The sequence below is a fragment of the Vibrio sp. S9_S30 genome, assembly GCF_014694455.1.
Taxonomy (GTDB): Bacteria; Pseudomonadota; Gammaproteobacteria; order Enterobacterales; family Vibrionaceae; genus Vibrio.
In genome coordinates, this window is record NZ_JAAUWT010000007.1 from 1 (window position 1) to 113,634 (window position 113,634).

Annotated in this window: 129 protein-coding genes and 1 riboswitch; of the genes, 52 read left to right on the forward strand and 77 right to left on the reverse strand. The window is 45.4% G+C overall.

The window, feature by feature from the left end:
• Positions 1-581: 581 nt before the first annotated feature.
• The 5 genes from HC752_RS09790 to HC752_RS09810 all read right to left on the reverse strand — a co-directional run bounded on the left by HC752_RS09790 (position 582) and on the right by HC752_RS09810 (position 6,349).
• Entirely contained in the window at positions 582-1,382 is an 801-nt protein-coding gene (locus HC752_RS09790; protein WP_190334971.1) for a helix-turn-helix domain-containing protein, read from the reverse strand.
• Positions 1,383-1,575: 193 nt separating this feature from the next.
• Positions 1,576-2,826 (reverse strand): DUF3391 domain-containing protein, encoded by a 1,251-nt coding sequence (locus HC752_RS09795; RefSeq protein ID WP_190334972.1) that lies wholly within the window; start codon positions 2,824-2,826, stop codon positions 1,576-1,578.
• 263 nt (positions 2,827-3,089) lie between these two features.
• On the reverse strand, positions 3,090-3,914 hold the full coding sequence (locus tag HC752_RS09800; RefSeq protein WP_190334973.1) for an HDOD domain-containing protein: 825 nt from the start codon (positions 3,912-3,914) through the stop codon (positions 3,090-3,092).
• Positions 3,915-4,276: 362 nt separating this feature from the next.
• Positions 4,277-4,999 (reverse strand): chitin disaccharide deacetylase, encoded by a 723-nt coding sequence (chbG, locus tag HC752_RS09805; RefSeq protein WP_190334974.1) that lies wholly within the window; start codon positions 4,997-4,999, stop codon positions 4,277-4,279.
• Positions 5,000-5,029: 30 nt separating this feature from the next.
• Positions 5,030-6,349 (reverse strand): 6-phospho-beta-glucosidase, encoded by a 1,320-nt coding sequence (locus tag HC752_RS09810; RefSeq protein WP_190334975.1) that lies wholly within the window; start codon positions 6,347-6,349, stop codon positions 5,030-5,032.
• A gap of 871 nt (positions 6,350-7,220) precedes the next feature.
• Here HC752_RS09810 and HC752_RS09815 point away from each other — a divergent pair.
• Positions 7,221-7,619, forward strand: a complete 399-nt coding sequence (locus HC752_RS09815; RefSeq protein WP_190334976.1) for a DUF2170 family protein — start codon at positions 7,221-7,223, stop codon at positions 7,617-7,619.
• Position 7,620: 1 nt separating this feature from the next.
• Here HC752_RS09815 and thiQ read toward each other — a convergent pair whose 3' ends face one another.
• From thiQ to mpl, 5 genes are all read right to left on the reverse strand, one after another.
• A complete protein-coding gene (gene thiQ, locus HC752_RS09820; protein ID WP_190335171.1) occupies positions 7,621-8,325 on the reverse strand; it encodes a thiamine ABC transporter ATP-binding protein in 705 nt (234 codons plus the stop codon).
• The gene (gene thiP, locus HC752_RS09825; RefSeq protein WP_190334977.1) at positions 8,318-9,913 is read right to left on the reverse strand and encodes a thiamine/thiamine pyrophosphate ABC transporter permease ThiP; all 1,596 of its coding nucleotides are present in this window, start codon (positions 9,911-9,913) and stop codon (positions 8,318-8,320) included. The genes thiQ and thiP overlap by 8 nt, the downstream gene beginning before the upstream one ends.
• Positions 9,914-9,981: 68 nt before the next feature.
• Positions 9,982-10,962 (reverse strand): thiamine ABC transporter substrate binding subunit, encoded by a 981-nt coding sequence (thiB, locus tag HC752_RS09830; RefSeq protein ID WP_194717340.1) that lies wholly within the window; start codon positions 10,960-10,962, stop codon positions 9,982-9,984.
• Between the two features lie 72 nt (positions 10,963-11,034).
• Positions 11,035-11,166, reverse strand: a riboswitch (TPP riboswitch).
• Positions 11,167-11,231: 65 nt separating this feature from the next.
• Complete coding sequence (locus HC752_RS09835) at positions 11,232-11,855, reverse strand: flavin prenyltransferase UbiX (RefSeq protein WP_190334979.1); 624 nt, start codon at positions 11,853-11,855, stop codon at positions 11,232-11,234.
• A 33-nt stretch (positions 11,856-11,888) separates the two neighbouring features.
• A complete protein-coding gene (gene mpl / locus HC752_RS09840) occupies positions 11,889-13,238 on the reverse strand; it encodes a UDP-N-acetylmuramate:L-alanyl-gamma-D-glutamyl-meso-diaminopimelate ligase (protein WP_190334980.1) in 1,350 nt (449 codons plus the stop codon).
• 350 nt (positions 13,239-13,588) lie between these two features.
• Between mpl and fbp the strand changes: the two genes are divergently transcribed.
• Both fbp and ppa read left to right on the forward strand, forming a co-directional pair.
• A complete protein-coding gene (gene fbp, locus HC752_RS09845) occupies positions 13,589-14,599 on the forward strand; it encodes a class 1 fructose-bisphosphatase (RefSeq protein WP_190334981.1) in 1,011 nt (336 codons plus the stop codon).
• A 273-nt stretch (positions 14,600-14,872) separates the two neighbouring features.
• Positions 14,873-15,403, forward strand: a complete 531-nt coding sequence (gene ppa / locus HC752_RS09850) for an inorganic diphosphatase (RefSeq protein ID WP_190334982.1) — start codon at positions 14,873-14,875, stop codon at positions 15,401-15,403.
• Between the two features lie 128 nt (positions 15,404-15,531).
• On the opposite strand, the gene HC752_RS09855 is transcribed toward ppa, so the two are convergent.
• The 4 genes from HC752_RS09855 to HC752_RS09870 all read right to left on the reverse strand — a co-directional run bounded on the left by HC752_RS09855 (position 15,532) and on the right by HC752_RS09870 (position 25,178).
• Complete coding sequence (locus HC752_RS09855; protein WP_190334983.1) at positions 15,532-15,879, reverse strand: gamma-glutamylcyclotransferase family protein; 348 nt, start codon at positions 15,877-15,879, stop codon at positions 15,532-15,534.
• A 23-nt stretch (positions 15,880-15,902) separates the two neighbouring features.
• Positions 15,903-19,670: an autotransporter assembly complex protein TamB gene (tamB, locus tag HC752_RS09860; protein ID WP_190334984.1), complete on the reverse strand. Its 3,768-nt coding sequence runs from the start codon at positions 19,668-19,670 to the stop codon at positions 15,903-15,905.
• Positions 19,667-21,382, reverse strand: coding sequence for an autotransporter assembly complex protein TamA (gene tamA, locus HC752_RS09865; protein ID WP_190334985.1), 1,716 nt, complete (start codon positions 21,380-21,382; stop codon positions 19,667-19,669). Before tamA ends, tamB begins: the two co-directional genes overlap by 4 nt.
• A 199-nt stretch (positions 21,383-21,581) precedes the next feature.
• Positions 21,582-25,178, reverse strand: a complete 3,597-nt coding sequence (locus HC752_RS09870; protein WP_190334986.1) for an FG-GAP repeat domain-containing protein — start codon at positions 25,176-25,178, stop codon at positions 21,582-21,584.
• A 367-nt stretch (positions 25,179-25,545) separates the two neighbouring features.
• On the opposite strand from HC752_RS09870, the gene HC752_RS09875 reads away from it, so the two are divergent.
• The 16 genes from HC752_RS09875 (at position 25,546) to HC752_RS09950 (ending at position 38,276) form a co-directional block, all read left to right on the forward strand.
• Entirely contained in the window at positions 25,546-26,436 is an 891-nt protein-coding gene (locus HC752_RS09875) for an N-acetylmuramidase family protein (protein WP_190334987.1), read from the forward strand.
• Between the two features lie 62 nt (positions 26,437-26,498).
• A complete protein-coding gene (locus HC752_RS09880) occupies positions 26,499-27,272 on the forward strand; it encodes a lamin tail domain-containing protein (protein WP_190334988.1) in 774 nt (257 codons plus the stop codon).
• Positions 27,273-27,329: 57 nt separating this feature from the next.
• Entirely contained in the window at positions 27,330-27,494 is a 165-nt protein-coding gene (locus HC752_RS09885; protein WP_190334989.1) for a hypothetical protein, read from the forward strand.
• 233 nt (positions 27,495-27,727) lie between these two features.
• Positions 27,728-28,096 (forward strand): hypothetical protein, encoded by a 369-nt coding sequence (locus HC752_RS09890; protein ID WP_190334990.1) that lies wholly within the window; start codon positions 27,728-27,730, stop codon positions 28,094-28,096.
• 15 nt (positions 28,097-28,111) lie between these two features.
• Positions 28,112-28,411, forward strand: a complete 300-nt coding sequence (locus HC752_RS09895; protein ID WP_190334991.1) for a hypothetical protein — start codon at positions 28,112-28,114, stop codon at positions 28,409-28,411.
• 40 nt (positions 28,412-28,451) lie between these two features.
• Positions 28,452-28,670 carry a hypothetical protein gene (locus HC752_RS09900; protein WP_190334992.1) on the forward strand — a complete coding sequence of 73 codons (219 nt, stop codon included), beginning with the start codon at positions 28,452-28,454 and terminating at the stop codon, positions 28,668-28,670.
• Positions 28,671-28,673: 3 nt separating this feature from the next.
• Complete coding sequence (locus tag HC752_RS09905) at positions 28,674-28,946, forward strand: hypothetical protein (RefSeq protein WP_190334993.1); 273 nt, start codon at positions 28,674-28,676, stop codon at positions 28,944-28,946.
• 125 nt (positions 28,947-29,071) lie between these two features.
• Positions 29,072-29,794: a hypothetical protein gene (locus tag HC752_RS09910; RefSeq protein ID WP_190334994.1), complete on the forward strand. Its 723-nt coding sequence runs from the start codon at positions 29,072-29,074 to the stop codon at positions 29,792-29,794.
• A 4-nt stretch (positions 29,795-29,798) separates the two neighbouring features.
• On the forward strand, positions 29,799-30,842 hold the full coding sequence (locus HC752_RS09915) for a hypothetical protein (RefSeq protein WP_190334995.1): 1,044 nt from the start codon (positions 29,799-29,801) through the stop codon (positions 30,840-30,842).
• A 181-nt stretch (positions 30,843-31,023) separates the two neighbouring features.
• Entirely contained in the window at positions 31,024-32,532 is a 1,509-nt protein-coding gene (locus HC752_RS09920) for a pyridoxal-dependent decarboxylase (protein WP_190334996.1), read from the forward strand.
• On the forward strand, positions 32,529-33,524 hold the full coding sequence (locus HC752_RS09925) for a gamma-aminobutyric-acid receptor subunit beta (RefSeq protein ID WP_190334997.1): 996 nt from the start codon (positions 32,529-32,531) through the stop codon (positions 33,522-33,524). The genes HC752_RS09920 and HC752_RS09925 overlap by 4 nt, the downstream gene beginning before the upstream one ends.
• Entirely contained in the window at positions 33,521-34,858 is a 1,338-nt protein-coding gene (locus HC752_RS09930) for a cache domain-containing protein (protein WP_190334998.1), read from the forward strand. Before HC752_RS09925 ends, HC752_RS09930 begins: the two co-directional genes overlap by 4 nt.
• Complete coding sequence (locus HC752_RS09935; RefSeq protein WP_190334999.1) at positions 34,855-36,000, forward strand: MFS transporter; 1,146 nt, start codon at positions 34,855-34,857, stop codon at positions 35,998-36,000. The genes HC752_RS09930 and HC752_RS09935 overlap by 4 nt, the downstream gene beginning before the upstream one ends.
• Positions 36,001-36,710: 710 nt before the next feature.
• Positions 36,711-37,205, forward strand: coding sequence for a DUF2589 domain-containing protein (locus HC752_RS09940; RefSeq protein WP_190335000.1), 495 nt, complete (start codon positions 36,711-36,713; stop codon positions 37,203-37,205).
• 56 nt (positions 37,206-37,261) lie between these two features.
• Positions 37,262-37,852: a DUF2589 domain-containing protein gene (locus tag HC752_RS09945; RefSeq protein WP_190335001.1), complete on the forward strand. Its 591-nt coding sequence runs from the start codon at positions 37,262-37,264 to the stop codon at positions 37,850-37,852.
• A gap of 64 nt (positions 37,853-37,916) precedes the next feature.
• Entirely contained in the window at positions 37,917-38,276 is a 360-nt protein-coding gene (locus HC752_RS09950) for a hypothetical protein (RefSeq protein ID WP_190335002.1), read from the forward strand.
• 92 nt (positions 38,277-38,368) lie between these two features.
• Here the strand turns inward: HC752_RS09950 and HC752_RS09955 are convergent, their stop codons facing one another.
• On the reverse strand, positions 38,369-39,184 hold the full coding sequence (locus HC752_RS09955) for a cobalamin-binding protein (protein ID WP_190335003.1): 816 nt from the start codon (positions 39,182-39,184) through the stop codon (positions 38,369-38,371).
• 448 nt (positions 39,185-39,632) lie between these two features.
• Between HC752_RS09955 and HC752_RS09960 the strand changes: the two genes are divergently transcribed.
• Together HC752_RS09960 and HC752_RS09965 are read left to right on the forward strand one after the other, a co-directional pair.
• Complete coding sequence (locus HC752_RS09960) at positions 39,633-40,202, forward strand: cysteine dioxygenase (RefSeq protein WP_190335004.1); 570 nt, start codon at positions 39,633-39,635, stop codon at positions 40,200-40,202.
• Between the two features lie 260 nt (positions 40,203-40,462).
• Positions 40,463-41,356 (forward strand): hypothetical protein, encoded by an 894-nt coding sequence (locus HC752_RS09965; RefSeq protein WP_190335005.1) that lies wholly within the window; start codon positions 40,463-40,465, stop codon positions 41,354-41,356.
• A gap of 238 nt (positions 41,357-41,594) precedes the next feature.
• Here the strand turns inward: HC752_RS09965 and HC752_RS24785 are convergent, their stop codons facing one another.
• The 3 genes from HC752_RS24785 to HC752_RS09980 form a co-directional block, all read right to left on the reverse strand.
• Entirely contained in the window at positions 41,595-41,759 is a 165-nt protein-coding gene (locus tag HC752_RS24785; protein ID WP_238930488.1) for a hypothetical protein, read from the reverse strand.
• Positions 41,760-42,048: 289 nt separating this feature from the next.
• A complete protein-coding gene (locus HC752_RS09975; RefSeq protein ID WP_190335006.1) occupies positions 42,049-42,246 on the reverse strand; it encodes a RebB family R body protein in 198 nt (65 codons plus the stop codon).
• 92 nt (positions 42,247-42,338) lie between these two features.
• Complete coding sequence (locus HC752_RS09980; protein WP_190335007.1) at positions 42,339-43,532, reverse strand: AraC family transcriptional regulator; 1,194 nt, start codon at positions 43,530-43,532, stop codon at positions 42,339-42,341.
• A gap of 550 nt (positions 43,533-44,082) precedes the next feature.
• Here HC752_RS09980 and msrA point away from each other — a divergent pair.
• On the forward strand, positions 44,083-44,715 hold the full coding sequence (msrA, locus tag HC752_RS09985; protein WP_190335008.1) for a peptide-methionine (S)-S-oxide reductase MsrA: 633 nt from the start codon (positions 44,083-44,085) through the stop codon (positions 44,713-44,715).
• Positions 44,716-44,739: 24 nt separating this feature from the next.
• On the opposite strand, the gene HC752_RS09990 is transcribed toward msrA, so the two are convergent.
• On the reverse strand, positions 44,740-44,949 hold the full coding sequence (locus HC752_RS09990; RefSeq protein WP_190335009.1) for a DUF1107 family protein: 210 nt from the start codon (positions 44,947-44,949) through the stop codon (positions 44,740-44,742).
• Between the two features lie 200 nt (positions 44,950-45,149).
• Here HC752_RS09990 and HC752_RS09995 point away from each other — a divergent pair, with 200 nt between their 5' ends.
• On the forward strand, positions 45,150-45,701 hold the full coding sequence (locus HC752_RS09995; protein ID WP_190335010.1) for a YtfJ family protein: 552 nt from the start codon (positions 45,150-45,152) through the stop codon (positions 45,699-45,701).
• A gap of 100 nt (positions 45,702-45,801) precedes the next feature.
• On the opposite strand, the gene HC752_RS10000 is transcribed toward HC752_RS09995, so the two are convergent.
• Together HC752_RS10000 and HC752_RS10005 are read right to left on the reverse strand one after the other, a co-directional pair.
• The gene (locus HC752_RS10000; protein WP_126609614.1) at positions 45,802-46,194 is read right to left on the reverse strand and encodes a RidA family protein; all 393 of its coding nucleotides are present in this window, start codon (positions 46,192-46,194) and stop codon (positions 45,802-45,804) included.
• 56 nt (positions 46,195-46,250) lie between these two features.
• Positions 46,251-47,699, reverse strand: a complete 1,449-nt coding sequence (locus HC752_RS10005; RefSeq protein WP_190335173.1) for an N-acyl-D-amino-acid deacylase family protein — start codon at positions 47,697-47,699, stop codon at positions 46,251-46,253.
• Between the two features lie 395 nt (positions 47,700-48,094).
• On the opposite strand from HC752_RS10005, the gene HC752_RS10010 reads away from it, so the two are divergent.
• Positions 48,095-49,348 (forward strand): amino acid deaminase, encoded by a 1,254-nt coding sequence (locus tag HC752_RS10010; RefSeq protein ID WP_190335011.1) that lies wholly within the window; start codon positions 48,095-48,097, stop codon positions 49,346-49,348.
• 75 nt (positions 49,349-49,423) lie between these two features.
• Positions 49,424-49,813, forward strand: coding sequence for a Rid family detoxifying hydrolase (locus HC752_RS10015; protein WP_190335012.1), 390 nt, complete (start codon positions 49,424-49,426; stop codon positions 49,811-49,813).
• Between the two features lie 94 nt (positions 49,814-49,907).
• Here HC752_RS10015 and HC752_RS10020 read toward each other — a convergent pair whose 3' ends face one another.
• Together HC752_RS10020 and HC752_RS10025 are read right to left on the reverse strand one after the other, a co-directional pair.
• Positions 49,908-50,900, reverse strand: coding sequence for a M48 family metallopeptidase (locus HC752_RS10020; RefSeq protein ID WP_190335013.1), 993 nt, complete (start codon positions 50,898-50,900; stop codon positions 49,908-49,910).
• On the reverse strand, positions 50,900-52,171 hold the full coding sequence (locus tag HC752_RS10025; protein WP_238930489.1) for a YjgN family protein: 1,272 nt from the start codon (positions 52,169-52,171) through the stop codon (positions 50,900-50,902). The genes HC752_RS10020 and HC752_RS10025 overlap by 1 nt, the downstream gene beginning before the upstream one ends.
• A gap of 325 nt (positions 52,172-52,496) precedes the next feature.
• On the opposite strand from HC752_RS10025, the gene HC752_RS10030 reads away from it, so the two are divergent.
• The gene (locus HC752_RS10030; RefSeq protein ID WP_190335175.1) at positions 52,497-52,889 is read left to right on the forward strand and encodes a DUF2061 domain-containing protein; all 393 of its coding nucleotides are present in this window, start codon (positions 52,497-52,499) and stop codon (positions 52,887-52,889) included.
• Between the two features lie 75 nt (positions 52,890-52,964).
• Positions 52,965-53,870, forward strand: a complete 906-nt coding sequence (locus tag HC752_RS10035) for a bifunctional helix-turn-helix transcriptional regulator/GNAT family N-acetyltransferase (protein WP_190335014.1) — start codon at positions 52,965-52,967, stop codon at positions 53,868-53,870.
• A gap of 34 nt (positions 53,871-53,904) precedes the next feature.
• Here the strand turns inward: HC752_RS10035 and HC752_RS10040 are convergent, their stop codons facing one another.
• Together HC752_RS10040 and rraB are read right to left on the reverse strand one after the other, a co-directional pair.
• Entirely contained in the window at positions 53,905-54,702 is a 798-nt protein-coding gene (locus HC752_RS10040) for a glycosyl hydrolase 2 galactose-binding domain-containing protein (RefSeq protein ID WP_190335015.1), read from the reverse strand.
• A 208-nt stretch (positions 54,703-54,910) separates the two neighbouring features.
• Positions 54,911-55,324 (reverse strand): ribonuclease E inhibitor RraB, encoded by a 414-nt coding sequence (gene rraB / locus HC752_RS10045; protein ID WP_190335016.1) that lies wholly within the window; start codon positions 55,322-55,324, stop codon positions 54,911-54,913.
• A gap of 639 nt (positions 55,325-55,963) precedes the next feature.
• On the opposite strand from rraB, the gene arcA reads away from it, so the two are divergent.
• The 10 genes from arcA to HC752_RS10095 all read left to right on the forward strand — a co-directional run bounded on the left by arcA (position 55,964) and on the right by HC752_RS10095 (position 65,069).
• Positions 55,964-57,184, forward strand: a complete 1,221-nt coding sequence (arcA, locus tag HC752_RS10050) for an arginine deiminase (RefSeq protein ID WP_190335017.1) — start codon at positions 55,964-55,966, stop codon at positions 57,182-57,184.
• Positions 57,185-57,358: 174 nt separating this feature from the next.
• Complete coding sequence (argF, locus tag HC752_RS10055) at positions 57,359-58,360, forward strand: ornithine carbamoyltransferase (protein WP_190335018.1); 1,002 nt, start codon at positions 57,359-57,361, stop codon at positions 58,358-58,360.
• A gap of 217 nt (positions 58,361-58,577) precedes the next feature.
• Positions 58,578-59,507 carry an aspartate carbamoyltransferase gene (gene pyrB / locus HC752_RS10060; protein ID WP_190335019.1) on the forward strand — a complete coding sequence of 310 codons (930 nt, stop codon included), beginning with the start codon at positions 58,578-58,580 and terminating at the stop codon, positions 59,505-59,507.
• A 15-nt stretch (positions 59,508-59,522) separates the two neighbouring features.
• Positions 59,523-59,984 (forward strand): aspartate carbamoyltransferase regulatory subunit, encoded by a 462-nt coding sequence (gene pyrI / locus HC752_RS10065; RefSeq protein ID WP_190335020.1) that lies wholly within the window; start codon positions 59,523-59,525, stop codon positions 59,982-59,984.
• A 157-nt stretch (positions 59,985-60,141) separates the two neighbouring features.
• Entirely contained in the window at positions 60,142-60,426 is a 285-nt protein-coding gene (locus HC752_RS25425) for a DUF2607 family protein (RefSeq protein WP_190335021.1), read from the forward strand.
• A gap of 39 nt (positions 60,427-60,465) precedes the next feature.
• Positions 60,466-61,251 carry a zinc uptake protein ZrgA gene (gene zrgA / locus HC752_RS10075; protein ID WP_190335022.1) on the forward strand — a complete coding sequence of 262 codons (786 nt, stop codon included), beginning with the start codon at positions 60,466-60,468 and terminating at the stop codon, positions 61,249-61,251.
• A 155-nt stretch (positions 61,252-61,406) separates the two neighbouring features.
• On the forward strand, positions 61,407-62,120 hold the full coding sequence (locus HC752_RS10080; protein ID WP_190335023.1) for an ABC transporter ATP-binding protein: 714 nt from the start codon (positions 61,407-61,409) through the stop codon (positions 62,118-62,120).
• Positions 62,120-63,376, forward strand: coding sequence for an ABC transporter permease (locus HC752_RS10085; protein ID WP_190335024.1), 1,257 nt, complete (start codon positions 62,120-62,122; stop codon positions 63,374-63,376). The genes HC752_RS10080 and HC752_RS10085 overlap by 1 nt, the downstream gene beginning before the upstream one ends.
• An 11-nt stretch (positions 63,377-63,387) precedes the next feature.
• The gene (locus tag HC752_RS10090; protein WP_190335025.1) at positions 63,388-63,888 is read left to right on the forward strand and encodes a DUF3299 domain-containing protein; all 501 of its coding nucleotides are present in this window, start codon (positions 63,388-63,390) and stop codon (positions 63,886-63,888) included.
• A gap of 287 nt (positions 63,889-64,175) precedes the next feature.
• Complete coding sequence (locus HC752_RS10095) at positions 64,176-65,069, forward strand: TIGR03899 family protein (RefSeq protein WP_190335026.1); 894 nt, start codon at positions 64,176-64,178, stop codon at positions 65,067-65,069.
• 101 nt (positions 65,070-65,170) lie between these two features.
• Here the strand turns inward: HC752_RS10095 and cysC are convergent, their stop codons facing one another.
• The 5 genes from cysC to cobA form a co-directional block, all read right to left on the reverse strand.
• Entirely contained in the window at positions 65,171-65,788 is a 618-nt protein-coding gene (gene cysC / locus HC752_RS10100) for an adenylyl-sulfate kinase (protein ID WP_190335027.1), read from the reverse strand.
• Positions 65,789-65,837: 49 nt separating this feature from the next.
• Positions 65,838-67,562, reverse strand: coding sequence for an SLC13 family permease (locus HC752_RS10105; RefSeq protein WP_190335028.1), 1,725 nt, complete (start codon positions 67,560-67,562; stop codon positions 65,838-65,840).
• A 69-nt stretch (positions 67,563-67,631) separates the two neighbouring features.
• Entirely contained in the window at positions 67,632-69,059 is a 1,428-nt protein-coding gene (gene cysN, locus HC752_RS10110; protein ID WP_190335029.1) for a sulfate adenylyltransferase subunit CysN, read from the reverse strand.
• 17 nt (positions 69,060-69,076) lie between these two features.
• Positions 69,077-69,985: a sulfate adenylyltransferase subunit CysD gene (cysD, locus tag HC752_RS10115; RefSeq protein ID WP_190335030.1), complete on the reverse strand. Its 909-nt coding sequence runs from the start codon at positions 69,983-69,985 to the stop codon at positions 69,077-69,079.
• A gap of 63 nt (positions 69,986-70,048) precedes the next feature.
• Positions 70,049-70,909 carry a uroporphyrinogen-III C-methyltransferase gene (gene cobA, locus HC752_RS10120; RefSeq protein ID WP_190335176.1) on the reverse strand — a complete coding sequence of 287 codons (861 nt, stop codon included), beginning with the start codon at positions 70,907-70,909 and terminating at the stop codon, positions 70,049-70,051.
• A gap of 385 nt (positions 70,910-71,294) precedes the next feature.
• Between cobA and cpdB the strand changes: the two genes are divergently transcribed.
• On the forward strand, positions 71,295-73,256 hold the full coding sequence (gene cpdB, locus HC752_RS10125; protein ID WP_190335031.1) for a 2',3'-cyclic-nucleotide 2'-phosphodiesterase: 1,962 nt from the start codon (positions 71,295-71,297) through the stop codon (positions 73,254-73,256).
• A 58-nt stretch (positions 73,257-73,314) separates the two neighbouring features.
• Here cpdB and HC752_RS10130 read toward each other — a convergent pair whose 3' ends face one another.
• Both HC752_RS10130 and HC752_RS10135 read right to left on the reverse strand, forming a co-directional pair.
• Positions 73,315-73,797, reverse strand: a complete 483-nt coding sequence (locus HC752_RS10130) for a hypothetical protein (protein WP_190335032.1) — start codon at positions 73,795-73,797, stop codon at positions 73,315-73,317.
• On the reverse strand, positions 73,794-74,330 hold the full coding sequence (locus tag HC752_RS10135) for a hypothetical protein (protein WP_190335033.1): 537 nt from the start codon (positions 74,328-74,330) through the stop codon (positions 73,794-73,796). The genes HC752_RS10130 and HC752_RS10135 overlap by 4 nt, the downstream gene beginning before the upstream one ends.
• A 174-nt stretch (positions 74,331-74,504) precedes the next feature.
• On the opposite strand from HC752_RS10135, the gene HC752_RS10140 reads away from it, so the two are divergent.
• The 9 genes from HC752_RS10140 to HC752_RS10180 all read left to right on the forward strand — a co-directional run bounded on the left by HC752_RS10140 (position 74,505) and on the right by HC752_RS10180 (position 81,877).
• Positions 74,505-75,065 carry a Crp/Fnr family transcriptional regulator gene (locus tag HC752_RS10140; RefSeq protein ID WP_190335034.1) on the forward strand — a complete coding sequence of 187 codons (561 nt, stop codon included), beginning with the start codon at positions 74,505-74,507 and terminating at the stop codon, positions 75,063-75,065.
• A 75-nt stretch (positions 75,066-75,140) separates the two neighbouring features.
• The gene (locus HC752_RS10145) at positions 75,141-75,599 is read left to right on the forward strand and encodes a GNAT family N-acetyltransferase (protein WP_190335035.1); all 459 of its coding nucleotides are present in this window, start codon (positions 75,141-75,143) and stop codon (positions 75,597-75,599) included.
• An 8-nt stretch (positions 75,600-75,607) separates the two neighbouring features.
• Positions 75,608-76,456: a DMT family transporter gene (locus HC752_RS10150; RefSeq protein ID WP_190335036.1), complete on the forward strand. Its 849-nt coding sequence runs from the start codon at positions 75,608-75,610 to the stop codon at positions 76,454-76,456.
• Positions 76,457-76,665: 209 nt separating this feature from the next.
• Positions 76,666-77,187 carry a DedA family protein gene (locus HC752_RS10155; protein ID WP_238930493.1) on the forward strand — a complete coding sequence of 174 codons (522 nt, stop codon included), beginning with the start codon at positions 76,666-76,668 and terminating at the stop codon, positions 77,185-77,187.
• Positions 77,187-78,338, forward strand: coding sequence for a D-alanine--D-alanine ligase (locus HC752_RS10160; protein ID WP_190335038.1), 1,152 nt, complete (start codon positions 77,187-77,189; stop codon positions 78,336-78,338). The genes HC752_RS10155 and HC752_RS10160 overlap by 1 nt, the downstream gene beginning before the upstream one ends.
• 14 nt (positions 78,339-78,352) lie before the next feature.
• The gene (locus tag HC752_RS10165) at positions 78,353-78,901 is read left to right on the forward strand and encodes a DinB family protein (RefSeq protein WP_194717334.1); all 549 of its coding nucleotides are present in this window, start codon (positions 78,353-78,355) and stop codon (positions 78,899-78,901) included.
• Entirely contained in the window at positions 78,901-79,653 is a 753-nt protein-coding gene (locus HC752_RS10170; RefSeq protein WP_190335039.1) for an NRDE family protein, read from the forward strand. Before HC752_RS10165 ends, HC752_RS10170 begins: the two co-directional genes overlap by 1 nt.
• Positions 79,654-79,678: 25 nt before the next feature.
• Positions 79,679-80,119: a YHS domain-containing (seleno)protein gene (locus tag HC752_RS10175; RefSeq protein WP_446751434.1), complete on the forward strand. Its 441-nt coding sequence runs from the start codon at positions 79,679-79,681 to the stop codon at positions 80,117-80,119.
• A gap of 9 nt (positions 80,120-80,128) precedes the next feature.
• Positions 80,129-81,877 (forward strand): lysophospholipid acyltransferase family protein, encoded by a 1,749-nt coding sequence (locus tag HC752_RS10180; RefSeq protein WP_190335041.1) that lies wholly within the window; start codon positions 80,129-80,131, stop codon positions 81,875-81,877.
• 63 nt (positions 81,878-81,940) lie between these two features.
• On the opposite strand, the gene HC752_RS10185 is transcribed toward HC752_RS10180, so the two are convergent.
• Positions 81,941-82,507, reverse strand: coding sequence for a LysM-like peptidoglycan-binding domain-containing protein (locus tag HC752_RS10185; protein ID WP_190335042.1), 567 nt, complete (start codon positions 82,505-82,507; stop codon positions 81,941-81,943).
• 173 nt (positions 82,508-82,680) lie between these two features.
• On the opposite strand from HC752_RS10185, the gene HC752_RS10190 reads away from it, so the two are divergent.
• From HC752_RS10190 to HC752_RS10200, 3 genes are all read left to right on the forward strand, one after another.
• A complete protein-coding gene (locus HC752_RS10190; RefSeq protein WP_190335043.1) occupies positions 82,681-83,301 on the forward strand; it encodes an FKBP-type peptidyl-prolyl cis-trans isomerase in 621 nt (206 codons plus the stop codon).
• Between the two features lie 158 nt (positions 83,302-83,459).
• Positions 83,460-83,954 (forward strand): DUF2780 domain-containing protein, encoded by a 495-nt coding sequence (locus HC752_RS10195; RefSeq protein WP_190335044.1) that lies wholly within the window; start codon positions 83,460-83,462, stop codon positions 83,952-83,954.
• A 120-nt stretch (positions 83,955-84,074) separates the two neighbouring features.
• Positions 84,075-85,343: an O-acetylhomoserine aminocarboxypropyltransferase/cysteine synthase family protein gene (locus HC752_RS10200; RefSeq protein ID WP_190335045.1), complete on the forward strand. Its 1,269-nt coding sequence runs from the start codon at positions 84,075-84,077 to the stop codon at positions 85,341-85,343.
• Positions 85,344-85,408: 65 nt separating this feature from the next.
• Here HC752_RS10200 and rplQ read toward each other — a convergent pair whose 3' ends face one another.
• The 39 genes from rplQ to fkpA all read right to left on the reverse strand — a co-directional run bounded on the left by rplQ (position 85,409) and on the right by fkpA (position 107,780).
• Positions 85,409-85,795 carry a 50S ribosomal protein L17 gene (rplQ, locus tag HC752_RS10205; RefSeq protein WP_004398447.1) on the reverse strand — a complete coding sequence of 129 codons (387 nt, stop codon included), beginning with the start codon at positions 85,793-85,795 and terminating at the stop codon, positions 85,409-85,411.
• A 26-nt stretch (positions 85,796-85,821) separates the two neighbouring features.
• A complete protein-coding gene (locus HC752_RS10210; protein ID WP_101111169.1) occupies positions 85,822-86,814 on the reverse strand; it encodes a DNA-directed RNA polymerase subunit alpha in 993 nt (330 codons plus the stop codon).
• A 24-nt stretch (positions 86,815-86,838) separates the two neighbouring features.
• On the reverse strand, positions 86,839-87,459 hold the full coding sequence (gene rpsD, locus HC752_RS10215; protein ID WP_101111170.1) for a 30S ribosomal protein S4: 621 nt from the start codon (positions 87,457-87,459) through the stop codon (positions 86,839-86,841).
• 27 nt (positions 87,460-87,486) lie between these two features.
• Entirely contained in the window at positions 87,487-87,876 is a 390-nt protein-coding gene (gene rpsK / locus HC752_RS10220) for a 30S ribosomal protein S11 (protein ID WP_101111171.1), read from the reverse strand.
• A 17-nt stretch (positions 87,877-87,893) separates the two neighbouring features.
• Entirely contained in the window at positions 87,894-88,250 is a 357-nt protein-coding gene (gene rpsM, locus HC752_RS10225; RefSeq protein ID WP_101111172.1) for a 30S ribosomal protein S13, read from the reverse strand.
• Between the two features lie 149 nt (positions 88,251-88,399).
• A complete protein-coding gene (gene rpmJ, locus HC752_RS10230) occupies positions 88,400-88,513 on the reverse strand; it encodes a 50S ribosomal protein L36 (RefSeq protein ID WP_000868186.1) in 114 nt (37 codons plus the stop codon).
• A 38-nt stretch (positions 88,514-88,551) separates the two neighbouring features.
• Positions 88,552-89,892: a preprotein translocase subunit SecY gene (gene secY, locus HC752_RS10235; protein ID WP_004398453.1), complete on the reverse strand. Its 1,341-nt coding sequence runs from the start codon at positions 89,890-89,892 to the stop codon at positions 88,552-88,554.
• 21 nt (positions 89,893-89,913) lie between these two features.
• Entirely contained in the window at positions 89,914-90,348 is a 435-nt protein-coding gene (gene rplO / locus HC752_RS10240) for a 50S ribosomal protein L15 (RefSeq protein WP_101111174.1), read from the reverse strand.
• Positions 90,349-90,353: 5 nt separating this feature from the next.
• The gene (rpmD, locus tag HC752_RS10245) at positions 90,354-90,530 is read right to left on the reverse strand and encodes a 50S ribosomal protein L30 (RefSeq protein ID WP_101111175.1); all 177 of its coding nucleotides are present in this window, start codon (positions 90,528-90,530) and stop codon (positions 90,354-90,356) included.
• Between the two features lie 7 nt (positions 90,531-90,537).
• Positions 90,538-91,038, reverse strand: coding sequence for a 30S ribosomal protein S5 (rpsE, locus tag HC752_RS10250; protein WP_101111176.1), 501 nt, complete (start codon positions 91,036-91,038; stop codon positions 90,538-90,540).
• A gap of 14 nt (positions 91,039-91,052) precedes the next feature.
• The gene (rplR, locus tag HC752_RS10255) at positions 91,053-91,406 is read right to left on the reverse strand and encodes a 50S ribosomal protein L18 (protein ID WP_101111177.1); all 354 of its coding nucleotides are present in this window, start codon (positions 91,404-91,406) and stop codon (positions 91,053-91,055) included.
• Positions 91,407-91,415: 9 nt separating this feature from the next.
• Positions 91,416-91,949, reverse strand: a complete 534-nt coding sequence (gene rplF, locus HC752_RS10260; protein ID WP_190335046.1) for a 50S ribosomal protein L6 — start codon at positions 91,947-91,949, stop codon at positions 91,416-91,418.
• Between the two features lie 11 nt (positions 91,950-91,960).
• The gene (rpsH, locus tag HC752_RS10265; RefSeq protein ID WP_190335047.1) at positions 91,961-92,353 is read right to left on the reverse strand and encodes a 30S ribosomal protein S8; all 393 of its coding nucleotides are present in this window, start codon (positions 92,351-92,353) and stop codon (positions 91,961-91,963) included.
• A gap of 29 nt (positions 92,354-92,382) precedes the next feature.
• Positions 92,383-92,688 carry a 30S ribosomal protein S14 gene (gene rpsN / locus HC752_RS10270; RefSeq protein ID WP_101111180.1) on the reverse strand — a complete coding sequence of 102 codons (306 nt, stop codon included), beginning with the start codon at positions 92,686-92,688 and terminating at the stop codon, positions 92,383-92,385.
• Positions 92,689-92,705: 17 nt separating this feature from the next.
• Positions 92,706-93,245: a 50S ribosomal protein L5 gene (gene rplE, locus HC752_RS10275; RefSeq protein WP_004398461.1), complete on the reverse strand. Its 540-nt coding sequence runs from the start codon at positions 93,243-93,245 to the stop codon at positions 92,706-92,708.
• Between the two features lie 24 nt (positions 93,246-93,269).
• Entirely contained in the window at positions 93,270-93,587 is a 318-nt protein-coding gene (gene rplX, locus HC752_RS10280) for a 50S ribosomal protein L24 (RefSeq protein WP_190335048.1), read from the reverse strand.
• Between the two features lie 13 nt (positions 93,588-93,600).
• A complete protein-coding gene (gene rplN / locus HC752_RS10285; RefSeq protein WP_004398463.1) occupies positions 93,601-93,972 on the reverse strand; it encodes a 50S ribosomal protein L14 in 372 nt (123 codons plus the stop codon).
• Positions 93,973-94,130: 158 nt separating this feature from the next.
• The gene (gene rpsQ / locus HC752_RS10290; protein WP_190335049.1) at positions 94,131-94,385 is read right to left on the reverse strand and encodes a 30S ribosomal protein S17; all 255 of its coding nucleotides are present in this window, start codon (positions 94,383-94,385) and stop codon (positions 94,131-94,133) included.
• Positions 94,385-94,576 (reverse strand): 50S ribosomal protein L29, encoded by a 192-nt coding sequence (gene rpmC / locus HC752_RS10295; RefSeq protein ID WP_004410456.1) that lies wholly within the window; start codon positions 94,574-94,576, stop codon positions 94,385-94,387. The genes rpsQ and rpmC overlap by 1 nt, the downstream gene beginning before the upstream one ends.
• Positions 94,576-94,986, reverse strand: a complete 411-nt coding sequence (rplP, locus tag HC752_RS10300; RefSeq protein WP_190335050.1) for a 50S ribosomal protein L16 — start codon at positions 94,984-94,986, stop codon at positions 94,576-94,578. The genes rpmC and rplP overlap by 1 nt, the downstream gene beginning before the upstream one ends.
• Before the next feature lie 11 nt (positions 94,987-94,997).
• Positions 94,998-95,696 carry a 30S ribosomal protein S3 gene (gene rpsC / locus HC752_RS10305; protein WP_190335051.1) on the reverse strand — a complete coding sequence of 233 codons (699 nt, stop codon included), beginning with the start codon at positions 95,694-95,696 and terminating at the stop codon, positions 94,998-95,000.
• A 19-nt stretch (positions 95,697-95,715) separates the two neighbouring features.
• On the reverse strand, positions 95,716-96,048 hold the full coding sequence (rplV, locus tag HC752_RS10310; protein WP_004398468.1) for a 50S ribosomal protein L22: 333 nt from the start codon (positions 96,046-96,048) through the stop codon (positions 95,716-95,718).
• Between the two features lie 10 nt (positions 96,049-96,058).
• A complete protein-coding gene (rpsS, locus tag HC752_RS10315) occupies positions 96,059-96,337 on the reverse strand; it encodes a 30S ribosomal protein S19 (protein ID WP_004736729.1) in 279 nt (92 codons plus the stop codon).
• Between the two features lie 20 nt (positions 96,338-96,357).
• Positions 96,358-97,182 carry a 50S ribosomal protein L2 gene (rplB, locus tag HC752_RS10320; protein ID WP_190335052.1) on the reverse strand — a complete coding sequence of 275 codons (825 nt, stop codon included), beginning with the start codon at positions 97,180-97,182 and terminating at the stop codon, positions 96,358-96,360.
• Between the two features lie 16 nt (positions 97,183-97,198).
• Positions 97,199-97,501, reverse strand: coding sequence for a 50S ribosomal protein L23 (gene rplW / locus HC752_RS10325; protein WP_038175168.1), 303 nt, complete (start codon positions 97,499-97,501; stop codon positions 97,199-97,201).
• Positions 97,498-98,100 (reverse strand): 50S ribosomal protein L4, encoded by a 603-nt coding sequence (gene rplD / locus HC752_RS10330; RefSeq protein WP_190335053.1) that lies wholly within the window; start codon positions 98,098-98,100, stop codon positions 97,498-97,500. The genes rplW and rplD overlap by 4 nt, the downstream gene beginning before the upstream one ends.
• A gap of 16 nt (positions 98,101-98,116) precedes the next feature.
• Positions 98,117-98,746 carry a 50S ribosomal protein L3 gene (gene rplC / locus HC752_RS10335; RefSeq protein ID WP_190335054.1) on the reverse strand — a complete coding sequence of 210 codons (630 nt, stop codon included), beginning with the start codon at positions 98,744-98,746 and terminating at the stop codon, positions 98,117-98,119.
• A gap of 14 nt (positions 98,747-98,760) precedes the next feature.
• Positions 98,761-99,072: a 30S ribosomal protein S10 gene (gene rpsJ, locus HC752_RS10340; protein WP_001181007.1), complete on the reverse strand. Its 312-nt coding sequence runs from the start codon at positions 99,070-99,072 to the stop codon at positions 98,761-98,763.
• Between the two features lie 372 nt (positions 99,073-99,444).
• Positions 99,445-99,921: a bacterioferritin gene (gene bfr / locus HC752_RS10345; protein ID WP_190335055.1), complete on the reverse strand. Its 477-nt coding sequence runs from the start codon at positions 99,919-99,921 to the stop codon at positions 99,445-99,447.
• 95 nt (positions 99,922-100,016) lie between these two features.
• Positions 100,017-100,205 (reverse strand): (2Fe-2S)-binding protein, encoded by a 189-nt coding sequence (locus tag HC752_RS10350; protein WP_190335056.1) that lies wholly within the window; start codon positions 100,203-100,205, stop codon positions 100,017-100,019.
• Between the two features lie 180 nt (positions 100,206-100,385).
• Complete coding sequence (tuf, locus tag HC752_RS10355) at positions 100,386-101,570, reverse strand: elongation factor Tu (protein ID WP_190335057.1); 1,185 nt, start codon at positions 101,568-101,570, stop codon at positions 100,386-100,388.
• 119 nt (positions 101,571-101,689) lie between these two features.
• Positions 101,690-103,786, reverse strand: a complete 2,097-nt coding sequence (fusA, locus tag HC752_RS10360) for an elongation factor G (protein WP_190335058.1) — start codon at positions 103,784-103,786, stop codon at positions 101,690-101,692.
• A 75-nt stretch (positions 103,787-103,861) separates the two neighbouring features.
• Entirely contained in the window at positions 103,862-104,332 is a 471-nt protein-coding gene (gene rpsG, locus HC752_RS10365) for a 30S ribosomal protein S7 (protein WP_102523309.1), read from the reverse strand.
• Positions 104,333-104,450: 118 nt separating this feature from the next.
• Positions 104,451-104,825 (reverse strand): 30S ribosomal protein S12, encoded by a 375-nt coding sequence (rpsL, locus tag HC752_RS10370; protein WP_004399892.1) that lies wholly within the window; start codon positions 104,823-104,825, stop codon positions 104,451-104,453.
• Between the two features lie 223 nt (positions 104,826-105,048).
• The gene (gene tusB / locus HC752_RS10375; protein ID WP_190335059.1) at positions 105,049-105,330 is read right to left on the reverse strand and encodes a sulfurtransferase complex subunit TusB; all 282 of its coding nucleotides are present in this window, start codon (positions 105,328-105,330) and stop codon (positions 105,049-105,051) included.
• Between the two features lie 9 nt (positions 105,331-105,339).
• Entirely contained in the window at positions 105,340-105,696 is a 357-nt protein-coding gene (tusC, locus tag HC752_RS10380) for a sulfurtransferase complex subunit TusC (protein ID WP_190335060.1), read from the reverse strand.
• Positions 105,693-106,091 (reverse strand): sulfurtransferase complex subunit TusD, encoded by a 399-nt coding sequence (gene tusD / locus HC752_RS10385; RefSeq protein ID WP_190335061.1) that lies wholly within the window; start codon positions 106,089-106,091, stop codon positions 105,693-105,695. Before tusD ends, tusC begins: the two co-directional genes overlap by 4 nt.
• On the reverse strand, positions 106,088-106,768 hold the full coding sequence (locus tag HC752_RS10390; RefSeq protein WP_194717343.1) for a helix-turn-helix transcriptional regulator: 681 nt from the start codon (positions 106,766-106,768) through the stop codon (positions 106,088-106,090). Before HC752_RS10390 ends, tusD begins: the two co-directional genes overlap by 4 nt.
• Positions 106,769-106,988: 220 nt before the next feature.
• Positions 106,989-107,780 carry an FKBP-type peptidyl-prolyl cis-trans isomerase gene (fkpA, locus tag HC752_RS10395; RefSeq protein ID WP_190335063.1) on the reverse strand — a complete coding sequence of 264 codons (792 nt, stop codon included), beginning with the start codon at positions 107,778-107,780 and terminating at the stop codon, positions 106,989-106,991.
• A 139-nt stretch (positions 107,781-107,919) separates the two neighbouring features.
• Between fkpA and HC752_RS10400 the strand changes: the two genes are divergently transcribed.
• Positions 107,920-108,903, forward strand: coding sequence for a WD40 repeat domain-containing protein (locus tag HC752_RS10400; protein WP_190335178.1), 984 nt, complete (start codon positions 107,920-107,922; stop codon positions 108,901-108,903).
• Positions 108,904-108,908: 5 nt separating this feature from the next.
• Positions 108,909-109,130, forward strand: a complete 222-nt coding sequence (locus HC752_RS10405) for a SlyX family protein (protein ID WP_190335064.1) — start codon at positions 108,909-108,911, stop codon at positions 109,128-109,130.
• 54 nt (positions 109,131-109,184) lie between these two features.
• Here HC752_RS10405 and HC752_RS10410 read toward each other — a convergent pair whose 3' ends face one another.
• The 5 genes from HC752_RS10410 to kefG form a co-directional block, all read right to left on the reverse strand.
• The gene (locus HC752_RS10410) at positions 109,185-110,126 is read right to left on the reverse strand and encodes an isoaspartyl peptidase/L-asparaginase family protein (protein WP_190335179.1); all 942 of its coding nucleotides are present in this window, start codon (positions 110,124-110,126) and stop codon (positions 109,185-109,187) included.
• 129 nt (positions 110,127-110,255) lie between these two features.
• Positions 110,256-110,819 carry a peptidylprolyl isomerase gene (gene slyD, locus HC752_RS10415; protein ID WP_190335065.1) on the reverse strand — a complete coding sequence of 188 codons (564 nt, stop codon included), beginning with the start codon at positions 110,817-110,819 and terminating at the stop codon, positions 110,256-110,258.
• A 129-nt stretch (positions 110,820-110,948) separates the two neighbouring features.
• Positions 110,949-111,149: a YheV family putative zinc ribbon protein gene (locus tag HC752_RS10420; protein WP_190335066.1), complete on the reverse strand. Its 201-nt coding sequence runs from the start codon at positions 111,147-111,149 to the stop codon at positions 110,949-110,951.
• A gap of 8 nt (positions 111,150-111,157) precedes the next feature.
• Complete coding sequence (gene kefB, locus HC752_RS10425; RefSeq protein ID WP_190335067.1) at positions 111,158-112,942, reverse strand: glutathione-regulated potassium-efflux system protein KefB; 1,785 nt, start codon at positions 112,940-112,942, stop codon at positions 111,158-111,160.
• A complete protein-coding gene (kefG, locus tag HC752_RS10430) occupies positions 112,926-113,510 on the reverse strand; it encodes a glutathione-regulated potassium-efflux system ancillary protein KefG (protein WP_190335068.1) in 585 nt (194 codons plus the stop codon). Before kefG ends, kefB begins: the two co-directional genes overlap by 17 nt.
• Positions 113,511-113,634: the final 124 nt, after the last annotated feature.

A 113,634-nucleotide genomic window follows, 5' to 3' on the forward strand; every position in this document is an offset into this window, starting at 1 on the left:
GTTAGGCCTGCCGCCAGCGTTCAATCTGAGCCATGATCAAACTCTTCAATTTAAGATTTTGTTCGGCTCAATGAATACTGATTACATTTACAAGTAAATGTTGAATTGACTGTGCTAAGTCTTCTTAGGTTTCCAAAAGAAGTCTTGGTTGGTCACTCAGTTCATTGAAACCTAAAGTGTTTCCTAAGAAACATTTTGGATTATCATCAACGAGTGCCCACACAGATTGATAGGTCTATATTGTTAAAGAGCTTTCTTCGTAAGTTGCTAGGCTTCCCTATGAAGAGGCGGTCATTCTAGCGAGATAATTATCAGTGTCAAACACTTTTTCTTTTTAATTTCCCTTTTTTCAAAGGAGAAACAAATCATCTATTTTTTAGCCAGATACCTTACTGACATTTATTGCTGAAGCCTTGTGGCGTCTGCCGTGTCAGTGAGGCGGCATTATAGGGAGTAATTCGAAGTTGGCAATACTAAAAAGGCATTTTTTTGGAAAAAAAGAACCATGCGAGCAACTTTTGTACGAATCCAATTTTACCCCCTTTCTTCACACAATTTACTCACATTGAACTGTGGATAAGTTAAAGATTTCCATCTTCACTGATCATGTTTTTGACCCGATTGAGCACATCATTAGGCAAAGGACCAATGCCATCAGAGAAAAGTATCTTCTTATATTTCGTTTCGAAGAACATCATATTGCGTAAATGTTGGGGTTCGGTTCTTCCATGCTCCATATTTTCATTATGTGTTCGTAGAATTTCTTCATTTAACTTAGTCTCGATGGCTTCAAGCTGTTCATCCGATAAATACATTCGCCCACAGATGACTTTCGCTGCGTCTTTGGCTTCTAACGCCTGCTGTTTTAAGTTTTTTAGATATTGCCTACTCAACTTTGAGGTGCTGGACATTTGATAATGATATGGACCAATAAAGGAGAAGCGATTGCTTTCCCCTAGTTGAATCAGCCCTAGGATTTCTAACGCCCTTAAATAGAGATAGATGCACGCGTCATCGAGTCCGTATTCTTCCTGCATGATATGCAGCTCATTTTCTCTATGGCGAAGTTCGCGATAGAAGTCGTATAGCTGAGGGAATTCAAAAAACACATCATCTTGAATCTCATTGAAGAAGTTCTCGTTTTTAAATTGCAGTTTGAGTGCGACTTGGTGAAGTTCCGAAAGGTTGATTCCAGCTCCCACACAATAGGTCAGTAACTTCTCTAGAGGGATAGAAGGATTGTGAAGGTGTCTTTTTAAAGAAGAGAGGGGCACACCAAGTTGTTGTGCCAAAGTATTGTAGGTAATGCCTTCATCTTTTATTGTTTGTCGCAAGGCCATGAGCAAATACTCTGACTTTGCTGTTTGTGTCGTTGACTGCATAATTACACTCCAATGTACAAAGGATTCTACAACGTCTCATCACTATGAATCCAACCATCTATATAGATGGTTATAAAATCAGAGCATCTTAAGTTTGCCAAGTGTCTGTATTTAAAATTAAGGTTGAAATCAAACACGTGACAAACTAGTGACTAAAATATCTCTATTTTTTTGTAGCCATTTTGAGAAGACATCACGCTTCACTCTCAAAATAATAAGATATCCGAGCCCTTGGATTTAAGTATTCCCTAACCTTGTCTGGAAGCTTGTGCGGCAAGATAGGCGATACGATCTTCAGATCGCTATCGGCAAGTTCAAGGATAGGCGCCTGATTACGGGGCACATTTGAATCATAAAGTAATACGTTAGGATAAAGAATATTTTGGGCGTTAACAGAAATAACCAACCCAACCATGTCATTAGACAACTGGACGACGGTTCCTGGTGGATACACTCCCATAAACTTGATGAGAATGTTCAGGTTTTCATTATTGTATAGATGTTTACATTTCTTATAGAGATGAGATAGCGCACTAAATGGAATCTTCTGCTCTGCCTCTATTCTTGGATGACATAAATTATCATAGGCATTAGCGAGAGCCACTATCTGCGCATAAGCATCGATCTGATCGCCTTTTAATCCCTCTGGATACCCACTGCCGTCCACCCATTCATGGTGTTGAGTGATGATGCGTTTAGCGCTAGAAGGAAAATCTTCAATTTTGTCTGCTATTTCTAAGCCATACTTAGTGTGTAGCTTTAAATAATTCACTTCTGGTGCCGACAATTCGGTTTTTTTATTAATTATTGCGGACGGAACCCGTACTTTCCCCATATCATGGAACAAAGCGCCAAATGCAATCTCTTTGATTTGTTCGGCTTTGAACCCTTTGCTTTTGCTGATCATCATCGCAATCACTGCAACGTTCAATGAATGAAAGTAGATGTCCTGGAACTTACTTTTCCCATTCATAAGATGTAGTGTCACGTTGTTATCCGTCAGTAGTTTGTCGACAATTTCATCAACCATAATAGTGGCTTCATTAACGGCATCTCCTGGTCGATTACGGATTTTACTCATCACCGAGCGAAGCTGTGATAGAGAACGTTCAAATTCTTTCTCGCATTGACTGACACGTCTGCGGTAAGCATTGAGCTTTTCAATCCGGGCTTGCTTCTCTTCCCACATTTTTTTCTTAGTTAGCTCGAGTTCACTTTCTTGTTCTAATTTATCTGAACTTTCATTTACGGGTAACGGTTCAGAGTCACTTTGAAGAGGGTTGATATAGACGTGCTTGATCCCCAAGTGACGAATTATGTTCACTTGGTCTTGAGATTTAATCTTAAAGCTATTTAGAAGAAATGGATGGTCTTTCCAACTCACAGGCAATCTGACATGAAGACCTGGTTGAATTCGATCGACCGTAATTTTTATACTAGCCACACTGAATTAATCTATTCCTAAATTACGTATTTTCACGGCAAATTGAGCAGAATGATAAATCCAACATTATTAGGAACCAACGCTCTAATGGCGTTTACATTAAGTTCACTTCGTTTGGTTTTGGTAACCTTATGATTAAGATTCAGTACGTTACCATTCATTCAACACTCTTAAATTGGCGAGGGAGTTGACGAACCTTCCCCAATTGAGCGTTGGCATTATAAATAAAAAAAGGGGTATCCAAACCCCTTTATAACATTTCGTTACACCATTTGAGCGGCTAGGTCCCTTCCTTGACCTCTCACATTTTCTAATGTGGGTAAAAAAGCGGTTGATAGACCCAGTACTTTTGCATCTTGGTTTGATTCAATATATTTAAGCTTATCATCTTCCTCTTCAATATCATCCCAGTCAGAATTGATTTGCCTTGCCAAGTGTAAAGACCATGCAATTTTAGGCTCTTCTTCGGCGTTTTCTGGATTGAGACAATGCGCGATGGAATCAACCAATTGAGGGGCAAACTTCCATGCCGTAGCGAGTTTTGCCCCCAGATCACTGGCTGATGTTCCCAGTACATCACGTTGTGCGGTTTCCATATCTTCGCCTCTATTCACTCGCTCTTGGATGATTTTCGCTTCTTCTGGTACTAATGCATGAATCATGAGTTCACCAATATTGTGAAGGATACCGGCTGTGAATACTTGATTAGGCTCTAGACCGATTTCTTTCGCGATATTGCTCGCAATCGTGGCAACCTCAAATGTGTTGTTCCAATACTCGGTGACATCCATCGTTTCAAATTTAGGGAATGCACTCGTCAATACTGACACGACGACCAACGTTCTAATCGGTTCTGTCCCCAAACGGATGACAGCTTCATCGATTGATGCGACCGTTCTGCTTCGTCCAAAGTGAACCGAGTTGGCTAACCTTAAAATCCGCGCGGAGACAACCTGCTCCATGGCAATTTTTTTTGACAGCTCCATCAGATCCACTTCGTCTCGATTCACCATCTCGACAAGCTCCTGCAAGACTTTTCGAATTTTAGGCAATTCATTTATTCTTGATAATAAGTTCGCTTGATCCATTGAATTCTCCCTAAACTAATGAATGTGCAGTTTAACTATAGTCTAAGAATTGGATGTTATTGTCTTACCTATCTTTAAGGGGTCTTTTGAGCTCAAGAGGTCTATTGACTCCCTTCACAATGAGAAGGCAAGAACACTCTTTCTTCGGTTCAATTTAGGCTCAAACTCTTGTGCAATGCTGATTTCTTAACTCTTTATTTTAGCGATTAGAATTTCCACAGCGGAACACACCATTTTACTGATAAGGAATGGCACTGACGAAGCGTTTGGGTAAAAGCACTCACTGCCCAGTAACCATTGTCACGCCCGTAATCCACTTCTGCTATCGAGCTATTGCTCCAAAGGATAGCTCGCTATTCCATCTACACTGCAATAGCAGAGTAATCAGCAATCGCCACACCCATATCGTTAAGTGCAGTTGTGAGTTGAGGATCGGTCAGAATCACTCGTTCTTTTTCTCGTGGAATCACATAGCTGGATATCTGTTCTAGGTGCTCATCTATTCTCGCTGGGTGACACATCACCTCAAGTACATCACAACGCTCTTTAAAGGTGCTAATCAATGAAAGTAATGAACCCATTGAGACGGTTTCATCAAAAAATTTAGCGGTAAATTGATATCGGCACCCGTCGACAGACTGCTCTCTCAAAGGAACACCCCGCTCGGCTGCGATCCGCTTAACAATAGGGAGTATCTGTGGATGCCGGTGTGCATGATGATGACTGTCAATATGGCTGAGCGCTAGACCCATGCTATCAAAGTATTGAAGCTGAGCCTGTACTTCTGCTTCGACAGCAATAGCACAAAAATCCCTACGCTGCCAAAAGTCGGGTTGGGTAGGAAAGTACCCATCTCCACCTTGCAAATTTGGCAAATTCGTTAGCGGTTTACCCGCAGTAAAACGCAGATGAATACCTACCTTTAAATTCGGTAACGCTTTGGCCATTTCTGCCGCGTCTTCATCGGCACTCATTCCGACCATAAGTGTTGTCGAGTTCACGACACCGTTTACATGAGCATCTTTAATCCCTTGATTCACTCCATGGGTTAAACCGAAATCATCAGCATTGAATATGACTTGCACGCTGTCCTCCTACTTTTGCCATCATACAGACTAAATCGCCCCCTTAAATTGAGGCAGATACGGTTTGTTGGTTTGTAATATTTCATCCAATATCACTTTTGCTTTCGTAATATCCCGAACCAGCGGGTTATTTGCCAGTGCCATTAGACTTTTTGCATAGCTGCCTGAAACCGCGGCTTCAACGGTGAGTTCTTCGTACGCTTTAACTTGGTGTATCAAGCCGCGAATTTCAGCGGGAAACGGGCCGACAGTAAGGGGCTTAGCGCCCAAACTCCCCACCACCGCACTGCATTCGATCACCGCATCATCTGGTAATGTGTGAATCGTCCCATTGTTGCGAACATTCACGACATGCACTGTATTCAAGTTGTTGTAAATCGCGTCAACAAGATTCAGGGAAGCATCCGAATAGTACGCTCCCCCTCTTTGTTCCAATTGTTCTGGTTTGTGAGCGAGATGGACATCACGATAGAGATCGAACAGTTCTTTTTCTGTTTGCATGACTTGTTCAGCACGAGTGCCGATCTCTTGCGCCGATTGCTTTTCTTCTTCCAGCATGGCTTCTGTTTGGTAAAAGTAACGATGATATGGGCAAGGGATAACCCCTAGGGCATATAAGAAATCGGGATCCCACGGTTCTTCAAAAATGTTTTTCACACTGAAGTTGGCGCCCTCCCCCACTTTCTCCAATACCACTTGGGTCATGTCTTCCCCATGCAGCCAGACTTTATGAACCCAAACAAGGTGATTTAATCCTGCAAATTCCAGTTGAAGGTCTTCTGGCTGACAATCCATAATTTCTACGACCCTCATTTTCATAGTGATTGGCACATTACACAGCCCAATACTTTTTACTTTGGTATGTCGTTGTACGGCTTCCGTAACCAACCCTGCAGGGTTCGTAAAGTTCAACATCCAGGCATGTGGTGCCAACTCTTCAATGTCTCGACATATCTCTAAGATCACAGGAATGGTTCTTAACGCTTTAGCAAACCCTCCCGGTCCCGTAGTTTCTTGCCCAATCACATCGTATTTCAGGGGAATTCTTTCGTCATTAGCCCGAGCTTGAAGGCCGCCAACTCGAAATTGGGTCATAACAAAATCGGCGCCTTTAATGGCACTTCTTCGATCGAACGACGCTTTTATTTCAATGTCAGCACCGGCTTTCTTAACCATACGCTTTGAAAGTGCCGCAATGATTTCCAGTTTCTCTTGCCCTTCTTCAACATCAACCAAATGAATTTCCCTTACAGGCAAACGATCAATGCGAATGAGTACGCCTTCAATCAATTCTGGGGTATAACTGCTTCCCCCACCAATAATCGCAAGTTTTAGAGCCTTTCTAGCCATGATCCTTTCTTACCTTTTTGCCAACTTTTTCAGCTAAGGACGCAATATATTGTTCTACAAATTTCATTATTACGTCATGTATTTTCGTAATTAAACTCATATTTCGAATATAAAAACCCCTTCCCGATGAATATAATCAGGTCATATAAGACTAAAATTAATTGAGTGTTACTTACTAAGTGAGAGTGCTTATTTTAAAACCTCATCACCTGTCATCATTCTGTAGATATGAGAGGGCATGGCAGCAAGGTTAATACCATACTGATCCGTAAATTTTTATTTTCTCTGGCTGGACTCGGGCTGGAGGATTGAGGAGACAAACACCCTCTTTTTGAATGTCATCACTCATTCCATCTGAATGATTAATGGACGAAAGAAACTCTATCAAAAACTGGGTTAATAAAAAAGAATAACCAGTTGCACTTTGCGTGAAGAATATCTCAATTTAATAATATGGGGTAAGGAAAAATTCTCACACGCTTGATTCTTACATTTAAACAATCAGCTTAAATAAGAAATAAAAACCAATAAATAACCAAATAATAACAATGAAACAACTATTATTTATTCATCTAACCAATCCAATAAGAGAGTTTTAAATAACGCCTCCTATCTATTACATTCAGATGGAATTATAAAAAGTGACACTCATCCCAATAATTATAACCACTAAGAAGTTTCGAATTTAAATAAGCAGACAATATTTGTTACATAGCCTAAAAATACACTTACTATAACAAGAAGATACATTGACACTATTCGCAACAAAAGCGGTGTCAATCGCGACGAGGTACCATGACTGTGTGTTGCCATGCCCAACTTATTTACTATACTCCTTAGCCTTAATGACTGATTTAAAAGGATTATCATTGTGTTATGGACATTAGATGGTCTACAGAAGCTGATAGACACGAGAAGAGGATGGGAAGTGGATTCCATTGATTCAAGAACGCTCATCATCAACAACAAAGAGGATAGCTTAATTGCTTACTTAAGCATGTCTGAGCACCAGATCGTCATAGAAAGCATTTTGTTTCCTGAGCGGAACGTAAAAGATGTTCACGCCCTCAATAAGGAAATCCTACAAACTCACAAGCTGGTTCCTTTGACTAATATAGGCATAAACCACGTAGACGAAGTGAGCTATTACACGACATTTGGTTCGGTGTCTTCTCAGGCTAAGGAAGAAAGTGTGCTCATTGAAGTGGCCACACTATTCACAAATGCCGAAGCCTTTATCGACATGTACAATCACCATCTGGTGTATTGAGCTACTCACCCGCTTTAACAAACGCCGCTATTTCTTGATTGGAGTGTGTGGCAACGAGCTCTTCAATAGGCAAAACGGCCCGAACTTCACCTTGAGACAGGTAAGCGCATTGAGTCGCAATGGATTTCGCATCGCTGATGTGGTGCGTCACCATCACCACGGCAATGTTTCGTTCTTGGGCTAACGCTTGCACTAAAGAGAGCATGTCTTCTCGAATGACTGGGTCAAGCGCCGAAAAAGGTTCATCCAAAAGCCAAATGGAGTGAGGCTGAACAAAGCATCGCGCTAATGCCACTCGTTGTTTCTGTCCGCCTGAAAGCTGCTCTGGGAGTCTATCCAAAAACTCACTGATTCCCACCATCGCCGCTGCCTCCTCTATTTGCTTTTTCTGCATCGAAGAAAGCCTTAGGCTAGGATCTATACCCAACCCTATGTTTTCACGAACCGATAAATGAGCAAATAGGTTGTTTTCTTGGAATAACATCGACACAGGGATCTGATGCGGAGGTAGCCCTAAAACAGATTGCCCAGCCACAAGAATCTGACCCGACTCAGGCTGTATAAAACCGGCCACCAGCGATAGCAAAGTCGATTTCCCTGCACCACTTGGCCCCATCAATGAAACGATATCGCCTTCATTCACATCCAAGTTAAAACGAAACAGTTCATCGTTATAGCGGTAATTCACATCTCGTAAACTAAGAATGGTCATGATGTTCTCTCTGTTTAAATAAGGCTTCAACAAGTGAAAAGCTCAATACACTCAGCAGTAAAAGGCATAAAGAAACCACCGCTGCCGCTTCCATTTGATAGCTTCCAAGCAATTGGAATAAATACAGGGGTAACGTTCTGAATTCTTGACTACCAAACAGAGCAATGGCACTGAGATCGCCCATCGACAACATAAAACTGATCGCGAACGCATGGGCGAACGGTTTTCTTAATGCCCGCCACTCCATTAAACGAAAATGATGCCATCCTCGAATGCCTAAACTCGCCGTTAAATATTGATACTGTTGAACCAATTGAAACATAGGCAACGACAATGTTTTGATAACGTAGGGCAGTGCCATTAAACAGTTTACGGCGACCACAATCCAAAACGCCACACTGAATACATCGGCTACCTCTCTGATCAATAAGAACAACCCGGTACTGATCACCAAGCCTGGTGTCACGAGAATAATGGTGCCTGCCAGTTCAATTTTATCCGCACGAAAGTGTTGTTTTTGGAGTCGCCAAACACGGCTGGTCGATAAAATCGCCGTCCCCAGTAGCAGCGCAGAAACACTGGCGAGCAAAGCGACCTGGATCGAGGAACTCACTGCGTTCCAAAAACGCCCATCGGACAACACGATGAGTACTTTGCTATTTAGGCCACTTAAAACAACCATTAACAGCGGCGGCAGAACCAGTGCCATAACAAAACCGATCCAAAAGGTGTCCCATATTTTTGCCCTGCGGCGATCGGAATACATGGGTGGCGACTTCAAGCTGCCAGAAGAGACAGCCACAGGCTTGGACAGCTTTTGAACACTGATGGCGAGTACACCACACAATAACATTTGCCACATGGCCAGTAATGCACCCGTTTGAATATCAAAATCAAATTTAATCGCTTGGTAAATGGCTAATTCTATCGTCGTTGACTTCGGTCCCCCGCCCAATGCCATCACGGTGGCAAAGCTGGTAAAACACAACATGAAGACCAAACCACTCACTTGCGGAAGCTGCGCCACCAAGCGAGGCCACTCTACCCAGCGAAATTTATTCCAGCGAGACATCCCTAAATGGGCGCACAATTTGTGTTGCTCTGGCGGAATACTTTCTAACGCTTGAAGCAGCAACCGCGTCGCATATGGCAAGTTAAAAAACATATGGGCAAGCAAAATGCCACTGAGACCGTAAATCGAAAAAGGCAGAGATACCCCATAGTTTTTCAGCCAATCGGCTATAAGACCACTGTTGCCATAAATGGCTAATATCCCAAATACCCCCACTAAGACGGGCAACACCAATGTGCTCGCAAACAGCTTCAGCAACAAACCTCTGCCGGGAAAATATCGGTAAGACAATGCGTGCGCAACAGGTACGGCAAATCCGACACTAAGTAAGGTGGACAGAAAAGCTTGATAAAAACTGAACTGGGTAACATGGCGATAATAGGGATCAGACCATATTTGAAGAGGGTTCAATGAAGGCGCATTGGTCAATAATGCCCACAAAGCAGAAACAACAAAAAGTAAGATAACCGACGCAACGGCTATCCCGACTTTAGGGACATTTCGAATCACAACAGAATGAGCCTATGCATAGACAAGCAAGCCATGCATTATGCATGGCTTGTCGAGTAATATAAAACTTAGAAAGTCAGGGCGTTTTGCCATTCTTTAATCCAAGCTTTTCTGCTCTTCGCGACTTCATCGGAAGTGAAGGACAACGCTTTCGCTGGAACCGTTAACGTGTTGTACCCTTCAGGAAGTTCAACACGAGTGACTGGGTACATCCAGTTGCCTGTTGGCATCGCAGATTGGAACGCATCACTGAGAATGAATGCCATAAATTCATCGGCTAGTTTTGAGTTCTCACTCCCCTTCACCTTAGCCGCAACTTCAATCTGAGTGTAATGACCTTCAGCGAAATTGGCAGCGGCGTATTTCGCGTCTTGTTCAGCGATTAAGTGATACGCCGGAGACGTTGTGTATGAAAGCACAAGGTCAGACTCGCCTTCCAAGAACATTGAATACGCTTCAGACCAGCCTTTCGTCACGGTGACGGTTTTTTTAGCCAGTTGTTTCCATGCGTCCGTCGTATTGTCGCCATACACCGACTTCATCCACAGCATTAAACCTTGACCCGGAGTTGAGGTTCGTGGGTCTTGGTAAATCACTTTAAGATCATCACGCTTCTCAACCAATTCTTTTAGGCTCTTTGGTGGGTTGGTGAGTTTTTCTTTGTTGTAAACAAACGCAAAGTAGCCGTAATCGTAAGGAACAAACGTGCTGTCTTTCCAACCACCAGGGAGCGTCACGTTAGTCGTGTCGACGTTGTGTTCGGTGAGCAAGCCACTGTTCTTTGCTTCAGCCATCAAATTGTTATCAAGGCCAAGCACGATATCCGCTTTGCTGTTTTTTCCTTCCAAGCGCAAGCGATTTAAAATGGTCACGCCATCGTCAAGTGCAACCCATTCTAGGTTACAGCCACATTGCGCTTCAAAGGCTTTCTCGACCGTTGGTCCTGGGCCCCAATCTGCCGCAAAAGAATCGTATGTATAAACCGTTAGTGTGTTTTGTTCGGCGAAAGCCGGTGTGGCAGCAAGTGTAGCAAGTGCTACCGTAGTCAATACATGAGTAGTCAGTGCGTATTTCACTGGTCGCTCCTATCCATTGTTGAGCGGCACAGGTGTTGAGAGAGGCATATTTCCGCGCTCAATTCCTACGCCAGTATTATCTGGTTCAGGTGTACGGGTTCAAACCAAAGGTTTATCTCAGCCATAAAATAAGCAATGCAAACACCGCCCATTCATTTAGCACCCCGATGAGAGTGATTCTATTTTATCGACTTCTATCAACTTAGCCATATGCAATTACTTCAACCGCTTCTCGATGGCAATTAATTGCGCTGATCATACCCCCAGCGTGGGGTCAAACTTTGCTCAATACCTAAATGATCCAGAATGCGTGCCACCATAAAATCGACCAAATCATCGATATTGGTTGGCTGATGATAGAATCCCGGTGCAGCAGGCATAATCGTGACGCCCATTTGCGAAAGTTTAAGCATATTTTCTAGGTGCAAAGTAGAAAACGGGGTTTCGCGGATAACCAAGACCAACTGCCCCCGCTCTTTCATAACCACATCTGCAGCACGCTCGATAAGGTTATCTGACATGCCGTGTGCAATCGCCGCCAAACTGCCCGCACTGCAAGGGCAAACCACCATTTGTTTAGGTGACGCCGATCCTGATGCCACAGGTGAAAACCAATCTTCTTTGCCACAAACGATTAACTTATCCGCATCGCATTGAAAATGTTCAACCAATTTTTCTTTTGCCCTTTCAGGAGAGCCCGATAATTTCAACCCATGTTCAGTCGCCATCACCACTCGCGCAGCGGGAGAGATCAACAAATAGACGGTGTAATCTGCGGCGAGCAAACATTCTAATAACCGAAGCCCATAGGGCGCTCCGGATGCCCCAGTAAATGCCAACGTAATGGCTTTATTGTTCAGAGTCATTCTTACTTCTTGAGTTGAAAAATCAATTTGTTCTTAGGATAGTGCAGTGAGTAATTTATCATGAATCCCACCAAATCCCCCGTTACTCATCACCAATATCTGATCGCCAGATTTGGCTTCTTCAGCGATACGTGCAACCAGCACACCAATATCATCGCTTGTCTGTGCAGGTTGATGGCATTGGCTCGCCACATCCTCCACCGACCATTGAATGTTATCTGGCTGATACAAATAGACGGAATCAGCCACACTCAATGCATTCGCGAGCGTTTCTTTGTGCACGCCCATTTTCATCGTGCTGGATCGAGGTTCTAGCACAGCGATGATTTTATCCTGACCGACCTTATTACGTAATCCTTGTAAGGTTAGTTCAATGGCGGTTGGATGGTGGGCAAAATCATCATAAACCGTAATACCATTCACTTCGCCCTTCAGCTCTAAACGTCTTTTGGTGTTCACAAACAATGCCAGAGCTTCACAGGCCAGATATGGTGCCACACCAACATGCCTAGCCGCCGCTATCGCCATCAACGCATTATCCACATTGTGGTCGCCAATAAGATTCCAAGAAACGGTGCCCACATGCTCGCCTTGAAAGATAACGTTAAATTCGCTGCCATCTTGTTGGATTTTGTTGGCGCTCCAATCGCCATGGAGGCCCGTTTTCTCTTGCTCGCTCCAACAGCCCCGATCAAGCACATTTTCAAGTGCAACATCATTACTTGGAGAAATGATGCGACCATTTTCTGGCACGGTACGAATCAAATGATGAAATTGACGTTTGATGGCTTCTAAGTCATCGAAGATATCTGCATGATCAAACTCAAGATTATTCATCACCAGAGTCCGTGGGTGATAGTGAACAAACTTAGAACGTTTATCAAAAAAAGCACTGTCGTATTCATCCGCTTCGACGACGAAAAACATACTTTCTCCGAGGCGAGACGAGACGCCAAAATTACCTAGAACGCCCCCCACGAGAAATCCGGGCTGATACCCACAGTGCTCAAGGATCCAAGTCAGCATGCTTGATGTGGTCGTTTTGCCATGTGTACCGGATACGGCTAACACCCATCGTTCATGCAGTAGGAATTCTTGTAACCACTGAGGTCCTGATGTGTATTTCAAGTTGCGATTCAGGACATATTCTACACATGGGTTTCCGCGACTCATTGCGTTGCCAATGACCACCAAGTCTGGCTTCGGCTCCAATTGTGAGGGATCAAAGCCTTCAATTATTTCGATACCCTGAGATTCCAATAGTGTGCTCATTGGGGGGTAAACATTGGCATCCGAACCCGTGACTTTATGCCCCATTTGGCGAGCCAAGACCGCGGCTCCGCCCATAAACGTTCCGCAAATCCCCAAAATATGAATATGCATAAATTACGATTCCTCGTCTGTTTTGACGTCTTTAGTTGCTTTTTATCCTGCCCGATTGATATCAGCAAAACTTAGGTATAGAAGTATGATGTCCAACCATATTTATTCAAGGATCAGCCAGTTACTTCATTACCATTAAAAAGATTCCACTTATACAATGATAAGCGAAACCCAGATACCCCTACAATGATCGGGTAGGCAACCCAACTTAGATTGGGATTTTATTGTATCTGAGCTCGACCATGCGACCTAGTTTCTTATCCATACACCCTTGAGAAACTTTGACCTTCCCCTGTCAACGTCGCTGGCAGCTTGGATCTCAGCCCAGAAAACTGAACAAAGGAACACACATGTCTGAGATACGCACTCTAGGCGAGTTTATTGTTGAAAAGCAACATGACTTCGCTCACGCCAGTGGCGATCTATCCTCTCTTCTTGGTTCAATTAAGCTTGCAGCCAAAATTGTGAACCGAGAAATCAACAAAGCGGGTCTTGTCGATATAACGGGTGCCGTTGGCACGGAAAACGTACAGGGCGAAGCTCAGCAAAAACTTGATGTTTATGCGAACGAAAAATTCAAAGCTGCACTTGAAGCCCGCGATCAAGTGTGTGGCGTTGCCAGTGAAGAAGAAGACGAAGCAGTCGCATTCAATAAAGAGCTTAATCAAAATGCGAAGTACGTGGTTTTGATGGATCCATTGGATGGTTCTTCAAACATTGACGTAAACGTTTCCGTCGGCACCATCTTCTCTATTTATAAACGCGTTTCACCCATTGGATCACCCGCAACAGAAGAAGATTTTTTCCAACCGGGAGACAAGCAAGTTGCGGCAGGGTACATTATTTACGGCTCTTCCACTATGCTGGTTTACACCACAGGTAACGGTGTTCATGGCTTTACTTACGACCCTTCCCTAGGCGTTTTTTGCCTTTCTCATGAAAACATGATGATTCCTGAAGATGGTTTCATTTATTCCATTAACGAAGGGAACTACATCCGCTTCCCAACGGGTGTGAAAAAATACATCAAGTACTGCCAGGAAAACTCGCCGGAAGAAGGTCGCCCTTATACGTCCCGTTACATTGGTTCATTGGTCGCCGATTTCCACCGCAACTTACTTAAAGGGGGCATCTACCTTTACCCAAGCACCCAAAGTCACCCGAGTGGTAAATTACGTTTGTTGTACGAATGCAACCCAATGGCGTTTTTGATAGAACAAGCGGGCGGTTTAGCTTCCGATGGCGTTAACCGCATCATGGACATCAAACCCACAGAATTGCACCAACGCGTGCCTTTCTTTGTCGGTTCTAAGAATATGGTTCGCAAAGTAGAAGCGTTTCTTGAGCAGAACCAAGACTGAGTCTAGCGAACATAAATACGAACAATCCCCGCCAGCTTCTTATTTAGCTTCAGCGGGGGTTTTCTTTTTCGTCACCCAGATAACGCCCAAAAGCCAATTAAATTACGATCTGAAGTGGATGTGCTTATGCTCTAAAGTGGATGAACTTATAACCTAAAGTGGATGAACTTATAACCCAAAGTGGATGAACTTATGGCCTAAAGTGGAATAGCAGGATACGACAAATTCGCTTAAGCTATGTACAGTGAAATTCATGAGAAAAGGAAAACACCAATGAGTTTAAACAAGGTACCCGCAGGTAAGTCATTGCCTGATGACATTTATGTCGTGATCGAAATTCCAGCCAACGCAGACCCAATTAAATATGAAGTCGATAAAGATTCTGGCGCGGTTTTTGTAGACCGTTTTATGTCTGCACCTATGTTCTACCCATGTAACTATGGGTACATAAACCACACTTTATCCTTAGATGGCGATCCCGTGGACGTTCTTGTGCCGACGCCGCACCCTCTTATGCCAGGCTCTGTCATCCGCTGCCGTCCAGTGGGGGTTTTAAAAATGACCGACGAGTCGGGTGAAGACGCCAAGATTGTCGCGGTACCACACAGCAAACTCTCAAAAGAATACGACCATATCCATGATGTGAATGACATTCCTGAACTGCTGAAAGCGCAGATTACCCACTTTTTCGAGCGCTACAAAGAGCTTGAGCCGGGTAAATGGGTGAAAGTCGATGGGTGGGCAGACGCCGCGGCAGCTCGAGAAGAAATCCAAACCTCTTATGACCGAGCGCAAAATCAATAACCTCTGCGTGGATAGCAGAGCACCCCACGGATCAAAACAGCCCAGTATCGACTGGGCTGTTTTACTTGAAATGCACGAGATCGCCGCCCTAGCTAAGCAAAAAGCTAAACAAAAAGCTAAACAAAAAGCTAAAAACGCTGACACCAATCGCCAGAATCTATTCGCTCCGATAACTGGCTGCTATCTTGATAGAGATAGACCCATGCCTCACCAAACGGGGTCGACATTTTCTCGCGGCGGTACTCGTAAGGTACATCTTCGAGGTGATCTAACTTTGCCAAAATTTGCGCATTGATCCGGTAGATTTCACCACAGATTTCTTGCTGACCTTGAACCATCCCCGGGTAGTGCCCTAAATCGTACAAGGCAAAAGCCGGTCCGGTCCGATATTGTGCGACCAACTCACACCCTTCTAAAAAGTGATGGCTTTCTTCGCCTTGCCGCAACGTTCCATACACAAACACCAGCTGTTCCATCGCTCTCTCCACAGGCGAATGCCTTAATCAAATTCGAACTGGTAAATCAAATCCACCGCACTACCAAGCCCAGAGACTGCTTCAACATACAAATCTTGCATCAAGCGATAACGCACGGTGAATTCGCCAAGTGAGTTAAAAATACCCACTCCGTAAGTGACTTTCAAGCCGGGGAGTATGTACCCGCTCACAGTGACTTGAGAATCATCACCGGAACCTGCCGTATCCAATTGCAAATCTTGTACGCCAAATGCCTGTCCAATTTCTCCGACCACTTTTCCACTTTTCGCTAAACTCAATCCAATCAATGTGGTAGCCATTAAGTTTCCACCCGCTTCTGCATCGATATTTCTGCCTCGTAGTAAGTAAGACAGCGCATTGGCTTGGGGCATGGCTGGATCTGAAAATATCGACACTTGAGGGGTATCGGCAGGACCATCCACACGAATACCAGCCGTCACATCATCTTGGATATTGTCTGGATTTCGGATGGCAGTGATCGCCACATACGGCTGATCAACGGGACCATTCATTAAAATTTTCCCTTTTTGGATAAGCAGATCTTGTCCAAATGAACGATACGAACCGTTTAAAATGTTAACCTCTCCGACAACGAACGGACCTTTATCACGTTGAGAGACTTTCAAGTCGCCCTTCAGGTTCCCCAACAACCCAAAGGCACTTAAGCGGAAGTCGTCACCAATTTTCACATTCACGTTGGTTTGAATGTTCATTGGCAATGGCTGCTTTTCTTCCACTGGGTTGAAGTTTTCGTCCAGCAAAACTTCATCACTGGACACGGCCACCGCACTTGGCGGAAGCTCTTCCACTTCAATGCGTCCCCATGGCAAATGGATATCACCCTCAATTTTAGCCAGATCGGGCGTTACTGAAATATTAAGATCCGGCTTCACTTTAATGTGCACCATGGGTGGCAGCTTCACATTCAACTCTTCTGCAAAAACCGCCAAGTTGCCACGCCACGCTTTTAAGTCCGCCCAATGACCATCGCCATTCACATTCAATGTGCCATCAGGTGTATTGATTTTCGCACTCACTACCGCATCGTACCCATTGAAGGCAACAGAGATCCGCCCTTCATCGACATCAACAGGGGTAATCTCCCCTTTGGCTATGAGCTTCTCAACGACAAAGTCCCCCTTCAATTTAGGGTGAAGCAGTGGGCCGCTAAAGGTTAAATCCGAGTAGATATTGGCATCCGCTTCGCTGAATTCCCCCAGCAACGGTTTCAACATACCAAGGTGGATATCGCGAATGCCCAGCTTGCCATTGATGGTCTGGTTATTGGATTGCACGTTGTTTATGTTTGCCTGCCCATCTATCACACCGTTATCAGTGAGATCCAACGACCATCGGCTTCTTAGCGTATCGTTCTCCAACTCGGCATCCAACGTGATGCCATTCCATCCGACCGTGATGGGCGCGTCCAATGATTGCGTAACCTGCCCTTCCGGCAAAGAAATGGACACCGTTAACTCTGGCTTGGCGTTTGGTGCCCAACGTGCCCATGCTGACGCATTCACTTCACCTTTAAGATCCGTTTCCGGAGGTACGAAGCGCTTGATCTGGTCGAAATTAAACTGCTTGATGGCGATGTTCGCTTCACCACTTTCTCCCGCAGATAGATCCTTGGTTAAGCACAGTGACGCGCCCTTCTGATTCCAACAATGCGCTTGAACACTGGCCAAATTGGTTGCCATGTTAAAGCCAAGTGCTGCCGCCTCTTCCAATGTCCACGTGCCTTGCTCGGAGGTAATGTCTGCACGCTGCAACTCGCCTTTCCAAACCATTTCTGGTTTCTCGGTCAGCCCCCCGACCACCTTCAAGCTGGTAGAAACCCAATCGGACAGCACGTCTAACGTAAGCTGATGCGCTTCTTGAGTGCCAGAGAATTGCAAATCCACGTTCTCGATGTACCGATCTTGCGCTTTCACGTTCTTAACGATCAATGACACATCGCCTTTCGGGGCAGGTAGAGGGGAGATATCACCCGATAAAGTGACGGATTCCACCGTGACCTCTTGCTTCCAATCCACCTCGTTAACGCTCACATCCACTTTGATTTGCGGTTCTTTAAATTCGCCACGCAAGTTGACCTTGCCGTACATGTGACCACGAAGTTCAGGAATGGACTTAACAAATTCAGGGAAGTTAAGCTCAACATCCATCCCCCATTGTTTATCCAACGAACCCGAGACAAACAAATTGTTCGGGCCATGAGATAACTCTACCCCTTTCGTATATATGCTGGGTTCACCACTTTTATTGATGTCTTCCGCATCCAATTGACCATTGATGGACAGCGGGTAATCACGAATTAAGCCTTGGATAGCGAGGAGTGGGACACTCACTTTCCAGCCCCCCTTCTCGGTTAAGGAGCCATTGGTTGTAATGCTGCCACTGATGTTACCCTCAGTGTCTGGCCATTGCAGCCCAGGCTGTAGGCTGTCGAGCCCTAGTGTGGCATTCCATGTGACCAATTTGGACCAATCGGCTGTAACCTGCCCCGAGACTTGACCCCCTAAGGTCTTTAGCACCAAGCTGTTTACATTCACGCGCTCTAATGTGCCTTTGGCAGAAGTGACTAACTCCATGTCCGGAAGGTCTTTACCTTGCGCTTTCAACGCGACGAACAACTGATAAGCATCAAGGTTACCTTTTATATCGATGCTATCAATGTCTGAACGATAATCCGCTTCTCCTGTCAGAGGCCATTGCACTTCCCCCTGAGATAAAGACAAATCGAAAGGAAGCACGGCCTGCAATGGCTTCAGGCTACCCTCAAGATGCGCCTTTATAACACCGCCTAAATCGGCATTGAGGTTTAGATCAGCCACACTGCCATTCGCCTTAAGCGACAGAGTTTGCCCTTTTAGCTCTGTCTGGTTGAGTTTGGCATCAAGCGCTAACTTGGGAAGGCGATAATCGCCTTTGAGCTCGATTTCGGTGCTGGCGTCCACGGTCACTTCTGGCATATCCAATACCAGCTTTTCAATGCTGACCCAATGATCGCTCGCTTTTGCTTTTAGCCCGAAATGGCGCACTTTAACTGGCGATTCGCCTTGCAAGGTAAAATTACGAACTTCCACCCCTTCCACAACTACGTCTAGCGGAATCCATACCTCCGGCAGTTCGATGTCTGCGGTGTTGCCCTCCGCCGCTTCAGCTATTGCCGTTTCGGTTTTCTTGTTGGCATCGGTAGGTGCCAGCGTCATATCCATGTCATTCAACATTGTTGAGTGCAACGTCAGTACTCGACCTTCCATTGTTACGGCGGTCGAAAACGATTTCCATTGGATCTCTGTGCCTAACACATCAAGCGCAATGTCGTTCAACTGAACGCGGTTGATGGAGACAGGAATAGGCAATGTGATCTCGGTGAGTGGCTCTGAAGGGGTTGGCTCTTCTTGAGCCGGCGACGCCTCCCCTGAAAGAGCAAAAGATAACGATTCGAGAGTAAGGTTATCGACGCACACTCGTGGTTCAAATAAGCATTCTGCATTCAGTTCGAGTTGCACTGCCTTCGCCTGAAGATCGATAAACAATTCAGGATCTTTGAAATTAACTTGGCGAAGCGTTATGCCCGTAAGAATCGCCCCTTCAGCCTCTTCCACCGTCAGCTGAGGCAATGCTTTCTGTGCGCCCCACATGGCAAGGTTCAAACCCGTTTGTGTAAACAGCAAACCGCCTAATAAAAGCAATAAAACCAGCACAAAGCACGGAATAAAAAGGGCAAAGCGCACTAGCCACTTAGCAACAGTACGGGTCATAGCTCGGGCCCCAACGTAAAGTGAATGGCAAATCTTTCGTCAGGTTTTTTATCCAATCCCCAAGCAAAATCTAGCCGGATGGGACCAACAGGCGAAGCCCATCGAATACCCACACCCACGCCTTTCTTCCATTCAGGCGTCTCCGTCCATGCATCACCGTAATCAACGAATGTTGCCGCCCACCAATTGCCATAAACTCGGTATTGATACTCTAAGCTACTCACGGCTAGATATTTACCACCACTGAACTTATCTTCTGGCTGAGTGGTAGGGATATCTTCATACCCATAGCCACGAATACTGTTGTCTCCACCCGCAAAAAAACGCAGAGAGCGAGGCACTTTGTCAAATTCGCCTGCGAACACGCCACCGGCATTAAAACGCGCTAATCCGCGGTGATTTTCACCTACGCTACGCACAATGGCGGTACGACCTCGCACCCTTAAAATATCGGTATCAGAAAGTAAGCTTTCATTTCCAGCTTCCACCGTGAGCAGGTTTTTGTCTCCCCACATGGGCATTACACCACCACGCGCACGCACACGGCTAAAACTGAATCCCGGTAAGATGAATTTGGAAAAACGGGATTGATCACGCTCTTCCGAGTCGTCATATAAAAGTCGTATAGATACCGTTCTTTGCCACCCTGAATCCAATTTCCAATGCCGCTTTACAGCTAAGTTATGCTCTAGGCTTTTGGTCTCATCTTTATCGGTACGTTTCATTCCATACTGAATTTCGTAATATTCGCGCAATACGTCTTCTAAAGGAATTTTATAGCTTGCTGTGATCGCTTGTTCTGGCAAAGAAAGAGACATACTGCTGTCTAAACTGTGCCCTCGATCATTCAGCCACGGCTTTTTCCAACTGAGCTTGCCTCGAACACCAATGTCCGTCGAGTACCCTAACCCCGTTTCTATCTGGTTTTCAGACTGTGGAGTAAGGTTGATGTTCATGGGCAATTCACGCTGTTTCCCGATGTAGCTCAAGTCTGGTTCGACATGCACAGAAGAAAACCATTCCGTATTAGATAAGCTCTGATTCAGCTCACCGATATTGGAGGCCAGATAAGGATCTCCTGCTTCAAAAGGCACCAGAGATCGCACTCGGCTTTCACGGATTTGACTGCCAACAATCCGAGTGTCACCAAAGTAATAACGCTGACCACTGGTAAAGTCTATCGTAATAAAAGCTTGTTTGTGTTCGGGAGACACTTCTAAGCGTGTTTGACCAAACTCGCCATCAAAATAGCCTTTTCTTAAAGCTAAATTTCGTAAGTTTGATTTGTAAGATTCATAGGCGTTGTGGTTTAACGGCTCACCGACCCCTAGCTTGGCATCGCTGCGAAGCTGAATGAAATCCGGATCCGTTGCCGCTTCTCCTGAAATGATCAAATCGCTGGTGCGGATCACTACGACTGGACCGGGATCAACCAAAACCGTCAGAGATTGTGCCTCTTCGCCCACTTGAAATGCGATCTCTGGCTGGTAATAACCCAATGCCTTCAATGCCTTCTGAATGTTATCTTCCACTCGGGATTGAAAGCGGAGCGACGTGGAATACTCGCTTGGATCGATAGCAGACAGGTAAGCAGACACGTTGGCGTCCAACTCTCCTTCTAATCCTTCTACTTCAAAATCGAAAGCGAATACGGGGAATCCAATAGCAAGTAAACCCCACCCGAGCAGGCGAGAAATTTGTTTCTTATTCATATCTGACAGCGCAATGTACAACCTTTTTCTCAAGATCGCTCAACGCTATCAGAAATTGCGTGCGCCACATAGTCTTAAACAGTGGAAACTGATATTGGCTCTAATTACAGAGAAAAGTATGGTGAGTATGATGTAAGTAATAAGTAAACGATGGGCAGTAAAAAGGCGAACCATTGGGTTCGCCTTTGAAAAGTAAGTGCTACGGGTTGATTTGGTACATAGCTTGATCGGTAGAGACGAGCGCTTGCAGACCTTTTTCAGGGTGGTTTCGAAGCTTAATGCCGTATTGACTTGGCTCACCAATTAATGGTGGGCTTTTCCACAATGAATCACCTTTGTAATCGAGTCCTCTTACGTGGAGCTGATAAGATGAGCTGGAACCAAAGTGCGTGTTTTCCCTAGTAGTTACAATGAAGCCTTGCTCATTAAGTTGTGAAGTATTCACCGCGATCCCGATAGTTTCAAAATTCAAATCGTAGCTTGCTTTTAGTGCGAGGCTATTCTCTGCAACTTCAAAAACTAAGAGTTGATTACTGTATTCAGTAAAGCACGCAACTTCCTTACTGCTGTCTGAATCGTGGTTAAACACTAGAACTTTCTCGCAACCAAAATCTGAATTTTCGTAGGTGGATTTGACGGTCACTGAATTATCTGCCACTTGAAGAAGCGATAAATTGTCCCCTTCAGAAACCACAATCAACCCTGCCGTTTCATCATACATTTCAAAATCAATAACTTGGGTATAATCAGGAGAGAACTGGTAGGTTGCAATGGATGCATTGTTAACCACATCGTGCATCGTTATTTGAGAGCCACTAGAAAGCACAATGTCTTGCTTTCCATCTTGATTAAAATCGGCAGACTTAACTATTTTTGAGTCGTTATCTACCAACAGTTCATGTGAACTCGTTACTGAATCATTAGAAAGTTCAACCAGCTCAATTTGAGAGTTGTAATAATCTATCTTAGGTAGCACAATTTCAGAATAGCCATCTTCATTGGAATCAATAGATACGGTATTGAATAATGGATAACTTGTATAATCTGTACCACTACTGATCTTGACACCCCCCTCAGAGCCTACCATCGCAAATTTATTGCCGACTGAAGTATTATTATAACGCCCCACTAAATACAAGGCATCTCCTTTTGTAGGAGTAACCTTTGCCCACCCTACCGCCCTAAATGCTGACGATGACTCTTCAATATTAGTGTGTTTCAGGGTTGCATTATTTGCAGAGATATCGGCACTGACAAAGCCACTGCGCGAATAGCTTCCGCTGTTCCCCCATAACATCTCAATATGCGTGTCATTATCCATATCTCCAACAGTCAGTGAGTTAATTGCACCATTGCCTGAGGAGGATAAACTCCATAACTGATTAAGAGTATTGTCTTCAACTTTGAACGCTTTGATTCCACTGTATGAACAATCCATAAGCAACACATTTGTCGCCCCAGTAGTAAGTTGAGCTTTTATCAAATCACACCTAGGCAAATATTGAGTAGACGACAATTCGGTCGTCGTGTTCGTTATAGCAGAGTACATGTAGTAATGATTGCCGTTGCCGTAGAGCCTTCCAACGATCTCATTTACACCGTCTTGATTGTAATCTCCAACGGCTACCCCACCCTCAGAAAATTGCCCCTGGTAATTCCACTGTATATCCCAAGTTGCGGTGTCAATAACCCAACCACCATCTAGCACAAGCTCAAGGGCTTCGTCATTATCGACATTCGAATAGATAAGTTGAGAAGAACCTGTAACATCAAACTCGTTTACAACAGGAAAAGAAAAATCGTTCCAACCATAAACAGAAAGTTTAGAGTCGTAGCCAAACAATTCACGGTGCAAGATTGCCACTTCTAGAACGCCGTCATTATCTGTGTCTGCGAATGCCGCCCCCAATATGTACTGAGCAGCGTCAAACACCACTTGAGGCTTGCTAGATAAATCCTCTAAGGTGAGGATATTCTTTGAGGTAACAATAACGATTTCTTTTTTCAGGTCATTATCGATATCTAAATAATGTACCTGCTGTATCGAGCCATTACTTGGTAACTGGTAGGGATACATCCATTTTTGCTTGTATTGCCCATTTTCAAAACTATATAGGGAGAGACCACTTTCATTGTCTGTCGTCAGGAATTCATTTAAGCCATCGCCATCGAAGTCATCGATAATAATAGAGTCATCTTTAGATGGGCTGTATTCACCAGAACGAACGAGAGGTTCCGCTTTACTACTATTGACTTCGACCCCCAATACATACTCAGAGGTTTCGTCATGATTTGACTTAAACGTAAATTCAAAAGTTTGAACGGGAAATAAAAAATCGGAACCGGAAGGTGCCGTCCAAGAAATAACACCATCACTGCTGATTGTGGCACCATCGGGAGCAGATTCCATACGGACGCTTTCAAAACCATTGGTATCTAAATCAAACAGCGAAACGCCAAATTGCAGCTCATCCCCTGTAAAAACGTCTGTGGGTAAATTGTCTGTTGTGATTACTGGTTGGGTGTCATTAAGGACAATGTATGCCCAATTGCTGGTTATCGAACTCGTTCCATCAAAAACAACCGCTTGAACTTGAACATCGTCACCATAAGCCGCCGTGTACGCGGGAAGCACATTGGTTGTTTCCCCCTCCACCACCTCACCATTGATATACCATCGGTAGCTCAGTTGTAATTCATCTTGCGGTGTATCAGGATCTGAAAATTCTGGGCTGTCCACAACGATGGGGGTTGCCGTGCTTAAATCGTAAGACAATTGTGTAGGCGCACTAGCATAAATATCAGTAAAAGCAGGGGGCAGAGTCAACAAGTCCAATGGATAAAGCTCAATGGGTTGAGTCAACGCAAACTGAAAACCGCTCACTTTAGATAAGTGCGTGCCTACATCAAAAGAACCATCGCGATCTATATCTTCTTGATAGGTGAAGTAATCATTGGAAAACGTCAGTTTGACTCCATCATTCGCTTTAAAACTTAATGAGCCTTCATGGAAGTTAGGATAGTAGCTTCCTTGTAACCCCCGAGAAGAAACGTCCACTTTCCCAAATTCACCTAGCCACACCGTTCCATTCACCTCTGCACTTAGGTCTTCATAGCCATAGTCGTCTGGATCATGTAAAAAAGTGGTCAGGCTAACTTTAATACTTCTTCCACTGCTGTTGATATTATATAAAAGGTGAGTTTCTTTATATAACTCGAAGCCACTCTCATTAAACGTAGAGTAATGCGTCCGAACATACCCAGTAACCTTCCTACCTTTAACATTTAGGTTATCAACATAATAGGTTCTTTCACCCTTATCATTGAAGGATACGGCCAATACTCCAGAGAGAGACGTCTTACGCTCCAGTGTCACACAGTTATTAAAATCCAGAGACACCGTCCCCAAGCCCTGTTCGTCCAATGTTGAGTTAATATCAACAAAGCCAGATTCTCCACATTCAAAAGACTTTCCAAATGTATTTTCAATGGCGATGAAGTTATCAATTTGCTCATCTCCAAAAATAAAAAGAAAATCGAGATCTAACGCGAAATTCGAAGCCTGCCTTACGATAGAAGGATCGAGCGATGCTACTTGTGATTCCCCAGAATAACCTTGTTCAACGAGGCGCAGAGCGGCTTCTTTTAATTCGGATTCTGAATATTGCGTTGCATTTTTCAGTATATTTGAATTGATGTTAACAGGTGCGGTATCGCTGGAGGAGTCCCCCCCTCCACAGGCAGAAAGTAGGATAGCCATCCCTAGCGCGGACGACGCTTTTAGTTTACCAAGCATAATCTTTCCTTTGATTGTACTTATGGGACATATTGTACTTATGGGACATATTGTATTTATGGAACATGAGGATTAAACCCATTAGTTTCGAAGGAAATCTATCATATTTTCGTGATGATTTTATTAGTGCAATCATGCTTCACTTCACATTCATCAAACAAATGATTCGTAGGCTTGATATTCGGAAATAAAAAATAACCGCGAAACATCAACATAACTTCACCCACCTTATTTCACGGTTCTCTGAAAACAGAAACAAAGCTCATCTTCCGTCGTTTCCCCAGTTTAATTGATGATAATCACCAATTACCTACTCGGCTCCTTCATTACATTAAGGAAAACGTTCACACCCAATCAGGAGCCAACCATGAAAGACATCCCACTCACTTCCTCTGTCGGGAGCCATGCGGAAAACCAAGAAGAAGACGTATTGGCGATTCAAAAAGCGTTAAATGAAGCAGCAAAAACCATCGGACTGGATGAGCCATTAAAAGAAGATGGCGTTATTGAGGACGACGTTGAGCACTCTAAAACGTGCCAAGCCATACGCAAGATGCAGGCAACATTATTGGGGTTCAAAAAACCTGATGGTCGTATCGACCGCGACGGAAAAAGCCACAGAGCGCTGGCAGAAGCGATATCAGATGAATTAGTCATCGCACCAAGCTTGTTTTTACCTCGAATTGAACCCGAAGTGGGGCTGTCAGACGAAGACTTTGAAAAAGCCGCTGAGTCACTGGGCTGTGGCGTTGCCGCGGTAAAAGCGGTGTCTGAAGTAGAGTCGGCAGGCAGCGGATTTTTTGCCAGCGGTCCTCCTTGCATTCTGTTTGAAGCGCATATTTTCTCCAAACACAGCAACCGACAATTTGATGACTCTCATCCTGAGATTTCTTCACGGAAATGGGATCGCTCGCTCTACGTCGGTGGCGAGAAAGAGTATGAACGCTTGCAAGAAGCGATGACGCTAGACCGCAAAGCCGCCTTAAAATCGGCGTCCTATGGCCGGTATCAAATTATGGGTTTTAACCATGCGGCGGCAGGCTATGACGACATCGAAACATTTGTTCGCGACATGTTTCTCGCCGAACGCTTCCATCTGTTTGCGTTTGTCAGCTTCATCCAATCGAATCCTAGAATGCACCATGCGATTCAGACACTGGATTGGGCGACGTTCGCTCGCCACTACAATGGTCCTGCTTACGCAGAGAATCGATACGATGAAAAACTGCTTCTCGCCTACCATAAACACTCAGGATAATGGCGTAACCACCAACCCCAAAAGACTGCAACAGCCGCATTTGGCACATCAAGGAGAATAACGTGGCACTGACACTGCAATGCACCCAAAATACACTCAAAAACATCACCGATGAAATGCTCACTACAGCGATATCTCTCAAAGATCTCGACAGCCATTGGGAGAAATTAAACCAGCTACAGAGGCTGTGCCAAATTGAGATTGGCGAGTTGAATTTCAGAGGGGTAGCTGACCCTTTGGATGAATCCATTACGCTGAATAACCGCGGCGGACTCGCCATTGACTTAAGCCATTGGACAATTCAGGCCGGCTCCCCCGATCAAGAATTCACGTTTTCTGAAGGCGCGGTTTTGGCACCGCATGGACAACTCAAAGTCACCACAGCGGGTGAAGGTGAATTCAGTTTCCAATCCAAAATGCCGATTTGGAACAACCACGGCGATACCGCAACGCTACTGGATCCAAACGGGCAAGTCGTCGCTAAATTGGTTTATGGTGGCGATGCCTACGCCGATGTACTGATCAGTAATGTGCACTTCGACGGCGAAGAAAAACACACTGAAGGCGACGAGTATGTCGAGATATCCAATATTTCAGACAGCACCGTAGACATTAGCCTTTGGCGACTGGAATCCATTCGTAACCAAACCGTATTTACTTTCCCGGAAGGTTCACGCTTATCTGCTCAATCATCCATAAAAGTGTTTACGAACAAGGCTAACCTTGGCGACAACGAATTCAGTTTTGATAGCGCTAAAGCCATATGGAACAACGAAAGTGGGGTGTGCACGCTGTTTGATTACCTCGATCACGAAGTGGCGAGCTATCAATATTAACCCTAGTCATCCGTTTTTCCTTAGCACTTAGGCTTCACAAAAAATTAGGTTTTCCCCGTGTCGAATAAACCAGTAAAGACATTAATCAACGATGCCACCCCCCCCAATTGGGTAAGGATTTACACCGCCTTGCCAGTGACGGACGTCTTTTACTGCACTATGTGGCACGGCACGGGGACCTTTCTATTGATTCGGATATCGCCGTGGGCATTGCTCGTGTAAACGAAAAAATAGGCACCAAATACTGGAGCACGGAAGACGAAAGTCAATTGCTCCATTACTTGAATTGCTTGAATTGCTTGAATTGCTCGGGAGTAAATTTTGGGGGGTTGAGGGCGTTTCTTAAGAGCTTTCATTGTCAGCTCTAACGCTTTGAGTGTATTTTCCATAACTTGAGTGCGTCTTCCATAACGAGACCTCCTCCCCAAACATTACCTCACTGTCTCTTTGAACACTTGGCAAAAACAACGAACATATGCGTCCATTTCCCTGAGCCTTCCTCCCCTTTATTGAGCCAAGATAAAAGCACTTTCCCCGCTCTGGATTTGTCCTTTACCTCACAGGAAGAAAGGCACTATCGTGTATTCGCCAAGCGCTACCAAGAGGTTCTACTGCACATTCAAAGTTTAGAAAGAAGGCAAAAACGAAGAGAAAAAAACACAGAATCGCTGAAACAAACTCAAACCCTGTTAAGTTTCTGGAGACAATACGACGCCACTCATCAGAAAAATAACACACTCTCTGATGTTATGATCAGCCGCCGGACCAGCCAATATCGAAGGCTTTTTGATGCCTTGAACGAAGGCGAACTAGCCAAACAATAACGTAAGGATAATGCCATGCAAGAAAGTATTCATTCCGTAATCCATACCGTCACCTCGCAACTAGAAGATTCTCCAATAAAAGACTTACTCAGCAGCGCACTAAAATCGTGCATTGATGAGAAAACAAACGAGCTGGACATGCTGCTGATGGCCAAAAAAGAAGGGCAAATAAGTGACGAAGCATTCCAAATAGAGCTGGAAAGAGAGAAACAAATTGTGGAAGCGGAAATGCTGACTTGGCAAATCGCCGCAAAAGCCGATGTCCAAAAAGTGGTGAACAAAACCTTTCACGCCCTAGCGCAAACCATTCTTTAATCAGCGCGACCAACTTACATTCCCAACATCACTGAGAGGCATGATGAAGCAACGAACACGCATTATTTGGGTTCCCTATGGCTATCGGCTGAAGCGACAGAGAGCAATGAAAAAAACGGTCTGCCGTCAGCGTGTTCCTGTTGCCTCCCTTAAAACATCATCTCACCGCTCTCAACCTCGCCATAAGGCGCCAAAGAAAACGGCGGTGGAGGCAGTGCCGCATAGTGGCGGCGTGAAAAATACAATGGAAGAACAGTAGGCAATGACGGAATCCGTTGAAGAAAGCCAAGTTGCCACCTTTGATGATGCGTTTAATCCATATAAGAATTACCTGCAAGACATGTCGCTCTCACTGGCTGGCATGCCTGATGACGCGTTTACTCGCCCAGAGAATCAGCAAGAATGCTCGACAGCGCAAGTCACACCGCCATTAGAACCATTAGAGCCAGAAGAGATAACAACGAACACCTCAGCGTCGCTCAGCCCAAAATCCGATAACAGCCGCCAACACACAGGACCTCACCTGCGAACCTGACCTGACGTCGCGCCAAGCTTAATGTCTGAGAAATCCTCGTAACCCTTATCTTTTCATCCATTGCGCCAAGAACCCACTTCTGCGTTTCATTACTCTGTGACGGTTATATCTAACCGGAGATCACCATGAGACAACTCCTTTTTCGCTTATGTGAAGCGTCTGACGGACGCCAATTTGCTTTTTTAACGGACCAACCGAGCATCGAAGACCTGTTCGACAGTGGCTACAAGGTTGCCTACAAGTTCAGAGATAATAGCAACGGGCAAGAACTACTCGCCAAATGGCGCGCTTCTTACTCGGTCAGTTCGCAGCAGTTTGAGCCGCTGCCGAACAACGATGAATTGCCAAAAGAGGTGCAATCGGCTTTTGATACCATGATTTCAAGCTTAATTTTGGGTGTCGACGTGTTCTTTTGTGACTACAACCTTGCCATAGAAGCCGACTTACCCATTTGTAACAACATGATCGATCGCTTTCGTTCTACGGATTTCGTCCTGTTTTCTTGCGAAGAGCTTATCGGGAACGACCCGAGTACCCAGCCGTATATGGTGTCGTATGCTTCCGCTCGGTATCCAGAAAGTGGCAACACAGGTAGCCAGCATCGCATTTATTGCAAAACCGATTCGTTTGCGTTTTGCCAAGCGGTACACGCGATTGTGATTCAAAGAGAAAAAGATGCCCTGACTGGTGGGCATATCCGCACAGAGATCGATACTTACATCAATGGAAAACCCATTGATGCAGCCACGGCTGAGCAAGTCATCAATCGCTTTGTCGAAACGTTGCCTCAATTTAACAGCAGCATCAAAGCGTTAAATGCGCCGGACTCACTCTCCAGCAAGGCGTAAGACTATGCGTTCAGACGAAATGTACTATGCGGCGTTCAGCGCCGCATTAATGGCAGGGGCAGAACCTGGGATTGCGCAGCAGTTGGCTTATCAGTTGTCTTACATCAACCTGACGAGCCAATATTCCGCACTTCACTCAGTCAGCTCAAAGCCCACCACCTCGGCATTAGACCCCGAGACAAGACGATCGCCCGCCACGCATTCAAACGCCCTCGTTGATCCAACGCCGTGTGCGTCGAAGGCGTTTGCCCACCCAATCAACCCGCTCAACCACATAGACGGGTTAAGTGGAGGCAATCTAAACGAAAAAGGCACGCAGCTTGGTTTGCGTCGGCAATCTCCGCTTTCGGCAAACTCGGCTCGCAACGCATCGTCCGGTACAACACGCTCCTCGTTCACGACAAAACCACCAGACAGAACTCAATCATCAGACAGATCTAAATCACCAACCAAAGCGAAATCACAAACCAAAGCGAAATCGGCGAGCCACACAGAAACACCGATGGCAGCAAACACGACCAAACAACACAGCATCCGTAGTTTGGAAAACCTCAATCCCGAGCCTCATAAAATCAACCAAGCCATTATGTTGGCGATGATGGACACCAATAGCCAAGCACAAAGCAAATTCATTGCTGCGCTCTATTTCTATTGGAAAAGCCGCCAAAAACACAGCGGTGGGCACATCAAATCGACCTACTGGTTATTGATGCATGCCATTCGCTGCTATTTATTTGGCACCCCCTTTCAATGGGGCGAAAGCTTTGCAAAAAAGACCGAGGACAGACAACAAAGCAAACCCATGTACTCAACAGTGAAAGAACTGTTAGAACACCTCAACGTCAATAGAGAGGAATCGTATCCCCTCCATTCTTTGAGTGAGCAGGTCAGCTACTACCCATGCAACCAGCAGGTTCAATGCATTATGCTGGGCTTGGCATTTCGCCCCGAGATCATGTCCGATTTTGAATTAGCCAACGCCATTCACCAACGCGCTCTCAATATCGACAAAATGGAAGACGCCGCTCTATGGGCGATGGCGTCTTAAATCGGTTAGATCCGTGACCAGACCTGTCGGTACTCAAAGTATCGGCAGGCAATCTTCTGCAAGCGATGCAAAGGAAGGCATTTCCTTTTTTAACCCCGAATTAAACACAGTATTGCCCACGTTTGAACGGCGCAGCCTCGCTAAATTAATGAGATAGTCATTTACATAATCTGAGGCACCTATGAGCTTTCCTCACTATCTATCCATCTGTGAAAATGGAATATCCGCATCCGAAAAGGCCCATATATTAAGCCATTACTGGGATGAAATGCGCCTGAAGAAATCACACTTTTTGGGTTATCAAACGAACCAAGAGGTGATTTTCTCACCGGAGATGCACCCCTTTTTGTCGCTGAATTTACTCAACCTCGGCGACGGGTATGAAGAGGGCTCTTATCAAATCAACGCCAAGCAATTTGAGCGTGCCGTTCTCGATTATTACGCCCGACTGTGGGGCATGACCATGCCAAACTCGCAGCGAAATTATTGGGGTTACGTCACCTCAATGGGCTCAACAGAAGGCAACTTGTACGCCCTATGGAATGCGAGGGACTACTTAAGCGGCAGCGCCGTAGAAGGGTATGAAAAATCGGTACATGTGCCTAACCCACCCGTCTTAATCAGCTCCTCCTGCACCCATTACTCGACTTACAAAGCTTGCCAAATATTGGGGATCCCCACCTTCAACCAAGTGGGTGAAAAGCTCGGCGCTTGCCCCATTAACCAAGGGGATTGGCAGAAAAACCTCTCAGTGGATGAATACGGATCGGTGGTCGAGCAAGACTTATATCGCCTTACAGAATTTTTTGTAAAGCGGCAACATCCGGTCATTTTGTTTTTCAATCACGGCACCACCTTCAGTGGCGGCAGTGACGCCATTTTTAGAATACTGACAACATTAAAACCCCTACTCGGTGTCAACACAGAACAAAATCGGCGTTACTGGGTCCATGTGGATGGCGCGCTCTCTGCCAATTTCTCACCGTTTCTGCAATCGTCTCCGTTTTCCGTCTCTTCAGACCCTTATGAGTTTCGCCATCGAGAAGTGATGTCGATGTGTACCAGCCCTTATAAATGGTTAGGGGCACCTTGGAGCTGTGGGGTTTACCTTATGCAAAAAAGGTACAAAGTCGGCTCATCGTCTCGCCCAACCTACATTGCTGGACGCGATTCCACCATTGCAGGATCTCGGCAAGGGCTTTACTCTCTTTACCTATGGGAACGGCTGACGTCGCTGGGCACACAAGGGTTAAAACAGATCGCCCAGCAAAATGAAAGCAATGCCGAATATTTGCATACGGCGCTGCAACGACTCGCCAATTCGAAACGCCATCCCCATCAACCACACCAACCAAAGTTCACGGTGTTGCCCCGCATGCCGGGTGCCAACATTGTTCGGTTTTCATCCCCCTCTCGCCAAATCAACACAAAATATTCACTGGCACAGGAGAACATTGTAATCGATGGCAAACCTCAGCGTTTTAGCCACGTGGTGTTGCTCAGCCACGTTCAGCGCCCCTTGATTGATCAATTTTTGGCTGAACTTTCCACCAGCAAGGACTTTGGCTCCCATGCATTGCCGACACTCAACCCCTTAGTCAGCCAGCCTCACTTTGATCGCCCTCAATCTCGCTCGGTTCGCCTTCAATCCAACCTTGCTCACCCAAACACTCTAAAGGAGAGCCAATGAAAGCTTTATTTCCATTACTTTGTGTGTGGCTTTTTTTGTCTTTTTCAGCAAAGGCGCAGCACGTTATTCACACCTCGTTTTCGATCAATAAAATTTACGGCGTGAACACCATTGACCAAACCTACAAAATCGATGGTTATTTCGTGGCAACTTGGCAAGACATTCAGCACCCGCTGAAGCCGAAATCGGGTGATCGATTAATAGAAAACCGACACTTAGACAAGCTGCTTGAAGAAGGCTCTTGGGTACCCGCCTTTGAATTCATCAACATCATAGGACAGCGCCTCACGCCCAATAAACGCTTGGTGATATCCAGCACTGGCGACATAACCTATAACGAACGGTTTCAAGCCACCTTCACCACAGAAATGGACTTTCGCCGTTTCCCGTTTGACCGCCAATCTTTTGAAATCATCATGGAGCCTTTTTCGTTCGACCAACAACGCTTAAAGTTTGGTCACGCCAGCGTGTACGTGGAAGAGTTCACCAACAAGATCATCAGCGAATGGGACATGGAAAACACCCCCACCGCGGAGGTTAGCCAGCACAGCTACCACCATTTGAATAACACAGAAAGCACCTATTACTCCCGCTTAACCGTGACCATTGATGCCAATAGAAAACCGAACTATTACCTTTGGCAGTTTATTCTGCCGCTGTCGCTCATCCTGGTCGCAAGTTGGGCCGTTTTTTGGATTGAAGGGTTTTCCGAACGCCTAATGACATCGTTTACCATGATGCTGACCGTGGTGGCGTACACCTTCTACACCAGTAGCCTGCTGCCACGCTTGCCCTACACCACCTTTATTGAGCGCATGATCATCATGGGGTACGTCAGTATATTCGCCGCCATTTTGATCATCGTGTTCGTCAAAATCCGCGAAGAAAAAGGCAAAGCCACCCACGCTTTGATTCCATATTGCCGAACCGCATTCCCGACCTTTTTTCTTGCCGCGATAGCCATCTTGATCGGAGTAAACAGCCAGTTATGAAACCATCCAAACCTTTACAGACCCTCATTGAAGCGGTGCTCTGCTCATCCATCTTTATCTTGCTGCTTTGGGTCACCACTTACTTGCTCTATTCCAAATCGCTCAATGCGTTGGAAGATCAAATAAAAATAGGGCTGATTTCGACAGTAAGAGCCTCCGCTTCGACGCTCGATGGCGCTCGGCATCTGACCTTTGATGACAACACCAAAGCGTCCGACAGCAGCTACCAAATAATGGCCATGCAAATGGAAAAGATCCGCCGCGCTGCCACCGATGTTCGCTACATATACACCAGCGTGCTCAAAGAGAATAACGTCTACTTTATGGTGAACCCAAGCCCGCAGAACGACGCCGATGGCGACGGCTTGCCCGATCCACCTCCTGCGCTGATGACCCTGTATGACGATGCCCCGATCGAGTTAAAACGCTCCCTAGAACGACACAGTGTAGAGATCAGCACCTACCGTGACCAATGGGGCAGTTTCATCAGTGCGTATGCGCCGTTTTATAGCAACGAAGGGGACTTTGCTGGCGTATTGGCCATGGATTTGGAAGTGAGCGCCTTTCAAGACAGGCTCGAAAGCATTGAGCGTGTGTTCGATAAAGCCAAGATCATCATTCTGTTTTTGGGGCTGATTGTGGGGATGATCATCTGGTGGATACGCCGTTCACAAGTCAATCACCTCAATATCATTCGCCATCGAGAAGCCGACGCCAAAGAAAAGCTGTCTCGCGCTCATCACCTGAACGTATTGCTTTCTGGGTTACTCACCTATTTCTATCACCGTATCCCAAGGGATCTGGTCAAGCATACGCCACGCATTCGAGCGCTTTACCATTACTCGCAAAGCTTAAGACCATTAGCCTTTCAACCAGACAAGCAACCGGTTCAGGATTGGTTCCACTCATTGGATCAACACACCTACAAACGTTGCAAAGGGTTTCATGACTGGCACATTCCAATGCAAACAGAAGCGGTGTTCACCAGCGATAAAATCACGGAAGAACTCACACAACTGCACGCCCAATTGGCAAGAGCGCAATCCGCCCCTCTTAAAGCGGAAACCCGCCTATTAAAAGAACACCTCGATTGTTGGGCATTTTCGACCCTTTTCTATTTGGATGCGTCTTCAAAACTCAGCACCATTCACTCGTTGATCGACAACGAATTTGAACACATTACGGGCAGTGCCTATATGGCACAACAAGCCCCAAACGAGCTAGGCATCATGAGCACCATCAATCGCCTAAGGCAAATGGGCTTCGACTTAGTCTTGGGTGAAAAAAACCGGATCGAACTGATTTGGAAAGTGTATAAGGAGAATACGGAATGACAAAAATTGCCCCTTTTTTACTGATCGTCGCGACCTTGTTTGTTCAGCTTTCCTCTGGCATTAACTACGTCACCATCCCGCTCACCATGAGTGAACAAGGTTATGGCAATACCTTGATCGGGTTTGCCATGAGTTTTGAGATCATCGGTATCCTTTTGCTTTATCGCCCGCTTTCTCACTGCGTGGAAAAATGGGGGCTGTCTCCCTCTATTCTTCTGATGTCGGCACTTCGGGCTTCCAGCCTTGTGTTGCTTTCTCACAGTCAACACTACCCATTATGGTTGATGGGTATTTTTTGCTACGGCGCATCGACGGGGATGATGCTGGTGATCATCCAAACCTCTTTAAATACCTGTATTCAAGGCAAGCTGAAAGGTTTGGTGATGGGGTTATTTTCGGCGGCATTGTCTGGTGGGCTTGCACTGGGGCCCTTGCTGCTTCAACTGCCGTATATCGACCCAGAATGGCAACTGGAAACCAGCGCCATCATCACCAGCTTGCCTTTTGTGCTTCTGCTGTTTGCTGGGCAAAAAACGTCGTCTTCCGACCATGCGGGCACCGTTCGGGTGCGGTTCGCGCTGCGCCACGCCAAAGTCATTTTAGTCTCAGCGTTTGTTGGCGGCATCAGCTTCTTTGGTTTGCCTTCTTTTCTCACCTTATATGGCATGGAAAACGCACTCACGGAATCGCAATCTCAACTTCTGCTGACCATGTTTATGTTTGGTAGCGTCACCCTTGGCATCTTTGTTAGCACTGGGGCGTCTTTTCTCAACCGCAGCATTGTGGTGCTGGGCTGCATGTTCACCTCGGTGGTGTGCGCTGTGTACCTTTCACTGGCGGTGTACACCGAATACTGGCTGGCACTGACGCTGCTGTTTTTCTGGGGAGGCTCCATGGGAGGCATCTACGCCATTGGCTTAACGGCGGTAGGCGAGCGCTTCTGCCAGCAAGATCAAATGAGCGCCAACATGAGCTACACCCTTATGGACTCCTTAGGCGGCATGACGGGCTTGTTGGTGATCGGTTTTATGCTCGACTGGATGGGGTCAGAAGGGATGACCACGGTACTGATCGCCTTTGGCTGCGCCCTGCTGGTGTTCTTTGTGTATGAGCTGTTAGCCCCACGGCAGACGTTTGAGTAGTTTGGGGGCAGCGCCGTTCACACCGCACAACATGGGCGATGCATCTATTTGTATTGAAGTTTGATTGACGTTGGCAGCGTGTACTCGGAAATCCGTTTTCGTCCCGTTGCGGGTTTCGCCGATATCAACGCGTTAGCCAACAAAATCAGCGCGTTATTTTTTCAGTGATAGACAAACCATTAGCCATTAGCCATTAGCCATTCAAACGCGTTGATATTCAGTCTTTCAAGTATGGGTGGCACTTTTTCATCAATATGGTTGTGTTTACCGCGACTGAAAATAACAGGGACACTCACTGCTGTAAGAAAACACGAAACCCATCCATCACAGCAAGTCGCCCCTCAAACCACAACGGCAATCTTTACCTATTTCTAGCTCTATGGCTGTCGCCTAGGGTTCAAAAGTGGTTTCTCTCCAGAGGACAAGCGCCTCAAGAAAGCCCTTTATATTCTTTTTTGGGTTGCCTCTCTTCTATCTCCTCGATTACCCGGCTTAAACCATAACCCTCCCCGAGTAAGCACTTTTCATAATCACTATATTGGACGTTAACAAAGCTGTAAGCGCTGCATTTTCTGCCATTTGCGTTATTCGCCATTGGCATCAAGCAAACACTGCTATTGGGATTTGGGGGAAGCACTACTTTTGAGTTCATTCTTTCAACGAAGCGCGTACTCCTTCTTCGCCCTTACATACATGGAAAGGAAAGCAACATGTCTAATTCGACACTGACATTACAAAACTTGGTTGAAGCCATCATGGGTTCTATTTCCGAAGCGCAAGACCAAATAGAACGGCAAACGTTAGAAAACATCAATGAATGGTTTGATGAAGATGGTCGCCCGAAAATGATTTCGTTTCGAGTTCCTGCCTTTGGTCCGGAAGCCGACAAAAAACGAGCCAGAGGTCAGTTGGCTGAGCGAGAAATCCACGTTCCCCTTATTACCCTTACCCAGAACAATCCAATAAAGATCAAAAAATTAATTTCCAAATTCGATATTAGCTTGAACGGTGTTGATGGCGTGGATACCGCCACTAAAAACAACAAACAGCCCGAGAGCCGATTAAAGCAGGTGTTGTCGACAGACCTGTTTTCAGGTCGCAGCGAGAAAGGGGATCGCAAAGCGACAATGGAAATCGAATTCGAAGCAGGCGAAGCCACTGAAGCCTACTTAAAGCTACAAAACGAGCTACTAAAACTTTTCTAACCCACGCAACACACAACTCATAACACACAACTCATAACACACAACAAGGAGACACTATGAGTGAACTCGTAAAAATGTCCGACCAATTTGGCGGACTCCCTATGGACCAACTGATTGGCGGCCCGCTTTCTGCAGCTTGTGATGCGCAAGTCACACTGGCGAAAGCCACGTCGGATTTCATTGAGAATGTCGGTTTCGAAAAAGATGCCAACGGAAACACTTCCGTTCGTATGGTGCCCTTCTCATTTGAAAAACCCGAACAAGTCAAACAAGCTGATGGTTCAGTCGCTATTGAAAGCACCAAGTACAAAGTGAGTGTGCCTTTCATCTCCATTGTATCGGTTCCGACGCTTCAGGTATCTGAAGTGGACGTGAACTTTATGATGGAAGTGAAATCGTCATTCAGTGAACAAACCAAAACCGATCGCGCTGCCTCATTCGCTGCGGAAGCGGAAGGTAAATTTGGTCCATGGAGCGTCAAAGTGAAATGTCAGGGTTCCGTTGCTTCTAGCAAAGAAACGCAGCGTAAGTCTGACAACTCGGCAAAATATGACGTCGCGGTGAAAGCTCGCCAATCTGGTACACCGGAAGGTTTGTCCCGCGTACTGGATATCCTTCAACAATCTATTGCGCCGGTTCCTGCGTAATTCCATCCTCAAGGCTTCGTATTCGGAGCCTTTTCAATCCACTGGGTTAAGAAAGTAGAAAATTATGTTTGGACAAGGTACGTCGCAGGTCAATACTTTTGATATTACCGAAGTCGGTCATATTGAAAGAGTGGTAGTGGGAACAACCGATCCCGGAAATATCCCGACCGAATCAGAAACCAATAAGCAGATGGCGTTTGTCAATCGCTGCTTAAATGAATTCCCTAAAGGACGAATCATAGGCAATGAACGAAGCTTCACGGTCGTTCGCATTGGGGAACATCAGGTCGTCTTGGAGTCGATTGCCTACCATATTGGGTTTAAAAAAGCCCCTCAATGGCTGGTAGAGCAGAAAAATTCAGAACCCGAGTTCGCCATTGATCCGCAAAAGGTGGATGACATCATCTCGAAACATATTGAATAATCGTGGCGCTCTGAGCCATGGGGACCGCTCTTTTGCACTAGCATTTTCATGAAATGTTAGTGCAGCTCTCTTTCACTTTTCGGCTCTAAAAACTAATTTGACTGCCTCTCACTCCACCCTTTAATGATTTGGTGAAGTTGTTTTACGCCATCGGTCAGCGCAGCGGGTCCGGGTTGTAGAATGTCGCTTGAGTTGATTTCATACACTTCATCATTTTGAATGGCAGGAATGTTCTGCCAGCCTTCTCGCTGAGTGAGTTTCTCTTTTTGAAAACGACGACCACACCAAGAGGCGATGATAATGTCGGGCTGCTTTTCTATCACCTGTTCAGGGTGTTCAATGATTCTGTTTTTCGCTAATGATTCTTTGGCAAATTCTTGATAGCAGTCAATGCCACCGGCGAGCTCCACCAGCTCACTGACCCAAGTAATCCCAGTGATCAGCGGATCAAACCACTCTTCAAAATACACTCTCGGTTTGTGAGTGAGTGAATCGGCACTTGCTTGGATTTCCGCCAGCCCTTGGGTGAATTCTTGTACTAGCTTTTCGCCTTTTTGTGGCTCACCGATCAGCGCGCTAAGTGTACGTATCATTTGCAGCGTGTCACTTAAAGTGCGGTGATTGAAGCAGTGCACATCGACCCCTTGTTTAACCAAGTCGCGAACAATGTCTGCCTGAATATCGGAAAACGCCAACACCAAATCGGGTTTGAGATCCATGATTTTCTCGATGCGTGCATTCACAAACGCCGACACTTTGGGCTTTTCACGCTTCGCTCTTTCAGGACGAACGGTGTAGGCAGACACACCAACAATTCGGTCTTCTTCCCCCATCAAGTACAGTGCTTCTGTGGTTTCTTCTGTTAGACAGATGATTCGTTGTGGCCATTGTGGCGCGAGAATTGGCATGGGTTTGACCCGCTCAATAATGATTAGATGGCGGAATTATAGAGACATTTCAAATGGAATAAACCGCAAGGTTTAGACCAGAGTCTCGGGACACCTATGAGGCGCGTTGAGGAATATGGCATTGATGCCTCTTCGTGCGCGTTGTTCGACATCGACGGGCACTGAAAAGACAGGCACTCAACACACCAAGCAGTGGAATACAGCGTCACACACGAATATTTACACTGAAATTACACTTTGATTGCATACTGATTGCACATTAACTGCACATTGATTGCACATTGTGATTGTTTGCGAAAAGCGCAAGCCTCAGTAACCCTTTTTCAAATACATCCATTTGTTAGAAAAATATTGCTAAAAGATTAAGAATTCGTCAATAAATTGAAAACTAATTCTCCTGTTCTGATTTTAAACTAAAGCTACTTTCATCAAAATGGATTTTACGAATATGAAAATGCTAACGGAATTGCTATCTGCCCCCTCATCTTCAGTGCAACCTATATGTGTTAAAGAGCTGATCTCTCACTTAGATCAGTCCTCTCAACCACTATCACTGCCGGTCATTCGCTTTTTGTTAGAACACATTCGTGTCGACGATAAAACAATCGAGGAGCTGTCGGTCTTTGATCGTGACCAATATCATCGGCACTACTTGTACCAAAGCGAAAATGTAGAAGTTCTCATTCTAGGGTGGTTAAACGGTCAGAGAAGTCGAATTCACGATCATCAAGGTTCTAATTGCGGAGTCAAAGTACTGAAAGGTGAAGCGACAGAAACGCATTTTAAACGTGTTGAAAATGGACACATATTGGCGATCAGCTCCGCCCACCTCGAAAGAGATCAGATCACATCCAGCTACGATAACCAAATCCACCAAATCTCTAATTTGCAACCCGATGGACAAGATTTGGTCACCCTGCATATCTATTCCCCTCCACTGAGTGCAGCCCAACTCTACTCTTTAGAATCCAATAAAATTGAGACGATGACTCAAAAACAGTGGGCCTATGAAATATAAGTAATTCATTAAACACTTAAATATCAAACTGTTAGATACGATAAGTTCAGTAAAACTAATTTTATAGTATGAGGATTATTAAATTAAACTCAGTGCAACTACACCAATCAAATGAATTGATGATGGCTGACTGTAACCTATTCGTCATACGTTGCGCCCTATATTGAGATGAATCTCTCTTTCACACATTTCCTAACGCAAAATTAACAAATAGACTCTAACTCGAAACATGTCGTTTCAATTAAATGGAGGTTATGGTTATGAAAGATGTATTGTTGGTAGGCACTACAAACTTAGATAGCACGGGAACAGCCGGAAATTTAACAGTTGAAAATGCTACTCAAGCGATCATTGGCTCGGGTTGGTCTTTCGGATTAGACGAAGGAGTTGACCTGAGCAATTACGATTGGGGGTATGGCGGTAAAATTTACGCCAAAACAGAGGAGTGGGATAAAGGTAATTATAAGGAGGCCAAGATAGAGGGGGATTCTAACTGGGTTCACTTAAATAACTTTGTTGATGTAAACGTCACCCTCAATAATTACTGTGGCTCAAAAGTCTTCATCAATAACTCAAAGCGCGGCGATATTGATACAGGCTGCGGTAACGATAAGATCCATATATCTGTCCAGTCCAACAACAGCCTTTGGGAAAACGATTTTGATATTAACACGGGTGCTGGATGTGATGTGATCACAATGGTCAACAGTAAAAATTCACACTTAACAGACGTCACCATCAATGCTGGTTCTGGAAATGACTATGTCGACATATCCAAACTGAAAAACGCAAAAGATGGCATTGTACGAGATATTGACGGGGGATCCGGTTTCGATAAGTTTGTGTTTGGATCCGATGACTCTGTTGATTTCAAAAATTTTGAAGTGATTGTGGGTACGTCTCAAACGTCCAACTTCAACTTAACGTCTGAACACTTGCGAAACAACGGCTATGAACCTTATGGTCTGATTGTTACAGGTTCCAACTTTGCTTTAACGGATGTGGATTCTGTGACTCATGGCAACCTAAGTGATGCTCAAGAGGCCTATCTCAATTGGCTTGGCTACAACGATGACGACTATTCCGCGTTAACAGTAATCGATGGCAATGACACATTCACCATCCTTACCGATAGCTGCTGCAACGTAGCTTGATGAACGCATAGTACCTCTGCTTTTCCGGGAAGCAGACGTTCACGTTCAACACCCTACTCAGGTCTATTGACCGAGATAAACCATCCAAGTTGAATGAATTCATTCAACTTGGATTTACGAGAGCAGTAGCCAAGCGCTCACCATGCCTTTAAAACCAGCATTGAGCTGAAACCCATTAAGAACAGAGTGTTTTTAAACGACATAACGCATTTGCATTGCTCCTCCTCCTACAAACCCCTTAATTAAATTGCTTTGCCACATCGGCAGCCTTACTGCCCAGTTCGGCAAAGTGCTCTGTGCCTTTTCCCATCACTTTCTGAGCCTGTTCAATCACTTGAATGTCTTTAGGATCGCCAGTGCCCAGCAGCTCTGAAAGCGCCACACCAAGGGCTGTTGTACTCACGGTATTCAGGTTACGGAGATTATCTGCGGCGTCTTGAATGGCAATGGCCGTCGGTTGAGCAACGGATTGTTTTGCTTTTCCGGTTGTGCTTTGTCGGTTGTGCTTTCTCCCCCCCCCCCCAAAAAAAAAAGGCCAATAAAAAGGGTTGGCCTAAATGGGGTATGGATTGGTTTTTCTCAGAAGCTTTTCCAAACTAACATGTCTTACGAGACGACTTTACGCCTTATTCACCGTCTTTCTCGACGATTTCTTCTGTCGCTCTGCTCAGAGCTGCCGTTCCTATGGCTGTTCACGCATTCACGCCTTGAATGGTTGCAGTCTGAGATCCCAGTGCCGTGTTCGTCACCAAGATGGTTTGAATGTGCTGCTGTGCGTGAGTGGTATTTTCCGCGGTTTTCCCCATAGAATCTGCCACCATCGCTAGGTGCATGTTTCTTGAGGTAACAGGGGAAAACGCACGCAGCATTTTCTCAATATCGACTTCCATCACAATGCTCTTTGTGTCCGTTCAGCGGTTCATATTACGTATCGCGGCTGAATCACACTTGGTGAAAACAACGAACAAATAAGGGCTTCATATCAAACGGGTGAGGCAGCAAAAGTAAATTGAGTACGCTGCCTTTTCTGTTCTCGATATTGGCGAGGAGTGCAATCGGCATAGCGCTTAAACATCTTCTCGAAATGGCTGAGATCGCCAAAACCAGATTGCAAACATACATCCGTGACTTTAAGCATTGGGGAGACATCGAACAGCTGTTTGGCTTTTTGAATACGAATTTGCACAAGTATCGCTTTGAAAGAGAGGTTAAGGTGCTCGCGAAAAAGATAAGAAAGATGAGAAGGGCTGGTGTAAGCCGCACTGGCCATATCGCTGAGTTTGATGCACTCTGTATAATTGTTACCAAGAAATATCAGTGCTTTTCTCAGTGCTGGGTGCAAGTTTTCAAGCCGTTCATACCGTTGCTCCAATACGGTTTCGAGTATATCGTATGTACACTCTTTTTTAGAAATAACCCCTAAAGACAACACATCATCTTCACAAATAACACCGTCGCAGCACGACGCCATCAATATCAGAAAACTTCGCAGCTGAGTAATATTTCCGGGCCAATCGTATTGCTTAAGTAGAAACAGAGCACTAGGTGAAACGTGTATATCATTGCCTATACCAAATTCGCACAAAATATGTGCCACATATTCAGGGATATCATCACTTCTTTTTTTTAATGGTGGAATATTCATTTCTATGTGCGGTAAATTAATGTCTAACAGCACATCAACAAAAGCATTCTTTTTCTTGAGCTCTTCTAATGATTCACGACAAGATACCATTAGCCTCACATTATTCTTAATTAACCGTTTGTGATATAAGCCCATGGTGAATTGACCAATCAAAAAGTCCTGTATATCTCGGGATAGCACATCGATGTCTTCTAAATATAGCGTCCCATTTCTTGCCTCCTCCAAAGCGTGCTCTAAATGAAGTTGATACACATCAACCCCACTAAAGCTGGAAGAAATACGAATAAATCTACTGGCTGGCATACGGCTTTCTTGATGGATAAACTCGGCGAGTTCATTTTTTTCCGTACCGGATTCTCCAGTAATAAAAACCGACATATTCACTTCAATAGCAAAATGCATTTGCTGCTTTATTTTTAGTACAGATGATGCGCAACCTATTATTGGTTCTTTTTTAATTATTTTACTCAGAGCTTTTCCTTGTTCAAAAACATTGGATTCTGCATTTATTGCATTTGATGTTGTGTTCATAATTAATTCCTTTTATCTAGCCAAGTTATGTCGAACACACATCCTAGTTGGGCAACTTATTAAAATATTGGTGTTTATTACGATCTTTACGAGTGATTCGATGCATGGATAATGAAAGAGATCACGATAAAACAAGGGAATTGAGATTACGGGTAAATTAAATCGAAGTGAGCTATGCTAAATAACTCAGATTAATGTGAGAAAACAACCATATATAGAGAAAGAATTAGAAGTTTAATAAACTCAACCAATTTCTCATTGGAAATAAAAACTAACAATATCCATTATATAAACAAAAGTATTATTATTAATTTAATCAGTTAATGTTTTTTATTTCACTGCTTATTTTTCTTTCATACGATGACCTACGCGCTCTGCTGTTACCTAAGCGCTCTGCTGTTACCTAAACGCTCTCCTGCTACTTAAATACTCGATTGCGCTCTAAGTACAAACACAGGGCTCTTGAACGTACAACGCATTCCACCATTGATTCTTTCACCTTAACTATTGTTAAATGCAGATAAGAACCTCAGAAAAGAAAGGAATCAACATGGCAGACAAACTCACCATGGTGTCAGCCAATGATGCATTGCCAGGTCGAAGCACACCGCTTAACGTAAAAGCAACGCATTTTGTGAATCAATCAAACCTCTTCGACTCACCAAAAGGCACCCAACAAGAAGTCTTACTTGGCTTAGGTTGTTTTTGGGGGGCAGAGCGATTGTTCTGGAAGTTGGATGGCGTGGTATCCACCTCGGTCGGGTACGCGGGCGGCTTTACGCAGAATCCAACTTATGAAGAGGTGTGTACCGGGCAAACGGGGCATACAGAAGTAGTACGAGTGGTGTTTGATCCAGAAGTAATTTCATTCAAAGCACTGCTGAAAACCTTCTGGGAAAGCCATGACCCGACCCAAGGTATGCGACAAGGAAACGATTTAGGCACGCAATACCGTTCCGCTATATATGTGTCCAGCGAAGAACAAATGATGCTGGCGTTGGATTCGAAGCAGGAATACCAAAAAGCCCTTTCCGCTGAACAAAGAAACACAATAACCACCGACGTGCTACCTGCCCCAACGTACTTTTATGCTGAAACTTACCACCAGCAATACTTAGCAAAAAATCCCCAAGGATACTGCGGTATTGGAGGGACAGGAGTCTGCTTCCCACCCGAGAGGTAAGTCCACCGCAGTGAAAAAATCAGGTTATGCCGCAAACCTTGAGAGGGAGTCAATCGTCGCATTGACTTCCTTCATGACCCCAAGCATCTGCTTATTGTTGATGTCTGGCAGCATCACTTTTCCTTCCTCAAAGTAGAACATACCGATGCCAGCGATACAAAATGATCCTTTGAACAGAATCTTGACGAATTTGGCGATCTGCTTTGGATGATAGTGTTTAAAGACCCGTTCCATAATTCCTTCCACCCTTTTTTGACGCTTTTTGAATTGTGCGGTGACTTTCTGTTCAACTGTGCAAAATTAGAGCCAAGTCAGCAAAACTAACGTCAAGTATTCACCTTAATACGCAGAATTAGGCTAACCTGTGAATGCGGACACATCGAACCAATAGAATGTGCCGTATACATAATCAATAAAATCAGCCGGATAATATTATGAAACTGAAATTGCTCTCCACCCTAATCCTTGTCGCTGCACCAATAATAGGCATGGCACACACTATCGAGATAGGCAAAAGCTTGCCAACCGTGAAGGTCGTTAAACACGGTGAACTGACACTGCAAGGTGACAAAATCGAATACGCCGAATGGTCTACTGCCAATTTGATTGGCAAGGTGCGCGTCATTCAAGCCATCGCGGGTCGCTCTAGCGCTAAAAAAATGAACGCCCCTTTAATGACGGCCATTACCGCCGCCGACTTCCCTAAAGAAGCCTATCAAACCACCACCATCATCAACCAAGATGACGCCATGTGGGGTACCGGATCTTTTGTAAAATCGTCGGCAGAAGACAGCAAAAAAGAGTTCTCTTGGTCGTCCATCGTATTAGATAAAGACGGTACAACGGCAGGAGCTTGGGAATTGAAACAGGAAAGCTCTGCCATTGCCGTACTCAACAAAGAAGGAACGGTTCTGTTTGTGAAAGAAGGGCCGCTCACGGAAGCGGAAATCGCGGAAGTGATTAAGCTTGTTAAGGCCAGCTTGTAACGATTTTGACTTAACATAACGGCTTCCTTTTTACAGAAACCGTTTTGCACATAAACCAAGAGCGCCAAACGGCGCTCTTTTTCGTTAAACATGACTCGTTTTATCGGCGATCTTCTCGATAACAGGTCACGTCCACTTCGACTTTTACATCCACCACTAAGTCACACACCATACAGATGCGCGCAGGTGGGTGCTCGCCAAAGAATTCTTTAAAGACCTTATTAAACGACTGAAAGTAGCGAGAGTCGGTCAAAACCACTTTCACGTGAACCACATCTTCAAGCCCGTAGCCAGCTTCTGTCATAATATCGACGCAGTTTTGAATCGCCAAACGAGACTGATCCACAATTCCACCTTCTACGACTTCCCCATCGGTCATCGGTGTTTGCCCCGATACGTATAAGAATCCACCTGCTTCGGTTGCTCGTGCAAATGGCAAGTGCTGCCCGCCCGTTCCCGTTCCGCCTTCTATGCCATAACGCTTAATTGTCATAATGTTCTCCAAGTATTACATTCCAGTTCAGTACGTGAGGGCATGCCCCTTCGTCTTTATTGGTTTCTGTGTTCGTTTCGATACAAGAATCGGCCATGTCGCGTTTGGGCGACACGCCCGTTTTGATAACTGATTTCACCGTTCACCATCACAAGGTGTATGCCCTTTGCGGCGGCAACGGGGTGTTCAAATGTGGCCTCATCACTGATCTCATTGGGGTCAAACAGCACTAGATCGGCAAAATAACCCGGCTGTATTTCCCCTCTTTTAGCCAACCCAAAACGCTTAGCCGACATGCCCGTCATTTTGTGTACCGCCACGGGCAAGGTGAAGAGCTTTCGCTCTCGGCTGTAATGCCCAAGCACTTTGGGAAACGTGCCCCACAATCTAGGGTGAGGATGAGGATCATTGGGTAACCCGTCAGACCCGACCATAGTAAGTTTGTATTTCAGGACCCGCTCGACGTCCGATTCGTCCATACAATGGTATACGGCACCCGCAGGTTGAAGGGCTTTTGCCGTGTCCATCAGCGATAGGTTTAGCTCGCGAGCAATGTCTTTAAGCATACGCCCCGCGAGATCCGGTCGGGTGTCCGACCAAGTAATGAAAATATCGACGTCGCTGGTGACTTGATTAAGATCCAGAGTGGAAGAACTCGCGGAATAGGGGTAACAGTCGCAGCCAATGTCCTGATGCTTCGCCGTTTTCTCCATCAAGTCCAACACTTCCACGGTACGCCCCCAATTCCCAGCTCCCGCGCATTTTAAATGCGAAATCACCACAGGGACTTTGGCGTGCTTTCCTGTACGGAACGCTTCATCCATCGCGTCTAAAATGTGTTCGAACTCGGTTCTCATGTGCGTGGTGTAAATACCACCAAACTCGGCGAGTTCCTCTGCTAATGCCATCACTTCTTCCGTGGGGGCTTGCTTGGCACTGGCATAAGCCAAACCGGAGCTTAGCCCCAATGCCCCCTCCTGCATCGCCTGATGCAGCGCGGCTTTCATTGCTGCCATTTCTTGCGCCGATGCCGCTCGGTGCAATTCATCCATGACATTATTGCGAAGTGTGGTATGCCCGACCAATGCCGCCACATTGACGGCGGGTTTCGCGGTTTCAACCGCTTGAGCATACGATTGGAAAGTCGGATATTGAAAGTCCGCTTGTTTACCGAGTAGATTCATTGGATCGGGGGGATCGCCCGCTAGCACTGCGGGAGAAGCGCTGATACCACAATTCCCGACAACCACCGTTGTCACGCCTTGGCTTATCTTAGCCAAACAATCTGGATAGCGAATCACATTGGTATCGTCGTGTGTGTGCACATCAATAAAGCCTGGAGAAAGCGCGAACCCATGACCGTCGATCAAGGTGATCGCATCGGCACTGGTGAGATCCCCCACCTCAGCAATACTCCCCTCTTTTACAGCGACATCTGCACTGTACGTGTTCTTGCCTGTGCCATCGACCACCAGCACATTTCGGAACACCACATCGTATTGCATGTATCGACCTCCATTTGGGCGTTGCCACTCTCTTTGGGTATTACCACTCTCTTTGGGTATTACCACTCTGAATAGGTTTTTTTCTAACATGAATTCCCCAAGCGTACAAAGTAAAGAAAAACAGTGACGCCATCAGTGGGGATCCGTTCAAACAAAACCAATAATCATTTAAAAACAATAAATTGAAGGGGTTTAACAGGAAAAATCATACTTCCCCTCGCTCAATCCCAAGTGGATAGTAGGTGGAATTAAATGACCAAACAGTGAGAATCTGCACAATTTAAAAAACGTTGTATGATAGTTTCTATCATCAACTAAAGTTAGAATCGAGATAAAGCAAAGTACTGATTGAAGTTTTGACCTTGTTAGAAAACAGCAGGCAGGAAAGTAAATCCATGAAGCGTGTTACTCATTACCAAGAACATTTTGAAACGGCGGGATCCAAAGGCGTTTGGGCCGAAAGCCATCACAAAGGGCAGTACAGTTTGATCAACGAAGAGATCATGCTGCCAGCCGCCGTGATTAAACAGTCAGCGATACAAAGTAACCTCCAATGGATGCAAAGCTTCGCCGATCAACATGGTGTGAAATTGGCACCTCATGGCAAAACCACCATGACACCAGACTTGTTCCGTCAGCAATTAGAAGCAGGCGCTTGGGGCATCACGGTTGCCAACATTCAGCAAGCTTGGGTCGCCTACGAAGCCGGTGCAAAACGCATTTTGCTCGCCAACCAATTGGTGGGCAAGGCTAATATGGCCAGCGCTTCACAACTGCTGTCTCAAAATGACGTCGAGTTTTTTTGCTGCGTCGATTCGCAAGAAAACGTAGAACAATTGAACCGTTTTTTCCATGAACGACAACAAGTCATCAACGTTCTGATTGAATATGGCATAGCAGGCGGGCGCTGTGGTGTCCGACACCCAGAATCGATGCAAAAAATGGCGATGATGATCCGAGGTTTGCCCGGAGTCGAGCTTCATGGTGTCGAATTCTATGAAGGGGCGATCCCCAAATGTGAGGATTCAGAACGTCGGATCCGATATTTTATTGGCAGCGCGGTTGAGCTCACACTGTCTTTTAAACAACAAGGCTTAATCAAACGCCAATGCCCCATTCTGACGGGGGCGGGGTCGGCATGGTATGACGTGGTTGCTGAGTGCTTTACCAATCAATCGCACCTTACGGCGATCATTCGACCCGGTTGTTACCTCATTCATGACAAAGGCATTTACCAAGATGCCCAGCACACCGTCATGGCACGCAGCCAGCGAGACAACAGTGTGGCTTGTCAGATGGGGGGCGACCTTATGTCGTCGCTAGAACTTTGGGCGTATGTGCTCTCCATTCCTGAGCCGGGAAAAGCCATCATCGGAATGGGGAAACGAGATGTGGCATTCGACGCGGGTTTACCCATACCCGAGCGAGCCTATCGCCATGGTGAAGCCGTGAGTGTTGAAGGGCTGACGGCCACCGACATTATGGATCAGCATACGTTCTTAGCCATACCGGAATACAGCGATCTGACGGTGGGGGATATTGTGGTGTTTTCAACCTCTCACCCTTGTTTAACCTTTGATAAGTGGCGCTATATTTGTGTGTGTGATAACGACTACCAAGTGACGCATTTAGTAGAAACGCATTTTTAAAACGCTCACCTCTTTACGAATAGGGGTTCAAAAGGCACACTGAAACCCCTTTTGAACAACGTGGAAACGAAAATAATGACGAAAGTTCTACACACAGAATCTGCCCCTGCGGCTATTGGCCCGTATGTACAAGGCGTTGATCTTGGCAATATGGTACTGACTTCCGGTCAAATCCCAGTGGTTCCAGCAACGGGTGAAGTCCCCGAAGACATCGCGGCACAAGCGCGTCAGTCTCTTGAGAATGTCAAAGCGGTGGTGGAATCTTCCGGTTTGACTGTGGCCGACATCGTAAAGCTCACCGTATTCGTAAAAGATCTGAACGATTTCGGTACTGTCAACGAGGTGTATGGCGCGTTTTTCGATGAACACAATGTCGCAAACTACCCAGCGCGCTCATGCGTAGAAGTGGCCCGCCTACCTAAAGATGTAAAAATCGAAATTGAAGCGATTGCCGTACGCAAGTAACCTGAATGGATACGAAACGGCTTAGAAATGAATAAAAAACGAGTGCGCTGGCACTCGTTTTTCATCTTTATCTCCTAGGGAACAATGCAGAACGCTAGTCTCTCGCCTCTTGAATGCGTTTCTCCATGTCAGGGTGCGAACTTAGCCATTCTGGCATCGCCATCGACTCCTCTTGCAAACGCTCAAAGATGATGGCCAGCGGCTCACTCGTTCCGTATAGTTTCTTTAACGCCATTTTGGCAAATTCGTCCGCTTCTATTTCCGACTCTCGGGAATGCCCACTTTGCAACACAAACACACCCGCCCCCACCATGGTATCGATAAGGCCCGAACTTTCCCCTGTCATGACTGCTACCGTCGCTGAAACCAAGCTGGATGAAACCAGCCTGTACATGACGTGCTGATGGTAAATATGACCAAGTTCATGCAGCAAAATGGCATCGAGCTCTTCATTTGTCTGAGCCAACTCGACCATGTCATCCAGCATGATGATCACGCCTCCGCTCAGTGCAAAGGCATTGGCTGAACTGTCGGACGATCGAAACTCCAACTGAGGGGGAAATGGAATGGGCGGGAGCTTGTCTAGGTGCTGATAAAATCGTGCTCTGATCGCCTCTTGCTGTTCAATGGGCAATCCAGAAGGTGAGAGCCATTCCTCGTCAATGGAGGTGAGAACATAATCCGCCAACACCTCATGCACCTCATCGGGCAACCAAGTCACCACTTGTTTGCTGAACCAAGAAATGCCATAGGTAAAAGCACCTATGATTAATCCGACCATCAGCAACGTGCCTATAATGGTGGTTTTGGCGTTTTTCTCCAGCTTACTCAGGCGGCTCTTTTTACCATGCTGTACGAGAAAATCGTTCACCTTCTCTGCACTGTTTGGTACGAACATCCAACCAGAAGGCAATCGGATTGTCGACGGCAATTTGCCTGGCGAATCCGTGACATCAATATCATGAATGGATGCGCTGAAAATCTGCCCATCTACATGCAAAGACATAAAATCACGCTGAGACAAATCCAGCTCCGCCTCTTGACGTGCGGAGCTCTTCGGGGGATGCGCAATGCCTGTGACTCGCATTAACCGATCCCAATGTCGACATCAAAGACGTTAGCCATCTCATCGGAGATCGCTGACTTCATATTCTGCTCTTCGCCTTCTACCACGAGGTTAGGCAGATCGCCAATCACATAGGTATGGTTGGCTAAGTATCGGCTGGTTCTTACCATCACCCAGGGTCTGGCAATACCAAGGGTGACAAGCTGAAGCACAAAGTTCGTCAAAATCAGCCAAACGAAGCTCCAAGTGGCTAACGTCGATTCAAACGTAAAACCATGGCTTTTCGGTTGTTCTTCTTCATCTTGAAGGCGATTCGCCGTCGCTTGATCAATGTCATCAATGTTCAATTGAGCAAACGTGTAATTACGCATTTGCGCCGTTTTAAAGGCATTGGCAATCACCCCAACAAAGAAGAGACCAATGTAGATTGCGATGATCAAACCGAAAAAAGCGAGATTAGGGAATCCACCATCTGAAAGCTGAAAATCTGAAGGCGACATTGAAAGCAAAGAAGACCCAGCGAACAAAAATGCCACACCCCCGAAGACTATTGACAAACCAATAGCAAACAATAGGGTTTTCAGATAAATCACTAAGTAAGCCTTTACTGTGTATTCAGCAGAAAAGGTACGTTGACCATAGCGATAACCATTAGCAAAGTAGTTCGAAATCCCCACCAAAACCCAGACGAACACAAAAGGAATCGCCAGCAGTAAAAGCACGCCAACCGGAATGATCTCGAAGTTTATTGCCGCCATACCCGCGAAAAACAATGCAATGATGACCATCCCTTTCCCTAAAATAGCAATGTATGCGTCTTTTAACGTCCCTGCGAAGGAAAAGCGCACATTGCGATAACTGGTCATCGCCGAATCAAAACGCGCATTGCTCCATGCCAACCAAGGGAGAATCGCGAAAAAGATCAGCATCATCGCCCCAGAGATTTCAGGAGAAAACTGACTCACAACATTCCAAATAACAAAAACCACTAACGCAATAATGCGCCCTTTTAAAATTTGCATCGGTTTGGCGTGATAGTCAAAACCATCGCCATCGAGCCGAGTGTTGCCATAAAAATACCGATTGGTTCTCACCTTCGCCCACGCAGAATAAATACCCAGCGTAATTACCGACAGCAGAACGTTGACGATCCAAATCCCAAAAAACTCTGCCCCTTCCCCTTCAAATTTGAACGGGTACTTTTTGTCGTTCGGTTCGATACTGCTGTTCTCTTCGATATCGTTGTTCTGTTCGATGCTGCTGTTCTGTTCCATATTATTGTTCTGTTCCATATTGTTCATTCTGACGTATTCGCTCTACACCTTATCATTTAAGTCGTTGTCTATGGTCTGAGAGCGAGAGAGATGACCATAAGACTTACAATATTTCCAACGGTTAAAAGAACCGCGACACCTAAAATACCAGCCTAATAACCTGTCAGCCACCCACCAATTCATTCACTTCAACTTTATTTGCAATATTGCGAATTAGGAAGCGCTTGCTTTACCCATGTTAGGTATAAACAATCAAAACAATAGAAACAATCGATTTTACCAAAGTGAAAATCATGAAGATACTGGCTCATACCAAAGTAAATTCACTATGTAGGATAGAATGATGAAGAAAACCCTAACCTTTGCATTGCTCCATTTTTCCATCGCATTTTCTGTCGCATACCTTCTAACGGGTGACATTTTACTTGGCAGCCTAGTAGCGATGCTAGAGCCTTCCGTCAATACCGTAGCGTTCTATTTCCACGAAAAAGCGTGGGCGCAATTGTCGTGGCTACGACGCCATCAGTCTCGAACTCAAGTCAAAACAGCCAGCTTTGCCAGCGTGCACTTCGGCGTCGCCTTTACCGTCACCTATCTAATTACGGGGGATGCCTTCATCGGTGGAATCATGGCGGTATTGGAACCAAGCCTTAATACGGTGGCGTATTATTTCCATGAAAGAGTTTGGCTAAAACGCAGCGGTTTGGCTCCTTTTTGTCAGCATCAGCACATTTAGGATCCTTGCCTCTTGATCTCGTCGCCAAATCACACTAAATATAGTTGTTAGTCGCAACTATATTTAGTGATTAGTATGGATACCTCAACACTACGCACTCTTTCACGCAACCTTGTTCGTGAACTTGGTTTACTCGATAAGCAATGTGGGAACATCGATTTATCCCCGATTCAAGCACACTGTTTAATTGAATTAGAACAGCAGGTACTCACCGTAAATCAGGTTGCTCAAAGGCTGAACATCGACAAATCCAACGCCAGCAGAGCACTTAAAAGCCTCGCCGGCAAGCTGTGCATTGAAGTCACAGCGAATCAACAGGACAAACGCAGTGTTCTCTATACGTTAACGGCAAAAGGATACGATCTTCTTCAGCAGTTAAACCACCAACAAGACGTGCGCTACGAAGCCGCACTAAGCCAAATGTCTTTTGAAGAGCAAGCAAGGTTACAGAGCGCTCTGGATCACTACATCCGTTCACTGATCTCATCCAAAATGAGCTACGAACTGACTTTGCGTCCAATACGAAAAAGCGACAACGCCGCATTGGCCGCGGTGATACGAACGGTCTCAGAAGAACATGGGCTTTCTTCTGATAAAGGCTATAGCGTGGCGGATCCGACTTTAGAGTTTTTATACGACGTGTACTCGCAGCCCCGCTCCCAATACTGGATTATCGAGAACAATGGAAAAATAGTGGGAGGCGGTGGTTACGCCCCTTTACGTGGTCGAGATGACGTGTGCGAATTACAGAAGATGTACTTTTTACCGGAAGCCAGAGGCAAAGGCTTAGCTAAAACCATCGCCAAAATGGCCATGGATCACGCCCAGCATCAAGGTTTCAAGCAGTGTTACCTTGAAACTACCCAATGCTTGAAAACCGCCATCAAACTCTATGAAAACCTCGGGTTTGAACATTTAGATGCCCCGTGGGGAGATACTGGTCACGATGCCTGTGAAGTGGTAATGGCGAAGGCGCTTTAAGCCTGATTCTATACAAAATAAGCTCTAGTCCTTGCTAAACAGGAAAATGCATCACGCAGAGATCTTTACTGAGCCCGATGCGCATGTTTTGGCTTTGCCCATCCAACACAACATCTAACTGGTAGAGATCGCGATCATCAGGAAAAATGGGGTTGGCGTAGCGCGGTGCGTCGACTTGGAACAACGCGGTTGCGTGATCGGCTCTGACATCAATAGGGATATGATAGGTCATGCCATCAAATTTTACCGAGGCCGACACCAACCCCGCTGCGAAGGTTTGGTAGTAGAGGTCCACTTTAAACTCACAACCACCACCATGGTGCCAGATCTGCTCCGTGGTAATATGATCAAGCCTCAAATTTCGAATAAATTGTAGGTAGGGCGCCTGCCATATTCCAACTCGCTTATCTGTTTCTAACACAGGCTCTGGGTTCAACTGGCAAATCTCTGGTGTTTCGTCCAGTAGCCAGTCTTCATCTTGCTCCAAGAACAAAATTTCAAAGCGATTTCTACCTGGCTGTAAATACGGGCGAATGTCCTTCTTATAACGATTCTGAGTGCCATCGCAATCCAATACTGCCACACCGTTAACCCGAACCTCGGCATAGTAATCCACGCCCGCCACCACCAAATCGACCGCTGGAAATGCCAACATGGCGTCGTCTACTTCAATGTCATGCATTAAATGCCATTCTTGATGACGAATGTCCGATTCAGAAACAGACTCTGGCAACACCGCACTAAGGGGGGCTGGAAAGGTAATGTCACCTTGGGGAATCGAGAGGTCTGTTAAAGGCGAAAGCTGCCAAAGACCTGCAAGTGAAAACTGCATATTAAATTGAGCCAGATCAAATTTGAGAGGCATTATAATGAAATGAGACACATAATTTCTAATGAAATTTCAAATGTCTGACCACCGCATAACCAAAACGACTGTCAAGCTCGGGACGCTGGAACAAAAAACGCTGGCATCAAGCCAGCGTTTCTAAATGGGGACAAACTCAAACGACCTAAAAGGACTAATTTGAGTATCGAGACAATTATTCTTCGTCGTCTTCTTCCACATCGTAAGCGGCGTCTTCCCCTTCATAATACGTACCCCACCCGTCGTAGATGATGTCGTATTTTTCGGCAAGATTAACCAATTTTTCCACTTGAGCGTCGATGAGTTCAGCATCTAAAGCGGATTCCATCACGGCATCACAGCAGAGTAGTTTGTTGCCATCTTCATCTTCTGTTTCTTCGGCTTCAAGGACTTCAAAACCCATTTTGAATGCTTCGACTACCGCTTTTTCTAACGTGTTAAAATCTTCCGCAAACAGATGATGTTCAATTTCATACAGAGCATCAGGTTCACTGCCGTCTTCAAGTAATGCACTGATGATTTCGCGAGTGTCTTCTTTTTGAATTTCAAGTAACGCTTCTACCGACAGGTATTCATCTTGTTGAGACATTCGATTGCTCCGCTCTCTGGGTAATTAAACGCGTGAAATATGGCACGGTTCGCTGAAAATTACCACCAGCAAACTCGATCCTTTCACATTTTTTCTGCGAACCAAAACTGACCTTGCGTCACAGAAACAAAATATTAACAAATGTGCTCTTTTTTTTTGAAACAGAACAAAGTCAGGTCAGGCTTTTATCAGCAGTTTTTAATAAATACGCCAATTTATGACTCAATATTGCATAGAGTGGAAATCCATAGAGCTGCATAAAACTGAACGATTTACCACAATTTCACCTTATTAGTGCATCTTCATTCACATAGTGACGAGTATCATGACGCCATACTCACCAACCGATATGAATATTCAGGCACCCTAGCATTGCATTCCTCTCGCCCAAAAAACAACACAAAAAACCATATATATAAATAAAACCAGATAAATCATCTAGATATTATTACAAACATCAATTTTATCACTAAATAACCGACTTGCATCTTGTCTTCATCCTTGCAATAAATGTGATTCCGACCTCATTTCAATGCAGGTCACCCTTTTGTTTCATCCAAGCCACTTGCTTCTTTCAAGGGAAGTGGAGCCTAAATAAAGCAATAGGGTTAGTTACGGAATCATTAGAAAGGACACCCAATGAGTAAGCTGTATGTCGGCTCTGAAGTCGGTCAATTGCGCAGAGTGTTGTTAAATCGCCCCGAGCGCGCACTCACCCACTTAACCCCTTCCAACTGTCAGGAACTGTTGTTTGACGATGTTTTAGCAGTGGAAGCGGCAGGTGAAGAACACGATACTTTTGCACAAACACTAAGAAAACAAGGCGTCGAAGTATTACTGCTTCACGATCTTCTTGTTGAAACCTTAGCCGTGTCAGAAGCCAGAACATGGCTACTCAATACTCAGATTTCAGATTTTCGCTACGGTCCAACCTTTGCCCGAGAGCTGCGGCATTACTTGAGCAAAATGGATAACGAGCACCTAGCGACGGTTTTACTCGGTGGCTTAGCCTACTCAGAGCTGCCTATTGCTTCCGCTTCTATGCTACCGAAGATGCATCAGCCTTTGGACTTTGTGATTGAACCTCTACCAAACCATCTCTTTACCCGAGATACGTCATGTTGGGTATACGGTGGGGTCTCGCTGAACCCCATGATGATGCCAGCACGTCAACGTGAAACGAACCACTTGCGTGCCATTTACCATTGGCACCCTGTATTCGCAGGTCAAGATTTTATCAAATACTTCGGTGATGAAGATTTGCATTACGATAACGCCAACATTGAAGGCGGTGATGTCTTGGTCATTGGTAACGGTGCCGTGTTGGTTGGTATGTCAGAGCGAACCACACCTCAAGGTGTCGAGAACCTTGCTGCGGGGCTCTTTGAATCGGGTCAAGCTTCTCAGGTGATTGCGATCAACCTGCCGAAACACCGCTCGTGTATGCACTTAGATACCGTCATGACACACATGGATGTGGATACGTTCTCGGTCTACCCAGAAATCATGCGTAATGACTTGGAAACTTGGCGTCTAACACCCAATGGGGGTAAAGCGATGAACGTCGAGCAAGTGCCTAATTACATCCATGCGGTTGAACAAGCACTGGATATTGATCACCTTAAGATCATCACCACTGGTGGCGACAGTTACGAGGCTGAACGCGAACAGTGGAACGATGCCAACAACGTACTCACGGTGAAACCCGGTGTTGTTGTCGCGTATGAGCGCAACGTTTACACCAACGAAAAATACGATAAAGCAGGGATTGAAGTTCTGACGATTCCGGGTAACGAACTGGGGCGTGGACGAGGTGGCGCTCGCTGCATGAGCTGCCCTATTGAACGCGACGGTATTTGAAGACTGCCCCACCCGCTCTCCTTTAACCCATCCTAGTATGATGGGTTGCACCACTCAAAAGGTTGATGCTAACAGTATCAACCTTTTTTACTTTAATTTAAAATAAACATTCACAAAAAGTGAATTTATATGTATAAATAATTTTTAACGCACTGCCTTATCGAAGGAAGACTTATGGCTTTCAATTTACGCAATCGCAACTTCTTAAAGCTTCTTGACTATACGCCCAAGGAAATTGACTTTCTGGTTCAGCTGTCTCAGCAGTTGAAAGCGGCAAAATATTCAGGCACTGAACAGAAAAAACTTATCGGGAAGAATATCGCATTAATATTCGAAAAAGCCTCTACCCGAACTCGATGTGCATTTGAAGTCGCTGCTTTTGATCAAGGAGCACAAGTGTCTTACATTGGTCCATCTGGCTCTCAGATCGGCCATAAAGAATCCATGAAAGATACCGCTCGTGTACTGGGCAGAATGTACGATGGTATTCAGTATCGTGGCTATGGGCAAGACATCGTAGAAACACTCGGTAAACACGCTGGTGTACCGGTATGGAATGGGCTAACCGACGAATTCCACCCCACTCAGATCCTTGCCGACTTTTTAACCATGCTCGAACACAGCGATGGTAAAGCTCTAAATAACATTCAATTTGCCTACCTTGGTGATGCTCGCTACAACATGGGGAACTCTCTTTTGGTCGGTGCGGCAAAAATGGGCATGCACTTTACTGTGGTCGCCCCCAAAGCGTATTGGCCAAGCTCAGAATTGATCGACGAATGCCAAACCATTGCTCAATCCACCGGCGCCTCTTTGCACTTCACAGAAAACGTCGACACTGGCGTTCAAGGGGCAGATTTTCTCTATACCGATGTTTGGGTATCCATGGGAGAAGCGCCCGAAGCATGGGATGAGCGTGTTGCACAAATGACGCCTTATCAAGTTAACGCTAAGGTCATGAGCGCCACAGGCAACCCAAACACCAAATTTATGCATTGCCTGCCCGCCTTCCATAATGATGACACCACCATCGGTAAAGAGATCGCCGAGAAATACGGTTTAAAGGGGCTAGAAGTCACCGAAGAGGTGTTTGAGTCCGAGCAATCCATTGTTTTTGATCAAGCCGAAAACCGCATACACACCATCAAAGCCGTGATGGTGGCGACCCTCGGATAAAAACCGAGTGTAATCGCTTGCGATCACGTTCCTTAGGCGTATAATTCTCCGCAATTTGTCTGAGGAACGATTAATGAAACACACCCTCATCTCTGATTTCGTGATGATGAAGAAGCGACTAGGCTTCCCTGTTTTGTTTTATTGTTCCCGTATTATTTTTTAAAGCCTCCCTTCAATAGGGGGGCTTTTTTATGGCATCACCATAGGGAAGAAGATCATGGCGAACTCACTCTATCAAAAACACATCATATCCATTTCCGAGCTGTCTCGTGACGAGCTGGAGCTGATCGTGAAAACAGCTGGTCAGCTGAAAAATGACCCTCAACCAGAGCTCATTAAAAACAAAGTCATCGCAAGTTGCTTCTTTGAACCCTCCACTCGAACCCGTCTGTCATTTGAAACCGCTGTGCAGCGCATTGGTGGCAATGTCATCGGCTTTGATAACGATGGCAACACGTCTCTTGCCAAGAAAGGTGAGACACTGGCGGATTCTGTACAGGTCATTTCTTCTTACGTCGATGCGTTTGTTATGCGCCACCCACAAGAAGGCGCAGCTCGCTTGGCGTCTGAATTTTCCAATAACGTTCCAGTAATTAATGCTGGCGATGGCGCAAACCAGCACCCAACACAAACACTATTGGATCTGTTCAGTATCTACGAAACTCAGGGCCGTTTAGATAACCTAAATGTCGCCTTTGTGGGGGATCTGAAGTACGGACGTACTGTACATTCTCTAACTCAAGCTTTGGCCAAGTTCCGAAATAACCGCTTCTTCTTCATTGCGCCAGAAGCACTGGCGATGCCGGACTACATTTGTGAAGAGCTGGATGATGCGGGCATCGAATACAGCCTACACACTGAAATGGAAAACGTGGTGCCTGAGCTCGATATCTTATACATGACGCGAGTGCAAAAGGAGCGTTTTGATGAATCGGAATACGCCCACATCAAATCGGCGTATGTGCTATCGGCAGCCATGCTGACCGACGCCAAAAACAATCTCAAAGTGCTCCACCCACTTCCGCGTGTGGATGAAATCACAGTGGATGTCGATAAAACCCCTTACGCCTATTTCTTCCAGCAAGCCGAAAATGGCGTTTACGCCCGTGAAGCACTGCTGGCACTTGTACTTAACGACACTCTGTAACTGAGGAGAAATATCATGGCTAAAGAAACTCAATTGCAGGTAGAAGCGATTCGTAACGGCACCGTTATCGACCACATCCCTGCTAAAATCGGTATTAAGGTTTTACGCTTATTTGATATGCACAATTCAGAGCAGCGTGTCACCGTTGGATTAAACTTGCCCTCTTCGGCATTAGGCGCGAAAGATCTGCTGAAGATTGAAAATGTCTTTATCAACGAAGATCAAGCACAAAAACTGGCGTTGTATGCGCCACATGCCACGGTGAATCAAATCGAAGAGTACAAGGTGGTGAAAAAATTAGCGCTATCGCTGCCTGAAAAAATCTTAGGCGTATTCGCCTGCCCGAACAGCAACTGCATTTCGAATTTCGAACCTGTCGATACCTCATTTACGCTCATTGAACGAAATGAAGATGTGCGTTTGAAGTGTAAGTACTGCGAAAAAGCGTTTTCACGCGAGATTGTCACCGAACTTTAATCATCATCATTATTTATAGTATTCAGCAGAAAGAGCGGTCCTTTGGGTCGCTCTTTATTGTTGTAACAATGACACGGGTTTGAAAGGGAGGAAAATTCGCTTGCAGCACTCTTGTTATGTTATTACATTTACCCTTTATTTTTGATATTTGACTCAAATGCATTTACGGACGTTTCAACCATTCTTCGCTTTTCTCGCCATTAGCTGCGTGCTGTGGTTGAGTGCAGCGTTTGTTGTACACAGTCAGGATTGGGAACCCGCACACCATCAAGAACATACGTGTGAGATGTTTTCTGTCAGTAAGTATGCACTCTCAGGGTCACTGCCATCCATCCCATATGTACCGCGTTTTTTCTGGACTCAAATCTACGATGTTCTGAAACCCAGCTTTGCGCCGCTGCCTTTGTATCATGCTCGCTCCCCACCTTTCGTTCACGTTTAGCCACTTATATTCCATTCAAATTTATAAACAGAGGTAAACATGAACCACGTATTTAAACTTTCACTCTTGGCAGCAGCTATCGTATCAACATCGGCACAAGCAGAAGAATTTCGCCAGCATGATGCACACGTCCACGGTTCAGTAGAACTGAATATCGCGCAAGATGGCAACGAGCTATTGATGGAAATCCATGCTCCTGGCGCAGACGTCGTTGGCTTTGAAAGCGCACCGAAAAATGCAGAACAAAAACAACAAATAGAGAACGCGTTGTCTGTATTGAACCAAGCCGACAAAGTGATGACACTTTCCAGTGCCGCTCAGTGTAAACCGGTCTTTACCGAAGTTCGTCACACACTGGGAGAAGATGACGGTCACGATGATAAGCACGATCATGACAAGCATGATGAGCATCACGACGATGATAAGCACGACCACGACAAACATGATGAACATCACGACGATGATAAGCACGACCACGACAAACATGATGAGCATCACGACGATGACAAGCACGACCACGACAAACATGATGAGCATCACGACGATGACAAGCACGATCACGACAAGCATGATGCGCATCACGACGATGATGATAAGCACAACCATGATAAAAATGATCATGAAGAACACGAAGAAGATGGCGGACACGGTGAGTTCATCGTTGAATACCACTTCGATTGTGGCAGCATCGCGAAGCTAAACCAGATCGACACGCAATGGTTCAATCACTTCCCATCAACAGAATCAATAAGCGTAAACATGATCACAGAAAAAGCTCAAATCGCGACCAAGATGAGTAAGAACAACGACAAGGTGTCGTTCTAACCATCTGTATTGATTCATAACATCAGATAAAACAATACCCAGCTTTCTGGGTTCGATTTGTCTTTCGAAAGGGTTACACCGCGAAAGATAAACCGCACCTAACTGGGTATTGAATAAACGGAATCGATTGACTCTTGAATAGAACGGATCACAGCATGACAGCCTCTCCTAACTCTTCACCGATTATTTCTCTGCAAGATATCCGTTACGCTTGGACACAGGATGCCCCGGATACCTTGCACATTTCTGAATTTGCCGTTTTACAAAAAGAGCGAGTTTTCATCAAAGGGCCAAGTGGCTGCGGTAAATCGACATTACTGGGTTTGTTGACCGGTATTTTAACGCCACAACACGGCAAAATTACCCTATTAGGTGAAACCGTTTCTAGCCTTTCGCAAGGGCAACGCGATCGCTTTCGAGCCGATCATATTGGCTACATTTTTCAGCAATTCAATTTACTGCCGTATTTATCAGTGATTGATAATGTGCTGCTGCCTTGCCAGTTTTCCAGCATTCGCAAACATAATGTTAAGCAGTCGCTGGAACAAGAAGCCAAACATTTACTGGAACGTCTGCATTTACCAAAAGATAAGATCCACACCCCTGTCATTGATCTCAGCATTGGTCAGCAACAGCGCGTCGCTGCTGCCCGAGCTCTGATTGGTCATCCTGAATTGCTGATTGCGGACGAACCCACATCGGCACTTGACCATGACAACCGTGCCGCTTTTATTGAACTCCTAATGGAAGAAGCCACGCAAGCCAATACCACCTTAGTCTTTGTGAGCCACGACCCAACGTTGGAGTCTTTCTTCGATCGAACCATCGATCTACCGAATATCAACCAGGCTCTAGGAGGCAACCGCTAATGGCTATTCTTCATCTTGCCCGTAAAAGTCTCGGCAATCGCAAAGCAACGGCGTTCTTAACCATTCTCACCGTTGCTATCTCAGTGGTGCTGCTACTTGGGGTTGAACGCATACGGACACAAGCCAAAAGCAGCTTTGCTAATACGGTTTCTGGCACGGATTTGATCGTGGGCTCTCGCTCGGGTCAAGTCAACTTGCTGCTTTATTCTGTTTTCCGAATTGGTAACGCCACAAACAACATCGACTGGAAAAGCTTTGAAGAGTTTAGCCAACACCGATCGGTAAAATGGGCAATTCCTATGTCTTTAGGCGACTCCCATCAAGGCTTTCGAGTACTTGGCACCAACCAAAGCTATTTTGAACATTTTCGTTACGGCAAAAAACAACCTCTAGAATTGCGTGAAGGCAAGCCTTTCAGCCGCCTATTCGAGACCGTTATTGGGGCCGATGTGGCTAAAGCGCTGAACTATAAGGTGGGGGATGAAATCATCATTGCCCATGGCATCAGTGATAAGTCATTCACTCGCCACGACACCCTTCCTTTTAAAATTGTGGGCATTTTTGCCCCCACAGGCACGCCAGTAGATAAAACGGTTCATGTTTCCTTGCAAGCCATTGAGGCGATTCATGTAGGTTGGGAGTCCGGTGCAAAAATTGGCGATACGCCCAGCTCAGACGCACTAGAACAGCAGAATTTCCAGCCAAAACAAATTACTTCCTTTATGCTAGGGCTGAAATCGAAAATCCATACTTTTTCACTACAGCGCCAAATCAACACCTACAACAAAGAACCCATGAGTGCGATCTTACCAGGCATTGCCCTTCATGAGCTTTGGGGGATGATGTCGATTGCTGAACAAGCATTATTGGCGGTATCAGGGTTTGTGGTCGTGGCCGGATTACTGGGCATGCTAAGCAGCCTGTTAACCAGCTTGCAAGAGCGAAGAAGAGAGATGGCGATATTGCGAGCGATGGGCGCGCGCCCTAAACACATCTTTTTCCTATTGATTAGTGAGGCCAGCGCACTGACACTGGCTGGCATCGGATTTGGTATTGCACTTCTTTACATATTAATTGCAATAATAAGCCCCATTGCTGCGCAATTGTATGGCATAAATATAGAACTGACCGTGTTGAGTACTCACGAGTGGATGCTACTTGGATTAGTACAAAGTGCAGGTATACTCATCGGGTTTATTCCCGCATTCAGAGCGTATCGTCAATCTCTGGCGGACGGTATGACAATAAGGATATAGAAGGACATCAAATGAAAAAAATTCTGCTCCTCCTTTGCTGCGCATTGAGCTTTATGGCTCCCGCTTACGCAGATAAAGTGACCGTAGAAACATTAACTCTGGACTGGATTGACCTCATTCCAGAGAGCGAAAGAAAGCAATTTACCGCAGGGGGGATGCCCGCAGCGGATCACAACACAGCAGAGGTTCGCCAATCGAAAGTGGGCAGTGTTCGCCCAGAATTGAATGGCAGTAAAGTGAAGATTCCTGGCTTTGTTATCCCTTTGGAAGGCGATGACAAAAAGGTGACTGAGTTTTTGCTGGTGCCCTACTTTGGCGCTTGTGTTCATGTTCCTCCGCCACCGCCAAATCAAATTATCTACGTGAAGTTTGAAAAAGGCGCACCTATCCATCAGTTATGGGATGTTATTTATGTGGTGGGCACATTGAAAACTGAGACCATCAATTCCGATTTAGCCGAGACAGGTTATTTGATTGAAGGAATTGAAATAGAAGAATACGACGACACTTAAGACGCTTAAATCGAAAAGTTAGTCTGCCCGACTAAACAATGAATTTAGAAAGGTAGGCTAACACTGCAATATAAATCAAAAGCAATAACGCAATGGATATATGCTTTCGAAGTTTTACTCCTTTCATCTCCTGCATATCACCTCCAATACAATCGCAACAACTTTAACAAATCATTAGCATTACGAATAGTCAAAATCTTGATAAAGTTCCAATAAGTTTGCTGGACTCGGGCTAGAATGCCCAATTAGTATATTAAAGCAGCACTAAATCATATGGGATTCACTCGATGGCAGAAGACAACAAGCCTGTAGTCATAGAACAAGCAAGCACCAAAATCACACCCAATAAAAAGAAAACGTTTATACGTGACAGTGCAAGCCGAGTGATTCAAATTGCTCAGGTTCACCAGTTAGATGCGCTGTTGCAAGACGAGTCGCCTGAAACCTCTGCTATTGAACGTGCCATCAGTCGCCAGAAAAAACGCCAAGAGCAACGCCAAAAAAACTTAGAACAAATCCTTAAGTTCGCACACAGCAGCTGCAATAACGAAACCGCAGGCGAACCAGACGCCGACTGGCTATACCGCTTCTTCGATATGGCGCAAGACATTCATAACTCCTCAATGCAAAAATTATGGAGCCAAGTCCTCAAGCGTGAAATCACCAATCCTGGATCCACTTCCATGAAAGCCCTTCAAGTGCTAAAAGACATGTCGCCCAAAGAAGCTCAAAACCTACAACGTGCGGCCTCATTAGCGTGCAGTTTTGGCAGTGATAGCAGCAAGAAATTACTGCTCGGTTTCAAGTCTAAGGAAGGGTTTCTCGGGTTCTATACCAAAGAGAATACAACGGTCGTCAACATGGGGACGTATCAGCTCCCCTACTCCAGTTTGTTGCATTTGATAGAACTCGGTTTAGTGCTAGGTACGGAGCTCGAATCTGGGGAAGTGGATTTCGACCCTGCTCTACTGATCAGTTATCAAGGTAAACAAATCGCACTTCAACCCATGAGCAAGGGCATACGCTTACTCTACTACCGCTTCACACCAACGGGGGATGAGCTATGCCGTTTACTGGGTAATAAGCCCAATAACAACTATTACGACCAACTCATGGCACTGTTGGCACAAAAGTTCACCGTGCAAACGGAAGCTGGCAGTAATATTAATCAAAGTGTTTAACCGCCTACCATGAAAACTGAAAAAGGGAATCACCAAGTGATTCCCTTTTCTATGTCTATGTCTATGTCTATGTCTATTTCTATGTCTATTTCTAATGCGGGTTACTTAATGATGCCGCGACTTCTTAGATCGACCAAACACAATTCAACCAATTCATCGATGGGCTTCTCGCCTGCGGGCAAGTCAATTTCTGGGTTTTCCGGTGTTTCGTATTCAGAATCAATGCCTGTGAAGTTTTTGATTTCACCGGCTCGCGCTTTCTTATAGAGCCCTTTCGGATCGCGCTGCTCACAGACATCCAGAGAAGTGTTTACAAAAACTTCAAGGAACTCACCTTCCTCGAGCATGTTACGAACCATTCGGCGCTCAGCGCGGTGCGGAGAAATAAACGCTGACAACACGATAAGACCAGCATCAGCCATTAATTTAGCCAGTTCGCCAATTCGACGAATATTTTCACGGCGGTCTTGCGAAGAAAAACCTAAGTCACTACACAGCCCATGGCGAACATTGTCACCGTCCAGCAAGTACGTGTGATACCCCAGCTCCGCTAATTTTACTTCCAGAGCACCCGCAACGGTCGATTTGCCTGCGCCCGATAACCCTGTAAACCACAGTACGGCTGGCTGCTGATTTTTTTGCTTCGCACGCGAAGTCTTACTTACCGAATGCTGATGCCATACGACGTTTTCATCGCGCTGTACGGTTGTTGTTGTCATAGTCGTTCAGTCCTTTATAAACCGCCACACCTGTTCTTAAGGCATAGACTTAAAATGGAAAAAAGTAAGGGATCAGCGTCAGCACTAAAGCTGAATACACCAATGAAATGGGCAAGCCAACCCGCAAATAATCCGTTATGTGATAATTGCCTACGCTGTACACCAATAAATTGGTTTGATAGCCGTATGGCGAAATAAAACTGGCACTGGCGCCAAACAACACCGCCATAATAAATGGCATCGGGTCAACCCCATAGCCAATCGCCATGCTGTACCCTAATGGGAAAGCAAGCGCAGCCGCTGCGTTGTTCGTAATAAGTTCCGTCAGCACCAATGTGAGCAGGTAGGTTGCGACCAATGCGCCAAACACTCCCCAGCCATTAAAGGTTTCGATAAACATGTCCCCCAGCCTCACCGACAAGCCAGATGACATCATGAGTTGTGCAATCGTCAGCGCACTGCCCACAATCACCACAATATCGGTAGGAAAACGTCTTCTGAGCTCGTTAAACGTCACCGTGCCAGCGGCAAGTAAGACCAGCAGATAACCCGCTAGGCCTTTGAGTAAGGGAAGCACTTCCAATAACGCTAAACCAATCACGATCGCAAAACCCAACAGCACGATAGTGGACTTATTCGAATCCAACCGAGCCGTGGAATCAAGATCGTTAACTAGGACAAATTCTCTACTGTGTGTGCGTCTTTCAGCTTTAAAACGTTTGCCTGGAACCAGCACGAGCGTATCGCCCGCCGTCAGACGTACATTACCCAACCCGCCTTCTAATCGTTCATGACCGCGACGAATGGCAACGACAACGGCATCAAAACGATCACGGAATTGTGAAGATTTGAGCGTTTTATTGCAGATGGACGCTGAGGAGCTAACAACCACTTCGACAAAACTTTGCCCGTTAAGGTGGTGTTGACCAAATAGTTTTAGCCCTTGAATTTCTTGCAAGGTTGCAACGCTTTCTACGTCGCCACAAAACAGCAAACGATCCTTTGCTTGCAGTACAAAATCCGGATCGACCGAGGCGGTGGTTTCCCCTTCTCGTATCACTTCAGCTAAAAACAGCTTTCTTAATGCTCGCAGGTTGTTTTCTGCAATGGTTCGGCCAACGAGTGGAGAGCCTGGCTCGACAATGGCCTCTAAAAAATAAGGCAGGTCATCTTGAGAATGATCTTCATGATTTGGCAACAGGTAGCTCAACGGAACTAGGATCAACATGCCCCCCACCAAAACCGCCAAACCGATCAACGTTGGGGTGAAAAAGCTCAAGCTCGGGAGCCCCGCGTCTTCCACAAAACTGTTGATGATCAGGTTTGTTGATGTGCCGATCAGGGTCAGCGTCCCTCCTAAAATGGCGGCATAACTGAGGGGGATCAGTAATCGCGACGGAGAATGCTGTTGATTACGCTTTATCGCACCAATTAAGGACACCACAACCGCGGTGTTGTTGGTAAACGAAGAAAGCAATGCGGTAGAAATCCCAAGCTTAGCCACCACCGTACCCAAACGTCCTTCTGAGATATGACGGCTTACCCAGCTGATTAAACGAGATTTTTCAAGCGCACAAGACACCAGTATCAATAGCACCAATGTCAGCAATGATGAGTTAGTAAAGTTTGCGGCGATCTCGGTGATGTCACTCAGTCCAGCCATATAAGCGAGAAATGCCGCACCAGCAAAAATAATACTCGGCTTAATGCGCGTGACCAATAAACAGGTCACGATGCCAAGCAACACCGCTAATACAAATCCTTGTACCCACATACCCTACTCTCTGAGAAAAGTAAGGGAGCATTGTCGCTCCCTTATTTAAGGGCTTTCACCCATGAGCTTCTATTTAAGCAATTTGCTCAAGTCTTTCGCACCCCAATGCGGGAAATGCTTACGAACCAAAGCATTCAGTTCAAGTTCAAAAGCAGAGAAATCGCCCGCTTGAACTTCCGTTTCACTTAAGCGCTCACGAATCAAACCCGCACCCACGGTAACATTGGTTAAGCGGTCAATGATAATGAAGCCACCTGTATCGGCGCAGTCTTGGTAAGCATCCAAAGCAACCGTCTCATTCAGAGACCACTCACATGAAGCAATACCATTGAGTGGCACTTCTTGCGCGTCATGCTTAGATAAGTTGTTGATGTCATATTGGTATTGAATCGCTTCAACCTGACCCACTGTTTTCTTACCGGCTACTTTGATATCGTAATCTTTGCCAGGCTTGAGTGGCTCTTCCGTCATCCATACCACATCAGCCAAAATACGGTTTGTTGAATCGATGTTGGCTTTCTCAAGCACAATCAAGTCACCACGGCTAATGTCGATTTCATCTTCTAGCGTTAGCGTGACAGCCAGACCCGCTTGTGCGGATTCCAAGTTTCCATCGAACGTAACGATGCTTTCCACCTTCGAGGTTTTCCCCGAAGGGAGAGCACGAATCGCGTCGCCCACGGCAATCGAGCCAGAAGACACCGTGCCCGCAAAACCACGGAAATCAAGATTAGGACGGTTCACGTATTGGACAGGGAAACGGAATTCGCCGTCGCCTCTTTCTTGGTCAACATCAACGTTTTCCAATAGCTCCAACAACGAAGGACCTGTGTACCAGCTCATTGGCTCGCTCTTGTCGACGACGTTGTCGCCTTCCAACGCTGAAATAGGAATCAACTGGATGTCGATATTGCTTTCGAGCTTCTTCGAGAAATCCAAGTATTCTTGTTTGATTTGTTCGTAACGCTCTTGCGAGAATTCAACCAAATCCATCTTATTCACCGCAACGATGAAATGACGAATACCAAGAAGACTGGAGATAAACGAGTGGCGACGCGTTTGATCCAGAACGCCCTTACGCGCGTCCACAAGGATAACAGCCACATCACACGTTGATGCTCCTGTTGCCATATTACGCGTGTATTGCTCATGTCCCGGCGTATCCGCGATGATGAACTTGCGCTTCTGAGTCGAAAAATAACGATACGCGACGTCGATGGTGATCCCTTGCTCACGTTCTGCCTGCAAACCGTCAACCAATAGCGCCAAATCGGGTTTTTCACCTGTTGTTCCGACACGCTGACTGTCTGAGTGAACGGCGGCTAACTGATCTTCATAAATTTGTTTGGAATCATGCAGTAAGCGACCGATTAATGTACTTTTACCATCATCTACTGAACCACAAGTCAGGAATCTAAGTAGAGATTTGTGTTGGTGTTCATTGAGGTACCCTTCGATCCCCAACTCTGCTAATTGAGCTTCAACAGCACTGTTCATGTTTTCTTTCCTTAGATTTAGAAGTAGCCTTGACGTTTCTTAAGTTCCATCGATCCTGACTGATCGTGGTCGATCGCACGTCCTTGACGCTCACTCGATGTCGCCACTAGCATCTCTTCGATAATTTCTGGAAGCGTGGTCGCGTCAGATTCGATTGCGCCAGTCAGTGGGTAACAACCCAAAGTACGGAAGCGAACGTTGCGCTCTTCTACTTTTTCACCTTCTGCAATTTCCATACGCTCATCATCCACCATGATCAACATGCCATCGCGCTCTACAACAGGACGCTTGGCTGCTAGGTACAATGGAACGATTTCAATATTCTCAAGGTAGATGTATTGCCAGATGTCCAGCTCGGTCCAGTTTGACAGTGGGAAGACACGAATGCTTTCCCCTTTATTGACTTGACCGTTGTAGGTTTTCCACAGTTCAGGACGCTGATTTTTTGGATCCCACGTATGGTTCTTATCGCGGAAAGAATACACACGCTCTTTCGCACGTGATTTCTCTTCATCACGACGAGCGCCGCCAAACGCCGCATCGAAACCGTATTTGTTCAGCGCTTGCTTCAAGCCCTGAGTTTTCATGATATCGGTGTGCTTTGAAGAGCCGTGAGTAAACGGACCAACACCCATTGCCAAACCTTCTGGGTTCTTGTGAACCAAAAGATCGAATCCGTATTTTTTTGCTGTGCGGTCACGAAATTCAATCATTTCGCGAAATTTCCAATCGGTATCAACGTGCAGCAGCGGGAAAGGAATTTTTCCTGGGTAGAACGCTTTACGTGCTAAATGCAGCATCACCGATGAATCTTTACCGATCGAGTACATCATGACGGGGTTATCAAATTCAGCAGCCACTTCACGGATGATATGAATGCTCTCCGCTTCTAGCTGCTGTAAGTGAGTTAATCGTTGTTGATCCATTTTCTTTTGCTTCCTTTAAGGCTCGTCGACGAGCTTTCAAATATGCTCAGAGTCAAACAAGAGTTAGGCAAAACTCAGTGCTGGCTCTAAATCTTGTTGGTTTTCACCAAACCAGCTCAACTTGCTGGACAGATTAACCACTTCCCCCACGACAATGAGAGAAGGCGATTCCGCATGCACGGCGAGATCTGCCAATTCGTTTAACTGGCCTTTGAATACTTTCTGACAGGATTGAGTACCACGTTCGATGATGGCAATAGGTGTTTCACCATCACGACCAAATTTGATCAATTGGTCTTGTATGTAGCTGGATTTCATTAAACCCATGTAGATAACCAATGTCTGATTACCACGAGCTAACGTTGACCAGTCCATCTGATCGCTTTCCGCTTTCAGATGACCCGTAATGAACATTGCCGATTGCGCATAATCGCGATGCGTCAATGGAATCCCTGCGTACGCTGTCGCGCCAGCAGCGGCAGTAATGCCAGGAATTACCTGAAAAGGCACACCCGCTTCAAATAAAACTTCCAATTCTTCGCCACCACGACCAAACACAAATGGATCGCCGCCTTTAATGCGCACAACCCGATGACCTTGGCGAGCGAAATCCACCAGCAACTGGTTGGTTTTCGCTTGCGGAACACTGTGGTGACCCGCACGCTTTCCTACGCACACCAATATCGTGTCATCAGGAACCAACTCCATGATGTCATCCGAGACAAGGTAATCGTATAGAACGACGTCGGCTTGCTGAAGGTAGCTCAGTGCTTTTAATGTTAACAGCTCTGCGTCACCTGGCCCTGCGCCAACCAACGCCACTTCACCGGGGCGAAGCTTACTTTTTCGAGCCAAGCTCGAACGCTCTGCCACTAAACGAGGCTTTTTGTTTGTGAATTGCGTCAGTGTGTCTATGCCAGCCATGGTACTCATCATTGTTATTTCCCTATGATGGTAGCATTATGACCAGCATCCGTTATTACCTGAAATTCTAAAATTTCATTTTTTATTCGAAAAGCTGATAAGAACAAAAAAGCATGAGACATGAATATTGAGTAATTTGTTCTTCCTGTGAAAAAACGCCCTCCAAAATCGTGCCATGTTGTATTTATAAGATGCGAATTAAGGAATTCATTCGTTACGAAACCAATAGAAAATTTGGTTTATAGCTAACAGTTTGACATTTTCCCCTTCACCGTAGCTCACACTATTTATAGGTAAGACAATTTTGCTTCATGATTGTTTGTTACATTTCGGCATATCACTTTTTATTCTATTTCTTTTCGTCTTAATAACATCGGAGCAAACCATGAAACTGGCTGTGAATCCTCTTTCTATTGCGGTACTTGGTGGCTTATTCACCATTGCTGGTCCAGCAATGGCTGACACCATTAAACTGAGAATCATTGAAACCACCGACATTCACACAAATGTGATGGATTACGATTATTACAAAGATAAGCCATCTCAAAAGATGGGCTTAACCCGAACGGCAACATTAGTAAAACAAGCTCAGCAAGAAGTAACGAACAGCGTTTTGGTTGATAATGGTGACCTGATCCAAGGTAGCCCTATGGGTGACTACATGGCAGCCAAAGGAATTGATAAAGGCGAAGTGCACCCCGTTTACAAAGCCATGAACCAACTGAATTACGATGTGGGCAACATTGGTAATCACGAATTCAACTACGGTTTGGATTTCCTGATGGAAACCATTGATGATGCCAATTTTCCTTACATCAGCGCCAACGTATTCGACAAGAAAACGGGCGAACACTATTTCACCCCTTACATCATCAAAACACACCAGTTCAAAGACGTCAGTGGCAACCTCCAAGAAGTCAAGGTGGGTTACATTGGCTTCGTTCCACCCCAAATTATGGTATGGGATAAGAAAAACCTTGAAGGCAAAATTTTTGCCAAAGACATAAAAGAGACCGCCGAAGATCTGGTTCCAAAAATGAAAGCCGAAGGAGCCGACGTTATCATTGCCATACCGCACTCTGGTATTTCAAGTGATCCATACAAACTTGGCGCAGAAAACTCAACACTGTACTTATCAGAAATCGAAGGCATTGACGCGATTGCATTCGGTCATGCTCACTCTGTGTTCCCTGGTAAAGGGTTCGATAACCTCCAAGGCATCGACAATACAAAAGGCACCATTAACGGCGTGGTATCGGTTATGCCGGGTCGCTGGGGCAGCCACGTTGGTGTGATGGATCTCGTCTTAGAAAAAGACGGAGAGGGTTGGAAGGTATCGAAAGGGCAAGCCGAAGCGCGCCCCATTTTCGATATGAAATCGACAACCTCGCTCGCCGAACCAGACAAAGACATGGTGAAAGCGCTAGAAGCCGACCACAAAGGCACTCGCGATTTTGTAAACCAGCCAATAGGTAAAGCCAACGACGTGATGTACAGCTTCTTGGCATTGGTTCAAGATGACCCAACGATTCAAATCGTCAACTTAGCGCAAAAAGACTACGTAGAACGCTTTATTCAGGGTGACCCTGATCTTGCTGGTATACCTGTGCTATCTGCGGCAGCGCCATTTAAAGCTGGCGGTCGTAAAAATGACCCAGCTAACTTCACGGAAGTTGAGTCTGGCGAGCTGACCTTCCGTAACGCCGCAGATCTTTATCTATATCCAAACACTTTGGTTGCCTTGAAAGTCACGGGTAATGAAGTGAAAGAGTGGCTGGAGTGTTCTGCCGGACAATTCAAACAAATTGATACTGCTTCATCGGCACCGCAAAGTTTGATTGATTGGGATGACTTCCGTACGTACAACTTCGATGTGATTGACGGTGTGAACTACCAAATCGATATTACTCAACCAGCGAAATACGATGGCGACTGTAAGGTCATCAATGCAGAATCTGAACGCATCGTGGGGTTAACTTATCAAGGCAAGCCTATCGATATGAAGCAAGATTTCCTTATCGCGTCCAATAACTACCGTGCGTACAGCAACAAGTTCCCGGGTACAGGTTCAGAATTTGTGGCGTTCGATGCACCCGATGAAAACCGCACGGTATTGGCCAACTACATCTCCCGTGTGAGCCAAGAAAATGGGCAATTTACACCAAGTGCCGATAACAACTGGTCATTCACCCCAATCACAAGTGACACAAAGCTGGATATCCGCTTTGAAACCTCACCAAGTGAACAAGCAGCCGCCTTTATTAAAGAGAAAGGTCAATACCCAATGGAGCGCGTCGCAACCGATGATGTTGGATTTGGAGTATACCGATTGGAATTGCAAAAATAGCCACTACCTATTTAAAGCAACTCTGATTAAGATAAACCGCAGCCAAGACTGCGGTTTTTTAATGCATTCCACCAATGCCAATATACAAACTGAAGTTTTCAGACAAAACTCGAAAATTCGCTTTTTCCACAGCTCGAGAGACCTCAACATTTTCATTTTTTGCCGAATAGAAATGATCATCAGCCCCACCTGTCGTGAATAGAGGAGAGAAGAAGTCTTTCTTAATTTTTAAGTGATGTTTTGCACTAATAGAGGAAATGAATTCTGCTAAGCGAGTTTGCACTTTTTCTTCATTCAGTTTTTTCGAAAAGTAATCCATTTGGTAATCATTCATCAAACAGAATCGATGTTCGTAGATAATCAAATCTCCGTCGGAATAGAAAACATAATGCAGCAATTTTTCATCTTCATAAAAAGTTTGATAAACCGCATTTTCACCTTCAGAAATAGTCAAGGGTGACTGAGTGCACTGACTTGTGTAGGCAAGGTTTGGAACCGCCAGAATAGATAAGGTTACTATTGTTCTTATAAGTATCTTCACAGTGTTTCGCCCTCAAAAAACAATTCTCCATTCTCATTTAAATACACTGACAACATTTCACCATCAGCCACAACATCTCCTGACGCATTCGTTTGCTGTGGATAGCCTATAGACAGTACGGATTCTTCTTCATTAGAGAAGGTTTCGTTTGCCCATACCAAGTAGTTTAAACCGAGAAGTACATTTCCCTCTTTCATTACTTTGTTCTGGCTTGGTTGTGTAACTCTATGCCAAGAATCAGAGTAAATAACTTTGTAGCTACCAGAGTCGGAAAGCAACACAAGGAGTTTATTATCACCGTACAACAGACCATCGAAAATTAAGTCTTCTCGGCCATCAGAATTCAAATCTTTCACCAACAAAGGTCTGAGAACATTATTATTTTGTAACGATTGGCTGCTAACAAAATCTGCGGCTCGCCAAGGCGTATATCCCACAGCATGACTTTTCAATAATGCGTGAATGCTTTGAACAGACAGTTCTTGTGCCTCACAACCACATACCGCAAAGAAAAGTAAAATGGCATATTTCATCTCTTGAAGCTCCCTTTCCAATTACCACCACTGTAGATCACATAGATTGCCGCTCTTGTGGTCAAACTTAAAATTGATTGTGTCGGCTTACTTCTCTCAACCATGTAACCAGCCGGAATATCAGTTACACTTCAGACAATGTCAGTCTCAGCCAATACGGATAGATATTATTAAATGGAAGAATTATTCAAACAGAATCTCGAACAATTCAATCTTTCGAATGATGAAATTGAGTCCATTTTTTCTTGCGCCACCTTACTTGAACTCCCTACTCGGCATATTTTGACCCATCAGGGGGAATCCCCTTCTCATGTCTTCTTTTTGCTAGAAGGCTTGTGTCACGCGTGTTACCTAACCAGTGATGAAAAGCAATACAGTAAAGAGTTCTACTGGGAAGTGGATTGGCTAATCAGCTTTGAAAGCTTAGTGAAGAGTGAACCGTCTCCTTATCTTCTTGAATCGCTGACACCGGTCAAACTGCTGTCGTTTCCAGTCGAATTGATTGAGCAGTGGCGGGCTGAATCGCATCCTCTATATATTCGTTTGCTGGAAACCCAGTTGATGTATAAAGAAGGAAAAGAGCGCTTTATGTTGCTTCACTCGCCTGAAGAAAAATACAGCCTATTGTGTGAAGCTTACCCAGACTTGGTTTCAAGGATCACGGATTACCAAATCGCGGCATACTTAGGCATCCCCCATATCAGCCTGAACCGCATTAAAAAGCGCCTTAAATAAGAAGGGAACAAAAGTTAATGAGTACTTACCTCCTTTGTCATACATTGGTCGGTTCTAGATATACAGAGGTTTACTATGATCCATTGGCAACTCCTATCTTTTACCCAACTTTCCACTATGCAGCTCTACCAAATGATCAAATTACGGGTGGATGTATTTGTTGTGGAGCAAGACTGCCCTTACCCCGAATTGGATGACAAAGACCATGCAGAAGGGGCTTTCCATCTATTGGGATATGATGGGGAGGAGCTGGTCGCTTGCGCTCGGTTACTCGCTAAAGGCATCAGTTATTCAGATGTGGCAAGCATCGGACGAGTGGCGACCAAAGAAAGTGCACGAGGCACTGGGCTTGGGCATGAATTGATGCAGCAAGCCCTTACGAACGTAGAGTCTGTGTGGGGTAACGTTCCCGTTAAAATAAGTGCTCAAGAACACCTTAGCCAGTACTATGGAAAACATGGTTTTGTGCAGTGCACAGAAATGTACCTAGAAGATGGTATTCCTCATATTGGTATGGTCAGGGAAGCGAAATAAAAGCGCTTATGACCCCAACCAACCTTGCACTCTTGTTCTTGATTGCTGGCAACGTCATGGCGTCGGTGTCAGATGTTGCTGTTAAGGTTCTAGGAGACGGCGCGAATGTATTCCAATACATATTCATTCGCCAATTGTTTTCCGTTCTGGTTGTTTTGCCACTTTGGGTTCGCCTTCAACCAACCGAACGCAGATTAAAAGGCATACCTGTCAACCTATTACGCTCACACCTAGTGCTTATAGGCAGTGCTTGTATGGTGGTAGCAATTACTCACTTACCGTTAGCAACAGCCAATGCAGTCTTCTATGCCGCTCCGCTATTAATGCTTCCTCTTTCGGCATGGTTACTTAAAGAAAAGCCTCGAACAACCAAAATTCTCGCCACAACGGTTGGCTTTGTTGGCGTACTGCTGGTGCTGAGACCGTCGCAATTTCATTGGGCAGCCATTTTTGCTTTGGGCACAGCAATAGCAGTGGCGCTCTTTAATGTGCTGGTTCGAAAGCTTCCAGGGAATCAGCCTGTCGCGGCAACGTTATTTTGGACCTCCCTCTTTTCCTTACCCATCTCTGGTGCATTAGCATGGGCAAATTGGCAACCGATTTCATTTGAGCCCGTAATGTGGATTGTTGTCAGCGCGTTTTGCATTCTTACTTACAATGGCTTTGCCGTTGCCGCCTACAAAAAAGCGGAAACATCGCAAATTGCCCTAGCGGAATATTCTGGTTTGTTGTTCGTTACGTTATTTGGCGTGTTGTGGTTTAACGAAATTCCTGATTGGATCACCGTGTTCGGTATCTTACTGATTGTTTTGCCAATGATGCCTATTAACGCCATCAAAAAGCATCAACCTTCTTAATAACGTCTAAACTTTTTATGAAATGATGAATACTTCAGCACTTTTCTCCGGTCTTTGTTGAAGTTATTGCGCTATTCCTGAAGTTTTCCACGCCTAGGTGGTCACTCCAAGAATAGTTTCACGAAATTCATACAAAGGTGCAGTTAGACGTGGCTGAATATGCGCAACAGTTTAATCTTTGGGCGTCGCAACAAACACTCTTGAGCTTGATGCTTGGGATCGTTCTGATTTCGTATTTGCTTGAAGATCTTGCCATATTGGGTGCAGCTGGGCTGGCAACTCAAGGGGTCATGCCAACCTCCATGGCATTGATTGCCATCTTTGTCGGTATCGCTACAGGTGATTTGGGGCTTTATTACTTAGGAAAATGGGCTCACCAATCTCGTTGGTTACGCTATCGTCTGCTTTCTCATAAGTCGATGCGCTGGGTTCGCCACAAACTGCACAGCCGCCCTATTTTTAATCTTTTCATTATTCGTTTTATCCCAGGTCTTCGGACATTGGGCTATTCCTTAAGTGGCTTTTTTCAACTGCCTCTCGCGTCTTTCATGTCTGCCGTACTGTTTGCGACAGCATTGTGGACGGCATTGATATTTGGCTGCACTTTCTGGCTGGGTCAACAGGCATGGATTCAAGCCAGCTCACATCAATGGTTACTTATATCAGTGCTGTTTATCACTCTGTTTTTGGGTAATCAACTAATGAAATCTCGCTTTTCGAGGAGAGTGTAATGACAAGTTCGCCGTTGGCACTAGATAGCCAGATTGAAGCGATCGACGTTGAAACTGGTATCAATCAAGGGATGCCAAAGTTTGTACAGGATCAGCAAGGTAGCATTTCACCTTACGAATTTTTGCCAGCTTGGGTGTTCTATACCCCAGTTGTACTGCAAAGTTTGGCGCTTGCTTTACGTTATGGTGATGTTCGCTTACCACTGGTGGCCAATCCGAGCATTAAACTCAGTGGCATGGTGGGGGAATCGAAGCACGACATTCTTTCTTTGGCGGGCAGCTATGCCAGTCAGTGGATTTCCCCCTTTATCACGGTATCTCAAACAGGGGAAGACGTGGACGAGCAGTCCTCTAGGGCTTATCAATTGATGCAAGCTAAAGGATTGAATTTTCCTATCGTCGCGAAGCCGGATCTCGGCTGCCGTGGTGCTGGTGTTAAATTGTTGCGTAACATGGATCAACTGACGCGGTATTTCGAAAGTTTCCCGAAGGGCTCTCGATTTCTATTGCAAGAGAAAGCCCCTTACCCAGCCGAAGCGGGGGTGTTCTACGTACGCTACCCTGGCGAAAAGAAGGGGAAAATCATATCCCTAACATTGAAATACGCGCCATTTGTTGAAGGTGATGGAAAATCAACCCTTAAGGAACTGATTGAAGCCGATCCTCGAGCGGGTCAACTGACCCACTTATATTTCCCGCGTCATCAAGACAAGCTCGATCATATTTTGGATCAAGGCGAATCGTTTCAGTTGGCATTTGCTGGGAGCCACAGCCGAGGCTGCATATTCAGAAACGGGAATCAGTTCATTTCAAATGCGTTAACAGAGCAATTAGATCGAATCTTTGATGATGTCGACGGCTTCTGTTATGGGCGGTTGGACATTAAGTTTCAAGACATTTACCAACTCATGGATGGAAAGAACTTCACCATTTTAGAAATTAATGGAGCCAGTTCAGAAGCGGCCCACATTTGGGATAGAAAAACCCCATTACGAGAAATTTTTTCCACCCTTTTATTTCAATATCGCACGCTGTTTGCGATTGGCGCATTGCAGAAAAAAGCTGGACATAAGCCACCATCAATAAGCCAGTTACTGGCAGCGTGGCGCGAAGAAAAGCAGCTTGTTAGTGCGTATCCGCAAACCGATTAGAACAAGGACAACTTATGCAAATTGCGCCCATTTCGCTTACTGCTCCATTGCAAAATTTATCAGCCACTATACTGGGAGCCATTGAAACCATTGATCAGGGTATTGATTTTCTGATGCAAATCAGCGCCGACGACTATCAACGGGCAAAGCCACCTCTCGTGACGAGTTCTATAGGCGAACATTGTCGTCACGTACTCGACATTTTTCATGCTCTTTCTGACTACGAAAATGGGGTGGATTACAACCTCCGAAGACGTGGCCATGATGTGGAAAAAACACGAGAACTCGCCATTGTTGAATTTCAAGTGATTAAACAGTGGCTCAGCCAGCTGAATTCCGAGGAAATGAAACGTGTCATATCCGTTAAAACCGAAGTCGCCTTGTCGGAAACATTAAGTGCAGAACTCACTTCTCAACTAGAACGAGAAGTCGCGTTTGCCGCTTCTCATGCAACGCATCATTACGCACTAATGAAAGTTCTGGCCATTCAATTAGGTTATCAGACAGACAAAGAACTGGGATTTGCACCAGCGACCGCAACGTACTTAAGGGAGCAAAGCTAATGTGCACCGTATCTTGGCTGCTAAATGATGACGGCTATCAAGTTTTCTTTAATCGAGACGAGCAGAAAAGCCGGGCACAAGCGATCCCGCCCACGCCTTTTTGCCACCAAGGTGTCGAGTACCTTATGCCCGTCGATCCAGACGGTGGTGGCAGTTGGATTGTGACGAATGAATATGGGCAGTCGATCTGCTTGCTGAATTACTACCAAGGTAACGTTCCTAAGGGTGTATTAACAAGTCGAGGTTTGCTGGTGAAATCTCTGGCGGCTTTTCGGAATTACGCACAAGTAGATGAGTACTTACAATCGATTGATTTGACCGCTTTTGCACCATTTTCATTGCTGATTTTTGAACCCGACTTAACGCGTCACCATTCGGCAGTCAAAGGCGTTTGTTGGACTGGACAATCGTTGGTTTACATACGCCCAAGCCCTCCCTTGATCTCGTCTTCCGTCGATTACCAAAAAGCGTTTGAATTGAGAAGTGAGTGTTACCAAGCCTACACAGCCCCCTGTGCCAATGTCGATGGTCTACTGGAATTTCACGCTTCCCACATTCCAAGCAAAGGGCACTTATCCACTTGTATGCACCGTAAAGACGCCCATACCGTCAGTTTTACGCATATTTTGGTCACGGATTCAGAAAAAGGCATGAGCTATCACCCTGGGGCACCTTGCTGCGGCATTACGGAGTTGTACCTGACTCAAAATAGAATCTCTTTGCTCCCTGCATCCCATGTGAAAATTGCATAACGAGGACCTAATTATGAAACGCATTATCACCGTTCTTTGTACGTTGGTATTAGGGATGTTTTCCGCTATGACTTATGCGGCAGATCCTATCTATACTGGCTTTTTTAGCAATAAAGCAATTTCCGGTTATGACGCCGTGAGCTATTTCGAAGCCAGCGAGCCCCAAAAAGGCAGCAGCAACCATATCATCGAATATCAGGGAGCTGATTGGTATTTTGCATCCAAAGAAAACCTAGAAAAATTCATTCAAAACCCCGAGAAATACGCGCCTCAATATGGTGGGTATTGCGCTTGGGCCATCGCCTTTAAAAACGATACGGCACCAAGCGATCCCCTTCAGTGGACTATTGTTGATGGGAAGCTGTACTTGAACTACGACGCGGACATTAAATCTCGTTGGGAAAAAGACATTCCTGGTTTTATTCGCGAAGGCGATAAAAACTGGTCAACGCTAGTGAGCAAGTAGGAGAAATCTATGCAAGTTACCTCTTCTCCATTCCAGCTTCCTGCGGTCACACCTTTTCGAATAATAGAACGGGTTGCAGAGCGAGTCACAGGGCTACGTTATTTGGATTCCTTATATCAAAAGCGTCCGATGGATCTCGATTGTTTTGAGTTTATGGATTACACACTTCAAGCTCTTAATATCGACTATCACGTTCAGCAAGGTTCCTTAAGTCACATTCCTGAACAAGGTCCTGTTGTGATCGTGGCCAATCACCCACTCGGCGCGATTGAAGGTGTGATTCTGGCTGCTTTGGTCCGCCACCAAAGACCCGATGTGAAAGTGATGGCGAATGAATTACTCAAGCAGCTTCCTGAATTATCTGATTTGTTCATTGGTGTGGATGTTTTTGAATCTAAAAGCGCTATCAAAACCAACCTAACCGCCATGCGTAGTGCCCACCAACATTTAGCTAATGGCGGCGCACTGATCATCTTCCCCGCGGGTGAGGTCTCTACCTATCAAGATGCACAGCTGCAAGACAAAACGTGGAGCCGATCCGTTGCCAAGCTGATCAAAAAAAGCGAAGCAACATGTGTACCTATTTACATCGAAGGAAAAAACAGCGCACTGTTTTATCTCGCTGGTAAAATACACCCGCTTCTAAGAACCGCTATGTTAGGTAGAGAGATGATTGGAAAGCGATCGTCGCAAATACAGTTGTCCATCGGCGAACCCATTCTTTACTCAGAGATGAAATCGTTGAGTTCAGAGCAAGACTTGGTTCATTACCTCAGGCTGAACACCTACTTACTTCGCAAGCAGTCAGGACAATCAAAGAGCTTACAACCAACTTCGTTCTCGACGCCCGTCATGGGAGCCATTGAGAGTGAGACCTTACAAGAAGAAATCAATGCCCTTCCCAGTGAATGCTTGCTTCTCTCCCAAGGGGATTTCTCGGTTTATTGCACTAGAAAAAAACACATCCCAAACCTGATTCAAGAAATCGGCAGAGTAAGAGAAGCCAACTTCCGTGAGGTGGGTGAAGGTACTGGGAAGGCGTTAGATCTTGACCACTATGATGAGTATTACGATCACCTCTTCATTTGGCACGGTAAGGACAAACAGTTGGTCGGAAGCTATCGGCTGGGTAAAGTCGATGAAATCCTACAGCAACATGGACTAAAAGGGTTGTATTCCCGCAGTTTGTTTCACTATAGCCAATCGTTCATCGAAAGTCTCGACCATTCAATTGAGCTTGGTCGCTCTGTCGTCAATAAGCCTTATCAACGAAACCTGCAGTCTCTCCTGATGCTTTGGAAAGGCATTGCAAGCTATGTTTATCGCCATCCGAAATACACGCATTTATACGGTCCAGTCAGTATTAGCAATGACTACAGCCAAATTGCACGTCAACTGATGGCTCGTTGCTTATCCATTCACCACTACGATGAACATAAAGCCAACTTGGTTTCCCCGTCTGTACCACTTAAACAGGATTCATCCGTCTTTTGGCGGAACGATATGCTCAGTGCATTAGGCAGTGTGCAGCTATTGTCCAAAGTGCTTGCTCGTATGGAAGAGGGGAAAGGTTTACCTGTTCTTTTACGACAATACCTAGGTCTAAATGGTCAGTTGGTCTGTTTCAATGTCGACCCAGAATTTAACGACGCATTGGACGGGTTAATCGTGGTGGACTTACGCAAGGTACCCGAAAGAACATTAGGGAAATACATGGGAAAAGAAGACGCCAACACTTACCTAAAGTATCACTCGTAAACGTTTGAACTTAAGATGAGAAAAGTGACTTCCGCCGTTAAGCTGAAGTCGCTTTTTGGGTCACTATTTACTCCGACCAAACCCGCCATCGGAAAGCCGAAAAAACATCACAGATGCCGATTTCTGCTCAAGTTGCAATATGTCCAACTGACCATCATCATTCAGCTTAAATCGAATTAGCTGCCCTTCGCGTATCTTGCTTAATGGTTTATCGATACCCTCAATCTTAACCAATGCATTGAGATCGGCTATAGGTAGCTCGTTAGATCGAAACACTTGAGTAAGTGTATCTCCAGACTGAACAATGTACTCTTTCCAAGCTTCTGTATGGGGCGCTTGTTGACCACTGGATGAAAGTTGTTCGCTCAAACCTGTCGACTTGATGGCCAAAGGTTTACGCACACTTTCCGGTTCTCTCTCATCCTGCACAGGTTCGCTGGGGGCTGGCCAGATAGAAAGAATAATAACCGCGACAGACAATCCAACAATGCCTCTTTGATGAAGCTTGGGCAAGCGCGCCCAACAATGCTTTACCTTTGAAGCTATTGCGTGTACATCAACATCTTCGAACTTACTTTTTAGTTGATCGAATAATTTTGGCTGGCGAGTTCTAGCCACTCTCCGATTCATAATGCTTATACCTTAACGGACTGAATTTCTATTATCTACGAACACGGTTCCTAAACAAAATGGACCGTTACATAAGTTAACAGTAACTTGACGTATATTGGCATTTGCCGTTTCTTCACGCCAGTAGAACTGCTATCCTTTTGCTGCACAAATTCACACAATAGAGAGACAAGATGTCTGAAATCAAATTAGAAACCGTAGAGCAAAAAGCGAGTTACGGAATTGGTCTGCAAATGGGTCAACAATTGGCGGGTAGCGGCCTTGAAGGTTTAAATGTCGACGCGATAGCAAAAGGCATCGCAACTGCATTGACGAGCGGCGTACCTGAGATTGAAGTTGATGAAATCAACAACGCCCTTCAAGAGCTTCACACACGCGCAGAAGCTGCTCGTGCAGAAGCCGCAAAAGCAGCAGCAGCCGACGGCGAAGCTTTCTTGAAAGATAACGCTCTTCGCTCTGAAGTAACCGTTCTTGAGTCTGGTCTTCAATACGAAGTGATCACGGAAGGTACTGGCGAAGTCCCAAGTTCAGACAAGTCTGTTCGTGTGCACTACCACGGTGAATTGACTGATGGTACGGTATTCGACAGCTCGGTATCACGAGGTCAACCAGCGGAGTTCCCAGTAACTGGCGTGATCAAAGGCTGGGTTGAAGCGCTTCAATTAATGCCTGTCGGTTCTAAGTGGAAGCTGTACATTCCTCAAGATCTTGCATATGGCGAGCGTGGTGCTGGTGCATCCATCCCTCCTTATGCCGCTCTAGTATTCGAAGTAGAACTACTGGCTATCCTGTAATTTTGCATTGTCTCAAAAATGAAGCGGTGCCTAGCACCGCTTTTTTCATGTCTTAAAGTAAACTGCTGATTCCCGTTTTGTATTCTCGGCACGCCTTTCCACTCGAAACGGACAATCCGACTAGGATTAGAAATGTGCCCCCTATAAAGGAATGAATTATGAAAATTAAAACAACGATCTTCACATTATCTGCGCTGTTGTTTGTCTCTCCAAGCTACGCGTTATTCGGCTTTGGTTCCTCAGAAGAAAAACCCGCAATAAACCTTGGCACACTTGCCAGTGATGCGTTCTCAAGCCAAGTAGACACACAAGCAGATTCCGATTTAGTCAAGATGCTCAGCTCCCAACTAGATGTATCACCAACGCAAGCAACAGGCGGCGCAGGTGCGCTCTTAGCACTCGCTTCCAATTCTTTAGGAGCCTCACAAACAACGGAACTCGCTTCTGCTATTCCAGGTCTGAGTTCACTAACAGGATCAATCCCTGGACTTTCAGGGCTAACGAGTAACTTTGGTGCTGTCTCTGATATCTTCAGCAAACTGGGATTGGACCCATCAATGGTGACACAGTTTGCACCGATTATTCTGAAATACTTAGGCACACAGAATGCCTCCACAGGTCTTCTAAACTCGCTTGAGAGCATTTGGCAATAATGGGTTGTTCGGCTCACCGGTAACACAAAAATCAATAATTGGGTGGTTTTTGACCACCCTCTCTTTAACAACCTAAAAAATATGCCACTCTGAACTTTTAATCATGGAAGAGTAGGTATTATGAAAGACGAAACCCTGTCAATTCACCACGGCTATCAAACGGATCCCACCACCAAAGCTGTCGCAACCCCCATATATCAAACCGTTGCTTATGAATTCGACAACGCACAGCATGGTGCTGATCTCTTCAATTTAGAAGTCCCCGGCAATATCTATACGCGCATTATGAATCCAACCAATGACGTATTAGAACAGAGAATGGCGGCTTTAGAAGGTGGACTTGCGGGGTTGGTTGTCAGTGCGGGCAGCGCGGCGATTAATTACGCCGTTCTAACATTGGCACAGAGTGGAGATAATATAGTGTCCACACCTCAACTCTATGGTGGCACCTATACTTTGTTTGCTCACATGCTGCCACAGCAAGGCATTGAGGTGAAATTCGCGAAGGATGATAAACCTGAAAGCTTAGCTGAACTGATCGACGAAAATACCAAAGCAGTTTATTGCGAATCCATAGGGAACCCAGCAGGTAACATCGTCGATATTGAAAGTATTTCAACCTTAGCACACGCAAAAGGTGTACCCGTTATTGTTGATAATACCGTCGCGACACCCGTTCTATGCAAGCCCATTCAATTTGGCGCTGACATTGTTGTTCACTCGTTAACGAAATACGTAGGCGGTCATGGTACAACACTCGGAGGCGTTATCATTGACTCTGGTAAGTTCCCCTGGGGGCAACACAAAGACAGATTTCCCGTATTTAACCAACCCGAGCCTTCTTACCATGGTGTCGTGTACACAGAAGCCTTTGGTGAGGCCGCTTTCATCGGCAGAGCAAGAACCGTCCCGCTACGTAATACGGGGGCAGCCTTATCTCCAATGAACGCATTTATGCTAATGCAAGGCTTGGAAACCCTTTCCCTTAGAATGGAGAGACATTGTGATAACGCATTGAAGGTAGCCAAGTATCTAGTACAGCACGAGAAAGTCAGTTGGGTTAGCTATGCAGGATTGGAAAGTTCCCTTCACCATGGTCTGGCTCAAAAATACATGGGAGGAAAACCTTCTGCTATCTTGTCGTTTGGTTTGAAAGATGGCTACGATGCGGGCGTGCGTTTCTACGATGCACTGAATCTTTTTAAGAGACTTGTCAATATTGGCGATGCTAAATCGCTAGCCTGTCACCCAGCTTCAACAACTCATAGACAAATGAGTATTGAGGAGCAAGCCAATGCAGGTGTTGTCCCTGAAATGATTCGGTTATCAGTGGGCATTGAACACATAGAGGATATTATTGCGGATTTAGAACAAGCGCTAAAAGCCTAAGACTTCGCTTTGGGGTACAAAAAAGCCGAGCATTTCGCTCGGCTTTTATGTTCTACACGAACTGATTACTCAGCAGCTGCTTCTTCAGCAACTTCTGGGCGATCAACAAGCTCAATGTAAGCCATTGGAGCTTTGTCGCCAGCACGGAAGCCAGCTTTTAGGATACGAGTGTAACCGCCCTGACGAGCAGCGAAACGTGGACCTAGTTCGTTAAATAGTTTTGCCACAACTTCGTTATCACGAGTGCGAGCAAATGCCAGACGACGGTTAGCAACGCTGTCAGTCTTAGCTAGTGTAATCAAAGGCTCAACGACGCGACGCAGCTCTTTTGCTTTTGGCAAAGTAGTCTTGATAACTTCATGACGTACTAGAGAGCTAGCCATGTTGCTGAACATCGCCTTGCGATGACTGCTGTTGCGGTTGAGTTGACGACCACTCTTACGATGGCGCATGACCTAATCCTTCTAACTATTATCGATTAATCTTCAGCGATCGACGCTGGTGGCCAGTTTTCTAGGCGCATGCCTAGAGACAGTCCACGTGAAGCAAGCACGTCTTTAATCTCAGTAAGAGACTTCTTACCAAGGTTAGGCGTTTTAAGTAGCTCAACCTCAGTACGCTGTACAAGATCACCGATGTAGTGAATCGCTTCTGCTTTCAAACAGTTAGCAGAGCGAACTGTTAGTTCAAGATCGTCTACAGGACGCAGTAGGATCGGATCGAACTCCGGCTTCTCTTCCTTCTCTTCAGGAACACGAATGTCGCGAAGATCTACGAAGGCATCAAGTTGCTCAGCAAGGATTGTTGCAGAACGACGAATTGCTTCTTCTGGATCAAGAGTACCGTTCGTTTCCATATCGATAACAAGCTTATCCAAGTCAGTACGCTGCTCAACACGTGCCGCTTCTACAGTGTAGGCAATTTTGTCTACAGGGCTGTATGTGGCGTCAACAAGCAGACGACCGATTGGACGCTCATCTTCTTCAGTATGGATTCGAGACGATGCTGGAACATAACCACGACCACGTTCTACCTTAATACGCATAGCGATTTCAGCATTATCATCAGTTAGATGACAAATAACGTGCTCTGGGTTAGCGATCTCTACATCACCATCATGGGTGATGTCACCTGCAACAACAGGGCCCGAGCCTGATTTGTTCAGTGTAATAAACACTTCATCTTTGCCTTCTGCCACTTTAACAGCAAGACCTTTCAGGTTAAGAAGGATCTCAAGGATATCTTCTTGTACACCTTCTTTGGTGCTGTACTCGTGAAGAACGCCTTCTATCTCAACCTCAGTTACTGCGCAACCTGGCATAGAAGATAGAAGAATGCGACGAAGCGCATTACCTAGAGTATGACCAAAGCCACGCTCTAATGGCTCAAGAGTTACTTTTGCGTGTGTCGTGCTAACTTGTTCAATGTCAACAAGACGTGGCTTAAGAAATTCTGTTACAGAACCCTGCATTGTGTCCTCTCTTTATTTTAAACCTTACTTAGAGTAAAGCTCGACGATCAGGTGTTCGTTGATGTCAGCTGACAGATCTGAACGCTCAGGCAAACGCTTGAACGTACCTTCCATCTTGCCGCCATCTACTTCAATCCAAGTTGGTTTTTCGCGTTGTTCAGCAACTTCAATAGCTGCTTTAATGCGAGATTGCTGTTTAGCTTTCTCACGAATAGATACAACGTCGTTCGCCGCAACTTTGAATGAAGGAACGTTTACAACTTTACCGTTTACTAGGATAGCTTTATGGCTAACCAGCTGACGTGCTTCTGCGCGAGTTGCACCAAAGCCCATGCGGTAAACTACGTTATCAAGACGACCTTCAAGAAGCTGAAGTAGGTTCTCACCCGTGTTGCCTTTAAGACGTGCAGCTTCTTTGTAGTAGTTACGGAATTGTTTTTCTAGAACGCCATACATACGACGAACTTTTTGCTTCTCACGAAGCTGAACGCCATATTCAGATAGACGACCGCGACGAGCGCCGTGTACACCTGGTGCGTTATCGATTTTACACTTGGTATCAATCGCACGAACACCAGACTTAAGGAATAAGTCAGTGCCTTCGCGACGGCTAAGCTTCAGCTTAGGACCCAAATATCTTGCCATGATTCTTCTCCAACTTTCCTAGAAACGTTATACGCGACGTTTCTTAGGTGGACGACAACCGTTATGAGGGATCGGAGTCGCATCAACAATGTTTGTGATACGGAAACCCGCAGCGTTTAGAGCGCGGATAGTAGACTCACGACCAGGACCTGGGCCCTTAACCATAACTTCTAGGTTCTTTAAGCCATATTCTTTGGCCATTTCACCACAACGCTCAGCAGCAACCTGTGCAGCGAACGGTGTAGATTTACGAGAACCGCGGAAACCAGAACCGCCAGCAGTTGCCCAAGCAAGAGCATTACCTTGACGGTCAGTGATGGTTACGATTGTGTTATTGAAAGAAGCATGGATGTGCGCTACGCCATCTGCTACTTGCTTGCGTACGCGCTTACGAGCGCGAGTTGGTTGTTTTGCCATTGTACTCTACCTTCCGATTATTTTTTGATCGGCTTGCGCGGACCCTTACGGGTGCGAGCGTTGGTTTTAGTACGCTGTCCACGTAGTGGTAGACTGCGACGATGACGAAGACCACGGTAACAACCAAGGTCCATAAGACGCTTGATGTTCATGGAGACTTCACGACGTAGATCACCTTCTACAGTGTACTTAGCTACACCATCACGCAGTTGATCAATCTGCTCTTCAGTTAGTTCACTGATCTTCACATTCTCAGCAATACTCACGTCAGCTAGAATAGCTTGAGCACGAGTTTTACCGATGCCGTAAATTGCAGTTAATGCAATCACAGCATGCTTCTGATCAGGAATGTTAATGCCTGCTATACGGGCCACTATTCACTCCTAGTACTTATATAAGAAATTATCCGCAGCAAAGCCCGTCGAGGATACGCTGCGGGATACTACTTCTTTTGCACGCAAAAGGTAGGCCGAGGAATATACTCGACACTACCTTATATTTCAAGTAAAAATTTCTGCTTAAATTAGCCTTGGCGCTGCTTGTGCTTAGGCTCACTGCAAATCACACGAACGACACCGTTACGCTTGATTACTTTACAGTTACGGCAGATTTTTTTAACGGAAGCACGAACTTTCATTGCTAAACTCCGTAATGAAATCTGATTCTACTGTCGAATTAACGACCGTAGCCTTTCAGATTTGCTTTTTTTAACACAGAATCATACTGTTGTGACATCAGATGAGTCTGTACCTGTGCCATAAAGTCCATGATTACAACAACTACGATAAGTAGTGATGTACCGCCAAAATAGAAACGTACGTTCCAAGCGATCATCATGAACTCGGGAATCAGACAGATAAAGGTAATGTAAAGCGCACCCGCTAAGGTTAAACGCGTCATTACTTTATCAATGTACTTAGCTGTCTGCTCGCCTGGGCGGATACCGGGTACGAACGCTCCAGACTTCTTCAAATTATCCGCTGTTTCGCGAGGGTTGAACACCAACGCTGTGTAAAAGAAACAGAAGAAAATAATTGCTGCTGCATAAAGCATTACATACAGAGGTTGTCCAGGGCTAAGGGCCAATGACACATCAGTTAACCAACTGAATGCGCTGTCCTCACCACCTGTATTACCAAACCACTGTGCTAATGTTCCTGGGAACAAAATAATACTAGACGCAAAAATTGCTGGTATCACACCTGCCATATTGATTTTAAGAGGCAAGTGAGTACTTTGCGCTGCAAAAACTTTACGCCCTTGTTGACGTTTTGCATAGTTAACGACAATTCGACGTTGACCACGCTCCATGAAAACAACGAAGTAAATCACTGCAAACGCTAATACAGCAATTAGCAACAGAAGAAGTACGTTCAGTTCACCTTGACGCGCTTGCTCTATTGTTTGACCGATTGCCGATGGCAATCCAGCGACGATACCTGCAAAGATAATCAATGAGATACCGTTACCAATTCCTCGCTCTGTAATCTGTTCACCTAACCACATTAAGAACATGGTACCAGTTACTAGACTGATGGTTGCAATAACAGTAAACATGGTTTGATCGATAACGACCAATTGACCTGTGACCATGCTTGGCAAAGCTGTTGCAATACCAATAGCTTGGAATGTAGCAAGTACAAGCGTGCCGTAACGCGTATATTGGCTTATCTTACGACGGCCAGCTTCACCCTCTTTCTTGAGTTCAGCTAACGCAGGATGAACTACAGTTAGCAATTGGACAACAATCGATGCCGAAATATACGGCATGATGCCCAACGCTAATATAGAAGCACGCTCAAGTGCACCACCGGAGAACATGTTAAACATTTCTACGATGGTACCCTTTTGCTGTTCGAACAAATCGGCAAGTACAGCTGCGTCAATACCAGGGATCGGCACAAAAGAGCCTGCTCTGAATACTAAAAGTGCACCTAATACGAATAATAAGCGCGACTTTAGTTCAGCTAAGCCGCTTTGAGCACTACGAAAATCTTGTCCTGGTTTTTTAGCCATCTGTACCTCGTCCCTCGAGTATTAATCCTCGATTTTACCGCCTGCAGCTTCGATTGCAGCTTTAGCACCTTTAGTTACGCGTAGACCTTTAACAGTCACAGCTTTGCTGATTTCACCAGAAAGAACAACTTTTACAAATTCGATGTTCTTAGTGATGACATTAGCTGCTTTCAAGCTGTTTAGATCAACTACGTCACCATCTACCTTCGCTAGTTCACCTAAACGAACTTCAGAAGTCACTAAGCTCTTACGAGAAGTGAAACCAAATTTTGGTAGACGTTGTTTCAGAGGCATTTGACCGCCTTCGAAACCTGGACGAACACTGCCGCCAGAACGTGATTTTTGACCTTTATGACCACGGCCACCTGTTTTACCAAGGCCTGAACCGATACCGCGACCTAAACGCTTCTTAGAAGGCTTAGAACCTGCAGCCGGTGATAGAGTATTCAAACGCATTCTGATTACTCCTCAACTTTAACCATGTAGTAAACCTTGTTGATCATACCGCGTACGCACGGAGTATCTTCAAGTTCTACAGTGTGGTTGATACGACGAAGACCTAAACCACGCAAAGACGCTTTGTGCTTTGGTAGGCGGCCGATTGAGCTTTTAGTTTGAGTTACTTTAATAGTTGCCATGGTGTTCTTACTCCGAAATAGATTCAACAGTTAGACCACGCTTAGCAGCAACCATCTCAGGAGACTTCATGCCACTCAGACCATCGATCGTCGCGCGAACGATGTTGATAGGGTTCGTAGAACCGTATGCTTTAGCAAGTACGTTATGAACACCTACAACTTCAAGTACTGCACGCATCGCACCACCGGCGATGATACCCGTACCTTCTGCAGCTGGCTGCATGTAAACTTTTGAGCCAGTGTGACGACCTTTCACCGCGTGGTGAAGAGTTCCGTCGTTAAGCGCGACAGTAACCATGTTACGGCGTGCTTTTTCCATTGCTTTTTGAATCGCGGCTGGTACTTCACGAGCTTTGCCGTAACCGAAACCAACGCGACCATTACCGTCACCAACAACAGTTAGTGCAGTAAAACTAAAGATTCGACCACCTTTAACCGTTTTAGAAACACGGTTAACAGCAATTAGCTTTTCGTGCAAATCTGTAGCTTGTTGTTGTTCTTTAGCCATCTTCCAACCCTACCTTAGAATTTCAGACCAGCTTCGCGAGCAGAATCTGCTAGCGCCGCTACTCGACCGTGGTATTGGAAACCAGAACGGTCGAAAGCAACATCGGAGATGCCTTTTTCGATAGCGCGCTCAGCAATAGCTTTACCTACAGCTTTAGCAGCGTCAACGTTACCAGTATTCTTAACTTGCTCACGGATCGCCTTTTCTACAGTAGAAGCGGCAGCGATAACCTCAGAGCCGTTTGATGCAATAACCTGTGCATACACGTGACGAGGAGTGCGGTGTACAACTAGGCGAGTCGCGCGAAGTTCTGCAATCTTACGACGTGCACGTGTAGCACGACGGATGCGAGATGCTTTCTTATCCATAGTGTTACCTTACTTCTTCTTAGCTTCTTTAGTACGCACATTTTCATCTGCGTAACGAACACCTTTACCTTTATAAGGCTCAGGCTCACGGTAAGAACGAATGTCAGCCGCAACCTGACCAACAAGTTGCTTATCAGCACCCGTTAGTACAATTTCAGTTTGGCTTGGACATTCAGCTTTAATACCCGCTGGCACTTCGTGCTCAACTGGGTGAGAGAAGCCTAGAGTAAGGCTTACTGAGTTGCCTTTGATAGCAGCACGGTAACCAACACCCTTAAGAGTTAGCTTCTTGGTAAAGCCTTCAGTAACACCAACAACCATGTTGTTTGCAAGTGCACGAGCTGTACCAGCTTGTGCCCATGCATTAGCTGCACCTTCGCGTGGACCGAAAGTGAGCTGGCTTTCTTCTTCAGAAAGTACAACTGCGTCATTGAATACACGAGACAATTCGCCTTTAGGACCTTTAACACTAAGTTCTTGGCCGTTTAGTTTCACCTCTACGCCAGCTGGAATAGCGACAGGTGCTTTAGCAACACGAGACATAGTCTACTCCTTTACGCTACGTAGCAGATGATTTCACCACCAAGACCTGCTTTACGAGCAGCGCGGTCAGACATCAGACCCTTGGAAGTGGACACTACAGCAACACCCAAACCGCCCATCACAGTAGGTAGCGAGTCTTTGTTTTTATAGACACGCAGACCTGGACGTGAAACACGTTGGATTTGCTCGATTACTGGTTTAGCTTGGAAGTACTTAAGAGTAACTTCTAGCTCTGGTTTTGCTTCGCCGTCAACAGCGAAGTCTACGATGTAACCTTCAGCTTTAAGAAGTGCAGCAATTGCAACTTTAAGCTTTGAAGAAGGCATTTTAACAGCAACTTTGTTTGCTGCCTGACCGTTACGAATGCGGGTCAGCATATCCGAAATCGGATCTTGCATGCTCATAGATTTTACTCCAAATGATTAAGTGGCAATTACCAGCTAGCCTTACGAAGACCCGGAATCTCGCCTTTCATGCAAGCTTCACGAACCTTAATGCGGCTTAGACCGAATTTACGTAGGTAACCGTGTGGACGACCAGTTTGGTTGCAACGGTTGCGCTGACGTGATGCACTTGAATCACGTGGAAGAGATTGCAGTTTCAAAACTGCATTCCAACGATCTTCTTCAGATGCGTTAACATCGCTAATGATAGCTTTAAGCGCTGAACGCTTCTCAGCGAACTTAGCTACTAGCTTCGCACGTTTAGTTTCGCGCGCTTTCATTGATTGTTTAGCCATAACAGTAACCCTTCACCTTACTTACGGAATGGGAAGTTAAAGGCAGCCAGCAGAGCACGGCCTTCCTCATCGGAGCTTGCAGACGTCGTGATAGTAATATCAAGACCGCGTACACGATCGACTTTATCGTAGTCGATTTCCGGGAAGATGATTTGCTCGCGAACGCCCATGCTGTAGTTACCACGACCGTCAAAAGACTTCGCGCTAACACCACGGAAATCACGTACACGTGGAAGTGCAATCGAGATTAAACGCTCGAAGAAATCCCACATACGTTCGCCACGTAAGGTTACTTTACAACCAATTGGGTAGCCTTCACGAATTTTGAAACCTGCAACAGACTTACGCGCTTTAGTGATAAGTGGCTTTTGACCAGAGATCGTTGCCATATCAGCTGCTGCGTTTTCTAGCAGTTTCTTATCGTTGATTGCTTCACCAACGCCCATGTTTAGGGTGATTTTTTCAATCCTAGGGACTTGCATGACGCTTGAGTAGCCGAACTCTTTGGTAAGCTCAGCAACTACAGACGACTTGTAGTAATCATGCAGTTTCGCCATAGTAGAACTCCAAATTACTTTCTATTAGTTAGAAACAGTTTCGCCGTTTGATTTGAAGAAACGCACTTTTTTACCTTCTTCAAAACGGAAACCGATACGGTCCGCATTACCAGTAGCCGCATTGAAGATTGCAACGTTAGAAGCATCAATTGCTGCTTCTTGTTCAACGATGCCACCTTGTTGACCAAGAGCCGGTACAGGCTTTTGGTGCTTCTTAACAAGGTTGATACCTTCAACGATAACTTTACCAGTTTCAAGAACCTTAGTTACTTTACCGCGCTTGCCTTTATCTTTACCAGCAAGAACGATTACTTCGTCGTTACGACGGATTTTAGCTGCCATTTTGTGCCGCTCCTTACAGAACTTCTGGAGCCAGTGAAACAATCTTCATGAATTTCGCATTACGAAGTTCACGAGTCACTGGACCAAAGATACGTGTGCCGACTGGTTGCTCAGTAGTGTCATTCAACAATACACAAGCATTACGGTCGAAGCGAATGACAGAACCATCTGGGCGACGTACGCCTTTTCGAGTGCGCACTACCACCGCTTTCAGGACATCACCTTTTTTAACTTTACCGCGAGGAATTGCTTCCTTAACAGTAACTTTGATGATATCTCCGATATGTGCATAACGGCGGTGAGAGCCACCCAGAACCTTAATACACATTACTCTACGAGCGCCGGAGTTATCCGCAGCGTCGAGTGTACTTTGCATTTGGATCATTTTAGTGCTCCGCTAAATATTAAAACTAGACCCTTCACGGGTCGGGCTGCCTCTTTATAAGGGCTGCGAATTGTACCACCCTTTTATGTACTTGGGTAGCCAAAAAATAAGCGGCTCCAAAAATAATTGGAGCCGCTTTTCATCGTATCAAAACGAAATTAAAACTTCGCTTTTTCTACAATTTTCACCAAAATCCAAGATTTTTTCTTAGACAGTGGGCGACACTCACGAATTTCAACGGTATCGCCTAGGCTACACTCGTTGTTTTCATCGTGTGCGTGCAGTTTAGTCGTGCGTTTTACGAACTTGCCGTAAATTGGGTGTTTCACCATACGCTCGATAACAACAACGATAGACTTGTCCATCTTGTCGCGTACTACACGACCCTGTTGAGTACGAATTTTGTCGCTCATTATGCGCCTGCCTTCTCAGTCAAAACAGTTTTCACGCGTGCGATATCACGGCGCACAGCTTTCAGAGTATGAGTTTGCTGTAACTGACCAGTTGCAGCTTGCATGCGCAAGTTGAACTGTTCGCGTAACAAATTCAATAGCTCAGCGTTAAGCTCCTCGACGCTTTTCTCGCGTAGATCTTGTGCTTTCATCACATCACCTGCTTAGTTACAAATGTAGTTTTTACAGGCAGTTTACGCGCCGCAAGGCGGAACGCTTCACGTGCCAACTCTTCAGGTACGCCATTCATTTCGTACATTACCTTTCCAGGTTGGACTTGGGCTACCCAGTACTCAACGTTACCTTTACCCTTACCCTGACGAACTTCAAGCGGTTTTTCTGTGATAGGTTTATCTGGAAAAATACGAATCCAGATTTGACCTTGACGTTTAATGTGACGTGTCATAGCACGACGAGCCGCTTCAATCTGACGAGCAGTGATACGACCACGGCCTACAGCTTTTAGACCGAATTCGCCGAAGCTTACTTCAGTACCTTTAGCTAGACCACGGTTGCGACCAGTCTGAACCTTACGGAACTTAGTACGTTTAGGTTGTAGCATCAGTCGACTCCTTACTTACGGCCTTTACGCTGCTTCTTAGGCTTATCAGCCTTTGGCTCTACAGCATTAGCTGCTGGCATACCGCCTAGGATCTCACCTTTGAAAATCCAAACTTTAATGCCGATTACACCGTACTGGGTGTGAGCCGAAGAAGTTGCGTAATCAATGTCAGCACGTAGAGTGTGTAGAGGTACGCGACCTTCACGGTACCACTCTGAACGTGCAATTTCAGCGCCGCCTAGACGACCACTTACTTCTACTTTGATACCTTTAGCGCCTAGACGCATAGCATTCTGTACCGCGCGCTTCATCGCACGACGGAACATAACGCGACGCTCTAGTTGAGACGCGATGCTGTCACCCACAAGTTGAGCGTCTAGCTCAGGCTTACGTACTTCAGCGATATTAATTTGCGCTGGTACACCTGCAATTTTTGCTACAGCTGCGCGTAGTTTCTCTACGTCTTCACCTTTCTTACCAATAACAACACCTGGGCGAGCGGTGTGAATAGTCACACGGATGCTCTTCGCAGGGCGTTCGATAACGATGCGTGATAGAGACGCTTTCGAAAGTTCCTTCATTAGGAACTGACGTACCTTGAAGTCGCCGTCTAGGTTGTCAGCGAAATCTTTGGTATTAGCAAACCATGTAGCATTCCAAGGCTTAACGATGCCAAGACGAATACCATTTGGATGTACTTTCTGACCCATTGCTTACTCTCCTAGTCTCTTAGCGATCTGCTACAACAACAGTGATGTGGCTTGAACGCTTCAAGATACGATCCGCACGACCTTTTGCACGAGGCATAATACGCTTCATGGTTGGGCCTTCATCTACGAAGATTTTAGCGACATTCAGATCGTCGATGTCTGCACCTTCGTTGTGCTCTGCATTCGCGATTGCTGATTCAAGAACTTTTTTGATTAACTCTGCAGCTTTTTTGTTGCTGAAAGTTAGTAGTTCAAGAGCCTGATCCACAGATTTACCGCGGATTTGATCAGCAACTAAGCGTGCTTTCTGAGGAGAAATACGAGCAAAGTTATGTTTAGCAATAGCTTCCATCATTTACTCCTTATTTCTTCTTAGCTTTCTTATCCGCAGCGTGGCCACGGTAAGTACGAGTAGGTGCGAATTCGCCCAGTTTGTGACCGATCATTTCTTCAGTTACAAATACTGGAACGTGCTGACGACCATTATGGACAGCGATGGTCAAACCGATCATTGTAGGAATGATCATTGAGCGACGGGACCAAGTCTTAATAGGCTTTTTGTCTCCGCTTTCCACCGCTTTCTCTACCTTCTTCAGCAAGTGTAGGTCAATAAATGGACCTTTCTTGAGAGAACGTGGCATGGCTTATCCTCTTATATAGATTACTTATTACGACGACGTACAATGTACTTGTCAGTGCGTTTGTTCTTACGAGTCTTGAAGCCTTTAGTAGGCATACCCCATGGAGATACCGGATGACGACCACCAGAAGTACGGCCTTCACCACCACCATGTGGGTGATCTACTGGGTTCATTACTACACCACGTACGGTTGGACGTACGCCGCGCCAGCGTGAAGCACCAGCTTTACCAAGTTCACGTAGCATATGCTCAGAGTTACCAACCTCACCGATTGTTGCACGGCCTTCAGATAACACTTTGCGCATTTCGCCAGAACGTAAACGGATAGTTACGTACGCACCGTCGCGAGCAACGATTTGAGCGTAAGCACCAGCCGAACGAGCTAGCTGAGCACCTTTACCAGGCTTAAGTTCTACACAGTGTACAGTAGAGCCTACTGGAATGTTGCGCATCGGCAGCGTGTTACCTGCCTTGATTGGCGCATCTACACCAGATTGGATCTTATCACCTGCTTGAACACCTTTTGGTGCAATGATGTAACGACGCTCACCATCTGCGTACAGAACTAGAGCGATGTTTGCGCTACGGTTTGGATCGTATTCTAGACGTTCAACTTTCGCTGGGATACCGTCTTTAGTACGTTTGAAATCAATGACACGGTAATGGTGCTTATGACCACCACCGATGTGACGTACTGTAATACGACCGTTGTTATTACGACCGCCATTCTTAGAGTTTTTCTCTAGAAGAGGTGCGTATGGCTTGCCCTTGTGTAGGTCAGCGTTAACAACTTTAACAACATGACGACGACCAGGGGAAGTCGGCTTACATTTAACAATAGCCATTTTTCAACTACTCCTGTTATTCCGCGCCGCCAACAAAGTCAAGATCTTGACCTTCTTTCAAAGTAACGTACGCTTTTTTAACGTCGCTGCGGCGACCTTGGCGTAGACCTTGACGTTTGGTCTTACCCTTAGTAATAAGAGTATTTACAGACTTAACTTCAACTTCAAAAAGCTTTTCTACAGCAGCTTTGATCTCTTTCTTAGTAGCATCTTGTGCCACTTTGAAAACGATAGTGTTCGCTTTCTCAGCAGCCATAGTTGCTTTTTCAGAGATGTGCGGAGCACGTAGAACTTTTAGGATACGCTCTTCAGTGATCATGCTAGCATCTCCTCAACTTGCTTAACTGCTTCTGCAGTCATCAGAACCTTGTCGAAAGCAACTAGACTTACTGGATCAATACCAGCCACGTCACGTGCATCAACTTTGTATAGGTTACGAGCAGCTAAGAATAGATTCTCATCTACTTCGCCAGTGACGATAAGAACATCGTTAAGCTCAAGCTCTTTCAGCTTAGCTACTAGCTCTTTAGTTTTTGGCGCTTCAACTGAGAAATTATCAACAACGATTAGACGCTCTTGACGAACCAACTCAGAAAGAATGCTCTTCATAGCACCACGGTACATTTTTTTGTTTACTTTTTGGCTGTGATCCTGAGGTTTCGCAGCAAAAGTAACACCACCTGAACGCCAGATTGGGCTACGGATTGTACCAGCACGTGCACGGCCAGTACCTTTTTGGCGCCATGGTTTAGCACCACCGCCAGATACTTCAGAACGAGTCTTTTGAGCACGAGTACCTTGACGAGCACCTGCTGCATACGCAACAACTACTTGGTGTACAAGAGCTTCGTTGAAGTCACGTCCGAAAGTAGTCTCGGAAACAGTTAGTGCATCAGCACCTTTAACTATCAATTCCATTACTTACTCCTAGACGTTATGCTTTAACAGCTGGTTTTACGATCACGTTACCGCCAGTTGCGCCTGGTACTGCACCTTTAATAAGAAGCAGATTGCGCTCAGCGTCAACACGTACGATCTCTAGGTTTTGAGTCGTTACACGCTCAGCACCCATGTGACCTGCCATTTTCTTGCCTTTAAACACACGACCTGGAGTTTGACATTGGCCAATTGAACCCGGTGCACGGTGAGACAATGAGTTACCGTGAGTCATATCTTGAGTGCGGAAGTTCCAGCGCTTAATAGCACCTTGGAAACCCTTACCTTTAGATGTACCAGTAACGTCTACTTTTTTAACTTCGTTGAAAAGTTCTACGCTTAGCTCTGAGCCAACTTCAAACTCTTCACCGTTTTCTAAACGGAATTCCCAAAGACCGCGACCAGCTTCCACACCTGCTTTCGCAAAGTGACCAGCTTCAGCTTTAACAACACGGTTAGCTTTCTTTGTACCAGTAGTTACCTGAATTGCAGCGTAGCCATCAGACTCAACAGTTTTCACTTGAGAAATACGGTTCGCTTCAACCTCAACAACGGTTACTGGGATAGAAACGCCTTCTTCGGTAAATACGCGGGTCATACCCACTTTACGTCCGACTAGACCAATCATTATTCTAATCTCCCTTAACCTAGGCTGATTTGTACGTCAACGCCAGCAGCTAGATCTAGGCGCATCAGAGCATCAACAGTTTTGTCTGTTGGCTCAACGATGTCGATTAGACGCTTGTGAGTACGGATTTCGTACTGATCACGCGCATCTTTGTTGACGTGTGGAGAGATAAGAACAGTGAAACGCTCTTTACGAGTAGGCAGTGGAATAGGACCACGAACCTGTGCGCCAGTACGCTTTGCTGTTTCAACGATTTCCGCAGTAGAAGCGTCGATCAGTTTGTAATCGAAAGCTTTGAGGCGGATACGAATACGTTGGTTCTGCATGAGACAGAGCTCCAATAATAATAAATTACACAAACAATATCGCCACTCATACTCACTAAAGCGAGAGAATGTCGATTGATTTATGTGAAACCGTAGTATCCAAATCGGATACATTGTCAGCTAATTTTCGATTAACTTTAGCTACTAAGTAGAAGAGTCAATTGTATTAACTGCGAACATAAGCTGAGTTTACATTACTAAGCGGAACGCTTACTCCTCATTGCTCATTGGTTCACAACTGGCTTAGCCAGTGCGCGGTATTATACAGATCACACCTTGGTATGCAATAGACGATGGATAAATAAACGGGAAGTTTTTAAGCAACAAAAAGCCGAAGCATTATAAATAGACTGCTTCGGCTTTCAATTCTATTTAATTCTCATCAACAAATTGCGCTTGTTGATAATTCTCAATACCGACTTTCTCGATGAGCCCTAGCTGTGTTTCCAACCAATCAACATGCTCTTCTTCGTCCTCTAAGATAGCTTGGAACAAATCTCTAGACACAAAGTCACGGACACTTTCAGCATACGCAATCGCGTCTTTCAAATCCGAAATAGCCGACATTTCGATTTTAAGATCACATTCAAGCATTTCTTTTGTGTCTTCACCCACCATAAGCTTCCCCAAATCTTGAAGGTTAGGTAAGCCTTCTAGAAACAGGATTCGCTCTATAAGATGATCGGCATGCTTCATCTCATCAATCGATTCTTCGTATTCTTTATCTGCTAAATGCTTCAGCCCCCAATCTTTGTACATTCTTGAATGTAAAAAGTATTGGTTAATCGCTACTAGCTCGTTCCCTAAAACAATATTAAGGTGCTGAATAATTTCTGCATCACCTTTCATGACAAAACCCTCCTTGATCGACTTCTATAACTTTAGAAGTAATCTCGAAGGTGTCAAAGCTATTTTAGTTTTAGGGCAGTCTCAAATATTGAGCACTAACCGACTTGCTTGAATAATGTTGATACGGTGTCGTGAAGAATCTCCTTGGCACTTTTTATGCACTTTCCACATTGAGATCCGAGAGGCGTACAGTGCCTAATTCCTTTAATGTCAGTCACTCCTTCTTCGAGAACAAGCTTCCTGATTTTTTTATCGGATACACCGTGGCAAAGACATACATACATTTTCTACATCCAATCCATTTACAATTAGAAATATAAACGAGAATGGTTAACATTGCCAATCTTATTGATATTCTACTTAGAATGATCGGTTATATAGGACATAGCAGCTAAAGAAGCATTTGAAATGGGAATAAAAAAAGGAGCCAAAGCTCCTTTTTAAGATACGATTATCGCAAAATCTTATTCAAAGATTTTCGCAACAACACCAGCACCTACAGTACGGCCACCTTCACGGATAGCGAAACGTAGACCTTCGTCCATTGCAATTGGAGCAATCAAAGTGACTGTCATTTGAACGTTGTCACCTGGCATTACCATTTCAACACCTTCTGGAAGTGTGATATCACCCGTTACGTCCGTTGTACGGAAGTAAAACTGTGGACGGTAACCTTTGAAGAATGGAGTGTGGCGACCACCTTCGTCTTTAGACAGGACGTAAACTTCTGACTCGAACTTAGTGTGCGGGTTGATTGAACCTGGAGCCGCTAGTACTTGACCACGCTCTACTTCTTCACGCTTAGTACCACGTAGAAGTGCACCAACGTTCTCTCCTGCACGACCTTCATCAAGCAGCTTACGGAACATTTCAACACCCGTACATGTCGTCGTAATTGTGTCTTTGATACCAATGATTTCGACTTCGTTACCCACATTTAGGATACCGCGCTCGATACGACCTGTTACAACCGTACCACGACCCTGGATAGAGAATACGTCTTCGATTGGTAGTAGGAACGGCTGGTCTACAGCACGCTCTGGCTCTGGAATGTAAGAATCTAGTGCTTCTGCAAGCTCAATGATCTTGTCTTCCCACTCTTTTTCGCCGTTTAGAGCGCCAAGAGCTGAACCTTGGATTACTGGTAGGTCATCACCTGGGAAGTCGTATTCTGATAGAAGCTCACGTACTTCCATTTCTACTAGCTCTAGAAGCTCTTCATCGTCAACCATGTCACACTTGTTCATGAATACGATGATGTAAGGGATACCAACCTGACGACCTAGTAGGATGTGCTCACGAGTTTGTGGCATTGGACCATCAGTCGCCGCAACAACTAGGATACCACCGTCCATTTGCGCAGCACCTGTGATCATGTTTTTAACATAGTCAGCGTGTCCTGGGCAGTCTACGTGTGCGTAGTGACGTGACGGAGTGTCGTACTCAACGTGAGACGTTGCGATTGTGATACCGCGCTCACGCTCTTCTGGAGCGTTATCGATTGATGCGAAGTCTTTCGCTTCACCGCCGTACACTTTAGCTAGAGTAGTACAGATTGCAGCAGTTAGAGTTGTTTTACCGTGGTCAACGTGGCCGATAGTACCAACGTTTACGTGCGGTTTCGTACGTTCAAATTTTTCTTTAGACACGATCGTGTTCCTTCCTAGTTATGATTCACCCTGAAATCTGCTCCAAGGTGCGCCAGAATTTGCTATTTTATGCGTCAACTTGCGTCAGCGCAATAGATTCGTTATTAATCAAATAACGATTATCCACGCTCTGAAATAATTGCTTCAGCAACATTTTTAGGCACTTCAGCGTACTCACTAAACTCCATAGAGTAAGAAGCACGACCTTGTGTCGCAGAGCGCAAGTCAGTTGCGTACCCGAACATAGCTGACAACGGAACTTGTGCACGAATTATCTTCAGGCCAGCTGTCCCCTCGTCCATGCCTTCAATGATGCCACGACGACGGTTAAGATCGCCTACCACATCACCCATCCAGTCTTCTGGAGTCGTTACTTCAACCTTCATCATCGGCTCTAAAAGAACAGGTTGAGCTTCAAGCGCACCGTTCCTAAAGGCCATGGAGCCAGCGATTTTAAACGCCATCTCACTTGAGTCGACATCGTGGTATGAACCATCGAAAAGTGTTGCTTTAACATCCAAAACCGGATAACCAGCCAACACACCGTTGTTCATTTGCTCCTCGATACCTTTCGATACGGAGCTGATGTATTCCTTAGGAACAGCACCACCAACGATCTCATCTACAAAAACAAAACCGTCCCCAACTTCTGCAGGTTCTAGCTTCAGCCATACGTGACCGTATTGACCTCTACCACCTGACTGGCGGACAAATTTGCCTTCAACTTCTGTGCTACCGCGGATGGTTTCACGGTAAGCAACTTGTGGTTTACCCACATTGCAATCCACACTGAATTCGCGCTTCATACGATCAACAATGATTTCTAAGTGGAGTTCACCCATACCGGAAATCAGCACTTGACCCGTTTCGTCGTCAGTTTCAACACGGAAAGAGGGATCTTCTGCAGCCAGTTTACCTAACGCAATACCCATTTTTTCCTGATCGGCTTGAGAACGAGGCTCAACAGCAATCTGAATGACTGGCTCAGGGAATTCCATGCGCTCAAGAATCAATTTATGATCTTGATTACACAGCGTGTCACCTGTTGTTACATCTTTTAGACCAACGGCAGCAGCAATATCACCTGCGCGAATTTCTTTAATCTCTTCACGCTTGTTTGAGTGCATCTGTACAATACGACCGAAACGTTCACGCTTTTGCTTAACGGAGTTATAGACGCTGTCACCAGTGTTCACAACACCAGAGTAAACACGCATGAATGTCAATGTGCCGACAAATGGGTCTGTTGCAATCTTAAACGCGAGAGCAGAAAATGGTTCGTTGTCGTCAGCATGACGCTCAACTTCATTTTCATCGTCGTCAATTCCTTTGATTGCAGGTACGTCAACAGGCGAAGGTAGGAACTCTATGACTGCATCTAATACGGCTTGCACACCTTTATTTTTGAACGCACTGCCGCATGTCGCCAGTACGATTTCGTTGTTTAGTGTACGAGCACGTAACGCGCCCTTGATTTCGACTTCTGTTAATTCGCCGTCTTCAAGATATTTATCCATTAACTCTTCGCTTGCTTCAGCTGCGGCTTCAACAAGGTTTGCATGCCACTCTTCAGCAAGTTCTTGCATGTCAGCTGGAATGTCTTCGTATGAAAACGTCATGCCTTGATCGGCTTCATTCCAGTTGATGGCTTTCATCTTGATAAGGTCGATGACACCTCTGAACTCATCTTCTGCACCAATGCTTAATTGGATAGGAACTGGGTTCGCACCAAGACGATCTTTAATTTGATTTACAACGCGTAGGAAGTCTGCACCTGTACGGTCCATTTTATTTACAAATACCATACGTGGAACTCGGTATTTATCAGCTTGACGCCATACAGTTTCGGACTGAGGTTCAACACCTGATGCGCCACAGAACACAACCACTGCACCGTCAAGTACACGGAGAGAGCGCTCTACTTCAATAGTAAAGTCTACGTGTCCTGGGGTATCAATGATGTTTACGCGATGATCTTGGAACTGTGCTTCCATACCACGCCAGAAGGTAGTAGTTGCAGCTGAGGTGATGGTGATACCACGCTCCTGCTCCTGTTCCATCCAGTCCATGGTTGCTGCACCATCGTGAACTTCGCCGATTTTGTGAGAAAGGCCAGTGTAGAACAGAATACGCTCAGTTGTGGTTGTTTTTCCTGCATCTACATGAGCACAGATACCGATATTACGGTAGCGCTCAATAGGAGTTTTACGAGCCACGATTGTATCCTCTTACTAAGGTTCACCTTAGAAAATAGAAAAGTGCTGCGAGAGAACTTCGCAGCACAGAAGGTATTACCAGCGGTAATGAGCGAACGCTTTGTTTGCGTCAGCCATGCGGTGAACGTCTTCACGTTTCTTAACCGCAGTACCTTTGTTCTCAGACGCGTCTAGCATTTCTGCAGCTAGGCGTTGAGCCATAGATTTTTCACCACGCTTACGCGCAGCTTCAACTACCCAACGCATAGCAAGAGCGTTACGGCGAACCGGACGAACTTCTACAGGTACTTGGTAAGTTGAACCACCCACACGGCGAGATTTAACTTCTACCGCTGGACGAACATTTTCAAGAGCTTCTTCAAATACAGCTAAGTGATCTTTACCAGATTTCTCAGCCATTACTTCTAGTGCAGTATAAACGATTTTCTCTGCAGTAGATTTCTTTCCGTCAACCATAAGGATGTTAACGAACTTTGCCAGCAATTCAGATTTGAACTTAGGATCTGGAAGGATCTTACGCTGACCAATTACGCGACGACGTGGCATGGATATTCTCCGTTGTCTTCTTCAGGTTATCCAAAACTTTTCAGTTTCTTCAAAAAATAAAAATGAAAATTTAGTGTTTGGCCTTACTTAACGCCTTTCTGTTTACAGAAAAGGGGCATTAAGACTTAGGACGCTTCACACCATACTTAGAACGACCTTGCTTACGGTCGTTTACGCCAGCACAGTCAAGTGCACCGCGAACAGTGTGGTAACGTACACCTGGAAGGTCTTTAACACGACCACCACGGATTAGAACAACTGAGTGCTCCTGAAGGTTGTGACCTTCACCACCGATGTACGAAGTCACTTCGAAGCCGTTCGTTAGACGAACACGACATACTTTACGAAGTGCTGAGTTAGGTTTTTTAGGTGTAGTAGTGTAAACACGAGTACATACACCACGTTTTTGTGGGCACGCTTCTAGTGCAGGCACGTTGCTTTTAACAACTTGCTTTGCACGAGGCTTACGTACCAACTGGTTAATAGTTGCCATTAACTAGCTCCTGAATTACTTGAAAGTAAGCTTTGTGAAAAATCTATATCCCCAAAATGCACCTATGTACAATTGGGGACGCAAAATTCTATGCAGCAGTGGTGTGAGTGTCAAGAAATATACAGATCTTTTTTAATAACTTAACTTGTCTCGCGAAAAACGCTCGAGGGAAGCGCAAAGCCTTACTGCATTTTTAGAAGGGATTAATGAATGCCAATGCGGTTTATTCCCATGTTACGTTGGATTCATGTGTTTCTGTGAGCGTAACCCAATCGTTGAAGCTGGCTTTAGCAACCGCCGTATCAATACAGCCACTCAACCCTCTTGCAACCACATCAGGCATCAGCACGTATATACCTAATTGACTGTTTAGGAGGCTTTCAAAACCTTGGTGATGCGTGATTGCGGCATAGACAGCATCCTCCACAAGCAAGATCGTATCTTGGGACGTTGCATATTGGATGGCTTCTTGTATTCCAGTAAGGGACTTGACGATGTGTAACATGTTCTTTTCTCAAAAAGTCAACGCTTTTCCCGCTGACTTCAATTTACTTGTGATTTGTTTTCTTGAGAGTTGGTCAACATCAATAACTAACTCAGCATTTTTTAGACCGCGCTCAGAAAGAGACTCTTTGCATACGAATACGTTTTCAATGTCATACAAATCGAAGAGTTTAAACATTGGAGCGTAATCCTTGCTGAGAATGTCAGAAGTATCTTGCAAAGCCAGTAATTGAGTAACACCATCACCGATGAATAACACCGTTATATCTTCGCAATATGCCGACGCCGCCAAAAGCGCATCGACCCCCTCTCGCCCAGAATTATGACCATGAGGGGAACTTCTAAATACAAATGTTAACTGGCTCAAAACTGAATCACTCTATCTTGGGTAAGCATTGCTTCAGCTAAGCTTCCCAAACCGGCTTGTTCAAAGCCATTGGCTAAATTATGTTGCATCAATTGGTGTTGTTCAGCCTCATTTTGGCTGACGACTCCGCGCCTTAACGCGGCTGCAACACATGTTTCCATACGAACACCATGTCTCTTGGCTAATTCTTGCCACGCTTTTGCCAGATTGAATTCATCATTCGCAGGCACTGATAGCTGTGTTCCGTTATATACGCCATCTTGATAAAAGAAAACGCTGACGAGCGTATGCCCTTTTTCAATCAATGCAGACGCAAATTGGTAAGCATGTCGTGCCGACTGAGTGCCATAGACGCCACCGTTGACCACTAAGGTATAAGTGAGGGATGCATTCACTTTTCACCATCCTCAGTCTTGCGCTGGCGAATATACAAGTAGACCGTGTGCTTGGAGATATTGAGTCTATCTGCAACACGATTAATCGCATCTTTTATGTCGAAGATACCCTTATCATAGAGATCCATAACAATCTGACGGTTTTTCGTATTATTGGAGACAGATTTATCGGCATTAATATCTTCAATAGTTCGCTCGACTGTTTGATCCACCAGCTCTTCCACATCGCTGGCAAAGTTAACGGAAGACGCCGCTTCTTTCGCTTCTTCATTCGGCATAAATGCTTGCAGAACTTGGGAGAAAGGGGCATCTAAATTGATATTGATACACAAAAGACCGATGACCCGATTGTCCCCATTGCGAATAGCAATAGTGATTGATTTCATCAACACTCCGCCCTTCGCGCGAGTAAAATAAGAGCGAGAGAAATTGCGTTCTGATCCTTCAATGTCCTTCAGCATTTTCAAAGCAAGATCCGTAATAGGCGACCCCACCTGACGTCCTGTATTTTCTCCGTTTGCAATTTTAATGGCAGAGGTATTGAGATCTTCAAGTGAGTGCAATACGATTTCACAGTGTGCGCCAATCAAGCTGGCAAGCCCATCGACCACCGCTTCGTATGAGCGAAGGATAATTTTATCGTGCTCAGAAAATGGCTTCACATCTATGGATTCCATCTCAAGCAGCGAATCTGCATAAATCGCATCTGATGTATTCACGTTCACCTTACCTAGTGCATATTTATTTCAATTATTTGCTAGAAGTTTATCAGAAAATTTTAATCGGGCACGGATAACCATACTATCTAGTGACTTAGAGCAAACATTGCCTTTATTTCCAATAGACAGACAAAAAAAAGAGCTCCGAAGAGCTCTCTTTAACTATGTAGACCAATGATTACTTAGTTGCCGTTTCGGCTTCGTCACCACCGTCAATTTCAAGTAGTTCCACTTCAAAGACTAACGTTGAGTTTGCTGGGATTGTCGGGGTGTCTTGCTCACCGTATGCTAGCTCAGGTGGAATAACAAATTTGTATTTAGAGCCCACTTGCATTAATTGAACACCTTCAGTCCAACCTGGAATCACTCGATTTAGAGGAAACGTTGCAGGTTGATCGCGATCGTATGAGCTATCAAACTTAGTACCATCAATCAGCGTACCAGTGTAATGCACAACAACTGTATCTGTTTCTTTTGGCGAATCGCCTTTAGCTGCGTTCAATACTTGGTAAAGAAGCCCAGACTCAGTCGCTGAAACACCTTCTTGCTTAGAGAACTCCGCACGGAAGTCATCACCTGCTTTCTTCGCAGCCGCAGCCTTCTCTGCCGCTTGTGCTTCCATTAATTTAGCAACGCGTTGATCTAACGATTCCAACGCCGCTCGAATTTCATCTTCATTAAGAGCGGCTTGCTCACTAAATACATCTTCAATACCTTTTAGTACAAGCTCTTTTTTCAACTCAATACCGATTTCTTTAGGCTTTTCAATACTTGTATTTAAGTAGTTAGCAAATGATACACCAATGGAGTAAGCGGCTTTTTCATCTTCGTTCTGGAAGGTCACAGCTGGAGCAGATTGTTCTACTTTCGTGATTTCCTCAACTTTTGGTTCTGATTTTACTTCTTCTTGACAACCTACAGCTAGAGCTACTGTTGCAGCTAGCAGTGACGCTTTAAACAAAGGCTTCATTTAATTCTCCAAATTATAAATTCTTGGTCAGAGAGCCTCTCCGACTTCAATGAAATATCTTGTACAGTTTCGTGCAAAAAAGTGGTGGTATCAATATACTGGTTTCATGTCCACTTACACAAACCGGATTTCTACAGCGATGCGAACAGTTTCTCACTCCGTGGTTATAACCATTGCTATTCTTTTGTTAAATGGTTGCTTCTTTACACAAAAAAATGATCAGCGATGGGTTATTGAACCCTCTGGCGCAACCAGTTTTGGTTTGAGCCGAGACGGACGCTTCGCTTTACTTTATTCTCAAGAGCACCAATTGCTTCTTTGGGATCTTGAAAACAATGAAGAGCTTGCCCAATTAGGCGCTCAAGATCCTCAATCCAATACCGTATCCCACATCCGAATTGCCGACAACGGACGCTTTGCCATTACCGCAACACAACAGAATTTTGCTGTCTGGGATCTTGGCTGGACACAGGCCCAAGGACTCTGGTCTATCTCTGATGGCATTATCCGCGATATCGACATTTCCAGCAATGGTGAACAAGTTCTGCTGGGCTTATCAAATGGAAAAGCCATTTACGTGGATTTAGTCACCGGACGTCGTCTTGAGTTCCTTGCTCACAGAGAAAAAGTAAATTCTGTGGCCCTCTCCCCAAATGGTCGTTTTGCTCTGTCTGGAGGCAATGACTACATCGCGTATTTATGGGACACCCAAACAGGGATGGCTCTGTATAAATTTGAGCACGATTCCAGAATCAATCGGGTTGCCCTGCAGCGCGATGGCAAGCTTGCTTTTACCTCTGATGGTTCTAACGGTGCATTTATCTGGGACTTATCAAATGGGGAGAAAGTATCTGAGTTGAAAACGTTCCAACGGCAATTGATATTCACATCGGCACGCTTTTCTGATGATGGTCAGAGACTTGTGACTGGCACGCCTGGTGGCCGAGTCATATTATGGGATGTGCAAAGTGGAAAACGTCTTGATTACTGGGAAGTCGAACCGCAAAAAGATGCTCGCCCTCCCCGTGCTGTCGTGTATGATGCGTCCTTCGATAAACAACAACGAATTATTTCTGGTACGTCAGCAGGTATTGCTCAAGCGTGGCAGATTGAAACTGAGTAAACACCATGCAAAGCGATAAACAGCTGCAAACGCGTATTGAAAATTTGGAATGTCAACTTGCCTTTCAAGAGCAAACCATTGACGAGTTGAATGACGCATTAAGCCAACAGCAATTGTTGATTACGAAGATGCAGGACCAAATGAAATATGTGGTCGGTAAGATGAAAAATATGGATTCATCAAACTTGGCGGACGCCTCTGAGGAAACGCCTCCGCCACATTATTGATTGGATTAGCGTAATTGATCGAATTCACTTCGGGGGCTGAGGACGAAAACGATTTTACTCATCAGAAAAAATCTTAACGAGCAATTTCCCCTCCGTATCGATACTAGCTCGATACATACCAGAGCTATTCATACTGAAATGAATGTCGCCCCGCTCGTCTATGGCGATCAGACCACCTTCTCCCCCCATGGATTTCAGCTCGCCTTGAATGATTGTTTCACACGCGACATGAATATCTTCTTTTAAATACTTCATGCGAGCAGCAACGTCTGCGGCCACTGTTTTTCGAATAAAGTATTCACCTATACCCGTGGTAGATACCGCAACATTGCCGTTTTCAGCGATGGTTCCACACCCAATCAACGCCGAATCGCCTACACGACCATATTTCTTATTTGTTACTCCGCCGGTACTGGTTGCTGCGGCTAAGTTTCCTTGTCTATCCAACGCGACGGCACCAACAGTTCCATATTTTTTATCGTCAGGATATTTCGACTCTGATAAGGCAAACAATCCTTTTTCTTTCATGATTTTCAACTGGTCATAACGACGCTCAGTATAGAAATAATCCTGCTCGGTGTATTCATGCCCTTGTTCAAACGCAAACTCTTCTGCACCTTCTCCAATCAATAAAACATGATTGCTGTTTTTCATCACATCACGAGCAAGGACAATAGGGTTCTTGATATGACGTACTCCAGCGATAGCACCCACTTCACTTTTCGCCCCATGCATCAGAGATGCATCCATTTCAACCATTTCACTATTGGTGAGTACAGAGCCTCTTCCCGCATTAAATAGTGGGCAATCTTCCATAACTTTAACGGCTTCAACGACCGCATCAAGCGCATCCCCTCCTTCAGACAACACTTTATGACCCACCTTCACAGAGAGGGTCAATGCCTGCTGAAATTCAGCACGCATTTCTGTCGTCATTTTGTCTCTTAAAATGGTTCCAGCACCACCATGTATTGCAATGGAAAACGGCTTAGTCATCATACTTTCCTAAATCAGATTTACAGCTTCGATAATTTCTCACAACCCACAAAAAAACGCCAACTGAGTCATCAGTCGGCGTTCTCAATGTTATCCGTTTAAGGTCGCTTGACTATAAGACCTTAAAAATTAGTGAGATCCGCAACTTCCACCGCCACAGCAGCCATCTTTCTCTTTACCATGGCTGTGGTCATGGTCGTGATCGTGGTCACCACCACAACAACCGCCTTCTTGATGGATATGTCCGTGCTCAATTTCGTCGGCTGTTGCTTCACGCGTTGCAATGACTTCTACATCAAAAGTCAGAGACTGACCTGCAAGCATGTGATTACCATCAACAACAACGTCATCACCATCCACTTCTGTCACTTCGACAGGGATCTGCCCCTGATCCGTATCCGCTAGAAAACGCATACCCACTTCAATTTCATCTACACCTTGGAATACATTGGCTGGTACGCGCTGTACCAGTGCATCATTGTGCTCGCCGTAAGCGTCTTCTGGAGAAACATTCGCGGTGAACTTATCGCCTGCCACTTTACCCTCCAGCTCTTTCTCAAGACCTGTGATTAGGTTGTTGTGACCGTGAAGGTAGTCCAATGGCGCGTCGCTAGTTGACTGATCAACAACCACACCGTCTTCCGTTTTCACTTGGTATGCCAGACTAACAACCACGTTTTTTTCAATTTTCATGATGACTCCAAGGAGGTTTTGAAATCCTGGGAGAAAATGGATCCCCAGGAAAATGATGAATAACCCCGCTATTATGGGGACGAAATATCAAAACACAATAAAAGCGCAGGTTTCTTTATTTTTATACGCTTAATCCGGCTTAAAGATGCCAATCATGTTTTGTGTGGCATGCTCGCTTTTTTCCACAGATTGAGTTGTTCTCTGTTCAACATAGTTGCAGTCAACACATTCAACCACTTCCACGTTATTTTCTTCCCACCAACGTAAGGCATCTTTTTCTTTACATTGCGGGCATGCGGCGCCAACGATAAATCTTTTTTTCTGTTTCACGTTCACCTCTACTCCCAATTTTGGCGGGAATCATTTTCCATTTCACGACCAAATATCTCTTCCAATTCCTTGCGCGCTTCCTTCGCCCGCATAGCCAGCTCTTTATCTTCGCTGTGCTCTGGAAGTAACTCTTCCAACATTTTCATATCGAGCTTTTTGAAGTGCGACGTTGCGCGTTTTGCTTGGTACGGATGCATCCCAAGCTGGGTCAATGTCTGTCGACCTAAATCCAATGCCCCTAAAAAAGTTTCACGAGAAAACGCATCAACACCATGATTCATTAATTGATATGCCTCTACTCGGCTTCGAGCTCGTGCCAACACTTTTAAATGTGGAAAGTGGTGACGGCATAAACCCACTATTTTCATCACCTCATTCGGTGAATCGGTACAGACCACTATCGCTTCTGCCTTTGCGGCACCTGCCGCTCTCAATAAGTCGAGTTGAGTCGCGTCGCCATAGAACACCTTGTACCCAAACTTCCTAAGAAGTTGAATCTGACTCGCGTCACTTTCTAACACGGTAATACGAATCTTATTTGCATACATTAAACGCCCAACAACCTGACCAAATCGCCCAAACCCAGCAATAATCACTTTTGGTCTACGATCAATCACGTCCGATTTCATGCCACCACCATCATTGATAGTTCGGGAAAACCAGCTTTTTTGAATGAGGAGCAATAAAGGCGTCGTCACCATGGAAATACTCACCACCACCAGCAAGAATGCACCCAGTTCTGGATCCAAAAGGTTCTCAGCCTGTGCCGCGGTAAAAATAACAAAGGCGAACTCGCCTCCTTGGCTGAGTATGACTGCCATTGAACTTCGTGCTTTTGCACTGGTACCAAACAACCGTCCCAACATGTACAGTACGCTGGCTTTAATCGAAATCAGTAGGACAACAGCCACAAGAACTTCGATCGGCTCAATCACTAACAGCCCAAGGTTTACCGCCATACCCACGGCAATAAAAAACAACCCCAGTAATAACCCTTTAAAGGGCTCAATGGCGATTTCTAATTCATGGCGATACTCACTTTCAGCAAGCAGAACACCCGCAAGAAAAGTACCTAACGCCATCGATAACCCTAGCTGCTGCATGATTAACGCAATACCGACCACTAAGAGCAGCGCGGTAGCCGTAAACAATTCACGCACACCGGTTAATACGATGTATCGAAAAGCGGGTCTCAGAAGATAGTGACCTATCACTAACAGACCGACAATGCCGCCTAAAATTTTCAGCGCATCTAGCCAATCGCCACCGGATCCCCCCGCTAATATTGGAATGATTGCAAGCATTGGGATGACGGCAATATCTTGAAACAGCAATACAGCAAAACCAGACTGCCCCGTTTCAGTTCCTGTCCAGCCCTGCTCCTCTATTACTCGCAAAGCGATAGCCGTTGAGGACAGCGCCAATCCCATCCCGATCACCAAACTACTCTGCCAAGACACGCCACCGTAATAGGTTATCGAGGAAATCGCGGCTGTTGTAATAAGCACCTGAGCTCCACCTAATCCAAGAATGGGTCGTCGCATTTGCCAAAGTTTGCTTGGGTTAAGTTCTAATCCAATTAAAAATAGAAGGAGCACCACGCCAAATTCAGCAAAATGCAATATGGCTTCTACGTCACTGATAAGCCCCATTCCCCAAGGACCAATCGCAATTCCCGCGAGTAAGTAACCCAGTACCGAGCCCAACCCCATACGTTGTGCCAATGGAACAGCCACCACCGCCGCAGAAAGGAAGATAGCGGTACTGGTGAGGATCTCATTCGTCGCAGCCATTCTTACTCCCACTCTCCAAAGGATTGAGCAGCCAATGCCGATAGTGTTCGGCATGCTGGTAACGCTCTTCATCCGTTGTGTTTCTCGCCCAATAAAGTGTGAGCGGATCTATCCAATGCATTCGACACAACAAAGCCGTTAACTCGAACGGCTGCAAGATCTCTTCCAATGGGTACTTGTTGTAACCGCCCGCCGCAAACGCATTCTCAGCCCCCCCTGTTGTGATCACACTTCGCCAGTATTTGCCAGCTAATGCGCTGCCTTCACCAAAGGCAAACCCTTTGCCGAGCACTCGGTCCATCCATTCTTTTAACAGGGCTGGGCAGGAGTACATATAAAGAGGGTGCTGAAAAACAATGACGTCATGATCGAGCAGCAATTGATGCTCGTGAGCAACATCGATAAAAAAATCTGGGTAATGCGCATAGAGATCATGAATGGTCACGTGATCTAACCCTCGGATTTGTTTGATCATCACTTGGTTTGCGACAGAGTTATCGGGATCGGGGTGAACGTAAATCACCAAAACCTTAGGCAGCGAATACGCTTTTTCTTGATTAACGGTCATGCTTTCTGACGTCTTCCTTCACGGCATATTGTTGTTTTTCCGTAGATCCATCATATCGCAAATTGCATAATGATCGACATTTATCATGAATCCCCATAGTATTCGAACCGTTAAATTCTCTTAT

Excerpts from the sequence above, each read along its gene's own strand:
- HC752_RS09790 (WP_190334971.1), bottom strand. The coding sequence starts at position 1,382 with ATGCAGTCAACGACACAAACAGCAAAGTCAGAGTATTTGCTCATGGCC.
- HC752_RS09800 (WP_190334973.1), bottom strand. The coding sequence starts at position 3,914 with ATGGATCAAGCGAACTTATTATCAAGAATAAATGAATTGCCTAAAATT.
- HC752_RS09810 (WP_190334975.1), bottom strand. The coding sequence starts at position 6,349 with ATGGCTAGAAAGGCTCTAAAACTTGCGATTATTGGTGGGGGAAGCAGT.
- HC752_RS09835 (WP_190334979.1), bottom strand. The coding sequence starts at position 11,855 with ATGACTCTGAACAATAAAGCCATTACGTTGGCATTTACTGGGGCATCC.
- mpl (WP_190334980.1), bottom strand. The coding sequence starts at position 13,238 with ATGCATATTCATATTTTGGGGATTTGCGGAACGTTTATGGGCGGAGCC.
- fbp (WP_190334981.1), top strand. The coding sequence starts at position 13,589 with ATGTCTGAGATACGCACTCTAGGCGAGTTTATTGTTGAAAAGCAACAT.
- ppa (WP_190334982.1), top strand. The coding sequence starts at position 14,873 with ATGAGTTTAAACAAGGTACCCGCAGGTAAGTCATTGCCTGATGACATT.
- HC752_RS09855 (WP_190334983.1), bottom strand. The coding sequence starts at position 15,879 with ATGGAACAGCTGGTGTTTGTGTATGGAACGTTGCGGCAAGGCGAAGAA.
- tamB (WP_190334984.1), bottom strand. The coding sequence starts at position 19,670 with ATGACCCGTACTGTTGCTAAGTGGCTAGTGCGCTTTGCCCTTTTTATT.
- tamA (WP_190334985.1), bottom strand. The coding sequence starts at position 21,382 with ATGAATAAGAAACAAATTTCTCGCCTGCTCGGGTGGGGTTTACTTGCT.
- HC752_RS09870 (WP_190334986.1), bottom strand. The coding sequence starts at position 25,178 with ATGCTTGGTAAACTAAAAGCGTCGTCCGCGCTAGGGATGGCTATCCTA.
- HC752_RS09875 (WP_190334987.1), top strand. The coding sequence starts at position 25,546 with ATGAAAGACATCCCACTCACTTCCTCTGTCGGGAGCCATGCGGAAAAC.
- HC752_RS09895 (WP_190334991.1), top strand. The coding sequence starts at position 28,112 with ATGCAAGAAAGTATTCATTCCGTAATCCATACCGTCACCTCGCAACTA.
- HC752_RS09900 (WP_190334992.1), top strand. The coding sequence starts at position 28,452 with ATGATGAAGCAACGAACACGCATTATTTGGGTTCCCTATGGCTATCGG.
- HC752_RS09905 (WP_190334993.1), top strand. The coding sequence starts at position 28,674 with ATGACGGAATCCGTTGAAGAAAGCCAAGTTGCCACCTTTGATGATGCG.
- HC752_RS09910 (WP_190334994.1), top strand. The coding sequence starts at position 29,072 with ATGAGACAACTCCTTTTTCGCTTATGTGAAGCGTCTGACGGACGCCAA.
- HC752_RS09915 (WP_190334995.1), top strand. The coding sequence starts at position 29,799 with ATGCGTTCAGACGAAATGTACTATGCGGCGTTCAGCGCCGCATTAATG.
- HC752_RS09920 (WP_190334996.1), top strand. The coding sequence starts at position 31,024 with ATGAGCTTTCCTCACTATCTATCCATCTGTGAAAATGGAATATCCGCA.
- HC752_RS09925 (WP_190334997.1), top strand. The coding sequence starts at position 32,529 with ATGAAAGCTTTATTTCCATTACTTTGTGTGTGGCTTTTTTTGTCTTTT.
- HC752_RS09930 (WP_190334998.1), top strand. The coding sequence starts at position 33,521 with ATGAAACCATCCAAACCTTTACAGACCCTCATTGAAGCGGTGCTCTGC.
- HC752_RS09935 (WP_190334999.1), top strand. The coding sequence starts at position 34,855 with ATGACAAAAATTGCCCCTTTTTTACTGATCGTCGCGACCTTGTTTGTT.
- HC752_RS09940 (WP_190335000.1), top strand. The coding sequence starts at position 36,711 with ATGTCTAATTCGACACTGACATTACAAAACTTGGTTGAAGCCATCATG.
- HC752_RS09945 (WP_190335001.1), top strand. The coding sequence starts at position 37,262 with ATGAGTGAACTCGTAAAAATGTCCGACCAATTTGGCGGACTCCCTATG.
- HC752_RS09950 (WP_190335002.1), top strand. The coding sequence starts at position 37,917 with ATGTTTGGACAAGGTACGTCGCAGGTCAATACTTTTGATATTACCGAA.
- HC752_RS09955 (WP_190335003.1), bottom strand. The coding sequence starts at position 39,184 with ATGCCAATTCTCGCGCCACAATGGCCACAACGAATCATCTGTCTAACA.
- HC752_RS09960 (WP_190335004.1), top strand. The coding sequence starts at position 39,633 with ATGAAAATGCTAACGGAATTGCTATCTGCCCCCTCATCTTCAGTGCAA.
- HC752_RS09965 (WP_190335005.1), top strand. The coding sequence starts at position 40,463 with ATGAAAGATGTATTGTTGGTAGGCACTACAAACTTAGATAGCACGGGA.
- HC752_RS09975 (WP_190335006.1), bottom strand. The coding sequence starts at position 42,246 with ATGGAAGTCGATATTGAGAAAATGCTGCGTGCGTTTTCCCCTGTTACC.
- HC752_RS09980 (WP_190335007.1), bottom strand. The coding sequence starts at position 43,532 with ATGAACACAACATCAAATGCAATAAATGCAGAATCCAATGTTTTTGAA.
- msrA (WP_190335008.1), top strand. The coding sequence starts at position 44,083 with ATGGCAGACAAACTCACCATGGTGTCAGCCAATGATGCATTGCCAGGT.
- HC752_RS09990 (WP_190335009.1), bottom strand. The coding sequence starts at position 44,949 with ATGGAACGGGTCTTTAAACACTATCATCCAAAGCAGATCGCCAAATTC.
- HC752_RS09995 (WP_190335010.1), top strand. The coding sequence starts at position 45,150 with ATGAAACTGAAATTGCTCTCCACCCTAATCCTTGTCGCTGCACCAATA.
- HC752_RS10000 (WP_126609614.1), bottom strand. The coding sequence starts at position 46,194 with ATGACAATTAAGCGTTATGGCATAGAAGGCGGAACGGGAACGGGCGGG.
- HC752_RS10005 (WP_190335173.1), bottom strand. The coding sequence starts at position 47,699 with ATGCAATACGATGTGGTGTTCCGAAATGTGCTGGTGGTCGATGGCACA.
- HC752_RS10010 (WP_190335011.1), top strand. The coding sequence starts at position 48,095 with ATGAAGCGTGTTACTCATTACCAAGAACATTTTGAAACGGCGGGATCC.
- HC752_RS10015 (WP_190335012.1), top strand. The coding sequence starts at position 49,424 with ATGACGAAAGTTCTACACACAGAATCTGCCCCTGCGGCTATTGGCCCG.
- HC752_RS10020 (WP_190335013.1), bottom strand. The coding sequence starts at position 50,900 with ATGCGAGTCACAGGCATTGCGCATCCCCCGAAGAGCTCCGCACGTCAA.
- HC752_RS10025 (WP_238930489.1), bottom strand. The coding sequence starts at position 52,171 with ATGGAACAGAACAATAATATGGAACAGAACAGCAGCATCGAACAGAAC.
- HC752_RS10030 (WP_190335175.1), top strand. The coding sequence starts at position 52,497 with ATGAAGAAAACCCTAACCTTTGCATTGCTCCATTTTTCCATCGCATTT.
- HC752_RS10035 (WP_190335014.1), top strand. The coding sequence starts at position 52,965 with ATGGATACCTCAACACTACGCACTCTTTCACGCAACCTTGTTCGTGAA.
- HC752_RS10040 (WP_190335015.1), bottom strand. The coding sequence starts at position 54,702 with ATGCAGTTTTCACTTGCAGGTCTTTGGCAGCTTTCGCCTTTAACAGAC.
- rraB (WP_190335016.1), bottom strand. The coding sequence starts at position 55,324 with ATGTCTCAACAAGATGAATACCTGTCGGTAGAAGCGTTACTTGAAATT.
- arcA (WP_190335017.1), top strand. The coding sequence starts at position 55,964 with ATGAGTAAGCTGTATGTCGGCTCTGAAGTCGGTCAATTGCGCAGAGTG.
- argF (WP_190335018.1), top strand. The coding sequence starts at position 57,359 with ATGGCTTTCAATTTACGCAATCGCAACTTCTTAAAGCTTCTTGACTAT.
- pyrB (WP_190335019.1), top strand. The coding sequence starts at position 58,578 with ATGGCGAACTCACTCTATCAAAAACACATCATATCCATTTCCGAGCTG.
- pyrI (WP_190335020.1), top strand. The coding sequence starts at position 59,523 with ATGGCTAAAGAAACTCAATTGCAGGTAGAAGCGATTCGTAACGGCACC.
- HC752_RS25425 (WP_190335021.1), top strand. The coding sequence starts at position 60,142 with ATGCATTTACGGACGTTTCAACCATTCTTCGCTTTTCTCGCCATTAGC.
- zrgA (WP_190335022.1), top strand. The coding sequence starts at position 60,466 with ATGAACCACGTATTTAAACTTTCACTCTTGGCAGCAGCTATCGTATCA.
- HC752_RS10080 (WP_190335023.1), top strand. The coding sequence starts at position 61,407 with ATGACAGCCTCTCCTAACTCTTCACCGATTATTTCTCTGCAAGATATC.
- HC752_RS10085 (WP_190335024.1), top strand. The coding sequence starts at position 62,120 with ATGGCTATTCTTCATCTTGCCCGTAAAAGTCTCGGCAATCGCAAAGCA.
- HC752_RS10090 (WP_190335025.1), top strand. The coding sequence starts at position 63,388 with ATGAAAAAAATTCTGCTCCTCCTTTGCTGCGCATTGAGCTTTATGGCT.
- HC752_RS10095 (WP_190335026.1), top strand. The coding sequence starts at position 64,176 with ATGGCAGAAGACAACAAGCCTGTAGTCATAGAACAAGCAAGCACCAAA.
- cysC (WP_190335027.1), bottom strand. The coding sequence starts at position 65,788 with ATGACAACAACAACCGTACAGCGCGATGAAAACGTCGTATGGCATCAG.
- HC752_RS10105 (WP_190335028.1), bottom strand. The coding sequence starts at position 67,562 with ATGTGGGTACAAGGATTTGTATTAGCGGTGTTGCTTGGCATCGTGACC.
- cysN (WP_190335029.1), bottom strand. The coding sequence starts at position 69,059 with ATGAACAGTGCTGTTGAAGCTCAATTAGCAGAGTTGGGGATCGAAGGG.
- cysD (WP_190335030.1), bottom strand. The coding sequence starts at position 69,985 with ATGGATCAACAACGATTAACTCACTTACAGCAGCTAGAAGCGGAGAGC.
- cobA (WP_190335176.1), bottom strand. The coding sequence starts at position 70,909 with ATGGCTGGCATAGACACACTGACGCAATTCACAAACAAAAAGCCTCGT.
- cpdB (WP_190335031.1), top strand. The coding sequence starts at position 71,295 with ATGAAACTGGCTGTGAATCCTCTTTCTATTGCGGTACTTGGTGGCTTA.
- HC752_RS10135 (WP_190335033.1), bottom strand. The coding sequence starts at position 74,330 with ATGAAATATGCCATTTTACTTTTCTTTGCGGTATGTGGTTGTGAGGCA.
- HC752_RS10140 (WP_190335034.1), top strand. The coding sequence starts at position 74,505 with ATGGAAGAATTATTCAAACAGAATCTCGAACAATTCAATCTTTCGAAT.
- HC752_RS10145 (WP_190335035.1), top strand. The coding sequence starts at position 75,141 with ATGATCCATTGGCAACTCCTATCTTTTACCCAACTTTCCACTATGCAG.
- HC752_RS10150 (WP_190335036.1), top strand. The coding sequence starts at position 75,608 with ATGACCCCAACCAACCTTGCACTCTTGTTCTTGATTGCTGGCAACGTC.
- HC752_RS10155 (WP_238930493.1), top strand. The coding sequence starts at position 76,666 with ATGCTTGGGATCGTTCTGATTTCGTATTTGCTTGAAGATCTTGCCATA.
- HC752_RS10160 (WP_190335038.1), top strand. The coding sequence starts at position 77,187 with ATGACAAGTTCGCCGTTGGCACTAGATAGCCAGATTGAAGCGATCGAC.
- HC752_RS10165 (WP_194717334.1), top strand. The coding sequence starts at position 78,353 with ATGCAAATTGCGCCCATTTCGCTTACTGCTCCATTGCAAAATTTATCA.
- HC752_RS10170 (WP_190335039.1), top strand. The coding sequence starts at position 78,901 with ATGTGCACCGTATCTTGGCTGCTAAATGATGACGGCTATCAAGTTTTC.
- HC752_RS10180 (WP_190335041.1), top strand. The coding sequence starts at position 80,129 with ATGCAAGTTACCTCTTCTCCATTCCAGCTTCCTGCGGTCACACCTTTT.
- HC752_RS10185 (WP_190335042.1), bottom strand. The coding sequence starts at position 82,507 with ATGAATCGGAGAGTGGCTAGAACTCGCCAGCCAAAATTATTCGATCAA.
- HC752_RS10190 (WP_190335043.1), top strand. The coding sequence starts at position 82,681 with ATGTCTGAAATCAAATTAGAAACCGTAGAGCAAAAAGCGAGTTACGGA.
- HC752_RS10195 (WP_190335044.1), top strand. The coding sequence starts at position 83,460 with ATGAAAATTAAAACAACGATCTTCACATTATCTGCGCTGTTGTTTGTC.
- HC752_RS10200 (WP_190335045.1), top strand. The coding sequence starts at position 84,075 with ATGAAAGACGAAACCCTGTCAATTCACCACGGCTATCAAACGGATCCC.
- rplQ (WP_004398447.1), bottom strand. The coding sequence starts at position 85,795 with ATGCGCCATCGTAAGAGTGGTCGTCAACTCAACCGCAACAGCAGTCAT.
- HC752_RS10210 (WP_101111169.1), bottom strand. The coding sequence starts at position 86,814 with ATGCAGGGTTCTGTAACAGAATTTCTTAAGCCACGTCTTGTTGACATT.
- rpsD (WP_101111170.1), bottom strand. The coding sequence starts at position 87,459 with ATGGCAAGATATTTGGGTCCTAAGCTGAAGCTTAGCCGTCGCGAAGGC.
- rpsK (WP_101111171.1), bottom strand. The coding sequence starts at position 87,876 with ATGGCAAAACAACCAACTCGCGCTCGTAAGCGCGTACGCAAGCAAGTA.
- rpmJ (WP_000868186.1), bottom strand. The coding sequence starts at position 88,513 with ATGAAAGTTCGTGCTTCCGTTAAAAAAATCTGCCGTAACTGTAAAGTA.
- secY (WP_004398453.1), bottom strand. The coding sequence starts at position 89,892 with ATGGCTAAAAAACCAGGACAAGATTTTCGTAGTGCTCAAAGCGGCTTA.
- rplO (WP_101111174.1), bottom strand. The coding sequence starts at position 90,348 with ATGCGTTTGAATACTCTATCACCGGCTGCAGGTTCTAAGCCTTCTAAG.
- rpmD (WP_101111175.1), bottom strand. The coding sequence starts at position 90,530 with ATGGCAACTATTAAAGTAACTCAAACTAAAAGCTCAATCGGCCGCCTA.
- rpsE (WP_101111176.1), bottom strand. The coding sequence starts at position 91,038 with ATGGCTAAAGAACAACAACAAGCTACAGATTTGCACGAAAAGCTAATT.
- rplR (WP_101111177.1), bottom strand. The coding sequence starts at position 91,406 with ATGGATAAGAAAGCATCTCGCATCCGTCGTGCTACACGTGCACGTCGT.
- rplF (WP_190335046.1), bottom strand. The coding sequence starts at position 91,949 with ATGTCTCGTGTTGCTAAAGCACCTGTCGCTATTCCAGCTGGCGTAGAG.
- rpsH (WP_190335047.1), bottom strand. The coding sequence starts at position 92,353 with ATGAGCATGCAAGATCCGATTTCGGATATGCTGACCCGCATTCGTAAC.
- rpsN (WP_101111180.1), bottom strand. The coding sequence starts at position 92,688 with ATGGCTAAACAATCAATGAAAGCGCGCGAAACTAAACGTGCGAAGCTA.
- rplE (WP_004398461.1), bottom strand. The coding sequence starts at position 93,245 with ATGGCGAAACTGCATGATTACTACAAGTCGTCTGTAGTTGCTGAGCTT.
- rplX (WP_190335048.1), bottom strand. The coding sequence starts at position 93,587 with ATGGCAGCTAAAATCCGTCGTAACGACGAAGTAATCGTTCTTGCTGGT.
- rplN (WP_004398463.1), bottom strand. The coding sequence starts at position 93,972 with ATGATCCAAATGCAAAGTACACTCGACGCTGCGGATAACTCCGGCGCT.
- rpsQ (WP_190335049.1), bottom strand. The coding sequence starts at position 94,385 with ATGAGCGACAAAATTCGTACTCAACAGGGTCGTGTAGTACGCGACAAG.
- rpmC (WP_004410456.1), bottom strand. The coding sequence starts at position 94,576 with ATGAAAGCACAAGATCTACGCGAGAAAAGCGTCGAGGAGCTTAACGCT.
- rplP (WP_190335050.1), bottom strand. The coding sequence starts at position 94,986 with ATGCTACAACCTAAACGTACTAAGTTCCGTAAGGTTCAGACTGGTCGC.
- rpsC (WP_190335051.1), bottom strand. The coding sequence starts at position 95,696 with ATGGGTCAGAAAGTACATCCAAATGGTATTCGTCTTGGCATCGTTAAG.
- rplV (WP_004398468.1), bottom strand. The coding sequence starts at position 96,048 with ATGGAAGCTATTGCTAAACATAACTTTGCTCGTATTTCTCCTCAGAAA.
- rpsS (WP_004736729.1), bottom strand. The coding sequence starts at position 96,337 with ATGCCACGTTCTCTCAAGAAAGGTCCATTTATTGACCTACACTTGCTG.
- rplB (WP_190335052.1), bottom strand. The coding sequence starts at position 97,182 with ATGGCTATTGTTAAATGTAAGCCGACTTCCCCTGGTCGTCGTCATGTT.
- rplW (WP_038175168.1), bottom strand. The coding sequence starts at position 97,501 with ATGATCACTGAAGAGCGTATCCTAAAAGTTCTACGTGCTCCGCACATC.
- rplD (WP_190335053.1), bottom strand. The coding sequence starts at position 98,100 with ATGGAATTGATAGTTAAAGGTGCTGATGCACTAACTGTTTCCGAGACT.
- rplC (WP_190335054.1), bottom strand. The coding sequence starts at position 98,746 with ATGATTGGTCTAGTCGGACGTAAAGTGGGTATGACCCGCGTATTTACC.
- rpsJ (WP_001181007.1), bottom strand. The coding sequence starts at position 99,072 with ATGCAGAACCAACGTATTCGTATCCGCCTCAAAGCTTTCGATTACAAA.
- bfr (WP_190335055.1), bottom strand. The coding sequence starts at position 99,921 with ATGAAAGGTGATGCAGAAATTATTCAGCACCTTAATATTGTTTTAGGG.
- HC752_RS10350 (WP_190335056.1), bottom strand. The coding sequence starts at position 100,205 with ATGTATGTATGTCTTTGCCACGGTGTATCCGATAAAAAAATCAGGAAG.
- rpsG (WP_102523309.1), bottom strand. The coding sequence starts at position 104,332 with ATGCCACGTCGTCGCGTAATTGGTCAGCGTAAGATCCTTCCAGATCCT.
- rpsL (WP_004399892.1), bottom strand. The coding sequence starts at position 104,825 with ATGGCAACTATTAACCAGTTGGTACGTAAGCCTCGTGCAAAGCAAGTT.
- tusB (WP_190335059.1), bottom strand. The coding sequence starts at position 105,330 with ATGTTACACATCGTCAAGTCCCTTACTGGAATACAAGAAGCCATCCAA.
- HC752_RS10390 (WP_194717343.1), bottom strand. The coding sequence starts at position 106,768 with ATGGAATCCATAGATGTGAAGCCATTTTCTGAGCACGATAAAATTATC.
- fkpA (WP_190335063.1), bottom strand. The coding sequence starts at position 107,780 with ATGAAGCCTTTGTTTAAAGCGTCACTGCTAGCTGCAACAGTAGCTCTA.
- HC752_RS10400 (WP_190335178.1), top strand. The coding sequence starts at position 107,920 with ATGCGAACAGTTTCTCACTCCGTGGTTATAACCATTGCTATTCTTTTG.
- HC752_RS10405 (WP_190335064.1), top strand. The coding sequence starts at position 108,909 with ATGCAAAGCGATAAACAGCTGCAAACGCGTATTGAAAATTTGGAATGT.
- HC752_RS10410 (WP_190335179.1), bottom strand. The coding sequence starts at position 110,126 with ATGACTAAGCCGTTTTCCATTGCAATACATGGTGGTGCTGGAACCATT.
- slyD (WP_190335065.1), bottom strand. The coding sequence starts at position 110,819 with ATGAAAATTGAAAAAAACGTGGTTGTTAGTCTGGCATACCAAGTGAAA.
- kefB (WP_190335067.1), bottom strand. The coding sequence starts at position 112,942 with ATGGCTGCGACGAATGAGATCCTCACCAGTACCGCTATCTTCCTTTCT.
- kefG (WP_190335068.1), bottom strand. The coding sequence starts at position 113,510 with ATGACCGTTAATCAAGAAAAAGCGTATTCGCTGCCTAAGGTTTTGGTG.